Origin of the sequence: Streptomyces sp. NPDC005808, assembly GCF_042871385.1 — a bacterium.
Lineage (GTDB): Bacteria > Actinomycetota > Actinomycetes > Streptomycetales > Streptomycetaceae > Streptomyces.
Window position 1 is genome coordinate 112130 of the sequence record NZ_JBIAIK010000012.1, and the last position, 113491, is coordinate 225620.

General features: G+C 67.9%; 106 protein-coding genes and 4 pseudogenes (1 of these 110 only partly in view). 48 read left to right on the top strand and 62 right to left on the bottom strand.

Annotation, left to right across the window (positions count from 1 at the left end; genetic code table 11):
- Together ACFYPC_RS25400 and ACFYPC_RS25405 are read right to left on the bottom strand one after the other, a co-directional pair.
- Positions 1 to 414, bottom strand: partial view of an NADH-quinone oxidoreductase subunit B family protein gene (locus tag ACFYPC_RS25400; protein ID WP_301983200.1) — the 5' portion only. 141 nt of this gene lie to the left of the window's left edge; only the first 414 of its 555 coding nucleotides appear in the window; the start codon lies at positions 412 to 414; its stop codon lies beyond the left edge, outside the window.
- A 14-nt stretch (positions 415 to 428) separates the two neighbouring features.
- Complete coding sequence (locus tag ACFYPC_RS25405; RefSeq protein ID WP_007383963.1) at positions 429 to 788, bottom strand: NADH-quinone oxidoreductase subunit A; 360 nt, start codon at positions 786 to 788, stop codon at positions 429 to 431.
- A gap of 801 nt (positions 789 to 1589) precedes the next feature.
- On the opposite strand from ACFYPC_RS25405, the gene ACFYPC_RS25410 reads away from it, so the two are divergent.
- Entirely contained in the window at positions 1590 to 2429 is an 840-nt protein-coding gene (locus ACFYPC_RS25410; protein ID WP_388680309.1) for a C40 family peptidase, read from the top strand.
- A gap of 303 nt (positions 2430 to 2732) precedes the next feature.
- A complete protein-coding gene (gene def / locus ACFYPC_RS25415; RefSeq protein WP_388680311.1) occupies positions 2733 to 3359 on the top strand; it encodes a peptide deformylase in 627 nt (208 codons plus the stop codon).
- Positions 3360 to 3433: 74 nt separating this feature from the next.
- Here def and ACFYPC_RS25420 read toward each other — a convergent pair whose 3' ends face one another.
- Complete coding sequence (locus tag ACFYPC_RS25420) at positions 3434 to 4729, bottom strand: geranylgeranyl reductase family protein (protein WP_388680314.1); 1296 nt, start codon at positions 4727 to 4729, stop codon at positions 3434 to 3436.
- A 98-nt stretch (positions 4730 to 4827) separates the two neighbouring features.
- On the opposite strand from ACFYPC_RS25420, the gene ACFYPC_RS25425 reads away from it, so the two are divergent.
- Positions 4828 to 5334: a GNAT family N-acetyltransferase gene (locus tag ACFYPC_RS25425; protein ID WP_388680317.1), complete on the top strand. Its 507-nt coding sequence runs from the start codon at positions 4828 to 4830 to the stop codon at positions 5332 to 5334.
- Between the two features lie 92 nt (positions 5335 to 5426).
- Entirely contained in the window at positions 5427 to 5768 is a 342-nt protein-coding gene (locus ACFYPC_RS25430; RefSeq protein ID WP_388680319.1) for a PASTA domain-containing protein, read from the top strand.
- A 118-nt stretch (positions 5769 to 5886) separates the two neighbouring features.
- Here ACFYPC_RS25430 and ACFYPC_RS25435 read toward each other — a convergent pair whose 3' ends face one another.
- From ACFYPC_RS25435 to ACFYPC_RS25450, 4 genes are all read right to left on the bottom strand, one after another.
- Positions 5887 to 6579: a demethylmenaquinone methyltransferase gene (locus ACFYPC_RS25435; protein WP_388680322.1), complete on the bottom strand. Its 693-nt coding sequence runs from the start codon at positions 6577 to 6579 to the stop codon at positions 5887 to 5889.
- Between the two features lie 172 nt (positions 6580 to 6751).
- Positions 6752 to 8035 carry an acyltransferase gene (locus tag ACFYPC_RS25440; RefSeq protein WP_388680325.1) on the bottom strand — a complete coding sequence of 428 codons (1284 nt, stop codon included), beginning with the start codon at positions 8033 to 8035 and terminating at the stop codon, positions 6752 to 6754.
- Positions 8036 to 10411: a glycosyltransferase gene (locus tag ACFYPC_RS25445; protein WP_388680328.1), complete on the bottom strand. Its 2376-nt coding sequence runs from the start codon at positions 10409 to 10411 to the stop codon at positions 8036 to 8038.
- 19 nt (positions 10412 to 10430) lie between these two features.
- A complete protein-coding gene (locus ACFYPC_RS25450; RefSeq protein WP_388680331.1) occupies positions 10431 to 10889 on the bottom strand; it encodes a hypothetical protein in 459 nt (152 codons plus the stop codon).
- A 306-nt stretch (positions 10890 to 11195) separates the two neighbouring features.
- Between ACFYPC_RS25450 and ACFYPC_RS25455 the strand changes: the two genes are divergently transcribed.
- On the top strand, positions 11196 to 12221 hold the full coding sequence (locus tag ACFYPC_RS25455; RefSeq protein WP_388680334.1) for a chitinase: 1026 nt from the start codon (positions 11196 to 11198) through the stop codon (positions 12219 to 12221).
- Positions 12222 to 12377: 156 nt separating this feature from the next.
- Here the strand turns inward: ACFYPC_RS25455 and ACFYPC_RS25460 are convergent, their stop codons facing one another.
- From ACFYPC_RS25460 to ACFYPC_RS25475, 4 genes are all read right to left on the bottom strand, one after another.
- Positions 12378 to 12824 (bottom strand): hypothetical protein, encoded by a 447-nt coding sequence (locus ACFYPC_RS25460; protein WP_388680336.1) that lies wholly within the window; start codon positions 12822 to 12824, stop codon positions 12378 to 12380.
- A gap of 7 nt (positions 12825 to 12831) precedes the next feature.
- Positions 12832 to 14031 carry a cyclic dehypoxanthinyl futalosine synthase gene (gene mqnC, locus ACFYPC_RS25465; RefSeq protein WP_388680339.1) on the bottom strand — a complete coding sequence of 400 codons (1200 nt, stop codon included), beginning with the start codon at positions 14029 to 14031 and terminating at the stop codon, positions 12832 to 12834.
- 155 nt (positions 14032 to 14186) lie between these two features.
- Positions 14187 to 14990: a prepilin peptidase gene (locus ACFYPC_RS25470; protein WP_388680342.1), complete on the bottom strand. Its 804-nt coding sequence runs from the start codon at positions 14988 to 14990 to the stop codon at positions 14187 to 14189.
- Positions 14987 to 17962, bottom strand: a complete 2976-nt coding sequence (locus tag ACFYPC_RS25475; RefSeq protein ID WP_388680344.1) for a BTAD domain-containing putative transcriptional regulator — start codon at positions 17960 to 17962, stop codon at positions 14987 to 14989. Before ACFYPC_RS25475 ends, ACFYPC_RS25470 begins: the two co-directional genes overlap by 4 nt.
- Before the next feature lie 333 nt (positions 17963 to 18295).
- Between ACFYPC_RS25475 and ACFYPC_RS25480 the strand changes: the two genes are divergently transcribed.
- Both ACFYPC_RS25480 and ACFYPC_RS25485 read left to right on the top strand, forming a co-directional pair.
- Entirely contained in the window at positions 18296 to 18937 is a 642-nt protein-coding gene (locus ACFYPC_RS25480; protein ID WP_388680347.1) for a hypothetical protein, read from the top strand.
- A 2-nt stretch (positions 18938 to 18939) separates the two neighbouring features.
- Positions 18940 to 20010, top strand: a complete 1071-nt coding sequence (locus ACFYPC_RS25485) for a hypothetical protein (protein ID WP_388680350.1) — start codon at positions 18940 to 18942, stop codon at positions 20008 to 20010.
- Positions 20011 to 20024: 14 nt separating this feature from the next.
- Here ACFYPC_RS25485 and ACFYPC_RS25490 read toward each other — a convergent pair whose 3' ends face one another.
- A complete protein-coding gene (locus tag ACFYPC_RS25490) occupies positions 20025 to 20432 on the bottom strand; it encodes an ATP-binding protein (RefSeq protein WP_388680353.1) in 408 nt (135 codons plus the stop codon).
- Positions 20433 to 20675: 243 nt separating this feature from the next.
- On the opposite strand from ACFYPC_RS25490, the gene ACFYPC_RS25495 reads away from it, so the two are divergent.
- From ACFYPC_RS25495 to ACFYPC_RS25525, 7 genes and pseudogenes are all read left to right on the top strand, one after another.
- Positions 20676 to 21527 (top strand): helix-turn-helix domain-containing protein, encoded by an 852-nt coding sequence (locus ACFYPC_RS25495; protein ID WP_388680356.1) that lies wholly within the window; start codon positions 20676 to 20678, stop codon positions 21525 to 21527.
- A gap of 8 nt (positions 21528 to 21535) precedes the next feature.
- Positions 21536 to 21739 (top strand): DUF397 domain-containing protein, encoded by a 204-nt coding sequence (locus tag ACFYPC_RS25500; protein WP_388680359.1) that lies wholly within the window; start codon positions 21536 to 21538, stop codon positions 21737 to 21739.
- Between the two features lie 107 nt (positions 21740 to 21846).
- Positions 21847 to 22119, top strand: a pseudogene (locus ACFYPC_RS25505) (hypothetical protein); the annotation flags it as partial.
- Positions 22120 to 22193: 74 nt separating this feature from the next.
- Entirely contained in the window at positions 22194 to 22436 is a 243-nt protein-coding gene (locus tag ACFYPC_RS25510; RefSeq protein WP_388680362.1) for a hypothetical protein, read from the top strand.
- A gap of 444 nt (positions 22437 to 22880) precedes the next feature.
- Positions 22881 to 23573: an enhanced serine sensitivity protein SseB C-terminal domain-containing protein gene (locus tag ACFYPC_RS25515; protein WP_388680365.1), complete on the top strand. Its 693-nt coding sequence runs from the start codon at positions 22881 to 22883 to the stop codon at positions 23571 to 23573.
- Positions 23570 to 24195: pseudogene (locus ACFYPC_RS25520) on the top strand (hypothetical protein). Before ACFYPC_RS25515 ends, ACFYPC_RS25520 begins: the two are co-directional and overlap by 4 nt.
- A 52-nt stretch (positions 24196 to 24247) precedes the next feature.
- Complete coding sequence (locus ACFYPC_RS25525) at positions 24248 to 24589, top strand: hypothetical protein (protein ID WP_388680368.1); 342 nt, start codon at positions 24248 to 24250, stop codon at positions 24587 to 24589.
- A 15-nt stretch (positions 24590 to 24604) separates the two neighbouring features.
- On the opposite strand, the gene ACFYPC_RS25530 is transcribed toward ACFYPC_RS25525, so the two are convergent.
- Positions 24605 to 25279 carry a hypothetical protein gene (locus tag ACFYPC_RS25530; protein ID WP_388680371.1) on the bottom strand — a complete coding sequence of 225 codons (675 nt, stop codon included), beginning with the start codon at positions 25277 to 25279 and terminating at the stop codon, positions 24605 to 24607.
- Between the two features lie 97 nt (positions 25280 to 25376).
- Here ACFYPC_RS25530 and ACFYPC_RS25535 point away from each other — a divergent pair, with 97 nt between their 5' ends.
- Positions 25377 to 25685, top strand: coding sequence for a hypothetical protein (locus tag ACFYPC_RS25535; protein WP_388680373.1), 309 nt, complete (start codon positions 25377 to 25379; stop codon positions 25683 to 25685).
- A 129-nt stretch (positions 25686 to 25814) separates the two neighbouring features.
- Here the strand turns inward: ACFYPC_RS25535 and ACFYPC_RS25540 are convergent, their stop codons facing one another.
- The 13 genes from ACFYPC_RS25540 to ACFYPC_RS25600 all read right to left on the bottom strand — a co-directional run bounded on the left by ACFYPC_RS25540 (position 25815) and on the right by ACFYPC_RS25600 (position 35423).
- On the bottom strand, positions 25815 to 26402 hold the full coding sequence (locus ACFYPC_RS25540) for a hypothetical protein (RefSeq protein WP_388680376.1): 588 nt from the start codon (positions 26400 to 26402) through the stop codon (positions 25815 to 25817).
- A gap of 163 nt (positions 26403 to 26565) precedes the next feature.
- Positions 26566 to 27048, bottom strand: a complete 483-nt coding sequence (locus ACFYPC_RS25545) for a TadE/TadG family type IV pilus assembly protein (RefSeq protein ID WP_388680379.1) — start codon at positions 27046 to 27048, stop codon at positions 26566 to 26568.
- A complete protein-coding gene (locus tag ACFYPC_RS25550) occupies positions 27045 to 27518 on the bottom strand; it encodes a TadE/TadG family type IV pilus assembly protein (protein WP_388680382.1) in 474 nt (157 codons plus the stop codon). Before ACFYPC_RS25550 ends, ACFYPC_RS25545 begins: the two co-directional genes overlap by 4 nt.
- Positions 27518 to 27973, bottom strand: a complete 456-nt coding sequence (locus tag ACFYPC_RS25555) for a TadE family protein (protein ID WP_388680385.1) — start codon at positions 27971 to 27973, stop codon at positions 27518 to 27520. The genes ACFYPC_RS25550 and ACFYPC_RS25555 overlap by 1 nt, the downstream gene beginning before the upstream one ends.
- A 75-nt stretch (positions 27974 to 28048) precedes the next feature.
- Positions 28049 to 28300 carry a hypothetical protein gene (locus ACFYPC_RS25560; protein WP_365439153.1) on the bottom strand — a complete coding sequence of 84 codons (252 nt, stop codon included), beginning with the start codon at positions 28298 to 28300 and terminating at the stop codon, positions 28049 to 28051.
- Positions 28301 to 28370: 70 nt separating this feature from the next.
- Positions 28371 to 29300, bottom strand: a complete 930-nt coding sequence (locus ACFYPC_RS25565) for a type II secretion system F family protein (protein ID WP_388680389.1) — start codon at positions 29298 to 29300, stop codon at positions 28371 to 28373.
- A complete protein-coding gene (locus ACFYPC_RS25570; protein ID WP_388680392.1) occupies positions 29297 to 30280 on the bottom strand; it encodes a type II secretion system F family protein in 984 nt (327 codons plus the stop codon). The genes ACFYPC_RS25565 and ACFYPC_RS25570 overlap by 4 nt, the downstream gene beginning before the upstream one ends.
- Positions 30277 to 31590 (bottom strand): CpaF family protein, encoded by a 1314-nt coding sequence (locus tag ACFYPC_RS25575; RefSeq protein ID WP_388680395.1) that lies wholly within the window; start codon positions 31588 to 31590, stop codon positions 30277 to 30279. The genes ACFYPC_RS25570 and ACFYPC_RS25575 overlap by 4 nt, the downstream gene beginning before the upstream one ends.
- Complete coding sequence (locus tag ACFYPC_RS25580; protein WP_388680397.1) at positions 31587 to 32450, bottom strand: hypothetical protein; 864 nt, start codon at positions 32448 to 32450, stop codon at positions 31587 to 31589. The genes ACFYPC_RS25575 and ACFYPC_RS25580 overlap by 4 nt, the downstream gene beginning before the upstream one ends.
- Before the next feature lie 20 nt (positions 32451 to 32470).
- Positions 32471 to 33172: an RcpC/CpaB family pilus assembly protein gene (locus tag ACFYPC_RS25585; RefSeq protein ID WP_388680399.1), complete on the bottom strand. Its 702-nt coding sequence runs from the start codon at positions 33170 to 33172 to the stop codon at positions 32471 to 32473.
- A gap of 446 nt (positions 33173 to 33618) precedes the next feature.
- Positions 33619 to 34362, bottom strand: a complete 744-nt coding sequence (locus tag ACFYPC_RS25590) for a hypothetical protein (protein ID WP_388680401.1) — start codon at positions 34360 to 34362, stop codon at positions 33619 to 33621.
- A 76-nt stretch (positions 34363 to 34438) separates the two neighbouring features.
- Positions 34439 to 34651: a bacteriocin immunity protein gene (locus ACFYPC_RS25595; RefSeq protein ID WP_388680404.1), complete on the bottom strand. Its 213-nt coding sequence runs from the start codon at positions 34649 to 34651 to the stop codon at positions 34439 to 34441.
- A 124-nt stretch (positions 34652 to 34775) separates the two neighbouring features.
- Positions 34776 to 35423 (bottom strand): hypothetical protein, encoded by a 648-nt coding sequence (locus ACFYPC_RS25600; RefSeq protein ID WP_388680407.1) that lies wholly within the window; start codon positions 35421 to 35423, stop codon positions 34776 to 34778.
- Between the two features lie 190 nt (positions 35424 to 35613).
- Between ACFYPC_RS25600 and ACFYPC_RS25605 the strand changes: the two genes are divergently transcribed.
- Positions 35614 to 36345, top strand: a complete 732-nt coding sequence (locus tag ACFYPC_RS25605; RefSeq protein ID WP_388680410.1) for a hypothetical protein — start codon at positions 35614 to 35616, stop codon at positions 36343 to 36345.
- Positions 36346 to 36817: 472 nt separating this feature from the next.
- Here ACFYPC_RS25605 and ACFYPC_RS25610 read toward each other — a convergent pair whose 3' ends face one another.
- Positions 36818 to 37045: a GntR family transcriptional regulator gene (locus ACFYPC_RS25610; protein WP_266456470.1), complete on the bottom strand. Its 228-nt coding sequence runs from the start codon at positions 37043 to 37045 to the stop codon at positions 36818 to 36820.
- Between the two features lie 499 nt (positions 37046 to 37544).
- Between ACFYPC_RS25610 and ACFYPC_RS25615 the strand changes: the two genes are divergently transcribed.
- The 9 genes from ACFYPC_RS25615 to ACFYPC_RS25655 all read left to right on the top strand — a co-directional run bounded on the left by ACFYPC_RS25615 (position 37545) and on the right by ACFYPC_RS25655 (position 44682).
- Entirely contained in the window at positions 37545 to 37892 is a 348-nt protein-coding gene (locus ACFYPC_RS25615; protein ID WP_388680413.1) for a hypothetical protein, read from the top strand.
- Between the two features lie 224 nt (positions 37893 to 38116).
- On the top strand, positions 38117 to 38767 hold the full coding sequence (locus tag ACFYPC_RS25620) for a hypothetical protein (protein WP_388680416.1): 651 nt from the start codon (positions 38117 to 38119) through the stop codon (positions 38765 to 38767).
- A complete protein-coding gene (locus tag ACFYPC_RS25625; RefSeq protein WP_388680419.1) occupies positions 38755 to 39795 on the top strand; it encodes a hypothetical protein in 1041 nt (346 codons plus the stop codon). Before ACFYPC_RS25620 ends, ACFYPC_RS25625 begins: the two co-directional genes overlap by 13 nt.
- Before the next feature lie 60 nt (positions 39796 to 39855).
- On the top strand, positions 39856 to 40155 hold the full coding sequence (locus ACFYPC_RS25630) for a hypothetical protein (protein WP_388680422.1): 300 nt from the start codon (positions 39856 to 39858) through the stop codon (positions 40153 to 40155).
- 1 nt (position 40156) lies between these two features.
- Positions 40157 to 41377 (top strand): enoyl-CoA hydratase/isomerase family protein, encoded by a 1221-nt coding sequence (locus ACFYPC_RS25635; RefSeq protein ID WP_388680425.1) that lies wholly within the window; start codon positions 40157 to 40159, stop codon positions 41375 to 41377.
- 104 nt (positions 41378 to 41481) lie between these two features.
- The gene (locus tag ACFYPC_RS25640; RefSeq protein WP_388680428.1) at positions 41482 to 42399 is read left to right on the top strand and encodes a hypothetical protein; all 918 of its coding nucleotides are present in this window, start codon (positions 41482 to 41484) and stop codon (positions 42397 to 42399) included.
- Between the two features lie 38 nt (positions 42400 to 42437).
- Positions 42438 to 43157, top strand: a complete 720-nt coding sequence (locus tag ACFYPC_RS25645) for a hypothetical protein (RefSeq protein ID WP_388680431.1) — start codon at positions 42438 to 42440, stop codon at positions 43155 to 43157.
- A gap of 294 nt (positions 43158 to 43451) precedes the next feature.
- On the top strand, positions 43452 to 43712 hold the full coding sequence (locus ACFYPC_RS25650) for a hypothetical protein (protein WP_388680433.1): 261 nt from the start codon (positions 43452 to 43454) through the stop codon (positions 43710 to 43712).
- A 397-nt stretch (positions 43713 to 44109) separates the two neighbouring features.
- Entirely contained in the window at positions 44110 to 44682 is a 573-nt protein-coding gene (locus tag ACFYPC_RS25655; RefSeq protein WP_388680436.1) for a GNAT family N-acetyltransferase, read from the top strand.
- A gap of 17 nt (positions 44683 to 44699) precedes the next feature.
- Here ACFYPC_RS25655 and ACFYPC_RS25660 read toward each other — a convergent pair whose 3' ends face one another.
- The 6 genes from ACFYPC_RS25660 to ACFYPC_RS25685 form a co-directional block, all read right to left on the bottom strand.
- Positions 44700 to 45734 (bottom strand): hypothetical protein, encoded by a 1035-nt coding sequence (locus tag ACFYPC_RS25660; protein ID WP_388680439.1) that lies wholly within the window; start codon positions 45732 to 45734, stop codon positions 44700 to 44702.
- A complete protein-coding gene (locus ACFYPC_RS25665; protein WP_388680442.1) occupies positions 45719 to 46168 on the bottom strand; it encodes a hypothetical protein in 450 nt (149 codons plus the stop codon). The genes ACFYPC_RS25660 and ACFYPC_RS25665 overlap by 16 nt, the downstream gene beginning before the upstream one ends.
- A gap of 536 nt (positions 46169 to 46704) precedes the next feature.
- Positions 46705 to 47265 (bottom strand): hypothetical protein, encoded by a 561-nt coding sequence (locus tag ACFYPC_RS25670; protein WP_388680444.1) that lies wholly within the window; start codon positions 47263 to 47265, stop codon positions 46705 to 46707.
- Positions 47262 to 47444 (bottom strand): hypothetical protein, encoded by a 183-nt coding sequence (locus tag ACFYPC_RS25675; RefSeq protein ID WP_388680447.1) that lies wholly within the window; start codon positions 47442 to 47444, stop codon positions 47262 to 47264. Before ACFYPC_RS25675 ends, ACFYPC_RS25670 begins: the two co-directional genes overlap by 4 nt.
- Positions 47441 to 48103 carry a hypothetical protein gene (locus ACFYPC_RS25680; protein WP_388680449.1) on the bottom strand — a complete coding sequence of 221 codons (663 nt, stop codon included), beginning with the start codon at positions 48101 to 48103 and terminating at the stop codon, positions 47441 to 47443. Before ACFYPC_RS25680 ends, ACFYPC_RS25675 begins: the two co-directional genes overlap by 4 nt.
- 36 nt (positions 48104 to 48139) lie before the next feature.
- Positions 48140 to 48271, bottom strand: a complete 132-nt coding sequence (locus ACFYPC_RS25685; RefSeq protein WP_388680451.1) for a hypothetical protein — start codon at positions 48269 to 48271, stop codon at positions 48140 to 48142.
- Positions 48272 to 48383: 112 nt separating this feature from the next.
- Between ACFYPC_RS25685 and ACFYPC_RS25690 the strand changes: the two genes are divergently transcribed.
- From ACFYPC_RS25690 to ACFYPC_RS25705, 4 genes are read left to right on the top strand one after another with little or no spacing between them, the layout of a single operon-like run.
- Positions 48384 to 49028, top strand: a complete 645-nt coding sequence (locus ACFYPC_RS25690) for a hypothetical protein (protein WP_388680453.1) — start codon at positions 48384 to 48386, stop codon at positions 49026 to 49028.
- Positions 49029 to 49087: 59 nt separating this feature from the next.
- Positions 49088 to 49327, top strand: a complete 240-nt coding sequence (locus ACFYPC_RS25695; protein ID WP_388680456.1) for a hypothetical protein — start codon at positions 49088 to 49090, stop codon at positions 49325 to 49327.
- Complete coding sequence (locus ACFYPC_RS25700; RefSeq protein ID WP_388680459.1) at positions 49324 to 50709, top strand: hypothetical protein; 1386 nt, start codon at positions 49324 to 49326, stop codon at positions 50707 to 50709. Before ACFYPC_RS25695 ends, ACFYPC_RS25700 begins: the two co-directional genes overlap by 4 nt.
- A 6-nt stretch (positions 50710 to 50715) precedes the next feature.
- Positions 50716 to 51318, top strand: a complete 603-nt coding sequence (locus ACFYPC_RS25705; RefSeq protein ID WP_388680461.1) for a hypothetical protein — start codon at positions 50716 to 50718, stop codon at positions 51316 to 51318.
- Between the two features lie 41 nt (positions 51319 to 51359).
- Here ACFYPC_RS25705 and ACFYPC_RS25710 read toward each other — a convergent pair whose 3' ends face one another.
- Both ACFYPC_RS25710 and ACFYPC_RS25715 read right to left on the bottom strand, forming a co-directional pair.
- Positions 51360 to 51911 (bottom strand): hypothetical protein, encoded by a 552-nt coding sequence (locus ACFYPC_RS25710; RefSeq protein WP_388680464.1) that lies wholly within the window; start codon positions 51909 to 51911, stop codon positions 51360 to 51362.
- Between the two features lie 260 nt (positions 51912 to 52171).
- Positions 52172 to 52477, bottom strand: a complete 306-nt coding sequence (locus ACFYPC_RS25715) for a WXG100 family type VII secretion target (RefSeq protein ID WP_210881912.1) — start codon at positions 52475 to 52477, stop codon at positions 52172 to 52174.
- Between the two features lie 247 nt (positions 52478 to 52724).
- Between ACFYPC_RS25715 and ACFYPC_RS25720 the strand changes: the two genes are divergently transcribed.
- On the top strand, positions 52725 to 57287 hold the full coding sequence (locus ACFYPC_RS25720; RefSeq protein WP_388680466.1) for an FtsK/SpoIIIE domain-containing protein: 4563 nt from the start codon (positions 52725 to 52727) through the stop codon (positions 57285 to 57287).
- 144 nt (positions 57288 to 57431) lie between these two features.
- Here ACFYPC_RS25720 and ACFYPC_RS25725 read toward each other — a convergent pair whose 3' ends face one another.
- Positions 57432 to 59171, bottom strand: coding sequence for a serine/threonine-protein kinase (locus ACFYPC_RS25725; RefSeq protein ID WP_388680469.1), 1740 nt, complete (start codon positions 59169 to 59171; stop codon positions 57432 to 57434).
- A gap of 60 nt (positions 59172 to 59231) precedes the next feature.
- A complete protein-coding gene (locus tag ACFYPC_RS25730; RefSeq protein WP_388680472.1) occupies positions 59232 to 60080 on the bottom strand; it encodes a menaquinone biosynthetic enzyme MqnA/MqnD family protein in 849 nt (282 codons plus the stop codon).
- A 358-nt stretch (positions 60081 to 60438) separates the two neighbouring features.
- On the opposite strand from ACFYPC_RS25730, the gene ACFYPC_RS25735 reads away from it, so the two are divergent.
- Positions 60439 to 60642, top strand: a complete 204-nt coding sequence (locus ACFYPC_RS25735) for a cold-shock protein (protein WP_037627265.1) — start codon at positions 60439 to 60441, stop codon at positions 60640 to 60642.
- Positions 60643 to 60819: 177 nt separating this feature from the next.
- Here ACFYPC_RS25735 and ACFYPC_RS25740 read toward each other — a convergent pair whose 3' ends face one another.
- Complete coding sequence (locus ACFYPC_RS25740; RefSeq protein ID WP_388680475.1) at positions 60820 to 62907, bottom strand: acyltransferase family protein; 2088 nt, start codon at positions 62905 to 62907, stop codon at positions 60820 to 60822.
- 361 nt (positions 62908 to 63268) lie between these two features.
- On the bottom strand, positions 63269 to 65173 hold the full coding sequence (locus tag ACFYPC_RS25745) for an AMP-dependent synthetase/ligase (protein ID WP_388680478.1): 1905 nt from the start codon (positions 65171 to 65173) through the stop codon (positions 63269 to 63271).
- Positions 65174 to 65643: 470 nt separating this feature from the next.
- Between ACFYPC_RS25745 and ACFYPC_RS25750 the strand changes: the two genes are divergently transcribed.
- From ACFYPC_RS25750 to ACFYPC_RS25760, 3 genes are all read left to right on the top strand, one after another.
- A complete protein-coding gene (locus ACFYPC_RS25750) occupies positions 65644 to 66936 on the top strand; it encodes a DUF6716 putative glycosyltransferase (RefSeq protein ID WP_388680481.1) in 1293 nt (430 codons plus the stop codon).
- A 380-nt stretch (positions 66937 to 67316) separates the two neighbouring features.
- Positions 67317 to 68309, top strand: coding sequence for a hypothetical protein (locus ACFYPC_RS25755; RefSeq protein WP_388680485.1), 993 nt, complete (start codon positions 67317 to 67319; stop codon positions 68307 to 68309).
- Positions 68306 to 69202, top strand: a complete 897-nt coding sequence (locus ACFYPC_RS25760; protein ID WP_388680488.1) for a sulfotransferase family protein — start codon at positions 68306 to 68308, stop codon at positions 69200 to 69202. The genes ACFYPC_RS25755 and ACFYPC_RS25760 overlap by 4 nt, the downstream gene beginning before the upstream one ends.
- On the opposite strand, the gene ACFYPC_RS25765 is transcribed toward ACFYPC_RS25760, so the two are convergent.
- The 6 genes from ACFYPC_RS25765 to ACFYPC_RS25790 form a co-directional block, all read right to left on the bottom strand.
- Positions 69190 to 69849 carry a TetR/AcrR family transcriptional regulator gene (locus ACFYPC_RS25765; RefSeq protein WP_388680680.1) on the bottom strand — a complete coding sequence of 220 codons (660 nt, stop codon included), beginning with the start codon at positions 69847 to 69849 and terminating at the stop codon, positions 69190 to 69192. The genes ACFYPC_RS25760 and ACFYPC_RS25765 overlap by 13 nt on opposite strands.
- A gap of 68 nt (positions 69850 to 69917) precedes the next feature.
- A complete protein-coding gene (locus ACFYPC_RS25770) occupies positions 69918 to 70226 on the bottom strand; it encodes a DUF4229 domain-containing protein (RefSeq protein ID WP_388680491.1) in 309 nt (102 codons plus the stop codon).
- A 161-nt stretch (positions 70227 to 70387) separates the two neighbouring features.
- Positions 70388 to 70939: a GNAT family N-acetyltransferase gene (locus ACFYPC_RS25775; protein ID WP_388680494.1), complete on the bottom strand. Its 552-nt coding sequence runs from the start codon at positions 70937 to 70939 to the stop codon at positions 70388 to 70390.
- A gap of 13 nt (positions 70940 to 70952) precedes the next feature.
- Positions 70953 to 72116, bottom strand: a complete 1164-nt coding sequence (mqnE, locus tag ACFYPC_RS25780; protein ID WP_385738901.1) for an aminofutalosine synthase MqnE — start codon at positions 72114 to 72116, stop codon at positions 70953 to 70955.
- A 49-nt stretch (positions 72117 to 72165) separates the two neighbouring features.
- The gene (locus ACFYPC_RS25785; RefSeq protein WP_384374448.1) at positions 72166 to 72621 is read right to left on the bottom strand and encodes an Lrp/AsnC family transcriptional regulator; all 456 of its coding nucleotides are present in this window, start codon (positions 72619 to 72621) and stop codon (positions 72166 to 72168) included.
- A 90-nt stretch (positions 72622 to 72711) separates the two neighbouring features.
- Complete coding sequence (locus tag ACFYPC_RS25790) at positions 72712 to 73419, bottom strand: UbiX family flavin prenyltransferase (RefSeq protein ID WP_388680497.1); 708 nt, start codon at positions 73417 to 73419, stop codon at positions 72712 to 72714.
- A gap of 91 nt (positions 73420 to 73510) precedes the next feature.
- Between ACFYPC_RS25790 and ACFYPC_RS25795 the strand changes: the two genes are divergently transcribed.
- Positions 73511 to 74128 (top strand): rhomboid family intramembrane serine protease, encoded by a 618-nt coding sequence (locus ACFYPC_RS25795; RefSeq protein ID WP_388680500.1) that lies wholly within the window; start codon positions 73511 to 73513, stop codon positions 74126 to 74128.
- Between the two features lie 33 nt (positions 74129 to 74161).
- Here the strand turns inward: ACFYPC_RS25795 and mqnP are convergent, their stop codons facing one another.
- Positions 74162 to 75064, bottom strand: coding sequence for a menaquinone biosynthesis prenyltransferase MqnP (mqnP, locus tag ACFYPC_RS25800; protein WP_388680503.1), 903 nt, complete (start codon positions 75062 to 75064; stop codon positions 74162 to 74164).
- Between the two features lie 31 nt (positions 75065 to 75095).
- A complete protein-coding gene (locus tag ACFYPC_RS25805; RefSeq protein ID WP_388680505.1) occupies positions 75096 to 76547 on the bottom strand; it encodes a menaquinone biosynthesis decarboxylase in 1452 nt (483 codons plus the stop codon).
- Positions 76548 to 76635: 88 nt separating this feature from the next.
- On the opposite strand from ACFYPC_RS25805, the gene ACFYPC_RS25810 reads away from it, so the two are divergent.
- Entirely contained in the window at positions 76636 to 77049 is a 414-nt protein-coding gene (locus ACFYPC_RS25810) for a PLD nuclease N-terminal domain-containing protein (RefSeq protein ID WP_388680508.1), read from the top strand.
- Positions 77050 to 77268: 219 nt separating this feature from the next.
- Here ACFYPC_RS25810 and ACFYPC_RS25815 read toward each other — a convergent pair whose 3' ends face one another.
- Positions 77269 to 77685: a CoA-binding protein gene (locus ACFYPC_RS25815; RefSeq protein WP_388680510.1), complete on the bottom strand. Its 417-nt coding sequence runs from the start codon at positions 77683 to 77685 to the stop codon at positions 77269 to 77271.
- 90 nt (positions 77686 to 77775) lie between these two features.
- On the opposite strand from ACFYPC_RS25815, the gene ACFYPC_RS25820 reads away from it, so the two are divergent.
- Positions 77776 to 78420: a class I SAM-dependent DNA methyltransferase gene (locus ACFYPC_RS25820; RefSeq protein WP_388680513.1), complete on the top strand. Its 645-nt coding sequence runs from the start codon at positions 77776 to 77778 to the stop codon at positions 78418 to 78420.
- On the opposite strand, the pseudogene ACFYPC_RS25825 reads toward ACFYPC_RS25820, so the two are convergent.
- Positions 78421 to 78519 (bottom strand): annotated as a pseudogene (locus tag ACFYPC_RS25825) (DUF397 domain-containing protein); the annotation flags it as partial.
- A gap of 556 nt (positions 78520 to 79075) precedes the next feature.
- On the opposite strand from ACFYPC_RS25825, the gene ACFYPC_RS25830 reads away from it, so the two are divergent.
- The 4 genes from ACFYPC_RS25830 (at position 79076) to ACFYPC_RS25845 (ending at position 84455) form a co-directional block, all read left to right on the top strand.
- Positions 79076 to 79543 carry a nucleoside deaminase gene (locus tag ACFYPC_RS25830; protein WP_388680683.1) on the top strand — a complete coding sequence of 156 codons (468 nt, stop codon included), beginning with the start codon at positions 79076 to 79078 and terminating at the stop codon, positions 79541 to 79543.
- Between the two features lie 85 nt (positions 79544 to 79628).
- Positions 79629 to 80570, top strand: coding sequence for an isopenicillin N synthase family dioxygenase (locus tag ACFYPC_RS25835; protein ID WP_388680686.1), 942 nt, complete (start codon positions 79629 to 79631; stop codon positions 80568 to 80570).
- A 128-nt stretch (positions 80571 to 80698) separates the two neighbouring features.
- Positions 80699 to 82807: a hypothetical protein gene (locus ACFYPC_RS25840; protein WP_388680515.1), complete on the top strand. Its 2109-nt coding sequence runs from the start codon at positions 80699 to 80701 to the stop codon at positions 82805 to 82807.
- Between the two features lie 103 nt (positions 82808 to 82910).
- Positions 82911 to 84455, top strand: coding sequence for a hypothetical protein (locus ACFYPC_RS25845; RefSeq protein WP_388680518.1), 1545 nt, complete (start codon positions 82911 to 82913; stop codon positions 84453 to 84455).
- Between the two features lie 175 nt (positions 84456 to 84630).
- On the opposite strand, the gene ccsB is transcribed toward ACFYPC_RS25845, so the two are convergent.
- The 6 genes from ccsB to hemL all read right to left on the bottom strand — a co-directional run bounded on the left by ccsB (position 84631) and on the right by hemL (position 91473).
- Positions 84631 to 85725 carry a c-type cytochrome biogenesis protein CcsB gene (gene ccsB, locus ACFYPC_RS25850; RefSeq protein WP_388680520.1) on the bottom strand — a complete coding sequence of 365 codons (1095 nt, stop codon included), beginning with the start codon at positions 85723 to 85725 and terminating at the stop codon, positions 84631 to 84633.
- Positions 85722 to 87683, bottom strand: coding sequence for a cytochrome c biogenesis protein ResB (locus ACFYPC_RS25855; RefSeq protein WP_388680523.1), 1962 nt, complete (start codon positions 87681 to 87683; stop codon positions 85722 to 85724). Before ACFYPC_RS25855 ends, ccsB begins: the two co-directional genes overlap by 4 nt.
- 3 nt (positions 87684 to 87686) lie before the next feature.
- Positions 87687 to 88373, bottom strand: coding sequence for a cytochrome c biogenesis CcdA family protein (locus tag ACFYPC_RS25860; protein ID WP_388680688.1), 687 nt, complete (start codon positions 88371 to 88373; stop codon positions 87687 to 87689).
- Between the two features lie 171 nt (positions 88374 to 88544).
- Entirely contained in the window at positions 88545 to 89168 is a 624-nt protein-coding gene (locus tag ACFYPC_RS25865) for a TlpA family protein disulfide reductase (RefSeq protein WP_388680525.1), read from the bottom strand.
- A 272-nt stretch (positions 89169 to 89440) separates the two neighbouring features.
- On the bottom strand, positions 89441 to 90157 hold the full coding sequence (locus tag ACFYPC_RS25870; RefSeq protein WP_388680528.1) for a histidine phosphatase family protein: 717 nt from the start codon (positions 90155 to 90157) through the stop codon (positions 89441 to 89443).
- Positions 90154 to 91473, bottom strand: a complete 1320-nt coding sequence (gene hemL, locus ACFYPC_RS25875) for a glutamate-1-semialdehyde 2,1-aminomutase (protein WP_388680531.1) — start codon at positions 91471 to 91473, stop codon at positions 90154 to 90156. The genes ACFYPC_RS25870 and hemL overlap by 4 nt, the downstream gene beginning before the upstream one ends.
- 584 nt (positions 91474 to 92057) lie before the next feature.
- On the opposite strand from hemL, the gene ACFYPC_RS25880 reads away from it, so the two are divergent.
- The 5 genes and pseudogenes from ACFYPC_RS25880 to ACFYPC_RS25900 all read left to right on the top strand — a co-directional run bounded on the left by ACFYPC_RS25880 (position 92058) and on the right by ACFYPC_RS25900 (position 97317).
- A complete protein-coding gene (locus tag ACFYPC_RS25880; protein ID WP_365439446.1) occupies positions 92058 to 92495 on the top strand; it encodes a hypothetical protein in 438 nt (145 codons plus the stop codon).
- A 549-nt stretch (positions 92496 to 93044) separates the two neighbouring features.
- Entirely contained in the window at positions 93045 to 93581 is a 537-nt protein-coding gene (locus tag ACFYPC_RS25885) for a hypothetical protein (protein WP_388680534.1), read from the top strand.
- A gap of 95 nt (positions 93582 to 93676) precedes the next feature.
- Positions 93677 to 94086: pseudogene (locus tag ACFYPC_RS25890) on the top strand (transposase); the annotation flags it as partial.
- A 1278-nt stretch (positions 94087 to 95364) separates the two neighbouring features.
- Positions 95365 to 96897, top strand: coding sequence for a hypothetical protein (locus ACFYPC_RS25895; protein ID WP_388680537.1), 1533 nt, complete (start codon positions 95365 to 95367; stop codon positions 96895 to 96897).
- A gap of 24 nt (positions 96898 to 96921) precedes the next feature.
- Positions 96922 to 97317: a hypothetical protein gene (locus tag ACFYPC_RS25900; RefSeq protein ID WP_388680538.1), complete on the top strand. Its 396-nt coding sequence runs from the start codon at positions 96922 to 96924 to the stop codon at positions 97315 to 97317.
- Between the two features lie 227 nt (positions 97318 to 97544).
- Here ACFYPC_RS25900 and ACFYPC_RS25905 read toward each other — a convergent pair whose 3' ends face one another.
- The 3 genes from ACFYPC_RS25905 to ACFYPC_RS25915 form a co-directional block, all read right to left on the bottom strand.
- Positions 97545 to 98180, bottom strand: a complete 636-nt coding sequence (locus ACFYPC_RS25905) for a YdcF family protein (protein ID WP_388680541.1) — start codon at positions 98178 to 98180, stop codon at positions 97545 to 97547.
- 210 nt (positions 98181 to 98390) lie between these two features.
- Complete coding sequence (locus ACFYPC_RS25910) at positions 98391 to 98801, bottom strand: hypothetical protein (protein WP_388680543.1); 411 nt, start codon at positions 98799 to 98801, stop codon at positions 98391 to 98393.
- On the bottom strand, positions 98802 to 105515 hold the full coding sequence (locus tag ACFYPC_RS25915) for an RHS repeat-associated core domain-containing protein (protein WP_388680546.1): 6714 nt from the start codon (positions 105513 to 105515) through the stop codon (positions 98802 to 98804).
- A 568-nt stretch (positions 105516 to 106083) separates the two neighbouring features.
- Between ACFYPC_RS25915 and ACFYPC_RS25920 the strand changes: the two genes are divergently transcribed.
- Positions 106084 to 110256 carry a hypothetical protein gene (locus ACFYPC_RS25920; RefSeq protein ID WP_388680549.1) on the top strand — a complete coding sequence of 1391 codons (4173 nt, stop codon included), beginning with the start codon at positions 106084 to 106086 and terminating at the stop codon, positions 110254 to 110256.
- Positions 110257 to 110406: 150 nt separating this feature from the next.
- Here ACFYPC_RS25920 and ACFYPC_RS25925 read toward each other — a convergent pair whose 3' ends face one another.
- Positions 110407 to 110733 (bottom strand): putative quinol monooxygenase, encoded by a 327-nt coding sequence (locus ACFYPC_RS25925; RefSeq protein ID WP_388680551.1) that lies wholly within the window; start codon positions 110731 to 110733, stop codon positions 110407 to 110409.
- A gap of 2 nt (positions 110734 to 110735) precedes the next feature.
- Positions 110736 to 111122 (bottom strand): VOC family protein, encoded by a 387-nt coding sequence (locus ACFYPC_RS25930; RefSeq protein WP_388680554.1) that lies wholly within the window; start codon positions 111120 to 111122, stop codon positions 110736 to 110738.
- 63 nt (positions 111123 to 111185) lie between these two features.
- Here ACFYPC_RS25930 and ACFYPC_RS25935 point away from each other — a divergent pair, with 63 nt between their 5' ends.
- Complete coding sequence (locus ACFYPC_RS25935) at positions 111186 to 112151, top strand: helix-turn-helix transcriptional regulator (RefSeq protein WP_388680557.1); 966 nt, start codon at positions 111186 to 111188, stop codon at positions 112149 to 112151.
- Between the two features lie 181 nt (positions 112152 to 112332).
- Here ACFYPC_RS25935 and ACFYPC_RS25940 read toward each other — a convergent pair whose 3' ends face one another.
- A complete protein-coding gene (locus tag ACFYPC_RS25940) occupies positions 112333 to 112503 on the bottom strand; it encodes a hypothetical protein (RefSeq protein ID WP_388680560.1) in 171 nt (56 codons plus the stop codon).
- Between the two features lie 38 nt (positions 112504 to 112541).
- On the bottom strand, positions 112542 to 113423 hold the full coding sequence (locus ACFYPC_RS25945) for a leucine-rich repeat domain-containing protein (RefSeq protein ID WP_388680562.1): 882 nt from the start codon (positions 113421 to 113423) through the stop codon (positions 112542 to 112544).
- Positions 113424 to 113491 lie beyond the last annotated feature (68 nt).

Here is a 113491-nt window from a genome sequence, read left to right on the forward strand (position 1 = left end):
CATCTCGGGCCGCGGCGGGCAGCCCGGCAGATAGATGTCGACCGGGACGATGTGGTCGACTCCCTGCACAATCGCGTAGTTGTTGAACATTCCACCCGATGAGGCACAAACCCCCATGGAGATCACCCACTTGGGGTTGGGCATCTGGTCGTAGACCTGCCGCAGCACGGGCGCCATCTTCTGGCTGACCCGGCCGGCGACGATCATCAGGTCCGCCTGCCGCGGTGAGCCACGGAAGACCTCCATACCGAAGCGCGCCAGGTCGTAGCGCCCCGCACCGGTCGTCATCATCTCGATGGCGCAGCAGGCGAGTCCGAACGTGGCGGGGAAGACGGACGACTTACGCACCCAGCCCGCGGCCTGCTCGACGGTGGTCAGCAGGAATCCGCTCGGCAGTTTTTCTTCGAGTCCCATGTCTTAAAGGCCCCTCAGTCCCATTCCAGGCCGCCGCGCCGCCATACGTACGCGTACGCGACAAAGACGGTGAGCACGAAGAGCAGCATCTCCACGAGCCCGAAAACACCCAGGGCGTCGAAGGTGACGGCCCAGGGGTAGAGGAAGACGATCTCGATGTCGAAGACGATGAAGAGCATCGCCGTCAGGTAGTACTTGATGGGGAATCGCCCGCCGCCGGCCGGCGTGGGGGTCGGCTCGATACCGCACTCGTAGGCCTCAAGCTTGGCTCGGTTGTACCGCTTTGGACCGATAAGCGTGGCCATAACCACGGAGAAGATCGCAAAGCCTGCCCCGAGGGCTCCCAGTACGAGGATCGGCGCATACGCGTTCACGCTCCTCGCTCCTCTCAGTCGGCGTTGACTGCTGGCGGTTGCGTCGGACAGGTACCCCCGCCCCGCGTGCTTCACGATCTCCATCCGTCCCGACGAAGATCGCGCACATGTGAAGCAGGTCACAAGCCCAACTGCCCCGCATCTTATGCCCGGCGGTCTGTGATCTGCGACACGGGGTACGACAACGACTTTGTGATCTCCACCACCTGGCGAACGATCATGAAGTCGAACGAGCGCCGATCTTCGTACGTGAAGCGTCCCCCCGGTCACCCGAGGTGATATTTCCGCTCGTCACTCCAGGTCCAGGGCGGCGTCTCTATATCAAGAGACTTCCGCTGCATGCAAATTGGTGCTGGGCGCACGGATCTTGATAGAGGACGCATTCACACGCGAGAGGGAGACGGGTCAGCGACAAGGACGCCAGACCCTTGCCGATACCCCTGCCCGAGACCGGCGAGCACATGTGGACACGTTCACGCGTTCACACGTTCACGCGTTCACGCGTTCACGCGTTCACGCGTTCACGAGCGGCGACGGCCGAGGTCCGCGCGAGACGCTCTCGGCGCGGTGACCGTTCCGTGACCTGTGCCACATCTCCCTATGGTCCGGATAAGCAGGGCTTGGCCATCGATCCAAGCGGTGATAGGCGGCGGGCAATCCGGACGTAATGCGGAAAGCCCATGATCACGGGCTTGATGGCCCATGTCCGCAATGCCCGTTACGGCGTCAATAAGGAGTGACGCCAGGTGAATTCGACACAGGGATTGAACAACTGTGGCGCACCACACGTTTCTTGAAGGTATGAGGGAGTCCCTGGTACCGGTTGTACTCATGTCCCACACCGCTCACATACGCAGCCACCGGAAACCCCGCCGCAACGGGTCGACGCTCGCGATGCGCGCCGGAGTTGCCGGTGGCGTTCTCAGCACCCTGGCAGTGGCCGGGGCGTCCGGTTCGGCGAGCGCTGCCGATGCGTCCACGACCCAGACGCTCGACCTGTCCGCTCTGACGGCCGATCTGGCCACTCAGATCGCGCAGTCCGCGGACGCCACCCAGCAGGCCGCGGCGAACTACGAGCTGCAGGCCCAGCGAGACGCCGCCGCCGCCGCGGCCGCACAGCAGGCCAAGACGGACCTGGCCGACGCAAAGGCGAAGGCGGCAGCCAAGAAAGCTGCGGACGAGGCCGCGCGCAAGGCAGCTGCCGCCGAGGCCGCCTCGCGCTCCGCGGAGCGGACCACCCTGTCCGGCGCCACGTCGACGTCCACCACCGTCTCCGCCCCGGCCAGCGGCAGTGTCGCGACCGTTGTCGCCTTCCTCAAGGCACAGGTCGGCGACGCGTACGTGATGGGCGGCACCGGCCCCAACTCGTGGGACTGCTCCGGTCTCGTGCAGGCCGCGTTCAAGCAGGCCGGCGTGGACCTGCCGCGCGTCTCGGGTGACCAGTCGACGGCCGGTACGCCGGTCTCGCTCTCCAACCTCGCGGTCGGGGACATCCTGTACTGGGGCTCGGCCGGTTCGGCGTACCACGTGGGTGTGTACATCGGCGACGGGCAGTACCTGGACGCGGCCAACCCCTCCAAGGGTGTGGTGATTCAGGACCTTTCGGGCTACCCGGCCACCGGCGCTGTGCGCGTCCTCTGAGCCGAGTCGCACGATTGAGCCGAGGCGCTCGACTGAGCTGAGTCGCACGATTGAGCTGAGTCGCACGATTCTTCACGGCTGAGGGCCGTCGCTCGGGAGAGCGGCGGTCCCTTCGCCATGTCCGGTGCGCTGCGTCCGGTGTGCTGCTGGCGCTGTGCCAGGTGTTCTGCTGTCGTGGAGCCGCGAGGGCCCACAAGGGCCCTCAAGGCTTCGTAGGGGCCTCAAGCTTCACAAGAGGGCCCTCAAGCTTCATAAGGGCCCTCAAAGGTTCACAGCAGCCCCACACCTGAAGGAGACACAGCCATGCCCCGAGTGTTCGTACAGGGCAAGCCCGTCGACTCGTACCCGGCACTCTCGCCGGAAGCCCGGCGCGGAGTGGTGCGCCGGATCACCGAGGTCGGCGAAGAGGTGCTGCACCGGCCGTGTCGGGACGTGACCGAGTTCGGTCCCGATCTCGCGGCGCTCATCGGCGACATGTTCCTGACGATGCGCGTCGCGGACGGAGCGGGCCTCGCCGCCAATCAGGTGGGCGTCGATCTGCGCCTGTTCGTGTACGACTGCCCGGACGACGAAGGAGTCCGGCATGTCGGCCATATCGCCAACCCGGTACTGGATCAACTCGCCCCGGCCGGACGGCGGCTCCTCGACGAGGGGGAAGGGTGCCTGTCGGTGCCGGGCGCCGTCATGGACGTACCCCGCCCCGACCGCGCCGTCGTGCGCGGCTTCGACAAGGACGGGAACGCCCTCACGGTCGAGGGGACGGGGTACTTCGCCCGCTGCCTGCAGCACGAGACCGACCATGTCAACGGTCAGGTCTACCTGGACCGGCTCTCCAAGCGGGAACGGCGTGAAGCGCTCCGGCAGATGGAGGACCGGCGGGAGCGGGTCGTCGCCCGCCGCGCCGTCAGGACGACGGAACTCGGCCGCTGATCAGGCCTTGGCCCTGGAGCCCACGTTGATCAAGCCCTCGGAGATCAAACCCTCGGAGATCAAGCCTTCGGAGATCAAGCCTTCGGAGCCACCTTCGACAGTCCGTTGATGATGCGGTCCATCGCGTCGCCGCCGGTCGGGTCCGTCAGGTTGGCGAGCATCTTCAGCGTGAACTTCATCAGGAGCGGGTGGGTCAGGCCGCGCTCCGCCGCGATCTTCATGACCTTCGGGTTGCCGATGAGCTTCACGAAGGCGCGGCCGAGCGTGTAGTAACCGCCGTAGGTGTCCTTGAGCACGCGCGGGTAGCGCTGGAGAGCCAGTTCACGCTGGCCGGGGGTGGCCCGCGCGTGCGCCTGGACGATGACGTCGGCGGCGATCTGGCCGGACTCCATGGCGTAGGCGATGCCCTCGCCGTTGAAGGGGTTCACAAGTCCGCCGGCGTCGCCGACCAGCAACAGCCCCTTCGTGTAGTGCGGCTGGCGGTTGAAGGCCATGGGGAGCGCGGCGCCGCGGATCGGGCCCGTCATGTTGTCCGGGGTGTAGCCCCAGTCCTCCGGCATCGACGCGCACCACGCCTTGAGGACCTCGCGCCAGTCCAGTTCCTTGAAGGAGTCGGAGGTGTTCAGGACTCCGAGGCCGACGTTCGACGTGCCGTCGCCCATCCCGAAGATCCAGCCGTAGCCGGGGAGGAGACGGTCCTCGGCTCCCCGGCGGTCCCAGAGCTCCAGCCAGGACTCCAGGTAGTCGTCCTCGTGGCGCGGCGAGGTGAAGTACGTACGGACCGCGACGCCCATGGGGCGGTCCTCGCGACGGTGCAGACCCATCGCCAGGGAGAGGCGGGTGGAGTTGCCGTCGGCCGCGACGACCAGCGGCGCGTGGAAGGTGACCTCGCGCTTCTCGCCCGAGTCGCCCAGCTTCGCGTGCACGCCCGTGATGCGGCCGGTGCGGTCGTCGATGATCGGGGCGCCGACGTTGCAGCGCTCGTACAGGCGCGCGCCCGCCTTCTGCGCCTGGTGCGCGAGCTGCTCGTCGAAGTCGTCGCGCTTGCGGACGAGTCCGTAGTCGGGGAAGGAGGCGAGATCCGGCCAGTCGAGCTGGAGGCGGACGCCGCCGCCGATGATGCGCAGGCCCTTGTTGCGGAGCCAGCCGGCCTCCTCCGAGATGTCGATGCCCATGGAGACCAGTTGCTTGGTGGCGCGCGGGGTCAGACCGTCGCCGCACACCTTCTCCCGCGGGAACGCGGTCTTCTCCAGGAGCAGGACGTCGAGCCCGGCCTTGGCCAGGTAGTACGCGGTGGTCGAACCGGCTGGCCCGGCTCCGACGACGATGACATCGGCGGTGTTTTCGGAGAGCGGCTGGGGCTCGGTCACGGCGGGTTCTCCCCAAGATTCGCAATCAAGGTGCCGACGGGCACAGGACATGGGCAGTCTATGCAGCGGTACTGATCACCTGGCTGAAGGGCTGCCCCGTGAACCGAGCTCTCCCTGACGTGACACTCCGAGTCCCCACCGACGAGGACGCCTTCACCTGGTACCGGATCTTCGCCGACCCGGAGGTCATGGAGTTCCACGGAGGCAGGGCGGCCGAGCTGTCCGTGTACGAGGAGCTCACCGCTCGGCAGCGCCGGCATGACGCGGAGCTCGGCTTCTGTCTGTGGACGATGGTCGGCCCGGAGGGCGAGGTACTGGGGTTCACCGGCGCGCAGCCGTGGCCGCACGCGTGGGGACCGGCAGGGCAGATCGAGATCGGCTGGCGGCTCGGACGGGCGCACTGGGGCAAGGGGTACGTGACCGCCGCGGCGCGCACCACTCTGGAGCGGCTCCGCACGGCGGGCGTCTGCGATGTCGTCGCCATGGTCGACACACGCAACGAACGCTCCATCGCCGTGACGAGACGGCTCGGCATGGAGTTCGCGGAGACGCACACGTCGCCGACCTCGCCCCTGCAGGCGCACAGGTTCCGTCTGGCCCTCTGACGGTCGCCGAACGGCCTCCGGCCCGTCGCCCGACGGCTTCCGGAAGGGCACGGCCGAGGCTTACCCTTCCGGTACCGCTGGGGGTGACGTCCGTGCGCATAACACCCAAGACACCCGAAGTGCGCGTACCGCGGCTCGTGGGCCTGATGGCTGTGGACGCGCGTGAGACGGCTGAGGCGCGAGGTGTGCTGCTCGCCGCGCCCGACCGGCCCGACTTCCATCTCACGGTCGTCGACTATGTCGTACGGCAGTATCCGCCGCCCGGTGCGGAGGTGCCGCGTGACACCGTGATCACGGTGTGGTTCGACTTCGGGGACGGCGAGGGCGGCGGGGGCGCGGGAGTGCGTGAGCCGCGCCGGACCGGTCCCCCGCCGGGCGGTCTGTACCGCGAACTCGACGAGCGGGGCGACCCGTTCGAGGTGCTCAGGTACTGACCGGAGTACTCAGGTACTGACCGGAGCCGCAGACCGTCCTCAAGGACTGACCGGAGCCCATGATCGTAGGGCCCGCAGCTCCTGGGGCACGCCGCCCCTCGGTCACGCCGCCCCTGGGTCAGTCCTTGAAACCCCGGTGCAGTGCCACGACGCCGCCCGTCAGGTTCCGCCACGCCACCTTGGACCAGCCCGCCTTGCGCAGGCGCTCGGCCAGCGCGGGCTGGTCCGGCCACGCGCGGATGGACTCGGCGAGATAGACGTACGCGTCGGGGTTGGAGGAGACGGCACGGGCGACCGGCGGCAGCGCGCGCATCAGGTACTCGGTGTAGACGGTACGGAAGGGCGCCCACGTCGGGTGCGAGAACTCGCAGATCACGACCCGGCCGCCGGGCTTGGTCACCCGGTACAGCTCGCGCAGCGCCGCGTCCGTGTCCTGCACATTGCGCAGCCCGAAGGAGATCGTGACCGCGTCGAAGGTGTCGTCCTTGAAGGGCAGCTTCGTCGCGTCGCCCGCCGTCAGCGGCAGCCAGGGGTGGTTCTTCTTGCCGACGCGGAGCATCCCGAGGGAGAAGTCGCAGGGGACGACATACGCCCCGGTGCGGGCGAAGGGGAGGGACGAGGTGGCCGTGCCCGCCGCCAGGTCCAGGATCTTCTGGGCCGGCCGCGCCTCGACCGCCTTCGCGACCTCCTTGCGCCACACCCGGTCCTGGCCGAGGGAGAGCACGTCGTTCGTCAGGTCGTAGCGTTCCGCAACGTCGTCGAACATCGAGGCGACTTCGTGCGGCTGCTTGTTCAGGGATGCGCGGGTCACGCCCCCATTGTGGCAGTACGGACCGGGCGACTCTCCAGCACCCGGCCCGTACGCCGGTCTCCAACAAAACAGACTTAACGGTCTACGGTCTAGGATCCCACGGACTGCGGCCTATGGCCTATGGCCTATGACCTCCGGACCTCCGGACCTGCCTGCCTACGGGCCTACGGGCCTACGGCAGCAGCTTCGGCTTCTTCTTCGCCGCGACGTCCTCGACCCAGCCGAAGAGCGGGATCGCGATCCAGATCAGCACCCAGCCGATGCCGAACATGAACCACTGGCTCTCCAGCGGCAGCCATTTCTCGAACGCGGGGACCTTCCAGAACTGGTCGATCAGTGGAACTGCCAGTACCAGCGCGATCTCGTGCCAGAGATAGATCGTCACGGCCCGCCCATTGAAGATCGTCACGATCCTGTCGAGCCGTTTGAAGCGGGCCAGCCATGCGAAGTCGACGTCGTAGTACGCCTTGAAGTACATCAGGAGCGTGACGAAGCCGGCCGACCAGAAGGCCTGGGCGAGTGGGATCTCGTCCAGGTCGTACGTGCCGAACTCCCCCTGGTGGGCGAAGGCGTACCAGCCGCCGTACGCCAGCGCGGCCAGCGACGCCAGGACCACCGACGGAGGTCTCAGCCGCCGGAGCACGCCCTCGCGGTGCGCGAAGCCGACGAGCCAGCAGAAGAGGTAGGTGGCGAGGTCCGTGATCGCGCTGCCGAAGCGGTTCCACGGGGGCGTCCACCCGTACTGGAACACCACGATCGGGACGAGAGAGAGGAGCAGGACCGGAATCGGTGCCTTCCGGAAGATCCACAGGAGCAGCGGCGACAGCAGCACGAACCAGAGGTACGTCCGCAGGTACCAGAGGATCTCCCAGGCCTGGATGCCCCAGTGGTTGCCCGGCGGATCGCCGACCGGCACGATCCAGAAGACGATCTGCCAGCCCGGCATCCAGTCGTGGATCAGCATCGCCACCACGACGAAGACACCCCAGAACCAGAACGGCGGAAGCAGCCGCCGCATCCTGCTCCTGACCACTTTGAGCGCGGGGCGCTCCAGGGACTTGGCCATCAGCGTGCCGGCGAGCGCGAACATCACGCCCATCGACGGGAAGACCAGGCCTGCCCATGCCCAGCCGAAGGTGTGGTACGCCACCACGCGGACGAGTGCCACGGCGCGCAGTGCGTCGAAGTAGCGGTCACGGGCGCCGGCCCTCGGCTCGGGCACGGGCTCCGGTTCCTGCTCCGGTTCCTGCTCCTGCTCCTGCTCCTGCTCCTGCTCCGCGTACCCCTGCTCGTACGGCTGCCGCGGGTACCCCTGCACGTACGGTTGCTGCGCGTACCCCTCCTCGTACGGTTGCTGCGCGTACCCCTGCACGTACGGCCAAGGCTGCTCCCCGTACTCGTACCCCTCCTGGCCGTACGCCTGTTGTTGCCCCGGTTGCTCCGACCCCCAGCTCACCTAGCTCACCCCCGCCGGAGTCCCGACCTCGCCCGTGCGCTTGAGCTTCTGCCAGCGGAGTCGTCCGCCGGTCAGGGCTGTGACGCTGGAGTGGATCAGGACGAGGTACATCATCTGGCGGTAGGCGAGTTGCTGGAGCGGCATCATCGCGAGGTAGCGGTACTTCTCCTTGTCGAGGTGGAACGCGTAGGCCGCGCAGAAGAGTTGGATGCCGAGGACGGCCAGCCAGGCGAGCAGCGCCGCCTGGAAGTCCACGAAGATCATCGAGTAGACGGTGAACACGTCGATGAGCGGCGCGAAGACCGGCGTGACGATCTGGAAGATCACGACCAGCGGCATGCCGACCCGGCCGAAGCGGCCCGAAGGACCCCTGTCCGTCAGCGACTTGCGGTGCTTCCACAGCGCCTGCATGGTGCCGTAGGACCAGCGGTAGCGCTGCGACCACAGCTGCTTGAAGGAACCCGGCGCCTCCGTCCAGGCGATGGCGTGCTCCTGGTAGACGACCCGCCAGCCACCGCGGTGCATGGCGATGGTGATGTCGGTGTCCTCGGCGAGCGTGTCCTCGCTCATGCCGCCGACCTCGATCACCGCGTCCCGGCGGAACGCGCCGATCGCGCCCGGGATGGTCGGCATGCAGCGCAGCAGGTCGTACATGCGGCGGTCGAGGTTGAAGCCCATCACGTACTCGATGTGCTGCCAGGCCCCGATGAGGGTGTTGCGATTGCCGACCTTGGCGTTGCCGGCGACCGCGCCGATCTCGGGGCGCGCGAAGGGCTGCACGAGCTGGTGCACGGCGTCCGGCTCGAAGACGGTGTCGCCGTCCATCATCACGACGATGTCGTAACTGGCGTTGCGCACACCGTTGTTGAGCGCGGCCGGCTTGCCCGCGTTCTCCTGCCGGATGACCCGGACGTTCGGCATGCCGAGCGACTCGGCGATCTCCTTCGTGCCGTCCGTGGAACCGTCGTCGACGACGATGATCTCGATCGGATGGGTGCTCTTCGCCAGCGAGTGAAGGGTGTTGGCGATGCACTCCTTCTCGTTGTACGCGGGCACGATCACGGTCACCGGCCTGGTGACCGTCGGTCCCCAGCTGAACTGGCCGCGCTTGCCGCGCTTCTTGTTGCGCTGTCTGTGGTGGCGGCGGGCGAGGATCAGCATCATCCCGAATCTGCCCATGACGGCGACGCCGACGACGCCCAGGAACCAGGCGAGCACCGGTACGACCCACTCGGCGACCGCGACCGCCGCGATGAGTGCCTTGCCCTCGTAGAGGGTGGCGCCGGTGGCCGTGGATTGCGCGGCTTGCTCGGTGTTCCGGCCGGCGGTGCCCCGGCCCACCCCCGGCAACTGCTGACCGGACTGACCGGGCTCCGCGGACTGGCCGGACTGACCGGACTGGCCGGGCTCAGCGGACTGACTGGGCTGACCGGACTCAGTGGACTGACCGGGCTGTTGAGCGACCCCTACGGCGTCCGCGTCACCCGAGTCCTCGCTGCGCAGCTTGGCCTCGGCGCCGCTGACCGTGGTGAAGGAGTACCCCTTCGCCTTCATGTCCTTGATGTACGTGCCGAGCGCCTTGACCGTCTGTGCGCGGTCGCCGCCCGCGTCGTGCATGAGGACGACGGTGCCCTTGCTGCCCTTTGGCGTGGCGCCCTTGATGATCTGGGAGACACCCGGCTGCTTCCAGTCGTCGCTGTCGTCGTCGACGAAGACGCTGGTGTAGCCGAGGGCGCCGATCTCCTCGTAGACCGGCCAGCTGTAGTTGTCGACGGCGTCGATCTCGGAGGAGTACGGGGCGCGGAACAGCGTCGTCTGGATCCCCGCGGCACCCGCCAGCGCGAGCTGCGTCTGTTTCACCTCGCGCTGGAGCCGCGCCGTGCTCTGGTAGGAGAGGTCGACGTGCGTGAAGGTGTGGATGCCCACCTCGTTGCCCTGGTTCACCAGGTCCTTCACGATGCCCGGATTGCGCGAGACCGCCGAACCGACCATGAAGAACGTGGCGCGTACGTCGTTCTCCTCAAGGATCTTGAGGATCTGGGGGGTCCAGGTCGGGTTGGGACCGTCGTCGAAGGTGAGCACGATGGTCTTGTCGGGCACGGCCTGCGTCTTCTCCGCGCCGTCGTCGAACGTCAGGATGGGGCCGCCCTCAAGGACCTTCTGGGGAACCTTGTCGTAGGCCGCGCCGTCGCGGACCCGCGAGTCGTTGCCGATCTCCGAGCGCAGATAGCCGTCGAGAAGCATCACGCTGGACAGGGCCAGCAGGATCAGCACGGCAAGGATCACACGCGGCTTCTGCAGCGCGGAGGCCCTGCCGGCGGCCCGCTCCATCCGGGAGGGGGCCCGTCGCCGGCCGCGCGAGGTCGTCGTAGTCATAAGTGTCGTCGCCCTCCGGTCAGTTGGCGCCGGTGGAGGCCGACGCGGAGGCCGAGACGGACGGGGAGACGGAGACTGACGGGGAGACGGAGACGGACGGGGAGGCGGACGGGGAGGCGGACGGGGCTTCGCCCGTGGGTACGGCGGAGGGCTGCGCGGGCGGAGTTCCGTCATGAGTCCGGCCGCCCAGCAGCTGGCCGTGGCCCCCGGCTCCGGGTTCGCCGCCTGCCTGGCCGCCCCTGAAGGGAATCAGGGCGGAAGGTGTCACCGAGATGCCCCAGCCCATGAAGGCCATACCGAGCACGACCGCGTACCCCAGGCAGACGACACCGACAAGGGTGCCGACTCGGCGCAGGAGACGTGATCTGCGCCCGGAGTTGTCCACGAACACGGGACCGTCGGCGGGCCCGTTGTCACGTTTGCAGTTGCGGCGGCCGCGCGCAGTGGTGCGGTTTTCGATGGCGGACTCGGATTGCATTCCCCAGACATTAGGTGGGATTTATGTGTCAAAAACTCGGGTTCTGATGTGAGGCGCCAATGAGAAACATCTCCGCCTGTCATTCCCATAAGAGAATCCACCAGCACCCTCCCAACTCAAGGAGGCCCCATATAGACCTTACGCACCATTTCCACGACCGATTTATCCGATTTGCAAGCACTTCCCCATGAGCCTTCTGTGCCTTTGCTGTATTCATGATTCACGGCCTCATGTGACACCTTTCCACTGCGATAACGCGCTTTGTTTCCATCCTGAGACAGAAATCACGAGAGCGGTGCATGCGCAATGAGGAGTTTGCTGAAGCCGGCCGCCGGGCTCGTCTGCCTGGTGGCTCTGGCCTGTGCGGGGTGCTCCTCGGGCGGCAACGCGGGTTCGGGCGCGATGACTTCGGAGCCCTCAGGCACCGCGTCGTCTCCCGCGCAGAGCGAGTCGTCGTCCACCTCGTACACCCCTTATGTGAGCGCCACGGACGCCTCCGCCACGGACTCCGCCGGGTCCCCGACGGCGTACAACCTGGCTTTCGTGATCTCGGACGGCAGCGACTGCACACCGACGTGGAACGGCACGGACGCGATCGACGACTCGGCCGTGAAGTCCCGGATCTCCGCGCTCACGGAGTCCGGTGCGGACGTGCGCGTCTCCTTCGGCGGGGCGTCCGGCAAGGAGCTCGCTGAGACCTGCGACAGCGCGTCGGCGCTCGCGGCGGCCTACGGCGCCGCGCTCGATGCCGCCGGGTCGAACCAGGCGGACTTCGACATCGAGGGTGACGCGCTGACCGACTCCGCCTCGGTCGCGCTGCGCTCCGAGGCGATCGCGCTGCTCCAGAAGGAGCGCACCGGCCTCCAGGTCTCCTTCACGCTGCCCGTGATGCCGTCCGGCCTCGACGCCGACAGCCTGGCACTCCTGGAGTCCGCCAACGACAACTCCGTGGCGGTCTCCACCGTCAACATCATGACCATGAACTACGGCAGTTCGTACGACGGTGACATGGGCGACTACGCGATCACTTCCGCCAAGGCCGCCCACACCCAGCTGGCGGACGTCTTCGGCCTCTCCTCCGAGGACGCCTGGCACGGCCTCGCCCTCACCTCGATGATCGGCGTCAACGACGTCGCCGACGAGACGTTCACGCTGTCCGACGCGGCGCAGGTCCGGACGTTCGCCGCGGAGCAGGGGGTCGCCTGGGTCTCGCTCTGGTCGACCTTCCGCGACCAGCAGTGTGAGGACGACTCGGCGAACGACGACGCGGCCACGGACTGCAGCGGGGTCGAGCAGAGCGCGGGGGCGTTCGCGAAGGCGCTCGCCGGGTGATGCGCGCAGGCGCTCGCCGAGTGATGCGCGCAGGCACTCGCCGGACGGTCGGCACAGGCACCCACCGGACGGTCGGCAGACGCACTCGCCGGGTAATTCGACGGCGCCGGTGCACCGCCGGATGACCTGACGGCGCCTGGTGCAGCGCCGGATGGTTCAACGGCGCCGGTGCACCAGGCGCCCCGCGCACACGGTGGCGAGGCACAACCCGTCCGCGTCGAAGACCGCGAGGTCGGCACGTCCGGCGTCGGCGATCGCGGTCTTCTTCGTACGCAGGAGTACGGCGATGTCGTTGCGGGCGGCGGCGGTGCGCAGGGCGGGCGTGCCGGCGTACTCCGCCAGTACGGCGGTGGCGCCCGACTTCAGTACGGCATGCAGGCGTTCACGCGGTGACGGCGCCTCGGGCAGCGGCCCCTCGTGGACGAGGGCGGGCCCCAGGACCCCGGGCCAGTGCCTCAATCGCGCCCCCGGAAACCGCTCGCGCAGCTCGTCGAGCGCGCCGACGCCCGCGACCCGGTCACCCTCGACGGCAACCCCGGCGTCCTTGAGCGGCGGGCCGTCCCAGCCGCGCCGCACCTCGTCGGCTGCGTGAATCGTCAGCACGGCAAGGCTAGTTGGACGCGAGCAGCTTCAACTCGGGGTGTGCCGTGCCGCCCTCGATCGCCGTGGACGAGATGTGCGAGGCGACGCGCTCGTCGACGGGGTCGTTCGCCGGGTCGTCGTGGACAAGGATGTGCTCGTACGTCGTCGTCCGCTGGGCGGGCACGCGCCCGGCCTTGCGGATCAGGTCGATGATCTCCATGCGGTTGGAGCGGTGCTTGGCACCGGCGGAGGAGACGACGTTCTCCTCCAGCATGATCGAACCGAGGTCGTCCGCGCCGTAGTGCAGGGACAGCTGGCCGACCTCCTTGCCGGTGGTGAGCCAGGAGCCCTGGATGTGGGCGATGTTGTCCATGAACAGCCGCGCGATCGCGATGATCCGCAGGTACTCGAAGAGCGTGGCCTGCGTCCGGCCCTTCAGGTGGTTGTTCTCGGGCTGGTAGGTGTACGGGATGAAGGCGCGGAAGCCGCCCGTCCGGTCCTGTACGTCACGGATCATCCGCAGGTGCTCGATGCGCTCGGCGTTGGTCTCGCCGGTGCCCATGAGCATGGTCGACGTGGACTCGACGCCCAGGTTGTGCGCGGCCTCCATGATCTCCAGCCAGCGCTCGCCGCTCTCCTTCAGCGGGGCGATGGCCTTGCGCGGCCGTGCGGGCAGCAGCTCGGCACCGGCGCCGGCGAAGGAGTCGAGGCCCGCGGCGTGGATCCGCGCGATGGCCTCTTCCACCGACACCTTGGAGATACGGGCCATGTGCTCGACCTCGGACGCGCCGAGGGAGTGGATGACCAGCTGGGGGAAGGCTTCCTTGATCGCGGCGAAGTGCTTCTCGTAGTACTCGACGCCGAAGTCCGGGTGGTGACCGCCCTGGAACATGATCTGCGTGCCGCCCAGCTCGACCGTCTCCGCACAGCGGCGCAGGATGTCGTCGAGGTCGCGCGTCCAGCCCTTGGCGGTGTCCTTCGGGGGCGCGTAGAAAGCGCAGAACTTGCAGGCCGTGACGCACACGTTCGTGTAGTTGATGTTGCGCTCGATGATGTACGTGGCGATGTGCTCGGTTCCCGCGTACCGCCGCTTGCGCACGGCGTCGGCGGCGACGCCCAGCGCGTGCAGCGGGGCGTCGCGGTAGAGGTCGAGCGCCTCTTCCGGGGTGATCCGCCCACCCTCGGCGGCACGGTCGAGGACGGACTGAAGGTCGGCCTTCTCGGTCACCGGGAGTGTCCCTTTCATAGGGGTGTGGACGGGCCAAGCCAGACTACGCCAGCCTTCTGACAAGCCCGACGTCAGGCCGCGTAGGCCCCGATATCCTTCTGACAAGCCCGACGTCAGGCCGCGTAGGCCCCGATATCCTTCTGACAAGCCCGACGTCAGGCCGCGTACGCCCCGATCAGGAGCCCGACGTACGCCCCCGCGATCAGGAACGGCCCGAACGGGATCGACGTCTTGCGCCCCGCGCGCCGCGCCACCACCAGCCCGGCCCCGTACAGCGCCCCGAGCAGGAACCCGGCGAAGGTCCCCAGGAACACCGTGCTCCACCCGTACCAGCCGAGCACCGCCCCGAGTCCGAGCGCGAGCTTCACGTCGCCGAACCCCATGCCGTTCGGATTGATGAGGAAGAGGACGAAGTACGCGCCGCCGAGCGCGAGCGCCCCGAACAGCGCGGTCAGCCAGTCCCCCGCGTGCTCGGGGACGGCAGCGGCCACGCCGAGCAGCGCGAGGGCCGCCGCGGCGAGCGGCAGAGTCAGGGCGTCGGGCAGCCGCTGCACCTTGTAGTCCACCACCGCGAGCAGCACCCCGAGCGGCGCGAGCAGCAGCCAGACGCCGAGTTCGGGCCGGCTGCCGGTGGCCAGGGCGAGGGCGGCGCAGAGGAGGGCGGTGACCAGGGAGATGAGGGGGGTGCGGGGGCCGTACGACGGTCCGCTCGCGGAGGCAGACTGCACACCCGCCGACGCGGCCCCGGTGCTGCCGGGCGCCTCCCCCGCCGTACAGGCACCGCACCTCGCGAGTCCGAGCCAGCCTTTCGCGAGGCCGGTGATCGGGTGCCCGGCGGGACAGCTGTCGCGCCACGACTGGTCGGGTTCGACCGCGAGCCGGTACGCGGCTCGGGGCAGCAGCAGCCCCGCCGCCGCGCCCCACACCACGGCGACGGCGATCAGCGCCGGCTCACTCATCCCACCGCTGCCACGCCACTGCGCCACATGGGCAGCAGCTCGTCGAGGAGTGCCTCCGTGCGCGGCGGCACCCCGCGGGCGCCGCTGCGGGAGACGAGATCGGCGGCGAGGCGCTTGAGGCGGTCGCTGTCACCCGTCGCGTGCGTCGCGCGCAGCAGTTCGTTCCAGAGGCGTTCGTCGGAAGGAGCCGAGTTCAGGGAGGCGTTGAGGGCCTCGATGGCCTTCTCGGCGCGCCCCTTCTCCAGGTGGAACTCGGCGAGCGCGAGCCCGATGTCCGCGACGAGCAACGGGAGTTGGGCGTCGATGATCTCGTGGGTGAGCCAGCCGTACCGACCCTGCGGGCGGTCGGCGAGCAGCGGACCGCGTACGAGTACGAGCGCGTCCGTGAGCAACCGCCCGCGCACCGCACGGCTGTTGACGCCCTGCCCCTGGGTCGCCTCGTGGTAGAGCGAGCGCAGCACATCCAGGTCGGAGACGACGGACTTGGCGAGTGTGAGCCGCCCGCTCGCGTCGGTGCCGAGTCGCGGCGTGCCGTCCGGGTCGTTGCCCAGCCAGCTCCGCAGCCGCTCGACGAGCGCGTCGCGTACGTCGTCGGTGACCCCGCGCGGCCACAGCGCGGAGGACAGCACCCGCGGGTGCACCCCCTCGCGGTGCAGCAGCAGCAGCGCGAGCGCCTCGTGCATCAGCGGGCTGCGCTCACCGTCGGGCGCCTCAAGACCGATGATCTCGTACGGGCCAACGAGCCGTGCGTACACGGCCGGCCGCCCTTGCTCGCTGATGTCGACGAGGAACGGCGGCGTGGCGGCGTTGGTGCTCTCCCGCTCCGGGTCCGCCTCGACGAACAGCTCCACGACCGCCTGCTGCAAGGCCAACGGCAGTGTCTGCGCGTCGAGTTCGAGGCCGAGCAGCGGGGCGAGCAGCTTGCCCGCGGCGGTGATCTCCATCTCCCAGGCGGCGCCGGGCAGATCACCGCTCTCGGTGCCGACGAGGTATCCGATGCCCAACCGGCTGGCATCGGAGGCGAGTTCGGCGAGCCTGACCGCGTCCTCGCCCTGCGGTTCGGCCGCGAGCAGCACGAGGTGCGGGGCCCAACGGGTGTGCTGGGCGGGGCCCGTACGCCCGGTGAGGACCGAGTCGTGACCGGCGGCGCCCAGCGCGCCGCGCCGCTGCCGGGTCTCCGCCTCCATGGTCTCAAGGAGCGCCTCGATGTCGTCGAGGTGGCGCAGCCGGTTGGGCGCGAGCGGCGTGAGGTCCTGCCCGAAGCCGACGAGCGTGATCGTCATGCGGTCGGACCAGCCGTTGGTGGCCAACTCGGCGGCCACGGAGGCGAAGACACCGGCGCGGTCACTGTCGCTGCCACTGAGGGAGACGATCCCGGGGACGGACTCAAGGTTGAGGAGCAGCCGGGAGTCGTCCATCGTCCCGAGGCTGACGAGCCCCGGGTAGGGAGCGGCGGTGTCGACATCCTCGTACCGCTCCGCGTCCGTCCGCGCCAGCATCCAGAACGTCTGGTCCTGTCCGAGCTGCCAGGGCGCGGGCGGCTTTCCGGCCGGCTGGGCGAGTTGGAGGTGCAGGTCGCCGTTGCCGCTGAGCCAGGCCGCGTAGACGGTCGGCAGCGGCCGCGACTCGGCGGCGAGCGCCGCGGCGAGCCCGCGCAGCGACAGGTCGAGCAGGCGTACGCCCTCGGGGTCGGCGCCCACGAGCAGCGCGTCCTGCGCGTCCGCGGCGGAGCCCGTCGGGGTCGGCGGCTCCATCCCGCGGCGCCCACCGACGGCACCGAGCGCCGACTGCCAGAGCGCCTGACGGCGCCGACGCCCGAGAGCGCCGAGCAGGCCGGCGGCGAGCAGGGGCGCGCCGACGAGGGCTTCGGGCAGCCCGAAGGAGAAGCCGCTGTCGTCGGCGGAAGCCGCCTGCGCGGGCTGCGCCTGCTGCTGCTCGCTGTCGGGCCGCTGCTGGGGCACGTGGATGTGCGCAGTGTCGCGATCGCCGGAGCCCGCGCCCAACTGGCCACCTTGCTGCGCGCCTTGTTGCTGGTCCCCTGACCCTGTCCTGGCGTACTCCTGGATCTGCTGCTGGACCTGCTCCGAGGCCTTGGGCGCCTCGTCCGGCATCTCGACGAGGTCGCCGCCGCGGGCGTCGGCCGGCATCTCCAGGATCCAGCCGGGCCGGATGAGACTCGCCTCAGACAGTTTGGAACCGTCGGGCTGCGTACGGTCCTTGTTGAGCTCGTAGATCTCCTTGTACCGGCGCCCGTCGCCCAGATGCCGCTCGGCGACCTCCCACATCGAGTCGTGGTGACGGCCTTCGGGCGGCTGGATCCGGTAGTACTTGGTGTCGCCCGCCGTGGCCGTACTGCTCAAACTCTCAGCGTGCGACGCGGCGTTGGCGGCCTGCTCGGCGATGGCGGCGGCCGCGTTCGAGGCGGCCTGCTCCTGCTGCTGCCCGAACAGCCCGCCCGGCGTCTGCTGGGCGACGGCGACGCTCCCCCGCTGGTTCCCCTCCATGCCCTGCCCGAACTGCGAGAGCCCCGGTGTGAAGCTGGCCGCGGTGGCGCCCACGAGCAGCAACGCGGCGACGAGTTGGCGCGCGAGCAACTGGCTGGGCCCTGCACCCGGTACGCGGTTCGGCAGCCCTACGCCCGACAGCGCGGCCTTCACCTCGACGAGCACGCAGGCGGTGAACTGGGCCCAGGCGAACCAGACGAGGACGCTCAGCACGTTGAGGAACGTGCCGACCGTGATCTCCTGCTGCAGCCAGTCCAGCGTCGGAGCCCCGCTCGGCAGCGGCCACCCCAACTGCGTCGCCAGCGCGCCGGGCACCCCGACCAGCAGCACGACCAGAGCGAGGAACGCCCCGAACGCCTTCGCGATGTCCCCGAACGTCCGACGACGCCGGGGCAGGGGCTGCGGCGTCCGATTCCTCGGACCCGGCGGGCTTCCCGTGGAGCTTGAAGAAGTGGTGCGTCGGGCCATGGCGGGTGTCCTGGGGTCGTGTGCGGAGGGGGTGGGACAAGGGGGGCGTGCTGAGCCTACTGAGATCTTATGTTTGGCGCGGAGGGCCAACCAGGGGGCGGGTACCGCCACCTGAACCGATTCCTCACCTTCCGCCCACTAAGCCCGACTTGCCCGCCGTTTGGCGACCCTCGCGCGCCCACCCTCCACACCATTCGCAACCGTCACGTCACACTTCTCACGGCCCTCACACAATCCCCCACCACCGCCCTGATCCCTCTACTCACTCTTCTGCTCACCCTTGATAGCTTCGTTCTCTGTCGCACACAGCCGCATCACTGGGGGAGCAGGCCCGTGGCCCGTCGCACCATGACCACCGCCGCCATCGCGTTCACCGCGAGCACGGCCATCCTCCTCACCGCCTGCGGCGGAAGCGACGACTCGTCCTCGGACGACATCAAGGGCGCGGACACGGGAACGAGCAGCCCCTCGCCCTCGGTCTCCGTCTCGGCCGCGTCGGACGCGAACCGGCCGGACATCAAGCTCCCCGAGACCTTCCAGGCAGACTTCGAGGGCTGGACGAACAGCGACCCCGAACTCCAGACCGCCCTCGACGACGGCAAGGAGCGACTCCGGGCCTCGTACGCCGCGATCATCGACGGCGATCCCGAAGCCGACTATCTCTCGTACTACAGCGGAACAGCGGCCATGAGCACCGGCTCCGCATGGGTCAAGGGCTACAAGGGCCTGACGATCATCGGTGAGGTCAAGGTCTACGACCCCGAGATCACCTACCTCGGCGACGCGAAAACGAGCGCCACGCTCTTCTACTGCGTTGACGAGAGCGAGGGATTCAGCAAGGACCTCAAGACCGGCGAGACCGCCGGGACCCCGAAGGGTGAGTCCCCGAAGGTCCAGTACCGGACGAGCCTCGGGAAGGAAGCGAACGGAGTCTGGAAGACGCTGACGGTCGAGACGGAACCGGGAGGGTGCTGACGATGGCCACGCCCCGCAAGATCCTGGGAACCATGGTCGCCCCGCTGATACTCGTCACCGCTCTGGCCCCGTCCCCGGCTCTCGCCCTGGGCAAGCCCCGGCACGAAGGCCAGCCGAGCGGCGGCTCGGAAGACCAGAGCGTGTATGCCTCCGCCAAGCACTCCCAGATCAAGATCACGTACGTGAAGGGCGTCGGCGGCGGAAAGACGGGCAACCTCGGGACGGTCGACCCGAATTGGGGACCCCCGGCGTGCTGGTACGAGCCTGTCTTCACCTCCGACGGGCTCAAGAGGTTCGTGGACGAGACGGACGGCAGCGGAGACGTCGGAATCCACCAGTCCTGGTTCGGCAAGGAGCTGTGGACCAACCACTACCAGGACAGCAAACCCGAGCCGAACATGGACGAGAAGATGACGTCCGCCCCGGGCTACGACAACTACAACATCGGCAAGGACGGCTACTTCTGGCGGAGCGTCGCCCCCGACGACAGCGACCCCAGGTCCTGGGACTGCGGCCTCATCATGTTCTGGCAGGACGCCGGCCAAATCCCGACCGTTCCCCACGCCCCCACGGCCGAGACCCTCGCCGAGTACGCGTACGCGTACAACAAGGTCAAGGTCCCCGACACCGAGATCGAGCTGAAGCCCGCCACCAAGTCCACGGTGAACCTGCCCACTTGGGTCTGGCTCGACAAGGGCACCTTCCAGGAGGTCAAGGTCCGCGCGGAACTCCCGAACACCGGCCTCTGGGCGGAGACGACGGCGAAGCCGGTGAGCCTCCACCTCGAACCCGGGACGGATGACGCCGAGACCTTCCCCGCCTCCGGCGAGTGCAAGATCAACGACGACGACAGCATCGGCACCCCGTACGCCACAGGCGACGCCGACAAGACCCCGCCTTGCGGCCTGACTTACCTCCGCGCCACCGACGGAAACCCGTACGAACTCAAGGCCTCCGTCACCTGGCAGATCACCTGGACCGGCTCCGACGGCACCGGCGGCGACCTCCCCAACGGCACCTTCGAGACGACCCAGGACATGAACGTCCAGGAGATCCAGTCGGTCAACCGCTGAACGCGAACCACGCATTACGCGGCAGCCAGATCACACCAGACGTACTTGCCGGTGTCGCCGCCCTGGCGAAGCGGATGCCAGCCCCAGTCATCAGCACAGGCCCGGACGAGCGCGAGGCCACGGCCCGCTTCCCCGTCGGGGGCAACCGCCAGGTCGTACGGGGGCGGCACCGGGCTGGCGTCCCATGCGCCGATCCGCAGGACCCCCTTCCGCCAGTGCAGGCGCAGGGCCGCGGGGCCCTTCGTATGCCGTACGGCATTGGAGACAAGCTCCGCCGCCAGCAACTCGGCGACGTCCGCGAGGCGGATCAGGCCGTGCATGGTGAGGATCAGCCGGACGGTACGGCGGCACACGGTGACGGCACGGGCGTCGTGCGGGATGTGGAGTACGTACTCCCAGGGTTCTGCTTCGGTTTTGGGCATGCGTGAACTCCTTTGAGGTGTGCGGAGTTGAGGCTGAGGGGGTGCCGCGAGGCGCGGGCGGTGGCAGTTTCACGGCCGTCACGGCATGACGGGGTGGTGCACTTCCGGGGTCCCGAGGTCCCGCAACGTGTGCGTCGCGTCACTGACGGTATGCCTTAAACTTGCGACCACGCAAGCCACTCGCGTAACCTGACACCCGAACGGGGCACCCCGGCAGGCGAGTTGGACCAGAGAGCTGGGCACATGGCAACAAGGCGACACCCCACCGCCCGACAGCTGCGACTGGGCGCCGAGCTGCGCAAACTGCGGGACGCCGCCGGCCTGAAAGCCACCGAGGCAGCGACCCTGCTGGGAGCGAATTCCGCCCAGATGAGCCAGATCGAGGCAGGCGTCGCGGGCGTGAGCGAGGAACGCGTGCGCCGCCTTGCCTCGCACTACTCCTGCGCTGACGATGAGTTGATCGACGCGCTGGTGGCATGGGCCACGGACCGCACGCGGGGCTGGTGGGAGGAGTACCGGGGTCTGCTGCCCACGCCTTTCCTGGACCTGTCCGAGCTGGAGCACCACGCCACATTTCGGTGGGATGTGGATTTCCTTCATATCCCGGGCCTCTTGCAGACCGAGGAGTACGCCCTCGGGGTCTTCTCACACAGGGTGCCCGCACTCCCCCAGAGCGAGCTCGCCTTGCGCATCGAGCACCGGATGAAACGGCGCACCATCATCGACGGCGCCCAACCCATTCCCTACAAGGCAGTGGTGCACGAAGCGGCACTGCGCATCAGGGTCGGCGACCGCGCCGCATCACGTGCGCAACTCGACCGGGTCCTCGAACTCTCGGAAGCGGACCACGTGACCGTACGGGTCATCCCCTTCGACCTGGACCGCTTCATCGATGCCGGAAGCGCGATGGTGTACGCGGGCGGCGCCGTCCCCAAGCTGGACACCGTCGTACGGGATGCACCACATGGCTCGGCCTTCGTCGATTCCGAAGCTCAACTCAGCAGCTTTCGAACGCTCTTCCGTAGAGTGGAGGGTGTGTCACTCGAACCCGCACGGTCGCGTGACTTCATCCACAGGCTGACGAAAGAACTGTGAGGCGCAGTATGACGAACCCGTACAACTGGCAGAAGTCATCTTTCTCCGGTGGCGGCGACGGTAATGCCTGCCTCGAACTCGCCACCGGCCCCGCCGCGATCCACCTCCGCGAAAGCGACACCCCCACCACCCACCTCACCACCACCCCCACTCCCCTGGCCCACCTCCTCCAGGCCATACGCACCGGCACGGTTTCCACACCCCGGGGGTAACAGCCCCTCGACAACGCCCCGGTCGGCGTTCCACCCGCAACAGCCCGTGCGATACGTTCACACGCACGTTCTAACTCTGCCGTTGCAGGTGTTTACGGGGGAAACACGTGTCGCACCGCCCGACCGACTGGCACATACTCGACCTGGACCGCGACCCGACGCCGGGTGACCCCACCCGCGTACGGAAACTCGCGGGCTCGCTACACGACTTCGCCGACGATGTCGCCCAGGTCCTGAGGGACGTCAAGGGCATGGCGAATGAGGACGCGGTGCTGGCCCGGGCCGGCAAGACAGCGGACGCGTTCACTGCGGAGTTCGAGAACGTTCCCGGGCAGTTGAAGAAGCTCAAGAAGTCGTACGACCTCGCGGGCGACGCGGTGACTACTGGGCACGAGTGGAACCGGCCGGCCCCCTGCAGACCCAATTGGATCTGGCGCTGAAGCCGGAATAGTCCATGGCTCCGGGAGGCCATGTCACGGCTCCGCAGGCCACGCACTACGTGGCGGCCGACATCCCGTCGGGTACGCAGTTCTTCGAAGGGGCGGCAGCCCCCCAGGCCAGCAGCGGGGTCGGCGGCGGAGGCGTGAGCATCCCGGGATCCGTCATGGGCGGAGCGAACCAAGTGCTGTTCCCCAAGACGGGTATCGACGCGAACTGGCTGGTCCCCGGGGTGGCGCGAATGGGCGCCGGCCCGTGATCAGCCTCTGCGCCACCAGGATGTGCGGCGCTCGGGGGCGGGAGGTGCCGACGTGCCGGGGCGCTCTTCCTCGTAGTCCCAGCGGGCTCCCCGTCCCAGGTAACCTCCCAGCCAGAAACGCTGACCGCAGGTCGTGCACGAAAGAGTCCAACCGACCCATTCACCTTGGGAGATGGATTCCGGAATCTCCCCGATGCGCTGCACATACCGTGCGTCGGACAACGGCCCGGTCCCGTCGACAACCGACAGCTTTCCCTCGGAGGTCAGAGGCTGACAGAAGTCCACGGCATACCGCATCAACTCGACTGCATTTGCGAGTTCACGCGTCGTGCACCATTCTCGGCATTCCTGACATGCCACCCCGAACCTCCCGACTGATCACAGCATCTACCAATCGTAGCCGAGAGCGGCAGGCGTAATTTCATGACTTTTCCCTCAAACGCATTGGAAGAACTTCTCGCGGTCGTCGTCAACGGCGACCGGGCCGTGGAGGATTTCCTCGATGCGCTCGCCGAGGGCCAGGTCTGGGTGCCACTGCCTGCCGGTACTGATCCTTCGGGCAGCGGCATCGCCCTGCCGACCGTCACCATCTCCGGGGAACCGTTCGGCCCCGTCTTCACCTCGGCGGAACAGCTCGCCAAGAGCGCCGGAGACGTTCCGCACATGGTCCCGCCGGTCCAGGATTTCCTTCGGAACCTGCCCGAGTACCTCGGCCTCGCGGTCAACATCGGCGGCGACGCCGGCATGCCCGTCCGCAGCACCGGTGTGAGGCGGCTGCGCGGAGAGCGGAACACCGCGCCCCCTGGCAGCCGTATCCGCCTAGGGGAACCTGCACAGGAGCCGACGGCTCTGCTCTCAGCACTCGGTGCGGAGTTCCGACGGCTTCCCGAGGTCCGTACAGCGCGGCGCGGCTGGGCACAGGTCGGCGACGCCGTACCTGGTCTGATCCTCGGCATCGACCTGTCCACATACGATGCCCCGAGCAGAGAAGCAGCGCTGGCCTCCGTCCGTGAGGCGATCTCGCGGGTGCCCGAGGAATTCTCCGTCGACACGGTGTTCATGGACGACGCCACGGATTCCGTGACCGGCTGGCTCAAGGACAACGTCGACCCCTTCTACAGAGCAGATCACTCATGAGCGACCCCACCGCCCTGCCCGTTGGCGTCTCGCTGTCCGTCCCGGAATCGTGGTGGGAGTTCGACATCCGCCCTGAGAGCCGCGAGGCGACCGTCCGTGCACTCGTCGACGAGCGGATCCTCGAAATCCCCGAACTGGCCCCCTACCGCTCCGACTTGACGACCATGCTCCGCAGGATGGCCAAGGACGCCCACGATTCCGGTGCCATCTATCTGGGGTGCATGGCCGAGAACTTCGACGGCGTGCCCTGACGGCGACCGTCACGGTCTCCGTCCTCGGTGCGAAGAACCAGCAAGGCGTGGCTCTGTCCACCGACCCGCGGGTGATCGCCGAGAGCCTGCGTACCATCACACCCCGCCGCGAGGGCGATGCCTGGCGGACGGTCACGACCGTCGAGATCCCCGAAGTCGGAACCACGGCCCGGACTTTCGGTGTCGAGGACGTACCCGTCGCACAGGGCGACACGCGTACCCTTCGTATGGCGCTGACCCAGACATACATCCCAGTCCCGGGAACCACCGACCAGGTCATCCTCGTCTCCGGGGCCAGCCCGGTGCTGGACCTGGCCGAGGCGTTCCACGACATCTTCGACGCGGTTACCGGCACATTCCGTTTCGTCTGACGAGTGAGAGTCACGAGTCTCGACGGACCTTGACGACCTTGGGGGATCCCACATGGGCAACGGCAAAAGTGACCTCGCGCTCCCGCTGAGCGAATTGGAGGACTACGGAAGTCGGCTGCGTTCCATCAAGTCCCGGATGAACCGCACCAAGAAGCTCTTCGAGTCCTACAAGGAAGACCTCGGCGACAACACCGTCTACGACGCCCTCGACGACTTCGAGTCCGGCTGGGAGGACGGCCGCGAGGACATCACCCAGGCCCTGGACGCCCTCGCCGACATGTCCGACGCCGTCGTCCGCGAGTTCAAGAAACTCGACGACCAACTCGCCAAGGACGTCTCGGAGGGCGTGAAGCAAGGGGGCGAGGGGGGAGACAAGGGCGGCGGCGGCGCGTAAGCCGTCCGGAACGCCTCACCTCCCCGGAGTACCCGATACCTCCGAGTGCGGATCTGGCACGTGGACCCCTGCGCGACGGGCTCGTTCGAGGGCTTGTGGGCTGGCTCCGTTGGCTTCGGCGGGGATGGCCCAGTTGTAACTGCTGCGCTGGTGCATGACGTAGAGGCGGCACGGGCCGGGGGCGGCGATGACGGCAGCAAAGCGGGGATCTCCGGCGAACCAGATCTCCCGGACCTGAGCCTTGCGCTCGGGTGTGGCGCGGCGCCCCAGGCGTCCTCCCCACCAGACGGACCGCACGTGCGAATGCATGACCATCGTCACCAGTTGGCCCAGCGCCTCGGGGTCGGAAAACTTCAGCCAGGCATAGCCGGCCCGGACACCCGGAATGTCGCCGACACCGCTCTCCGGAGTCTCATGAACCTGCCAGGGATAGTGCCGCAGGAGACGGCGCGTTCGGAAAGCACCAATGATGTACCTGGGCTGCAGGAAGGCCCGGTAGAACGAGTAGAGCATCGGGACGAAGAAGAGCCACAGCGTCCAAGTGATCGACATGATCACATACCACGCGAGAAGGCCCATACATGCCGCTGGCCACAGGATCTGGCAGGCGACTGCGCAAGCCATGAGCTTCATCCAGGCACGGCGCGTTCCCGGGTCGTCCCAGGCTGTTGGGTGACGCGCGGCGGTCATGTCATTCCTCCTGATATGAGCCACCCTGGGCTGCATTCGCTCGGCCGGCCGCCGGCCAGAGAGTTCGATCCATCCGGATACCGAGAGGGATGAACAGGTGACTTACTTCTTCCGATTGACCCTGATTAACGAAATCCCTCCTCCCCCGTTCCTCTACAAAGCCGAGATCGACGGCACTCATGAGGTTTTCCTCATCCTCGACGAGAAAGCCAACTCGATTCGCCCCTCGGACTCCAATGGCAATCCTGTCGAGTCTATTCGAATGGCTCTCGACCATGGGAACATCTCGGGCGACATCGAAGACCCGAACATGATCAGAGGGTTCCCGCTGATGGCCTCCCACCTGCTGACACAGTGGAAGAGACAAGGCAACCCTCCTCAAGAGATCAGTAAGTTCTTCGCATGACAGTCGCCGCAATGATCACTACGAAGAGCAGCGCCCACGACAGTCCAGACGCAATCGTCCTGTCCGTTCCCGAGTCCTGGTGGGAATTCGACATCCGGCCCACGAGCCGGGACGCGACGATCCGTGCGTTCAGGAGACGAGGGCAGCCGACATGCTTTTGCCGTAGCTCGGGGGCTGGTGAATCACGTAGAGGCGTCGAGGACCCGGAACCGCAATGACGCCCGCGAAGCAAGGATCGCCCGCGAACCACACCGTCTTGGCCTGGGCGGTCTTCTCTGTGCTGAAACCGCGCCCGAGGCGTCGCCTCCACCATGCGGACCGAATGTGCACCCGCAGGACGACCGGCACCATCTCAACCGATCGCTCGGGGTGCGGGAAACTCAGCCAGACGTCACCCGCAGTCATGTCCGGCATCCTGCCGATGCCGCTCTCCGGGGTCTCGAACACCTGCCAGGCGTACTCCCTCAGGAGGCGCCGGGTGCGAAGGGCCCACGTGACGTAGGCGGGCTGGAGAAGGGTCCGATAGAACGCGTAGAGCATCGGGATGAAGAAGAGCCACAGCGTCCAAGTGATCGACATGCTCACGTACGACGCCAGGAGGCCCACCCACACGACCGGCCAGATGACCTGGCCGGCAATCGCGCAGGTGATGAGCTTCGTCCAGGCACGGCGCGTGGACGGGTCGTCCCATGCTGTGAGGGGATGAGCAGGGGGCATTTCATTCCTCGCCGGGTACGTCAGGAAGCGGGTTGTCGAAGCTGAACGTGCCCTTGTCCTTGCCCTGGGACGAGTCGTCCTTCGCCCCGTCCCCTGGCCCCGGGCACTCTCCAGCGCTACGCGTGCGTCCCCGGCCTCACCGTCGAGCTGCCGGGCAACCGCCCTAACCAACCTCGTTCTCCGCGACCGCCCGCCCACGGACGACCACGTCGCCGCCGTAGAACATCCCGATGAAGACCGGGGAGTAGGTGAGCTGGACCTCGACCTCCACCTGGTCGGCGTTGGCCGCGACGCAGTGGGTTGCCGCTATGTCCGCTCCGGACATGCCCATTTCCTGGGCGAAGGCTTTTACGCGGGCGCCACAGTTCGCGAAGTTGATGGGTGCGGGGCCGCCCTCGTTGTCGTACAGGGCTTCCTTGTCTATGTCCTGGGCGGCGTAGCGCGCGGCCTGTTCGGCTATGTCGGCGGCGCGTTCCCGCTTGGAGATGGACATGCCGCCGTCGATGACGAAGGCCGAGAGGGAGAGGAAGACGAGCGCGAAGATGATGACCGCGCCTGCGCCCGAGCCGCGGTCGTCCAGCAGTCCCCGCCGCGCGCCGAGCCAACTCCGTACAGCCCGGTTGCCCACCTGGGGAGGGAAGTTCACGCCGTCCTCCGGAACGGGTCGAGCGGCGAGCTGAAGGTGGACGTCAGCGTCGTGGGTACGTCGAGGCCGAGCATCGCCAGCCCTCGCACCTCGCAGGTCACCTCGACGGTGAAGATGGTGTCGGGTTCGAAGCCCGCGCTGGTCTGGTTCACCGTCACCGGGCCCGCGCAGACGTCCGCGAGATCCGCCTCGGCGGCCTTCTGTGCTTCGGCCATGGCGGTGGCGTGGTCCTTCTGGATCGATCCGGCGCGCGCCGCGTCCCGTGCCGCGCCGTCCAACGCTCCCCGGCCGTCCACCAGTTGTCCGAAGGCCACCAGTACGAGGATGAAGAGGATCATCACCGGAGCGAGGATCACCACCTCGATCGTGGACAGACCGCGGTCCCGTCCGGCGGTGGCAGCGCCGCGCGCGCCGATCCAGCGGCTCCAGTCACTCCAGCCGTTCCAGCCGTTCCAGGTGGGAAAAGCCATCAGTTCCCGTCCTCCGGTACGAACCTCTCCACCGGGCCCGAAGACTGCGCGTGGACGGTCAGGTCGAAGCCGGGGAACACCGTGGGCACCGTCGCCGTGATCTCCACGCCCACCGTGTTCGGCTCCGGCTGGAGCATCGTCACGTCCGGGGACAGCACGAGCTGCGGGCCCAGCTGCTGGATGTAGCTGTCTACGACGTCACCGGCCTCGCCGCGCCACCCGGCCGGGTTTTCGTCGGCCGTGGCGCGGGCCTTGCGCGCGCCCGCCTGGGCCGCCGCCTGGGCCACGTGGTCCGCGAAGAAGTACAGCGCGAACTGCACCGTCGCGAAGATCATGAAGAACAGCACCGGCGTGAGGAAGACGAACTCGATCGCGGTCATGCCGGAGTCACCGCGGGCGGAGGCGGCACCTTTGGCGGCCTCCACCCGGCGGCGGACCCAGCGACGTACGCGCACGAGCGGTTCTCGTTCTTCCGGAGTGGACGGGTGTGGACGGGTGTGGACGGGTGAATCAGCAGGTACCGCTGTCGATCAGCAGGTACCGCTCTGGTTGGCGCCCGCGATGCAGTCCCCGACCTTGTTGGCGCCGTCGCTCAGCGCGGTGTTGATGATCGCGGCGACCACGCCGACGATCGCCACGACCACGGCGGAGATGATGACCCACTCCACCGCGGACGCACCCCGGTCGAGTTCGCCGGAGCGGGCACGCTGCACCCGGCCCTGGAGGAAGGTGATCAGGAAGTCCACCCCCGGGATCCCGGTGTTGAAGTTCCGTCCGTTCATGGTGAGTTGTCCTCTCTAGTTCAAACGGGTAACGGGTAACGGGTAACGGGTAACGGGTAGGGAATGGACGTCAGACCTGGAACACGCGCATCGCCGCCGGGAAGATCAGGAAGACCAGGAAGCCGGCGCACAGCAGCAGTTGCGCCACGAGCATGGACTGCGACTTCTCGCCCGCGCTGCCCTCGATCTCGGAGAGTTCACGGTGCCGCATCGTCTCGGCGCGCGAGGCGAGCGAGTCACGCACCTTGGCGCCGTCGTCCGCGACCAGTGCCAGCGAGGCGGACAGATCCTTCAGCTCTTCGATGCCCAGTTCCTCGCCGAGCGAGCCGAGGGCCTGCCACTGGCTGACGCCGGTGATCCGGGCGTCGGCCAGCGCGCTGCGGATGCGCTGCGTCGCCCAGCCGTCGGAGATCTCGGCGGCCGCCATCAGCGCCTCGGGGAGACCCCGGCCGCCGGCCAGGCTCATCGACACCAGGTCCAGATACGCGCCGATCACGCGCCGGAGGTCACGGCGTTTGTCGGCCGCGTCCCGCCGTACCTCAAGGTCCGGGAGGAAGAAGAAGACGACGGCGAAGAGCAGGGCCAGCCAGACCGGGATGACCGGGCTGCGGCTGAAGCCGATCGTCCAGACCACCGCGAACAGGAGCGGCCCGAAGAAGACACCGCCCGCGGCCAGCAGGACCTTCGTCGCAAGAAAATTCTCCCAACTCCGGTCCAGGACGGCCAGGTCGGCGCGGAGCGAGCGCAGCTCCCAGCCCTGCTGCATATAGAACTCGGAGACGCGGACGCCCACTCGGGCCCGTGCACTGCCCAGCCGTCCGGCGTCCTTGCCGGTGCCGGCGTGGTGCGCAGACTCGTACGCCGCGCCCCGCGCCCGCATCGCGTCGATCCGCGCGACCTGCGCGACCGCGCTGCGCTTGGACGGCATGAGGGCGCGTACGAGGGCGTAGACGCCCAGGCCCAGGACGGCACCGATCAGGATCGGCATGGTCAGGTTCATCGGCGTACCGCCTCATTGCCAGGAACCGGCGTGCGGGGACGTACGAACTGCACCGACGCCTCGTCCCGCACCAGGAACCGCTCCGGCGTCTCGATCGTCGACAGCTTCCGCAGCCACCAGAAGCCGAGCGCGAACAGGCCGCAGACGCAGGCCAGTACGACCTGCCCGACCGCGGTGCCGTACGGCTCGACGAAGTCACGGTTGAAGATGGACAGGCCGAGGACGAAGGCGATGGAGACCGCGACGACGATCTGTACCGAGCGGCGGGTCGAGGAACGCTGGGCCATCACCCGCTGCCGCATGTCGACCTCCTCGCGCGCCGACTTGGCGAGCGCGCCCAGGACTTGGCGCAGTCCCGGTCCGCGCAGCCGCGCGTTGAGGATGAGCGCGGCGACGATGATGTCGGCGGACGCGTCGTTGATCTCGTCGGCGAGGTGCTGCAGGCCCTCGGGTAGCGGCGTGCGGGAGCGCAGCCGGTCGACCAGCGCGTCGAGGTGCGGGCGCAGTACGGGAGCGGCGGCGCGTGCGGAGGCGGGGATCGCCTGCTCCAGGCCGACCGCGCCCGCGATGGTGTCGCGCAGCGACTCGGTCCAGGAGGCGAGGGCCTCCACGCGGCGCATGGCGGCCTTTTCCTCCGAGGCACCGCCGAAGAGCTTGTCCCAGAAGAAGACGAGGATCGCGGTCGCGATTCCGGCGACGGCCCAGCGGGTGAGCAGGAGGATGGCGACCCCGGCGATGGCCGCGATCGAACCGCGCTGCCCGGCGAACCGGATCAGCTCGCTCGCCCGTTCACTCGCCTTCTGCTTCTCGTGTTCGGGCTTGACGGGCAGTCCGCGTACGGCGACGGCGAGCAGCGCGAGGCCGCCGCCTACGGCGACCCCGCACACGAGCGCGTACAAGACGGAGGTGGAGAACAGCCCGCCCATGGAACCGAGCGAGTCGAGCGCGGCGAGAGGCGTCATTTCGTGGGTCATGGTCATCCCCAACTCCCGCTGCCCGGCAGCCGATAGCCCTGCGCGACGAGGTCGTCGAGGCACGCTATGGGCGCATGCGGAACGATCCGGCCGTCCGGGGCCTCGGCGAACACCTCGCTGGACAGCACGCGTCCGTCGACGCCGTTGACCTCGCGGACGGAGGTCACCATGCGCTGGAGACGGCCGCCCGTGTCGTAGTTGTTGCGCCGCTGGATGAAGACGACGAAGTTCACCGCGCCGGCGATGAGCATCTGGCTGGCCTCGATCGGCAGCCCTTCCTTCGCCTGGAGGGCGTACGTCGAGATGCGGTTGAAGACCTCGCTGGAGCTGTTCGCGTGGATCGTGGACAGCGAACCGTCGTTGCCCTGCGACATCGCGTTGAGCATCGTGACGATCTCGTCGCCGAGTACCTCACCGACGATGACGCGGGAGGGGTTCATGCGCAGCGAGCGGCGTACCAACTCGGCCATGGAGATGGTGCCTTGGCCCTCGGAGTTGGGGAGGCGCTCCTCGAAGGCCACGACGTTCGGGTGGAGGTCGGCGAAGGTGTCGAGGCCGAGTTCCAGGGCGCGTTCGACGGTGATGAGGCGCTCGTGCGGCGGGATCTCGTTGGCGAGGGCGCGCAGCAGCGTCGTCTTTCCGGCGTTCGTGGCGCCCGCGATCATGATGTTCTTGCGCGCGCGGACGGCGCACGCGAGGAAGTGCGCGACCTCGGGCGCGATCGTCCCGTTGCCGACCAGGTCGGACACGAAGACCTTGCCCATCCGCGCGCGACGGATGGAGAGGGCGGGCCGGCGCGTCACGTCCATGACGGCGGACAGTCGCGACCCGTCCGGAAGCCGCAGGTCGAGCTGGGGGTTGGCGGAGTCGAAGGGGCGGGAGGAGAGCCCGGAGTACGCACCGAGGATCTGGATGAGCTCGATCAGTTCCTCGTCGCTCTCGGCGACGGGATCCCCCTTCTCCTCCCGGCCGTCCGCGTACCCGACGAAGACCTGGTCGTACCCGTTGATGTCGATGTTCTCGACGTCCGGGTTGTCGAGCAGCGGCTGGAGGCGGCCGACACCGAAGAGCGCGGCGTGCACGGCGGCCGCGTACTGCTCCTCGGTCTCGGCGTCGAGCGGTGTCCGGCCGAGGTTGATCTCGGTGCGGGCGTAGTCCTCGAGTATCTGGGCGATGACGGCGCGCGCGTAGTGCCGTTCGTCCTCGTTGGACATCGGTGTGACGCCGCGGACCTGGTCCTCGCGGCGCTGATCGGAAATACGGTCACCGGCGTCCTGCCGGAACCGCTTGACCAGCTGGTGGTCGACCGCGGTCATCGGCCGGCCCCGGCGGCGGGCTGTCCGTGAGGTCCGGGGACCTGGCCGTGCGCGGGTACGGCCCATGCGGCGCCGTACTGCTGGTACAGGTCCGACGTGACCTTACGGGCGGAGCGGATGAGCAGCGACTTGTCGAGCCGCCCGCGCTTGCGCCCGGCCAACTGGTCGGCGCCGGAAGGGTCGTCGGCGAGCGTGCCGACAACCCGCGCACCGGTCTGCGCCGCTACGAGCATGTCGTTGACCTGGTGGACGAGCTTGGCGGAGTCACTCGGGTCGGCGATCAGGATCACGCCGATCAGCGGGTTGGCGAGGGTGGCCGCGCCGCGGCCGCCGCCGTGCAGCTTCGCGGAGAGGGCGGCTGCCCGGTCCCGGACACGGGCGATCGCCTCCGGCTCCGTGCGCGAGAGCAGCAGTACGAGGGCGGCGTGCGGGAAGAGTTCGACGGCGGGGGTGTCTCCGCTGATCCGGCCGCAGTCGGCGATGACGTCGGCGGGCGCGTGCGGGGAGTCGGCGAGCTGCGCGAAGGCGCGGCCCAGGGTGGGCCACAACCCGGCGAGTCCGGCGGCCTGCTCGGCGACACCGAGCCCGACGAGGACTTCGAGGCCGCCGCTCAACGGCTGCACGTGGTCCCAGAGTTGATCCGGTACGAGGCCGCGGCGGGCCGTCGCCGCTATCGACAGCATGCCGGTGTTGGGGTTGAGCGGACCGCCGTGCGCTGCGGCGCTGCGGTACACGAGGTCACCGCCGGCGGGGTCCGTCTCCGCGAGCAGGACCCGGCGGGGCCAGACGGCCGACAGGGCTACCGCGGCGGTGGTGACGCCGGGGGAACCCTTGTCGGCGGCGAGGGCGATGAGCGCCATGTCTCTTTACTCACTCGCCTTTAGTTGCTGGGGATGAGAACGAGGGCGACTTCGCCGGCCGAGGAGGCCTGAGCGACGGCGGCCGCGTCCGCACTGTCCACGGTGAGCGTGACCGGGAGGCTGGTGCTGCTGATGGTGCTGTCGGACTTGTCCTTGACGTCGCTGATCTCAGCCCTGTCGACGATGAGTGTGCTGTCGGCGCTTCCGGCACTCGACGAGCTGCCGCTGTCGCCACTGACGCGGTACACGGCCACGACGTCGCCCGGCTGGATGCCGTCGGGGTACTGGCCTTCCTTGAGGGCGAGGCCTACGGAGGCCTTGCCCGCGGGGATGGCCGGGGTCTTGGTGAACATGTCCACGATGACGACGGTCCCCGCATAGATGGGAGACTTGGCCTTGTACGTCTTGAGGTCTTGCCGCTGCGACCACTTGACGTACCTGATACCGGAGTCGGCCGCGACCAGGACCGAGGTCATGTTGCTGTCGTTGACGGCGTCCCCGGCCTGGATGTTGTCCGTCACCTGGACGACCTCGATCCGGTCCCCCGCACGCAGCACCAGCATGGTCGCGCCCAGCGCACCCACCAGGATCAGAAGCACCGCGAGAGCGGCGAGCGCGGGTTTGCGCTCGCGAGGCGGCGCGGGAAGGCGCTCGCCCATCGCCGGGTGGACCGGCGCAGCGGAACGGTTGTTGCCCGCCCCCGTACGCTCTTGGATCTTCACGCAACCGCTCCCCGTACACCCAAGAAGATTTCGACCAATTACCGCGCCAACCGGGACACTCCACCCCCGGTACGCCTCTGCCGGACGTACCGCCCGACCTGGCCGAACAGCCAGCGCGGAGGCGAGTCTCAAGCCATGGCACCGTATCAGCCGCGCATAAGCCCCTCAAGGCGCGCTGCGGCTCGCGAACCTCACAGGGCTCGACGTTATACAGCTGCAATCAGGGGTGGGGGCTGCCGTGTTGAGCAAGGGCTTCCGGGAGGCGAAGGTGCTGTGCAGCAGCGAATCTCCTGACCTGCCACCTTCGTGGGCTCGTCACGCGGTGTACACGAGGCCTGCACGAGGTGCTCACTGGCGGGGGCGGGGCGGCATGATCTTTCGGCCACGAGGGGGCGCCCCCAGGCAACTTGCGACGGACACGACACCTGCACCGCGCCTCGGCGCCTTCAGTCCCGCAGCCGGGCGGCGGCAAAGTCGAGGAGTTCAGCAAGTTCGATCTCACGGGGCGCACTGTCCGGGCCACCCTCCTCGGCAATGGACCAGCCGTTGTCCCACTCCACACGCCACACCCTTCCGTGCCGGTTCTCGAACTCGACAAAGCTGCCCGGGGCACCTTCCATCTCGTGGATTTCTTGCAGGAGGATCCGCGGAGAGGTCAGAGCGCGTCCCGGGTTGTTGCTGCCGCCGCCGGTGCGGGGATTGTCGAACCTCATCTTCAGGAACGGGACAGGCTCCCGTCCGATCTCCGCGGGATGGAGCATCTTCGCGTACCTGGCTTCCGCTTCGGCGAGGCTTTCGCGCCCGGAGAACTCGCAGGCGTACGCGGGGAAGACGATGTAGGTCACGGCTGTGAGCTGTGGGTTCTGCGCCTTGTGATGCCCGTGCACCTCCGGAACGGCGGCCGCGCCGGTGTTGAAGGCATAGCCGGGCGCACTGAGCCCCTCCCCGAATCCAATGAACCGTCCCTCGCCGAGCAGTTCGTCCTCGTGATCACGAGCGAAGGACAGTACAGCCCGGGCGAGATTCTCATCGTGCTTGCCTCGTTGGTTCGTCTGCAGGAGGCGCTTCCCGTCACGGGTCAGAGCTCCTGCGAAGTGCAGCACGGGGTTGAGGCTCCACTGCCAGGCCTGCTCCAGATCGCCAAGGGGTGCCACATTGCGGAATCCGGCGATGGTGGACTGAAGATCCATGGTTCCTTCCGAGATTGCCCCGGATGTCAGAGCGGAAGTGGTTCGGGCTGGTTTCCGGGTTCTGCGGAAAGCAAGTTCACAGTTCAATGGGGCGATAGGTCAGAGCCTGGTCCACTACTTCCTCTGCCTTGAGCTCGGGATCTGAGTAATAGATCAAGTCGGTTACCCGCGGATGCAGGACACTGTTCTTCAGTTCCTCCATGAGTGCGTCTTCCTCATCTTCCGGGAGAGTCGCGTCAATGAGCTGCTGCACCATTTGAATGAGCTCATCACGGGTCTTCGAGATCATGAATGCATCCTCTCAACTTGATCCTGCTAACTGCCGTAGTGATAGCCACCGTCAAGGATCTCTTTTTACCGCTGGATCCTGACGTCCAGGCCGTCTTCACCCGCTTCGGCCAGACGGTGGGCTACTACTCCGCGAAGCGGAACGTCGACGTGATCGCGTCGAAGATGTCGAAGAAGGAGTCCGCGAGGTCGAGGACCTGGCTGCTCCCGGCAACGAGGGCGACCTTGCCCTCCTGCCCCGGCACGGGCACGAAGGTTTGCATGAGCACGGCACGAATGGTGCGGTTCAGAGCGTCGTCGGGTACGACGATGTCCTCGATGCCGTACGTCCGCGCGGCCGGACCCACGCCTGGGATGTCGACCGTCGTCACCTTGCGCCAGGCGTCCCCCTCCTTCTTGGCCTCGCGCACGGAGAGTTGACTCGCCATGGTCTGGGGATCGGTGGAGAGGGGCTCCCCGGTCGCGGAACGACCGCCGACTATCGAGACGGTGACCGAACCGGTGATCGGGGAGTCGCCGCCGAAGGCCTCGGCCATGCAACCGCAGTACAGCGCGCCGGACTTCCAGGCATCGGCCGCGGCCTTCTGCAGGAACGCGGCATACGTGTCACGGTACTTGGCCAGCTCCGGCCGCTGCCGGACCCGCTCGTCGACCATCCGCCGTATCGAGTCGTCACGCGACTCGGGCCGCACGTCGAACTCCCACCACGACTCCGGCACCTTGATCCGAAACCCACCGCGCTCAATGGTGAGCGTGTCCATATACCGGGCCATGGTGTGTCCTCCCGTCCCCTCTGCTCCTGTGCACGCCTGCATGGCTGCTCGACTGCGCCTGTTCGACTGTTCGACTGTTCGACTCGGGGCAGCCTACGAGGTGGCTGCACCAGGCCAAGGCGTGGGCGGCGTCCGCACCCGGCTATCGTCCGTAGCCTCCTCACTTCTGGATCAAGGAGCCCGTCCCCCCATGAAGCGCACCGCCCTGGCCGCGTCCACGCTCGCCCTCACCGTCCTCACCGCCTGCGCAGGCGGTACCTCGGACACCACCGCTGACGGCGACAAGCCGAAGGCCTCGGCCTCCGCCTCCCAGTCCGAGCAGCTCAGCCCAGCCGACCGGCTCGCGAAGCTGATGATCACCAAGGCGGACCTCGGGGGCGACTACGACGTGGAGGAGTACTCCCTGGACGGCGAGTATGTCTTCGCCAAGACCCAGGACGAGGTCACCATCGACAACCCCGTCTGCACCCCGCTGGTATACGTGGCGAACCAACTCCCCCTCGGCGACTCGCAGGCCTTCGTCACCGCCCACGTCTCGACGAACGTGCTCACAGACGGATCCAACTACGTCACGCTCATCGCCTACGAGGGAGAGGGCCAGGCGGAGTCGGCCATGGCCGGCCTCTCCGAAGCGGTGACTTCCTGCGGCGACGGGTTCACCGCCGAGGCGAACGGCAGCTCCAGCACGCACGACTCCGTCACCGCCGAGAAGGCCGACACAGCGGGCGACGAGTCCCTCGCCTTCAAGACCACGCTGACGTTCAGGGAGATCACGCACACGATGCACGGTGCCGCCGTGCGCAGCGGTGATGTCATCGCCGTCTACTTCTCGGTGAACGGCATGGCCATCGCCAACTCGAACCCCAGCGACGCCAAGCTCCCGGCCGCCGTAGTCCAGGCGCAGAACGCGAAGCTCGGCTGAGCACCACGGGTCGTGCAACCGCTGAGGCCCAGTGCCGTGGACAGAGCGACGCCGGGCCCTGGGCGAGGCATACCCCGAGTACGCAAAGCATGGGCCCGTGGTCACGAACAGCGTCGCCCAGGTGCCCGTGAGGCTCTTGCCGACTGCGGCGACAGGGACAATCTGCCCGACCGAGCGGGCCGAGCGGGACTGTGCAGACGCCCGCCATGACGAGGGTGTTCAGGCGTACGCCGTGAGGGGTGCGTTCAGCACTACGCCTGCGCTCCGCCAGCCTGGCAAAGAGGGCGCCTGCAAGCAGCATGCTGCGCCCGCGAGCGGCAGCGCTGCCACAGGCCGGGGCACCGACGCGCGCCGGTCCGGTCCGGTCGCGACAGCGAGCGGGATCACGCCGGTCGCGATTCACGCCCCGTCGGGCCCGGTGAACTTGCCGCCGGCCTGCCCTGTCGGCGGCGCACCCCCACCTGCCCCTCGGTCACCGGTCGGCGACGAAGGATCCCATGCCTCGCGTGGTGGTGATCAGCCCTTCCGCTCGCAGAGCGGCGGTCGCCTTGCGAACCGTCTCGCGAGCAACTCCGAATTCCTGTTCCAGCTTCACTTCGGAGATCAGGCCGCGAACGGGGTACTCGCCGCTGGCGATTCGCTGCCGAACCACCTCAGCGATCTGCTGCCACTTGGGCCTTGTCGGATCAAATTCGAACACAGGCGAACTGTACGTAGCACCCAGCATGAAGTCATAGAGGCCCCTCACCCCCCATATAGGTAGACAACCCCCGACAAGAGCCCCTACGGTTCTAAGACAGACCCCGGCGACGGATGCGAGCCGTCCCGGGGCGTGGCCGAACGCTTCAAAGGAGCGCCAGCGTGCGAAACCCTATCCTCCGACCCACCGCCCTCCGGCTACTCTCCTGGATCCTCACCGCCTTAACACCGCGCCCGAGCGGCCGACACCGAGCAGCCCACCTCATCTGGCACCTCGCGACCGCGCTCGCTCCCCAACTCCCCCACCACGCCAGCCCACTTGATGGCGCCGCCTCACCCCTCGTACGCCCCTACCTCCTGGGCAATGCCGAGTCACACCTGGAAGCCCGCCGCCAACGCGAACGCCGCCGCGCCCTCTACCTCGCCACACTCGGCATCGACATCGGCCCGCACCACATCTACGGCATCCCCATCCACGGCGTCGCTGGGGGAGCCACCCGATGACCGCCCGCCCACCGGTCCGCATGTGCGCCCGCTGCCAGCGCACCACCGACGAACCGGTCCTGGTCCACGAGGTACACGCGGCCACCGGCCCCGGCTTCAACGTCTACGCCTGCCCGGACTGCGCCGACCACTACCCACCCCAGACGGACCCGCTGGAACTCCTCGAACCCGAGGCGCCAAGACCGTCCCGGATGACCATCCGCGTCTACAAGGTCGACGCAGGAGGCGCCGTCATCCAAGAGCGCAGCGAACCCCGCACATGGACCGGCAGCCCCATCGACCCCACCCCACAGACCTCGGCCTTCCCGCCGTGCAGCTGCCCTGGATGCGGGACAGCCCGATAGCTCCCGCGAAGACACGCACATGATTCTGGCCCCGGACGCCACCCCGACGTCCGGGGCCAGACCCGTTCAAAGGCGGACACGATCAGGGCACAGAAGACGAACACTTTACCCCGCTAAATCATCAATCATTCGCATCTTGGAGGAAGTTCAGCCTGGCGAAACCAACAGCCCCACCGATACCGTTACTGCTCTCAACTGCATCTTTGTCTCACGGGGAGTCCACTGTGAAGCGCCGCTCTTTGCCCGTTGCTGCCGCGCTCGCCGCGACCGCAGCCCTGCTGCTGACCGCGTGCGGCGGCGGGGACGACAGTTCGAAGGACAGCGACAAGATCGCGGGGGCCGACACCGGCGAGACGACGACGTCGACTTCGCCGAGCGCAACGGGCGCCGCCAGCCGCCCCGAGATCAGCCTTCCGGACGACCTCAGCGACACCTTCGAAAGCTGGAAGACCGGCGATGCGACCAAGGACGCCGTCCTCGCAGATGTCCAACAGAGGGTCGACGCAACGAACTACGCCATCGCTGAGGGGAACCCGGAGTTGCCCGCCCTCAGCTTCTACTACAGCGACACCGCCCTGGCCGACGCCAAGGACTGGGTCGAATCCATCGTGAAGGACGATTACTCGATCACGGGCGTAAATCGGTACTACAACCCCAAGATTGACGTCTTCGACGCTTCGTCGGCGGGAGTCGTGTACTGCGAGGATCAGTCGAAGGCTTACGCGAAGGACCGCAAGTCGGAGAAGGTCTATAAAACGGCTGTGACCAAGAATTCCTATGTCCTTTACACCACGCGGCTCGAAAAGAGCGCGCAGGGTGTCTGGCAGACAACAAAGCTCACCTCCCAGAGGGGACACAAGTCATGCACGCCGTAGCTGCCCGCAGCCGAGTCCTCTTGGTCGGCCTTCTCTCGGGAGCACTCGCCCTGACACCGGGAATCGCGTTCGCGGACTGGCCGCCAGAGTCGGGTACGCAGGGCAACACCAAGCAGACCGCGAGCTCCAACGCCGGCACCCTGATCTCGAAGGTGACGTATTCCGGCTCCGTGCGAGCCAGCGGCAGCGAGAGCGCGATCCAGCCAGTAGTCAACTGGTCCCCACCTGCGTGCTGGTACGAGCCCCGTTCGGTTGCGGAGTTCGAGAATTACGTCGAGACGATGTACGAGGAGACGATCAATACCCCCGGTCAGGCCAATTACGCAAAGGCAGCCGTTGGCCAGTTCCGGGAGATCTACAAAGACGGCGAGTACAAGGATTACAACGGCGACAAGGCCGACGAGGGCGCCTGGTGGGTCGCCGTCCAGAACCCTGATCGCGTCGACGACCCGGCAAGCTGGGAATGCAGCAAGCTGCCCTTCTGGGTCGAGAACAACGATGATCCCGGCGTCGACCAAGCAGCCACGCCACAGGTGCTCGCTGAAGCGGCCTACAACGCGATTCAGCTCCCAGACACCAAGGTCGACCTCGCCCCCGAGGGCACCACCAAGGTCAACCTCCCCACCTGGGCTTGGCTCGACAACGCCCAGTTCAAGGAGGTTGCGGTGACCGCGGCCCTCAACGTCGCCGGGCTCAACATCCAGGCGACAGCTACGGCGAAGCCCGTCTCGCTCAGACTTGAGCCAGGCACCAGCGACGCCGAGACCTACCCGACCTCCGGCGTCTGCAGGATCAAAGGTGATGAGTCCATCGGCGAGCCCTACACCCAGGGCAAGTCCGACGAGACCCCGCCCTGCGGCATCAAGTACCTCCGCTCGTCGGGCGACGGCACATTCAATCTCAAGGCGACCATCACCTGGGATATCGCCTGGACAGGAACCGGCGGCGCAGGAGGAGACCTCCCCGACGGAACCTTCGGCACCGACCAGGCAGTCACTGTCCAGGAAATCCAGTCCGTCAACCGCTGATCAGCTGCCACTGCCCCCGAACTCGACGTCGCCGCCCCTCAGGAACCAGGACTCCACCGTATGAGTGACCTGCGCCTCGAAGACACCATCTTCCAGGATCTGAAGAAGACCTTCTCCACCATCAGCGACCGCATGGAATCAACCCGCCGCAGCCTGCGCAACACCGACGCCTCGGCCGTCGGTCAGAGCCAACTCATCGAGGACGTACAGGACTTCGCCGACGAGTGGGGTTACGGCATCAAACAGCTCGGCAAGCACACCAGCGGCGCGGTTAAGATGATCAACAAGATAGGCGAATCGTTCAGCCAACTCGATCTGGACCTCGCCGAATCACTCAAGGCTCCGAAGAAGGGCAAGTGACGTGGCCGGCAAGCGCCCAGCCTTTCCGCACATAGGCTGGGACCCCACCCCCGGAGACGTGGAAGACACCCGGGAACTCGCCAGGAAACTCGGCAGTCTGGCAAGCGAGTTGGGGACGGCTCTGAAGGAGCTGGAGCGGATCGAATGCGGAGCGTGGAAGGGCAAGACCGCGCTCGCCTTCACCGAGTACATCGGCCAGGACGTCGCCCCCCTCATCAGCAAGAGCCACGATTCCTTCGACAAGGCCTCCCGCGCCCTGCACCGCTGGGCCAACGAACTGCACGACTTCCAGGACGAGGCGAACCGGCTCGAAAAGTCCGCCGGGGAGAAACTCGAAGCCAGAGAAACGGCCGAGCAGAAGGCCGAGGGCAAGGGCAGCGAGGACCTTGCCAAGGCCTCCGGCGCGGTGGACGAGGTCACCGGCAAGGTCCACGACCTTGAGGAGCGGTACAAGCATGCCGCCGAGAAGATCAGCAAGGAACTGGACAAGGCCGCCGACATCGCCCCGGACGAGCCCGGTTTCTGGGACAAGCTGGGCAACGGCATCGGCGACGCCTGGGATGCCACCGGCGACTGGCTCAAAGACCACGCCGACCTGATCAAGACGATCGGCGATGTCCTCGGCGACATCACCGCCGTGCTGGGCATGCTCGCCATCGTCACCCTTCCCTTCCCGCCCCTCGCCGCCATCTTCGGCACGGCCGCACTCATCGGCGCCGGGCTCACACTGGCGGCCCACGGCATTGCCAAGGCGGCCGGTGCGGACGTGAGCTGGATGCAGATCGGGCTCGACGCGGTGGGCCTGTTGCCAGGGATCGGGATGTTCGGCAAGGGCATCAAGGTGGTGGGGGTAGCCAAGGCTGGGGCCACGGCGAGCAAACTGGGCAAAGGGTTTCAGGCAACCAAGATCACCGGTAGCTCACGGGTCATGCTGTCCTTCGGGGAGGAATCCATGAAAATCACAGGAGGGCTCGGCAAGGCCGGCTTGGTGAAGATCGGAGGCACGTCCAGGAATGTTTTTGAGGTCGCACATGCGACAAGCGGCTTGGCGTCACGCATGGGGGGCCTCGCCTACGCGGGCTATCACCCAGGCCAGTTGATGGGCACCAAGGGAATCAACGCCTTCGGAGGAAGCGTCAACCCATTCGGAGTCGTCGGGAGGGCTCTCGACGGAGGAATCAAGGTGGCACCCAAGATCTACGCGCATGTGACTGATGATTAGTTTGATGAATCGACCGAGTGCAACTGAGCGTCTGACGCGATGTGACAGACTGAAGCGCGAAAGAATCGGGCACAAGGCCGCGACGAAGGAGAATTGTCACCGATATGAGCATTTGGCGGCCCGAATCAGGTGAGACACTTATCGCCCGCGCTCCGGTCACTTTCGCCACAGGAGCGGCCATGCGTGTCAGAGGAATGCGATGGTTTCGCGACACTGAACGCAATGACATTCAGAACGAATTGGCCGGTTGGCCGGCAGGGCCGACGTTTGCGGCTCATTCGACCGGCGGGACGGTGGCCCGGAATACTGTCAAAGGTGTGGCAATCGCTGCTGGTGTCGCCGTCCTCGGATTCCTCTTCTCCCACGGAGGCAACATCGGCGGCACCCCGGCCTCCGATCCCGGTACGGACACCTCGAACGACCGGGCAGACGAGGTCGACGACTTCCCCGTCATGTGGGCCGCGCCGGGCACTATCGCCCGTACCCTGCCCTGGCAGCTTGACCCCGCCCGCTCTCCCGCCAAGCGCTACCGCACACACGCGGTCATCACAGACCGGCGGCTCGTAATCGTGGGATTCCCCTACGTCAAAGGGAACGAGAACCTGATTGACGACGAGTTCCTTTGGGAGACCCCTCGAAGCACCATCGAAAGGGTCGAACTGCGGAACTTCAAGATGGCGCTCGACGCAAAGATTTACTTCACTGATGGATCGTGGTGCAGGGTAAGCAGCGTGCAACGAGAGAGGCTCACTCGATATCTCATCGAACCTTTTGACTTCATTCCATTGGATTCACTCACTTCAGCACAGCGGAACACTGCAGAAACCTTTGCAGCGGCTCAGGCGCCGGATGCCCAACCGCCCCTTGTGAAGCGGAATCCGTGCGGCTGCCTCCGTATCGAGGTGCTGGCGCCGAGCACAACGCACGCGTTCTTTGGTCACTCCAGCCTGAACACGGTCATGAATGAGAGCGGTGCTGAACTCAAGATTACGGAGTACCACCCGGAAGACTACTTGACCTGACACTCGCCCCGCCCGATCAGAACGGCCCGCCCTTTCACATGAGCCCCGCCCCCGACCCCGCGAAAACCTTGCAAGTCAGCCCCGCCAACGGGAACCTCCCGCCCCTCTGGTTCCTCGCCCCGGAGGGCTTCTTCGCCCTCCCCCTCGCGGCCACCCCCGAAGAACGCACCGAGCGTGCCCTCTCCTTCGTACGCGAGCTGTACTCACGAGGCGACGACAGCATTTGGGAGCCGGCTGCCCCGTACTACGCGGCAATAGCCGAGCTCATGGGAGATACCGGTGTCTCTTACGCCGCCATGGGCTTGTTCTCGACAGCGGATGAAGTCGATGCCCCCGAAGGGGAGGTGATCAGGCACGAGCCTGCCGACGGCGTCGCCCAATGTGCCCTCACCGTGGCCATTGTCTCCACGGACCAGGCGGCCGACGACACCGACATCGTGGCCCAGGGCATCCTCGCGACTCTCTCCAGCGATCCGTTCAACGACGCCATCTGGCTCGACCTGCCGTGCGGTCCGGCAGTGTCCTGCATCACCGTGCGCGAGTACCCACTCACCCCGGAAATGACGGCGACCGGCGAGGAGACGAAGCTCCTCGCCGGGCAGATCCAGGTCCATGTCCCTTTTCCCACAGGCCCGTTCACTGCGGTCTTCACTCTCCACACGGCCTCCATGGACCACTGGACCGAGATCTACCGCCTGCTGTCGTCCATCCTCCAGACCGTCTCCTTCGTCGAGCCGGCGGCTGAGCTGCTCCCATGATCCAGCCCGTGATCCAGCCCACGACCCAGCCGGACGAGACACTCGGCGCCCAGCCGTCCCGAACGTCCTTTGGCGACCTATGAGGTGTCCTCACTGGTCTTGGGATGGGGGACCGTCTTGGTGGCCGTCCTCTGGGGCACCGTCAGCGGGTACCGCCTCCCCCGGCCCCTGAAGGACGAGACGGCGTAGACCTGCTCGGCCTAACAGGGGAGATCCGATGCCTAGTTCAGGCCTTCCCCGACAAACCGGTCACCGTCGCCGTGACCAGGTTGGCCGAGCGGCGTTCATCAGAGCATGCGAAAGATCATCGTCAGCGGCCTGCTGGCCACCGCAGTCCTCACGACTTCCACGCCCGCCTTCGCCGACAACGACAGCAACTTCGGCAGTGGCGTCAACGCGGCCAACAACTGGAACTTCACCGCGGCGGCCGTATGCCTTCAGGAGGTCGCTGTCGTGCCGGTCCTGGGCGACTGGGTGGGCGACCACACCAACAACTGCACGAACGGCAACGTCATCGACCATGCCTCTGACGCCGTCCGGGCTCTCACCCCCTGACCAGTCCGGCGGTCACACTGGGAGGCCCCGACACCGAGGCCTCCCAGTGGAACTCCAGGTCTCGACCCCCCTCAAGATGCGCAGACGGCAGACGTTCGACTGAGGAAGCCCTCTTCGAGGGCTAAGCAGTGACTCACAGTCACGAACCGCAGGACCCAAGCCAGACGCATCAAACTGAAGCGCCTGACCGGGCGCGGAATCATTGATGCCCGAGCAGGGGCTGTTCACCAGGGCGTGACCGTAACCGCCCGGGCAAACCCACCACCTGCCCATTCACATCGTTCTGCCGGCCCGCGGCGGGCGGCGCGCAGCCCCCCGAGGAAACCCGTTGCGAGTGACCCGCATCGGATGTCTGATTGATCGGCCCGGCCCACCGATCACGGGATGGAACGTGAGCATGTCGCTGCCTACCCCCTCGTTGCAGACCTCTCGCCTTCGACTGCGCGCCTTCGAAGACGCGGACGCGAACGACCTTTTCGCGCTGCAGAGCAACGCCTACGTGCTGCGCTACTGGGACGAACCACCGTGGACCGAACGCGCGCGCGCCGAGAAGTTCATCACCCGTTGCCGAGAGATGGAAAAGGAAGGCACCGGGGCGCGGCTGGCCGTGGATCGTGTCTCCGACGGGGCGTTCATCGGCTGGGGCACCCTGAACAGATGGAGTCCGGACTTCCGCAGCGCGTCGCTGGGCTACTGCTTCGACGAAGCAGCGTGGGGGCACGGCTATGCGACCGAGGCCGCGCGCGCTTTGCTGCAGTGGGCATTCGACACGCTGGACCTCAACCGCGTCCAGGCTGAGGCCGATACGCGCAACGTGGCATCTGCCCGCGTGCTGGAGAAGCTCGGCTTCGTGCGCGAAGGGACGTTGCGAGAAGACTGCGTCGTCAACGGCGAGGTCTCTGACTCGTGGGTCTACGGGCTGATCAGACGGGAGTGGCGGCCGTCGTCCGAGCCCGCTCCCGCCCGCTGAGTCCCAGCAGTCTTCTACTAGCGGTTCACCGACTGGATCTCCTTGACCGTCACATCCTGCTCGTACGTCGACAGGCCGTCCGGCAGACCCGGCTGCCGCGCGGGACCGTCCGGGTCGGCGGAGTCGGTCCACGTTACCCGCCAGGTGATCGACGCCTCGAAAGGGTAGGTGTCGGAGCCGGAAGAGCGACGGTATGTGACGTTGCAGTCGGCATTCCCGCTGTCGACCGAATAGCCGTCCTCGCCCTTGACAAGGTCGTACGTGCAACTCTGGGGGTCCGCGTCGTCGGTGCCTGCCTCGACCTTGAGCGCGACCGGGGTCGCGATGGTGGTCGCTGCCATCTGTACGCCCTTGTAGTTGATGCTCGCGGTCGTCCACACGCGGTCGAAGTCGCCCTTGAATGCCACTCGCGTACCGAAATTGACGATCAGCCGGTCCGCGCTCGGGCTCAACTCGACAGGCGGCGCGGGCAACTTTGTGGAGTTGTAGGCCAGTTCGGAGAGGATTTCCGGTGTCAGCTTGTTGGGGTCCGGTTGCGGATCGGCCGGGGGAACCCAGATCTCCCAGTTGTCCGTGGTGACAGGACACGCCTCGGTGAAGTTGTCGTCACGGAACTTCACCTGCCACCAAAGGCCCTCATCGCCCTCGTGATACTTCTCCTCTTCCCGCTTCTTGGCGTAACTCGCCGCGGGCTCCAGCGCCCCGCCGTACGCGGACTTCATGAAATCCTCGTACTCCTCCGGCGTGTACATGGGCTCGTACCAGCAGACCGGCGGTTTCCAGTTCGCGTTCGAGGACGTGGCGGTCGTGGTGGATTCGCCCGAACCGGATTTGCTCTGCTTGATGCGGATGTTGGCGCCGATGGTGCCGTTGCCGGAGGTGGCGCCGGTATCGGGGGTTGACTGGTCGGGCTGAGCCGCGCCCTGGTCGTTCGCCGTAGTCTCGCCCGCGTACGCCTCGAAGCCTGTGCCGAGCAGCGCCACGACTAGACCCGCGGCCGTGGTCGTCCGGAGAACCGCATAAGCAGCGCCTGCCCTTATCCCTGCACGCATGCCGCGTCCCCCTTCTTCCAGCTGTGCTGCGTCACCTGCCAGTCACCGGCGGAGTCCCGCACGGCCTGCAACGTGTACAGGACGAAGTCCTTGTCGCTCGGCTGTGTCCGCTGCACCTTGTTCGTCTTGATCTCCTTGTTGTATGCCTTGCTCTGGTCCTCGCAGTAACGAGCCGCCGCCGTGCCGTCCGCGACGTCCGTGACCTTGAAATCGAAGTACCGGTAGTCGCCTGTGACGGTGAGTCCGTCCTTCTTGAATGTCTCGGCGTTCTCGACCCAATAAGTGCGGGCATAGGCCGCGAAGTACCGATTCATGTTCACGGTCTGCCCCTCCCCCTTCGCGAAGGCCTCAATGCGGGCCTGAGCCGCATACGCCGCGTCCCGCAGAATCGCGTCCTTCGTCGCGTCCCCGGTCGGCTCCCTCTCGAAGGTCACCTTGATATCCGAAGGAAGATCGAAAGTCGGCGCACCAGCCTCGGCCGACGCGGAGGCAGACGGCGTCGCGGAACTGGACTCGCCCGAATCCGCTCCCGCGATCTTGTCGTTCCCGGTGTCGGACGAGTCACCACTGCAACCAGTCAAGGACAGGGTGGCGGCAACAATGAGGCAGGCCGAGGCCGTCCTCCGTCGCGTGGTCAGCATGGCAGGGAGTCCTCGGGGCTAGAAGATCGGTGTGCCAAGGGATGATGGCATGAGGGGCGGGTCGGGGACCAAGGGCCGCAGAACAAGGCATCGTTGCTTTGTGGAACGTCGAGCACCGCGGCTGCCTCACTGACTGGCATCACGCGATCCACCGTCCAGGGCGTGGATCCCACGAGCGGGGTGGACGGCCGCTGCCACGGGGCGCCGCCGCGATCCCGACCCCGGACACGGCGAACGCGGAACGAAGTGACCGACGGCCCTGTGTATACGGATGCGGACCGGCAAGCACAAGATCGAGGGCAGGGCGCTCGTACGACCTCACCCCCTGCTCATCGCCCCCGCCCCGCCCGGCTCTTCCCCTTGCCCTTCTTGCGGAGCTTGCGCAAGCGCTCCTGCTCTCTCGCGCGGCGCGCCTCGGTGATCGCGCTGCCCCGGCGGAAGAGGAGCCAGCCCAGGAGGGCGGCTGTCAGCACGTAGGCGAGAAGCGCGGTCCCCGTGCCCGGAATGTACTGACAACTGGATCTGTACGAGGGGCAGTTCCTGCCCGGCAGTGCGGTCAGCACGAACATCGCCGACCCGAGTGCGACTGTCCAGCAGACTGCCGTGCCGATGGTGCGTGCCGTGCGCAGGAGGCGGTTCGCGTCGGGAGCTCCGGACACGAGCCACTGGCCACCGAGCGCGCCCAGAACCGATACCGCGCCGAGAAGGCCGCCCACCGCCCAGGAGCCACCGGGCCAGTCCAGGATCACCGGCGCCGTCTCGCGCACGAACGTCCGCCAGGTCCCGAGCACCAGTACGATTACCGCCCCCGCCGCCACCAGGACGAGGACGAAGGCGGTGATCCCGAACCCGTCCCGCAGCCTCGACCGCCCGCTCTTCCGCTCCGTCACGCCCAATGCAACGTCCCTGCCACCGTGTCGAACAACTCCGCCCCGCGGAACGTCCGCTCGGCCAGGCCGACAATGCCGCGGTCGCGGTCGTCCGGGTCGAGCCGGAGCTGGAACCAGCCCTCCGGGACGATGACATTCTCGTCCTTCGGCGGCGAGGTGAACTCGGCTGCCTTCTTCACTCGGCGTCCCCGCCGGTCAGCGTTTCGGTGCTCCCCGCGGCGAGCGGGGTGACGCGCAGGGTCTGGACGGCCTCGTCGGCGAGGGCGGTGATCTCCTCCGTGCGGGCGATCGCCTCCCAGGTGATCGTGACGACGACGAGGCTCTTCATGCCGGGCGGGAAGACCGCGTACCGAATGAATTCGGTGAGCTTGCGGCCGAGGCCGAACATGCGCTTCACCTTCAGTACCGACTGCACGCGCACGGCCGGCCCAGTGGGCAGTTCCAGGTACGTGACCTGCGGCTCACCGGTAGCCTCGGCGTTCGCCCACTCCAGGAGCAGTGGCTCGACCTCTTCACGAGTGGGGCGCTCCACCCCTTCGTCGCTGTACGAGTCGACCATGAGGTTGGCCAGAGCCTCGCCGCTCTCGGTGTAGTACGCCGCCGCGAGTGTGGGGAGGTCGTCGTTAAGGTCCAGGGCACGCTCGACCATGTCGTCGAAGACCGCGCTGTTCTCAATCTCCAGCGCGGCCGGGTTGAGGCTGTGCACGACCTGCGTGGCCAGCGCCTTGGCCTCGGCCTTCGTGACCTCGTGGAGCGTCAGGTCGATCCATCCGGGCTGGAAATCGAAGCGGCACTCGAAGTGCTCGGCCAGGGGGGCGGCCTCGTCAGGTGTGGTCATACTCGTTTCCTTTCGCGCCGGGTAGTGGTCGTGTGGTCAGCCCAGGAGCGGGTTGAGGTTGCCGTCGAGATCCGGACTGCCCACCGTAATCCCGCCGACGACGACGGACGTACGGCCACCGCTGAGCCCCGCTGAGACGGCTGAAACCGCTGCAGCAAGACTCGCCATAGCGGAACCAGACGCATCGCAGGTAGCGTCCGTGCCCGTGACGCAGCGCTTGCCCCACGCCAGGGCAAGCCGTCACCCCCTCAGGGCCCCGTCGCGACCGAGAGCCACGAGCATGCAGCAGATCACACCGTCCGACCGGACGGCCGAAGCCGGGAACGTCTTCGGCCTGATCACCCCCGAGGACTGGTATCGCATTCCCCTTCAGCCTCAGGAGCACCGAGAGGCGTCCGTAAACGCGCTGATCAAACGGCAGTTCGCAGGTGTGGACGATCAGCCGGTGCTCCGCCGCAAGGCCGAGGAGCAGCTTCTGGGCGCCGCCGAGAAGGGGGCCGACGGGGGTGGCGTAGTGCTCTATCTGTCGTTTCTCGAAGCAGCCGGAATCCCGCTGTCCGCTTCTCTGCTGATTTCCCGCCTACACCAGCGGTTCGACAGCCTTGACGCCGTCGCCGCGCTCGCCGGCAAGGGTGAGGTGGCTCCGGTGCGTCTGCCTGCTGCCGGACGGGCAGCGCGTCGGCGGCGGAGCGAACGGAGTCGGGAAGCGAGGCGGCTGGGTTCGGAGTTCGAGGACACGATCGTGGAGTACTTCGTGCCGGTACCCGATCGGGACGAGGTGCTGATGCTGACCTTCAGCACTCCCCTGGAACCGATCGCGGACGCGATGGCGGAACTCTTCGACGCGGTCGCAGGCACCCTGCGCTGGCGGAATCGGACTGAGGAATCACGGGGTCAACAGGGATCACGGGGGCAACAGGGATGAGCGAGCGACTCAGGGTATCCACCGACGATCTGCGTGCGGCTGGAACGGGCCTTCGGACCGTGGCAACGGAATTCGAAGGCCTGGACAAGCTCATGGACACCTTCGACCGGCGGACGGTCGGACACAAGCTGCTGCAGGAACGGCTTCAGGACTTCTCCGACGGATGGAACGACAACCGCGAGAAGATGATCGAGGAGATCAAGGGCCTGGGCGAGGTGGCCAAGACAGCGGGCGAGGCGTACACCGAGATCGACACGGAGCTCTACAACGCCCTCGTCGGCAAGGACAAGAAGAAGTGACCCGCCCGGCCGACCATCGCTGGGCAGTACTGGGCGAGAGCGAAGACCCGGTGCCGGGTGACGTGTACGACCTCACGGCGCTAGCCAAGCGCTTCACCGCCACGGCGAAGACCATCTCGGACACCGCTGCGGCGCTGCGCCGTCTGGGAGACCAGAAGAGCTGGGACTCCAAAGCGGGCCGGGAGTTCGCCGAGAAGGCCGAGGACACCGCGAAGACCGTGAGCAAGGCGCACGGCCGCTACGAAGAGGCCGGCTCCGCGCTCAAGGAGTACTACACCGAGCTCGAAACGGTTCAGGACGAGGCGGACCGGCTGCTGGGGCAGGCGGAGACGAAGAGCGGTGATCTCTCCACCGCGAAGTCCCAGGCCGACAACCCGCCCGAAAAGACCGACAAAGCCGGCCAGAAGAAGCTCGACACCAAGGTGACAGACCTTCAGGGCGACCTGGACGATCTGCGCGGGCAGCTCAGCACACTCAAGAGTCGTCACAACAAGGCAGGTGACGCGGCCGCCAAGCGCATCCATGAGATCACCGAGAGCGATGACCTCAACGACTCGTGGCTGGACGAACTGCGCGACACCCTGACGATCGTCGCCGACATCGCGGGAGCCGTGGCAGCGGTGTGCGGTCTGGTGGCACTTCTGGTCGGCTGGATCCCGATCATCGGGCAGGCGATCGCCGGTGTGCTGGGCACCATCGCGCTGATCGCGACAGCCATCTCGCTCGTCTGCCACCTGCTTCTCGCCATCAACGGCGACGGATCCTGGGGGGACGTGGCCCTGGATGTTCTGGGGCTCGCCACCTTCGGTGTCGGCCGCGTCTTCTCAGCCGGATCCAAGCTCGCCGCCACAGTCGGCCGCAGCCGCGTCTGGACCGCGGCGGCCCAGTACGTACGCGCTTGGAATCCCGCTCTCGGCTCGGCGGCGCGACGCGCACTTGTCGTGGAAATGGTGGGTGCGCGGGCCGGAGCGACCACGACTGCGCTCCCCAACGTCACCCTGGGCGCCGCCTTCAAGGGCCTGCCTCGTTCCTTCGCCGAGGACCTCGGCACGATCCGAAGCAATTGGGGGGACCTCTTCAAGGCCGGCGACAATCTCTCCGCGGTCCGTGGGGCATGGAGCGCCGGGGGTCTGCGCGGCCTCAGCAGCATGTACGTGGGGCCCGGGATGGTCGACGAACTGGCGCGTATCAAGAACATCAAGCCGGCGGATCTGAACCTCATCGGGACGCCTGACGCCTTCAAGCAGGCCCTCCAGTACAACTCATGGGCTCTCGGGGCGACCGGTACCGGGGCGGCCTCGGACACCAAGAGCTTCATCGGGCTCTTCGGCAGCAACGACATCGATGTGACCGGTCCCGATGCCTCGCTGGCCGGAAGGTAGCCGCTCATGCACATCACCGCAGATCCCGCGGTCTCGGACTGGCACCAGTGCCGGGTCACGCTGCCCGCACCGCACAACTGGCTCGTTCTCGACCTCACCGCCAAGCAGCCGGAGACGTGGGCTCGGACCGTGGCCGACGGTCACCTCACGGTGGACGCCCCCGCCGAATGGCGCGAGGCGTTCGCCGAGGATGTGCTCTGGTACTGGGTGGCCGCCGCACGGCAGAAGGCGCTCTGCGCGGCTCTTCTCACGCCGCAGGACAGCGGCGTCGTCGCGTTCTACGCCGTACGGGAGCTGACCGTACCGCCTCAGGCGCTGCGCCTGGACGTGCTGCGCGCCGAAGCCGAGCGTGCCGAGGGACCGTCCTTCCGGCCCCCTGGCATCACGGAAGTCGAGCTTCCACTGGGCGCCGCGCTGCGTGTCCATCGCGTGGAGCCCACGGCTCCCGATGCCGGCCACGGCTCCGTACTGGAAGGCGTGGCCCACTACGTCCTCCCCCGGGCGCATCCCACCGCCTTGGAGTGCCGGCTCCTCTGGGGCGCGCTGGGTCTCGGTGAGGAACTGGGGAAGATCGCGGACGAGTTGGCGACTTCAGTCCGGCTTGTCTGAACCGTGGCAACTTCAGACGGACTTGTCCGAACCTGAAAACGTCAGTCCGACTTACCTGAACCGCCCGGGCCACGAGAGGTGCCGAGCAGCCCTCCGATACCCCCCAACCCGAACCGCTCCCACGGGATGAGCGCAAGCGGCACCCAGCTGAAGCCGACGAGGAAGACGCTCAGCAGAGTGACAAGCCCTATGGGAAGGATCCAGCCGAGCTGGGCGGCAAGCAGGGAGACGATCAGGAGGTAGACGGCGAGGACGAGTACGCCGAGCATCTTGAGCAGGGCCTCGCCGGGCCCGAGCCTGGGCCTCGCCTCGGTCCCCCGGACCGCCGCGAACAGGGTCAGCGGCAACAACAGCCCCGTCAGACCGCCCGCGCCGATGCCTCCGACGACCACCGCATTGCGTCCGTCGCCGGGGACCGCCGACGACAGGAACGAGTCGCCCGCCAGGCCGAGGGCCAGGGCAACGCCCGCATAGGCCCCGAGCGTCATGGTCGCCAGAACGAGCAGCAGCCCCGCACCGAAGGCGACGTTCCCCGCGAGCGAGCGCCCAGGACTCTGCACCCGGGCCGCCCCGGGCCCTGATCCAGCAGACATGGGCTCTCCCATTCTCACGAGGTCGGTAGAGGATAGCTGGCCGTGCGGGCGAGGAGCAGATCACCCGGAAGGGGAATGCGGCGGCGGTACCACTTCTTCACTCACCGTGAATCCGCCGAACCCGCCGAAGCCACCAAGCCCACTAAGTTCACCGATCCCCCGATCCCCCAATCCACCCGCCACAGCCCGGTGCGATGGGGCCAAGAAGCACCCCATCGCACCGGAATGTCTGTGTCAGTGTCTGTATGCCGAGGGCGGACTCAGCCCTTGACGCCCTTCGCCAGCTCGTCGTCCAGGTCCTGGTAGGCCTTGGCGGCGCTGGTCAGGAACTTGGACATGCCCGTGAGGCCGTCGATCGTGTCCTTGGCGCCCTTCTTGAACTCGGTGAAGGAGTCCTCGAAGGCCTGCGAACCCTTGCGGGTGGTGTAGCCGTCCTTGACGAGACCCTGGATGTAGCGCTCCAGGGCGTCGAGCTTCTCGTCGATCTTGTCCTTGGCGTCGGTCAGCTTGGTCGCCGCCTTGTGCATCTCGTCATAAGTGATATCTGCGTCTTTGCCGCCGGCCATGTGGCGTCCTCCGTAGCTCAAACTTGCCGCAGGGCCAACCCCCGTGGCTCCCGTTGCGGATGATGCGATCGTCCGCCGAGTCTGCAGCCTACTCAGGCCGCTTGCAGGAGCACACCCCAGATCTCTCAACAGCCTCCAGGGAACCAGCACACAGGCCGTTGCCTGCGGGAAGGGGCAAGAGGCTATCGTCGGGGGCACTGTGGCCCGCGTTCCGAAGCGGTGTCGGGGGTTCCTGGGGAGGACGATCGTGCGCCTGACTCTGACCGTTGTCGATCCGCTCGGCGGTGCCGACGCCGACGTGGTGCTCGACGCGGATCCCGAGTCCACCGTGGGGGACATCGCCAAGGAGCTGGCCACCCATGTGGGGTACGGCGGCGGTGCGCAGATCATCCCCATCGGTCAGCATCATGCCTCCGGCGGCGGAGCACCCGTCACCTACGTCGACGGGTATCCCGTCGATCCGTCCGCCACGATCGGGACCTCGCCGCTGCGCGAGGGCGCCATCGTCAGCCTGCACGATCCGGCCGGCTGTCTGCCCGGGGAGCCCACCGGGCTCGTCGAGCTGCGGGTGGCCGGTGGTCCCGGCGCCGGCGCCGTCCACCGGCTCGGCATCGGGCGCTACGACATCGGCAGCGGTTCCGTCTCCGCCCTGCGGATCGACGATCCCGAACTTCCGCAACGGGCCCTCTCGTTGTCAGTTGCAACCGACGGAACCTGCCAGGTCGCCGTACACGGGGACAAGGAGGGCGTCACGCTCGACGGGGAGAAGATCGACGGCGACGAGTGGCCGCTGGGCAGCCAGGTCGCCGTCGGCAACACCCTCCTGGAGCTCGACCGGTACTCGCCTCCGAACGCCGCTCTCAAGTGGTCCGAGGACGGCGCCGGGCTCGACTACAACCGTCCGCCCCGGCTCCGCCCGCCGGAGCGCCAGACCAGGTTCAAACTGCCCGCGCCGCCCCGCGACTTCGAGGCACGGCCGCTGCCCTGGCTGATGGCCCTGACCCCGCTCGTGGGTGCCTTCGTAGCCGTGATGATCTTCGGGCGCTGGTACTACCTGATCATGGCTCTGCTCAGTCCGCTGATCCTGTTCGGCAACTACTTCATGGACAAGAAGCACGGGCGCAAGTCCCATGCGAAGCAGGTCAAGGAGTACAAGGAGCACAAGGCGCGGATCGAGAAGGACGCGCAGGACGCGCTCCTCGCCGAACGGCTCGACCGTCGGCATGCCGTGCCCGATCCGGCCACCGTGCTCGGTCTGGGCACCGGACCTCGTACCCGGCTGTGGGAGCGACGGCGCACGGACGCCGATCATCTGCTGCTGCGGGTGGGGACCGGGCAGTTGGGCTCCGAGGTCGTGCTCGACGACCCCGAGCAGGACGACCACAGGCGCGAGGTCACCTGGCAGATCGAGGACGCCCCGGTGGCGCTCCCGCTGGCCGAACGGGGCGTGATCGGCATCGCGGGGCCGGGCGATTCGCCGCAGGCGCTGGGGCGTTGGGCCGTGGCACAGTGCGCGGCGCTGCACAGTCCCATGGACGTCCAGTTCTACGTGCTCACCGAGAACGGCGCCCAGGACAGCTGGGACTGGGTCCGCTGGCTGCCGCACTCCAGGCCCTCCGGCGCCCAGGACACCAACGTGCTGATCGGCACCGACGCCGAGACCGTCGGCGCCCGCATCGGCGAGCTGACCCAACTGCTCGACGCGCGCCAGAAGGCGGCCAAGGAGAGCGGCCGCCAGGCGACGTTCAGTGACCCCGACATCGTGGTCGTCTGGGACGGTTCGCGCAGGCTGCGGTCGATGCCCGGTGTCGTGCGACTGCTGCGCGAGGGTCCCGCGGTGTCCATGTACGCGATCTGCCTGGACGCCGAGGAGCGGTTCCTGCCCGGCGAGTGCCAGGCCATCGTGATCGCCGAGCCGAAGCCGCAGGAGCATGCCGCCGCCCACACCTCGGCTGCCGCAGCCGCGGCCCCCGTGGCACAGGCGGGCGGCTTCCCTTCCTTCCACGCCTGGCATGCCGCCGAAGCCGACGACTCCCGGTCCGGCACGCAGAAGGTGCTCGAACTGCGGCTGCGCGTCGAGCAGACGGGCACGGCCCGGGTGAGGAACGTACGGCCGGACTTCGTCTCCCCCGCCTGGTGCGCGCGCCTGTCACGGTCGCTGTCCCCGTTGCGCGACATCAGCGGCGAGACCGAGGACTCGGCGCTGCCCGGCTCCAGCCGACTGCTCGACGTGCTCCAGCTGGAACCGCCGACTCGGGACGCGATCGCCGCCCGCTGGCGGATGGGCGGGCAGTCGACGATGGCCGTCGTCGGTGAGTCGTACGACGGTCCCTTCGGCATCGACATCCGGCGGGACGGGCCGCACGGTCTGATCGCCGGTACGACCGGCTCCGGCAAGTCGGAGTTGCTGCAGACCATCGTGGCCGCCCTGGCCGTGGCCAACACGCCGGAGAACATGACGTTCGTCCTCGTCGACTACAAGGGCGGCGCGGCGTTCAAGGACTGTGTGAAGCTGCCACACACCGTGGGCATGGTCACCGACCTCGACGCACACCTGGTGGAGCGGGCGCTGGAGTCCCTGGGCGCGGAGCTGAAGCGCCGCGAGCACATCCTCGCCGCCGCGGACGCCAAGGACATCGAGGACTACCAGGACCTCGTGCGCCGCGACCCCTCGCTCGCACGCGTGCCCCGACTCCTCATCGTCATCGACGAGTTCGCCTCGATGGTGCGTGATCTGCCCGACTTCGTGGCCGGTCTGGTCAACATCGCCCAGCGGGGCCGCTCGCTGGGCATCCACCTGCTGCTGGCCACCCAGCGGCCGAGCGGTGTGATCTCCCCCGAGATCCGCGCCAACACCAACCTCCGTATCGCGCTGCGCGTGACGGACGGCGGCGAGTCCAGCGATGTCATCGACTCCCCCGAGGCCGGGCACATCTCCAAGAGCACACCGGGGCGCGCGTATGTGCGCCTCGGGCACGCCTCGCTCGTGCCGTTCCAGTCGGGCCGGGTCGGTGGTCGCCGTCCCGGTGCCGCCGATCCACAGCTGCTCGCCCCGTGGGCGGGACCGCTCGGCTGGGCGGACCTGGGCCGGGCCGCGCTGGTGAAGCCGAAGGCCGAGGCGCGCGAGGAGGAGGAGATCACGGACCTCAAGGTCCTGGTCGACGCGGTGCGGGAGGCCAATCAGGCGCTCGGCATCCCCGCCCAGCACAGCCCGTGGCTGCCCGCGCTCTCCGAGACGCTGCTGCTCGACGAGGTCGAGGTGCCGAGCACCCTGCTGGGTCCGGGCAAACTGCCCCCGGCCCCCTACGGTGTCGAGGACCTGCCCGCCGACCAGGCGAGGCGTCCGGTCGTCATCGACTTCGCCTCGTTCGGCCATCTGCTGGTCGGCGGTGCGCCCCGCAGCGGCCGCTCGCAGATCCTGCGGACCATCGCGGGTTCGATCGCCCGGACGCACTCCTCGGCCGACGTGCATCTGTACGGGATCGACTGCGGCAACGGCGCGTTGAACGCGCTGACCCGGCTGCCGCACTGCGGAGCCGTGGTCGCCCGTAACCAGACGGAGCGTGCGGTACGCCTGATCACGCGCCTGAAGAGCGAGTTGACGCAACGTCAGGACCTGCTGGCGGACAAGGGATACGCCGACATCGGCGAGCAGCGGGCCGCCTCCGCCGAGGACGAGCGCCTTCCGTATCTCGTCGTGCTGCTCGACCGGTGGGAGGGCTGGCTTCCGACGCTCGGTGAGTACAACCACGGCGAGCTGACGGACGAGTTGCAGACGATGATGCGCGAGGGCGCGAGCGTCGGCATCCACCTGGTCGTCACCGGTGACCGCCAGGTCCTGCTGGGCCGGATGGCGTCGCTGACCGAGGAGAAGTACGGTCTGCGGCTCGCCGACCGCTCCGACTTCACGATGCTCGGCATCAACGCCCGCAAGGTGCCCGAGGAGATTCCTCCGGGGCGTGGCTTCAAGAACGAGACGGCGACCGAGACGCAGTTCGCGCTGCTGTCCGAGGACCTGACGGGTCAGGGACAGGCCGCCGCACTGGCGGCGATCGGCGAGACGGCGGCCGCGCGTGACGCTGAACTGCCCCGCGCGCGGCGCCCGTTCCGGGTCGACGTGCTGCCGAGCCGTATCGCCTTCGCGGAAGCGTGGGAGATGCGCGACCCGCAGACGTCCGCCTCCAAGCTGTGGGGCCTGGCCGGTATCGGCGGCGACGACATCATGGCCTTCGGCCCCGACCTCTCGCAGGGCGTGCCGACGTTCGTGGTGGCGGGTCCGGCGAAGTCAGGCCGCAGTACGACCCTGTTGAACCTGGCACGCTCGTACCTCCTCCAGGGTGTACGCCTGGTCATCGCCGCCCCGCGTCCCTCGCCGCTGCGTGAACTCGCGGGCCAGGACGGCGTGTTGAAGGTCTTCACCGAGGACGACATCGAGAGCGACGACTTCAACGAGGCGATCGAGTCGGCCTCGCCCGAGGAGCCGATCGTGTTCATCGTCGACGACGGTGAGGTCCTGGAGGACTGCGACGCCGAGCGCGAGTTCAAGCGGCTCGTCCAGCGCGGCGGCGAGCGCGGCCTGGCCCTCGTCATCGGCGGTGACGAGGAGGAGGTGTGCGGCGGCTTCTCCGGCTGGCAGGTCGAGGCGAAGAAGGGCCGCCGCGGCATCCTGCTCTCCCCGCAGGACTCCTCCGCCGGCGAACTGATCGGCATCCGTACGACGCGCAGCATGGTCGGCGGCCCGGTGACCCCGGGCAAGGGGCTCCTGCATCTGGGGAACGGGGAGCCGGTCACGGTCACCGTCCCGATGTGACGCGGGGAGTTGGGCGGACGGGCGGACGGGCGGATGGGCGGATGTGCCGACGGGCCGACGGGCCCAGGGGCGGATAGCGGACAGGCCGACGGGCGGACAGACCGACAGGACCGAAGGACCGGTCCGCCCACCGACACCGAGGCTCTACCCGACCTTGGACATCCGAGCCACCGGATCCCCCGCCTCCGGGTTGTCCGTCTCGTACTCGAGGTCGTCCCCGACGGGAGTCAGCCGTACCTCGTGTTCGCCGGTGGTGCACACGTCGCGGTTGGACTCCTTGGCGACGCTCGTGACGACGAGCTGCTTGGACGTCACCTGTTTCAGGATGAGTACGTCGTCGCAGATGCCGCCGATCTGGTCGGTCTGGCGGAAGGTGCCCAACTCCTCGCCCACCGCGGCCTCGTGGACGGTGACGCGGAAGGTGCCCATGGGCAGGGCGCCGCTGAGCGCCAGGCCGTCGCCCTCCCAGGTGCCGAGGTAGGAGGCGGGGACCGACTGGTCCACAGGGGCGGACGCACTCGCCGTCGTGGAGGGGCGGGTGCCCGCCGCCGTGTCGTCCGACTGCGTCGGCTTGTCCGCGCCCGGCAGCAGATCGAAGAGAAACGCCGAGCCCACCGTCACCGCCGCCAGCGCTCCCGCGACCGCCAGAGCGACCGTGCAACTCAGCCTGCGGCCACGGCCGTTCTCACCGGTCGCCGAGACAGCGGCCACACTGACGGAGACCTTGCCGGGACGGTCGGCGGGCGGCGGCGCCGCATCACGCGGCTCGCGTTGATCCGGTACGTGGGTCCCCTGTCGCTCCGGTACGTACGGAGGGCCGGCCGGCGTCATGACGGGCGGCGGCCCGAACTCACCGGCCGCCGACGGACTGCCGCCGCCGACCTCTGCCGCAGGATCGCTGATCACCACCGAGCGGCTGCCGTCGCCGACGCCCACCGAAGGGCTGCTGAACTCCACCGGCCCCGAGGCCGGCGGCCACCCCGTCTCCCCCGTCTCCAGGTTCAGCAGCCGCACCGCGCTGCGGCTGACCTGTTCCACCATCGGCCCCGGCAGCCACCCCGCGGCCACCAGCCGTGCCGTTCCCTCCGGAGCGAGACGCCGGGCCAGGTCGCCCGGCGCCGGCCGCTCGGCCGGGTCCTTCGCCAGGCACTGGGCCGCCAGGTCGCGCAACTCGCCTTCCAGGGAGCCGAGTCGGGGTTCCTCGTGGACCACCTTGTAGAGGAGGGACGCGGAGGAGTCGCCGGGGAACGGCGGCTCCCCGGTCGCCGCGTACACCAGCACCGCGCCCAGCGAGAAGACGTCCGCCTCCCCTGCGACGGTCTTGCCGAGGATCTGCTCGGGAGACATGTAGCCGGGGGAGCCGACCGAGACGCCGGTCGAGGTCAGGGACGCCGTGCCGTCCGTGGCGCGCGCGATGCCGAAGTCGATGAGCAGGGGGCCGTCGAGGGTCAGCAGTACGTTGGACGGCTTGACGTCACGGTGGACGAGGCCCAGCGCGTGGACCGCCGAGAGCGCTTCGGCGAGGCCGGCGCCCAGGACCCGTACGGAATGGAGCGGAAGCGGGCCGCTGTCGGCGACGGCGGCGGCGAGCGACGGGCCGGCCGCGTAGCCCGTCGCGACCCACGGCACCGGCGCCTCCGGGTCCGCGTCCAGGACCGGGGCCGTCCACGCGCCGCCCACCCGCCGGGCGGCCTCGACCTCGCGGCGGAAACGGGCGCGGAACTCCTCGTCGAGCGCGAAGTGCGGGTGCACGATCTTGACCGCGACCGTACGGCCGCCGGCGCTGCGGCCCAGATACACGCGGCCCATGCCGCCGGCCCCCAGCCGGCCGAGCAGCCGGTAGGGCCCGACGACCGTCGGTTCGTCGACTCCGAGCGGCTGCATGGCACCGTCCTCCCCCGTACGCACTGCTGCTAGCAGAGTAGTGCCGTGCGCCCCGGAGCCTCAGGACTCCAGCAGCCGGATGCTCACGTCCGACGGGAATCCGGTGGTCGGCCCGACCCGGCGGGCGAACTCCTGCACGGCGGCCAACTGCGGGCCGCCGAAGCGGAAGTCGAGCGTCGTGAAGTACTGCTCCAGGACCTTCTCGTCGAAGGCCTCCCAGCGTGCCGCCTGCTCGGCGACCTTGCCGACCTCGTCCAGGGACAGGTCCCTGGACGCCAGGAACGCCTCGTGGACCTTGCGGGTGACGGCGGGCTCGCGCTCCAGGTAGTCGCGACGGGCCGCCCAGACGGCGAAGACGAACGGCAGGCCCGTCCACTCCTTCCACATGGCACCGAGGTCATGGACCTCCAGGCCGAGCTTCGGGCCCTCGCTCAGATTGGCGCGCAGCGCCGCGTCTCCGATGAGTACGGCGGCATCGGCCTCCTGCATCATCAGCGGGAGGTCGGGCGGACAGCTGTAGTACGACGGCTGGACGCCGACCTGCTCGGCGAGGAGCAGCTGGGCGAGGCGGACCGACGTACGAGAGGTCGAGCCGAGGGCGACGCGGGCGCCGTCCAGCCGGTCGAGGGGGACCTGCGAGACGATCACGCAGGACATCACCGGGCCGTCGCAGCCGACCGCGATGTCGGGGAAGGCGACCAGCTCGTCGGCGTGCTTGAGGAACTCGACGAGTGTGATGGGCCCGATGTCGAGGTCACCCCGCACCAGCTTCTCGCTGAGCTTCTCAGGGGTGTCCTTGGTGAGCTCGAAGTCGAGGAGCGTGCCCGTTCTCGCGAGCCCCCAGTAGAGGGGCAGGCAGTTCAGGAACTGGATGTGGCCGACGCGCGGCCGGTTGCGAGAATTGTCCACATCGCGAGGCTAGCCCCAGTGGGGTACGGTGCAGGCTTCGGGTTCCCTGAGTGGCTTCGGAAACCATCCGGACCCCTCGTGTCAACCCTTGTGACAGATCTTGGTCCACCGCGACGTCAACCCCGACCCGCCGCTGGTCAAACCTCCGGGTGACGTGATCTTGCCCTCTATTGCTTTCAGCTGCCCGGGTAGCTAAGCTCGCCGCAAGTTGCAGTTTGGTTTCCCTTGCAGTACAGAGCCTGCGGAGCATGTGACCGCGGGCTCTCGTCGTTTTCAGATGAATGCAGTTGTTTACACGCAGATGTTTACACCTTGCAGGTTCTGGAGCAGGGCAACCCTTTGGGCCCAAGGAGGGCTTATGGCTACCGGAACCGTGAAGTGGTTCAACGCCGAAAAGGGCTTTGGTTTCATCGCCCAGGAAGGCGGAGGACCGGACGTCTTCGTCCACTACTCCGCGATCAACGCCAACGGTTTCCGTTCACTCGAGGAGAACCAGTCGGTCTCCTTCGACGTGACGCAGGGTCCGAAGGGCCCGCAGGCGGAGAACGTCACCCCGCTCTAAGCCTGCGGCTCCATGAGCCCCGTGCTTTGAACAGGATCGGATAGCAGTACCCAAGGAGCCCCGCGCCAGCCTGTCGCGGGGCTCCTGCCTTTGCACTTTCGCGCTGTGCACAACCGGAACAGCCGAGGCGCTTCACGCCTCGGCTGTTCCGGTTGTGCACGTTTCTGCCGGCGTCGCCTACCGGCCGGTCAGGTCCTTGCCGAAGAGCTCGGTCAGCCGCTCGCCCAGAACGGGTGCGAGGGATTCCGAGAAGGTCTCGGCCATGTGGCTGTCGTCGCGATAGACGATGGTGTTCCCGACGACCACCGGGCAGTTGTTGCTCGGGGTGCACAACCACGGCTGCGGATCGATGACCGGAATGCCGGTCGCCTTCGCGGCGACCTTGAGCGCGTCGCGCACGTTCGGGTCCTCGATCGCGGCCGGCAGGTGGTTCGCGCACTCTTCCAGAGCCAGCGGATGGTCGGCCGCACAGGTGACGGCGTCGGACTTCGGCCAAGGAGTGTCGAGGATGGTGACCACCTGGGCACCCGTGTTCTGGAGGTCCTCAAGGGTGGCGGTGTCTCCGTCGACCCACTGCTTGTGGACGTCGGTCACCTTCTTGAACGGGTCGGCGGACTCCGAGGAGGAGACGACCACGAGCGCGGGGTGGAGCTCCTTGATCACGTCGATCGCGTTGTGCCGCCAGGTGTCACAGGCCGAGTAGCCCTTGCCCTCACGGACGATGGTGACTTCGGCCATCTTGCAGGACGCCTTGGTCAGCGAGACCAGCTTGAACTGCTGATCGTGGGCGAGCTTGTCCAGTGCGGGGAACCACTGGGCGGCGTGGGAGTCGCCGAGGAGGACGACCGTCCGGTTGGAGGACGTGTCGCCGTAGACGCACGGCTTCGCCTCGGTGGCCTCGTAGTTGGCGTGGCATCCGTCCTTGTAGATCGCGGACCTGAGGTCCTTCACACCGGTGACCGGAGGCGTGAGGTTGTCCGGCAGTTCCGTGCCGGAGTTTTTCAGCAGTGTCGCCAGACTGGCCTGCGGGTCGGGGGCGTCCGTGAGGGCGCCCGCCAGTGCGGGTGCGGACCCCCCGGTGCTGATCTGCCTCGGGAGGGCCGCCACGGCCTGCGAGGACAGAACGACTATGGCCGACAGGCCGACACCGAGCACGAGGGCCCGGTTGGGCCGACCGCGGAACGCCGTGTGGAACCGCACCGGATTCTCGACCAGCCGGAGCGTCGCCACCGCAAGCAGCAGGGCGACCGCGGCCAGCGCCAGGGCGAGCCCGACGCTCTCGGGCCTGCCCAGCGCCGTCGGGCCGATGACCAGGAACGGCCAGTGCCACAGGTACCAGCCGTACGACATCCCGCCCAGCCACACCACGGGCTTCCTCGCGAGCACCAGCCGTGCGTCGAACCGGGCGGGCGAGAAACCGCCGGCGAGGACGAAGGCGGTGCCGAGAACCGGCAGGAGCGCGTGATACCCGGGGAACGGGGTGTTGTCGTTGAAGCGGAGGGCGGCCAGCACGATGCCGGCCATGCCTATCCAGGTCATCGGCGCCGAGAGCCAGGTCGGTATGCGCGCCGGCATCGGTGTCGTGGCCCACATCGCCAGCAGGGCACCGATGCCGAGCTCCCATATGCGGGTGTGTGAACCGAAGTACGCCCAGGACGCCGAGCTTTCCGTCGTGGTCAGGCTCAGCCAGAACGAGCCCAGGCAGAGCACGACCAGGGGCACCGCCAGCAGCGCGCGTCGCTGCCGCGCCAGTTTCCAACTGAGGACGAGGAGCAGCGGCCACACCAGATAGAACTGCTCCTCCACGGCCAGCGACCAGAAGTGCTGGAACGGTGAGGGCGGGCTTCCCTGCTGCAGATAGTCGGTACCGGAGATGGCGAGCCGGAAGTTCACCGCGTAGAAGGCGCTGCTCAGCGCGTCGCTCGCGTACTCGGCCAGGCGGATCTTCGACAGGAAGAGCCAGGCCCCGACAAGCGTGGTGACAACCACCAGGGTTGACGCGGGCAGCAGGCGCAGCGCGCGGCGGGCGTAGAACTTCCGGATCGAGACCTTGCCCGTGTCGGACAGCTCGCGCAGCAGCAGCGAGGTGATCAGGAAGCCTGATATCACGAAGAACACGTCGACGCCGACATAGCCACCGCTGAGCTGGGTCACCCCTGCGTGGGAGAGAACGACCAGCGTGACGGCGAGGGCCCGCAGCCCCTGGATGTCGAGGCGTGGCGAATGTCCTCCGCCGATTCCGTCGCGCGACGGTATGCCGGACAAGTGATCCCCTAGGTAGTTGTCGAAGTGAGCGCGCGCGGCGGCGATGCCCGGGGGCCTTCTCGGCAGCCGAGCATGATCGGCGCTGTGTCGTGCCGGTCGAGTCAATGGTCGATAGAAGTCATGTACACATCTGTTGGTTCACCAGAAGGTGAACAGCGGATTACCTCGCGGTGCGGCGGGGTGTCGACGACCGAGGGGAAGTTGTGTCTGTTTCACCCCGTTCACCCCGGGCCAGGAGCGCCCCCCGGTCCGCGAAGCAGACCGCCGCTCACTGAACGAGTGCCTCGGACTACGTGTCCCACACCCACAAAGGCCAGGACGGGACGCGTGAGCCCAGGGTTCCAACTGTTGCCGGATCATCCTACTTCTCGTAGTCCGCGTACAGACCCTCTATCTCCCGGGCGAAGTCGTGGGCGATCGCGTCCCGCTTCAGCTTCATGGTGGGGGTCAGGTGACCCGCCTCCTCCGTGAACGCACCGGGGAGGACGGCGAAGCGGCGGATGGACTCGGGACGGGAGACGAGTTTGTTGCCCTCGTCGATGGCACGCTGCAGCACGGCCAGCAACTCCTCGTCGTCCATGAGGAGTTCGGCGGGAACCGGGTGCTTGTGGTTCATCTGGCGCCAGTGGGTGAGGCCGTCGGGGTCGAGGGTGATGAGGGCCGTTACATAGGGGCGGCGGTCTCCCAGGACCATGCACTGGGCGATGAGGGGGTGGGCGCGGAGCCAGTCCTGCATGGGGGCGGGGGCCACGTTCTTGCCGCCGGCCGTGATCAGGATCTCCTTCTTGCGGCCGGTGATGGTCAGGTAGCCGCCGTCGTCCAGTCCGCCGATGTCGCCGGTCGCGAACCAGCCGTCCGGGGACGCGTCGACCACGCCGTTCGCGTGGAGATCCCAGTAGCCCCGGAAGATCTGGGCGCCGTTCAGCAGGATCTCGCCGTCGGCGGCTATCCGCACCCGCGTGCCTGGGAGCGGCAGGCCCACCGTCCCCAGCCGGGGTTTGTTGGGAGGGGTGACCGTGGCGGCGGCGGTCGACTCCGTCAGGCCGTACCCCTCGTAGATCTCGATGCCGGCACCCGCGTAGAACGCGGCGAGCCGACGGCCGAGCGGAGACCCGCCGCAGATCGCGTAACGGACTCTGCCGCCGAGGGCGTTGCGGATGCGGCGGTAGACCAGCGGGTCGTACAGGGCACGGGCGGCGCGCAGACTCCGGCCGGGGCCCGGGCCGGTGCCGTGCTGGCGGGCCTCCAGCGCCTCGCCGTACCGCTGCGCGATGCGCGCCGCCCGGTCGAAGGACGAACCGCGGCCCATCTTCTCGGCCGTGGCCCGGCCCGTGTTGAAGACCTTTTCCAGGACATAGGGGATGGCAAGCAGAAAGGTCGGCCGGAAGGAGGCGAGGTCGTCGAGGAGGTACTCGGTCTTGAGGCTCGGCGCATGGCCGAGTTTCACGCGGGCGCGCAGGCAGGCGACGGCGACCATCCGGCCGAAGACATGCGCGAGAGGCAGGAAGAGGAGCGTGGACGCCGGGTCCCGGGTGCCGGCCTTGAAGATCGGGTAGAGCAGCTCGATCGCGTTGTCGGTCTCGGCGAAGAAGTTGCCGTGGGTGACGGCGCAGCCCTTGGGCCGGCCTGTCGTGCCCGAGGTGTAGATCAGGGTGGCGAGCGTGTCGGGGCCCAGCACCCCCCGTCGTACGGCGACTTCCTGGTCCTGGATGTCGCTGCCCAGCTCGGCGAGCCGCTCCACGTGCCCCTTCTCGAACACCCACATATGCCGCAGATCGGGGATGCGGTCACATTCCGGGCCGAGGGCGGCGGCCTGCGCCACGGTCTCGGTGGCGAGCGCGACGGCGCCGGAGTCCTGGAGGATCCAGCGGACCTGATAGGGGGAGGAGGTGGGGTACACCGGGACGGTGACCAGGCCCGCCGCCCAGGCGGCGAAGTCGAGGAGCGTCCACTCGTACGTCGTCCGCGCCATGATGGCGAGGCGGTCGCCGGGGACCAGGCCTTCCGCGATCAGGCCCTTCGCCACCGCTTCCACCTGCGCCGCGAACTCGGCCGCGGTCACGTCCGTCCACTCGCCATCGGGGCCCTTGCGGCTGAGGACGGCATCCTGCGGGGCCACGCTCGCGTTGTCGAACGGGATGTCCGCGAGGGAGCCGTGCGTCATCGGGCCGGCCAGCGGGGGCACGGACACCTCGCGCACAACCCCGTCCAGCCGCCTGATCTCGGGCTCCAAGTGCGCAGGTTCAGAGGGGTACTGACTGGACACAGGGTGGCTCCTTGTCGGCCGAGGCCGGGCGGGGCGAGAAGGCGGAGCCTTATACGGCCCCGGAGGTCGGAGGGTTCAACGGGGAGGGGCGGCGCCAGGGGGCCGACCGAGGTGGGATCGTACGGCTCCGGAGTGTGGGGTTTGTGGGGCCTACGGGCGGGCGACGTGCGGGTTTGCGGTGCGTTCAAGGGCGGAGGCGGTGTTCCACGGTGACCCTCGTCCGCGGGGCCACGCTCGCCCGAAAATGAACAACAGGCAAATTTTTATCAGACAATCGCGCCTCGGCGATATGTCTGCTTTCTACCGACTCTCATGTGAACTAGCAGGTCAGCCAGCCGAGTTCGGAGCCTCTCCCAGTAAGTCCTTGGCCATACCAAGCTTCTGGCAATGCTTCACTCATTCCACCCTCAGGCATCCTTTCTAGCCTCTGTCCCGTGCTGGAACCACGCCAGGAAGGCGCTCCTCAAGACATGTCCCACGCACCCAGACGTATCGCCGTTCTCGCCGATTCGGATACCCGCTGGAAGTGGGGCGCCTCCGTCGCACGGCAGGTCGCACCGGACCACGCTCTCGACGCGTATTTCCTGCGCACGCGGGCCACCCCGACGGAGCGACAGCTCGCCGAGGTCGGCATCGTGCCGGACACCCAGCGCGAGGTCACCGCGGCCGAGCTGGTCGACGACGAGGAGTTCGCGAGCGCCGACATCGTGGTTCTGTCGGTCATCGGCGGTACGGCTCTCGCACTCGTGCACAGCCTCGGCCTGGCATGGCAGTTGCGCCCCCAGCGCCCCGTCACCATCACCGGCTACGTCGGAGTCGTCTACGAGAAGATGGTCGACGGCCTGCTCACCCGGGCGGGCGCCGATCTCGTCCTGGCCAACAGCGGCTACGACTGCGGGCGGTTCCGGAACGTCTTCAGCAACGTGGGCATCGACCCCGAAACGGTCGTCGAGTGCGCACTGCCCTTCCTCGGCGGCGAACCGTACGCGCCGTCCACCGACCGTCCCTTCACACTCACCTTCGCCGTGCAGCCGTCGGTGCCCAGCAGGAAGGAACGGCTCCTCCTCCTGGAGCGCGCGGCCACCCACGCCCGCCGGTATCCCGAGCGCCAGGTCCTGATGAAGCTGCGCAGTCTGCCGGGCGAGCAGACGACCCACGTCGAGGCGAACCCGTACCAGGAACTCATCGAGAACCTGTCCGAACCGGCCCCGCCCAACCTCGAGCTCGTGTACGGCAACATGGGTGAAGTCCTCGACCGCACCGACCTGTTGGTGACCGTCAGCTCCACCGCCGCGCTGGAGTCGATGCACCGGAACATACCCACCGCGATACTCACCGACTTCGGTGTCCGCGAGGCGCACGGCAACCACTACTTCGTGGAGTCAGGCTGCCTCGCCTCCTGGGACGAGCTCGACGAGGGCGCACTGCCTCGCGTGAACCCGGAGTGGGCGGCCGCGCAGGGCATCGGCAAGAGCGACCCGTACGCCGGCGCACGCGCCCGCATCGCCGCGCTGCGCGCCGCGGGACCGCTGCCGCAGCTGCGGCCCTACTACACACCCCAGCGGGCCGGCATCTACCTGAACGGCCTGCTGGCGCGCAACGGCTTCGACGAGAAGGGCAGGCCGCTGCCCGAACAGCCGGACACGCGCGACCGTTCCCTGAAGGCGGTCGTCCGCGGGGTCACCCGCTTCGGTGCCAGGGGGCTTTACCGCGTGGGCCACCAGCGAGTCGCACCGACACTCCGCCGCTGGGCACGGAGCTGAGCCGCGCCGCGGCCGGCACGGACCTGTGCCGCGCCGCGGCACAACACCGTCACGCACGCCCTCGCACCGCGGCCGGCACCGACCTGAGCGGCACCGCGGCACAACACCGTCACGCACGTCCTCGCACCACAGCGTCACGCATGTCCTCGCCCAGCACCGTCAGCTCGTCCTCACACAGAACCGCCCGCACGTCCTCGCCCAGCACCGTCACGCACGCCCTCACATCACAGCGTCACGCACGTCCTCGCACAGCACCGTCACATACTCCTCAGACAGCATCGTCCGCACGTCCTCGCCCCGCACGGTCATGCGCACCCTGCGGGGCTCCGTGATCCGCGCGCCCGCCAGAACTTCGTGATCCGCGACACCGAGGGAAGACCATGACCCGCACTCTCGCGCTCGTCGAAAACCCCTTGCAGTTCCTCAACCTGCTGGAGTGGGCCCTGGGCGAGCACGACGGTGCGCCGGATCCCGACAGGTGCGAGGCGGCGGTCCTGCTGCCGCGCGACCCGGCCGCCCGCCACCAGCTGGGCGTGATGGCGCGGTTGGCGCGCGCGGAGGGCATCGGTGTCGGTCTGTACGACATCCGCAGGGTCCCGGTCGGCTTCCCGCGCGCCCCGGCGGCGCTGGTGGCAAAGCTGGCCGGGGCGGAGCGCCTGGTGATCGGCGACCCGTTCTCGAAGATGGTCCAGCGGCTGCTGCCACTGGCCAGAAGACCGGACCTCGTGCTGGTCGACGACGGCACGGCGACCCTGGAGCTCTCCCGCGGTCTGCTCGCCGACAGCCTGCCGCCGGTCCGCCGGCACCGAAAGAGACCCGCCTCGGCGGCTGCTGTCCGCCTCGCACGCCGGATAGCCCCCGAGGGCGGCGGGCACCTCGAGGTCTTCTCCTGCCGGCCGGCCGATCTCGAGCTGCCACCCGGCTCGATCACCTCGGTCAACACCTACAGCTGGGCGCGGCAGCGGTACGGGCCGCCCCAGGTCCACCCCGGCGTCGACCTGCTCGGCAGCTCGCTCGCCGAGACCGGCCACATCGACTTCGAGCACTACATACGAGCGGTCATCTCCCTCGCCGACCAGGTGAACGCGGAACGCTACTTCGCGGACCGCCGCGAGGACCCGGACAAGCTGCGGCTCATCGCCGAGCATGCCGAGCTGGACATCGTACGACCCGAACTCCCGTTGGAACTGGAGCTGTTGAAGGGCCCGGTCGCCAACACCCTGATCAGCCTGTCCTCCACCCTGCACACCCTGCCGCTCGTGCTGGCCGGTACCGGGGTGGAAGTCACCGTCCATCCGGAGGTCGCGCACTGGCTCGAACCGGGCAGGTCCCAGCGTTCGGCAGCCTTCCTGGAAAAGGAAACGCACACATGACCTGGAACAAGGACCTGAAGCGGACGGCGAAGTCCGCGTTCGAGAGCTGTACCGGCCTGCGCGTCACCCGTGCGCGCAGACCCCTCCCCCACGCCGGGGCCCCGTCCACCAGGCCTCCGGCCGGCAAGGTCACCTCGAGTGCCCGACCGCCCGCCCGCCCCGAAACGGACCGGCTGCTGCGCGCACCGGTGTTCGTGCTCTCCGCGCCGCGTTCGGGCTCGACCCTCCTGCGCGTCCTGCTGAACAGCCACTCGCAGCTGCACTCCCCGCACGAGACCCACTTCCGCCGCGTCACGGTCCGCTTCACCACGGAGCCCGCGAACCAGGCGATGGAGGCCGCGGGCCACAATCTCGCCGACGTCGAGCACATCCTCTGGGACCGGCTGCTGCACCGTGAACTCGCGGTCAGCGGCAAGGAGTTCCTCGTCGAGAAGACGCCGAGCAACGTGTTCATCTGGAACCGGCTCGCCACCTGCTGGCCCGACGCACGCTTCGTGTTCCTGATCCGGCACCCCTACTCGATCGCCCGCTCCTGGCACGAGGGTTCCCCCGAGAAGCGGCCCATGGAGGAGGCGGTGCGGCACACCCTCGAGTACATGCGGACCCTGGAAGAGGCGAGACAGCACCTGTCCGGCCACACCATCCGCTACGAGGATCTGACCGCCGACCCCGAATCGTCGACCCGCGCGCTCTGCGAGCGTCTCGGCATCCCGTGGGAGCCCACGATGACGGAGTACGGGCGACACGACCACGGCACCTTCACCAAGGGCATCGGCGACTGGACGGACAAGATCAAGAGCGGCAGCGTCCAGCCGGGGCGTGCGCTGCCGGACCCGGGCGAGATCCCCGAGAGCCTGCGGCCGATGGCACAGGCGTGGGGCTACCTGGACTGAGGTTCCTCGGCAGTCGGCGACCAGGGGCGCCCCTCCATGAGGTCACCGAGGCCCGCCCAGGCGAAGTTCATCAAGGTCGCCGCGGCCTGCTTCGCCGAGACGCCCGGCGTCGCGTTGGCCCAGGCCGCGAGCGACTCGGCCGCGCCGACCAACGCCTCGGCGAGCCCGGCGACCTCGCCCTCCGCCAGCGACGGGTCGCGGTGTGCCTCACGGGCTGCGACGAGGATCAACCGCGTGACGAACGCGACGAGTTCCTCGCGCATCACGTCGGCCTCGGCGGCGAACGGCTCGCCGTGCGTACGCGCCTGGAGGTGCAGCACGGACCAGCCGTCGGGGTTCTCCGCGGTGTGCGTGAAGAACGCCCGCAGTCCGTCCCAGAGTTGGCGGTCGGCGGGCAGCTCCGGCTGTACGCCCGCCATGACGGCGCCGGTGAGCGCCTCGGCCTCACGCCGGATGCAGGCGGTGAAAAGCTCTTCCTTCGAGTTCAGGTACAGATACACCAACGGCTTGGACACGCCCGCCAGTTCGGCGATCTCGTCCATCGACGCGGCCCGGTACCCCAACTGCCCGAAGGTCCGTACGGCCGCGTCCAGCATCTGCTGCTCACGTACCGCCCGCGGCATCCGTTTGCTCTTCACAGCACCCATGTCGCTCTTCACAGCACCCATGCGCGCAAGCGTACGATCGGCTGCCGCCGACCGTGCGCAGGGTGCTTTCAGGAAGAAGGCTGACCCTGCGCGCCGCCGCGGGCCGCGTCGTCCACGCTGTCCTCCTGGCTGCGGTTCTGCTCCAGGTTGGCCTTGACGCGGTCGACGCGGGCGACGACCTGGGCGGAGGCACGGTCCCGCTCCTTGCGCAGCACGACGAAGCTGATCGGGGCGGAGATCAGCAGGGAGAGCAGGACGATCCACATGTAGTTGGAGTCACCGAAACCGCGCGGGGCGAGACCGAGGGAGACGAGACCCCAGACGACCACGAGGCAGCCCGCGAAGACTCCAAGACGCATCAGCGTGTAGCGGCCCATGTCAATCCACTCTTCCGATCCGAATCCGTTTGGAACATCCCAAAGGGCACCGTCCAGTGAAGCACGGCGGGACAGGGATCTCGCAGGCGGGCCTCGGGCAGGGGGCACGCATCCTCAGCCACGGATCTTGCAGGCGGGCCTCGGGCAGCGGACACGCATCCTCAGCCATGGGCGGCGAGCGTCAGCAGCATCGTGATGTCGTCCCGGTCGTCGCCGGGCCCGACCCGGATCGCACCGGGCACCCGGCCGACCTCTTTGTAGCCGCACGAGCCGTAGAACCGCTCCAGGCCTTCGCCGCCCCGGCAGGTGAGCCGTATCGCGTCGATACCCTCGAAGCCGGCGGCGGCCTCCTCGGCGGCGGCCAGCAGCTCCCGCCCGTACCCCTTGCCCTGGTGCCTGGGATGCACCATCACCGTGTACAGCCACACCCAGTGCTTCATCAGCCGGTGTGTGTTGAAGCTGAAGAACGCGGTGGCGGCGACGGCGCCGCCGTCGTTGTCGTTGTCGTTGTCGTCAAATCCCACCAGCAGCCGGGTGCGGCCGTCCGCCATCGCCGTGAGGTGCTTGCGCCACTCGGGCCGGATGTCCTCGACGTCCACCGGCGGGACGAAGCCGACGGAGCCGCCCGCGTTCGACACGTCCGCCCACAGGCCGATCACACCGTCCCGCAGCTCCGGACCAACAGGCGGGTCCAGTTGAAAGGTCAGTGCCACCGTGCGCGCCCGCTCAGACCCGCATCGGCTGGGGGGACTCACGGCGTGCCGGGTCCGGACCGTCGTACTCGCGGATGATCTCGTACCGCGTGTTCCGCTCGACCGGGCGGAAGCCGGCGTCGCGGATCAGGTCGAGGAGGTCCTCGCGGGTCAGCTTGTTCGGGGTGCCGTAGTTGTCGGCGTCGTGCGTGATCTTGTACTCGACGACCGAGCCGTCCATGTCGTCGGCGCCGTGCTGGAGGGCGAGCTGCGCGGTCTGCACGCCGTGCATGACCCAGAAGACCTTGACGTGCGGCACGTTGTCGAAGAGCAGCCGGGAGACCGCGAAGGTCTTGAGGGCCTCCGCACCGGTCGCCATCTGCGTACGCGCCTGGAGGCGGTTGCGGACCTTGCCGTCCTTCACGTCCACGAAGTCGTGCTGGTAGCGCAGCGGGATGAAGACCTGGAAACCGCCGGTCTCGTCCTGGAGTTCGCGCAGCCGCAGCACGTGGTCCACGCGGTGGCGGGGCTCCTCGATATGGCCGTAAAGCATCGTGCACGGGGTCTTGAGACCCTTCTCGTGCGCGAGCCGGTGGATCCGCGACCAGTCTTCCCAGTGGGTGCGGTGGTCGACGATGTGCTGCCGGACCTCCCAGTCGAAGATCTCGGCGCCCCCGCCGGTGAGGGACTCCAGACCGGCGTCGATGAGCTCGTCGAGGATCTCGGAGGCCGACAGCCCGGAGATCGTCTCGAAGTGATGGATCTCCGTGGCCGTGAAGGCCTTCAGCGAGACGTCCGGGAGGGCCTTCTTCAGCTCGCTGAGCGAGCGCGGGTAATAGCGCCACGGCAGGTTCGGGTGCAGGCCGTTGACGATGTGCAGCTCGGTGAGGTTCTCGCCCTCCATCGCCTTGGCGAGACGGACGGCCTCCTCGATCCGCATCGTGTACGCGTCCTTCTCGCCCGGCTTGCGCTGGAACGAGCAGTACGCGCAGGACGCGGTGCACACGTTCGTCATGTTGAGGTGGCGGTTGACGTTGAAGTGGACGACGTCGCCGTTCTTCCGCATCCGCACCTCGTGGGCGAGACCGCCGAGCCAGGCCAGGTCGTCCGACTCGTACAGCGCGATGCCGTCCTCACGGGTCAGCCGCTCACCGGCCCGGACCTTGTCCTCCAGCTCGCGCTTGAGCCCGACATCCATACTTCTGCCTCTCCTAGTGACGAACCCTGTCAACCGTACGCCCCGCTACCTATTCCTCTTCGGGCAGCTCTCCCACCCGGTTCTCCCACTTCGTGGAGAGCACGATGGTCGTACGGGTCCTGGAGACGCCCTTCGTTCCCGACAGGCGCCGGATGGTCTTCTCCAGACCGTCCACGTCGCTGGCACGCACCTTGAGCATGAACGAGTCGTCGCCGGCGATGAACCAGCAGTCCTCGATCTCGCCCAGGTCCCGCATCCGGCGCGCCACGTCCTCGTGGTCGGCGGCGTCGGAGAGCGAGATGCCGATCAGGGCGATCACGCCCAGACCGAGCGAGGCCGAGTCGACGGTGGCGCGGTAGCCGGTGATGACACCGGCCGCTTCCAGCCGGTTGATGCGGTCGGTGACGCTGGGTCCCGACAGACCGACGAGGCGCCCCAGTTCCGCGTAGGAAGCCCGGCCGTTCTCTCTCAAGGCCTGGATGAGCTGCCTGTCCACCGCGTCCATGCGTTCGATAGCCTTCCGCTGAAGAGTTCCTGAAAGTGCTGAATGCCTGAAATTGCGTACTTATCAGTGCTGTTGCGAGCTGCGCAGTGCTCAGGTGTCGCGCGAACCCCCGCCGAGTTCGCCCTCCCACCGCCGGTACAGGCTGTGCTCGACACCCGCCGCGTCGAGGACCCGTCCGGCGACGAAGTCCACCAGGTCCTGGATGTGCGTGGCCCCCGCGTAGAACCCCGGCGAGGCCGGCAGCACCGTCGCGCCCGCGTCGTCCAGGGCGACCAGCTGCCGCAGTGTCTGCCCGCTCAGCGGCGTCTCGCGGACCGCGACGACCAGCTTGCGGCCCTCCTTGAGGGTGACGCTCGCGGCGCGCTGAAGGAGATCCTTCGAGAGGCCGAGGGCCACTCCGGCCACGCAGGCCGTGGAGGCGGGCACGATGAGCATGCCCTTCGTGGGGTACGAGCCGGAGGACGGCCCGGCCGCCAGATCACGCGCACCCCAGTGCCGTACGGCATCGATAGGTCCTTCGCTACGTCCTTCGCTACGTCCTTTGAAGGCGCTGAAGGTGTCGGGCTTGCCGTCTGCGCCCCTGGCCAGCCATTCGCGCAGGTCCTGCTGCCAGTGGGCGTCCCGGAAGGCGAGCCCCGTCTCGTCGAGCAGGGTGAGCCGGGAGGCGCGGGAGACCACCAGGTCCACGCTCTCCCCCGCATCCAGAAGCGCGCGCAGCACAGCGGCGGCGTACGGGGTACCGGATGCGCCCGACACCCCCACGATCCAAGGCCGGCGCTGCGTCTGTCCTGGGTTCATGGTGCCGAGCCTATCCGGCGTCGTGGGGTGGGAACCGGCCAAGGGTGCTGGAGCGTTCCCCGGAGGGGACGAGTTGACCGTGGGGGTTGCCATGACTGGTACGAGGTCGGGTACGGCACTTGAGTGGACGCGGGGCGATCGGGCACGGGCCGCCGCCAAGGTGATGGTGGGCTGGGTGGCCCTGTTGTGGCTGCTGGAAGTGGTCGACGTGGTCAGCGGCCACGCCCTCGACGGCCTCGGAATCGTCCCGCGCAGGGCCTCCGAGCTGGTCGATGTCGTGCCCGCGTCCTTCATCCACTTCGGCTTCGGCCATGTCGCCGCCAACAGCGTGCCGCTGCTGGTCCTCGGCTTCCTCGCGGCCCTCGGCGGGCTGCGCCGGTTCGCCGCGGTCTGCGCGATGATCATCGTCGCGGACGGTCTGGGCGTCTGGCTGATATCCCCGGCGAACACCAACACCGCGGGCGCCTCCGGCCTGATCTTCGGCCTGTTCGGCTTCCTCCTGGTGAGCGGCGTCGTCGAGCGCCGCCCGCTGGGTGTCCTGGTCGGCCTGCTGGTCGGCGCGGTCTGGGGCAGTTCGATCCTCATGGGCCTGGCCCCGACGCAGACGGGCGTCAGCTGGGAAGGCCACCTGGTCGGCCTGGTGTCGGGGGTGGCGGCGGCGTTCGTGTTCCGGCGCCGGACCACCGCCACACCCGCGTTTATACGGTGAGTCCGCCACGCTTATACGGTGAATCCGCCGCGCTTATACGGTGAGTCCACGCACCAGAAGATCGAGCAGGGCGCAGGCGAACAGCGCGATGCCGATGAACCCGTTGACGCTGAAGAACGCGCGGTTCAGGCGCGACAGGTCGTGCGGCTTGACGATGGAGTGCTCGTACAGGAAGGCGCCCGCGACGATCACCAGGCCGACCCAGAAGAACGTTCCTGCGTCGGTGGCGAGGGCGTACCAGACGAACAGAGCCGTGGTGACGGTGTGGCAGGCGCGCGCACCCCAGACGGCGGCGGGGATCCCGAAGCGGGCCGGCACCGACATCACGCCGACCTCGCGGTCCGTCTCGACGTCCTGGCAGGCGTAGATCAGGTCGAAGCCGCCGATCCAGATGCCGACGGCGAGTCCGAGGATCACCGCGGTCCAGGACCACTCCCCACTGATCGCCAGCCAGCCGCCGATCGGGCCCATGGCCTGGGCGAGACCCAGGATGGCCTGCGGGAAGTTGGTGAACCGCTTGCCGTAGGGATACACGACCATCGGGATGACCGCGATCGGCGCGAGGGCCAGGCACAGCGGGTTGAGCAGGGCCGCGGCGCCGAGGAAGAAGACGAGGGCGACCAGCGCGCCGGTCCAGGCGTGCTTCACGGTCATCGCGCCGGTGACCAGTTCGCGATGGGCCGTGCGGGGATTGCGGGCGTCGATCTCGCGGTCGATGATCCGGTTCGCCGCCATGGCGAAGGTGCGCAGCCCGACCATCGCGACGGTGACGAGCAGCAACCGTCCCCAGTGGATGTTGCCGTCCCACTGGAACATCGCGGTCAGCGCGGCGATGTAGGCGAAGGGCAGCGCGAACACCGAGTGCTCGATCATGACGAGACGCAGGAACGCCTTGGTGCGGCCCGGCTGCGGGAGCGCCGCGGAAGCTGAACTCACAGTCCGTACTCCCTCATGCCGTTCAGGGACCTCACAGTCCGTACTCCTTCCAACGGCGGTCGACCTTCGCCGCCGTCTCCGGGTCGGAAAGGACCATCTCGGGCCAGCCCCCGTCCCGGGTGTAGCCCTCCTCGGGCCACTTCCTCGTCGCGTCGATGCCCGCCTTGCCGCCCCAGAACTGCTGGTACGAGGCGTGGTCGAGGTGGTCGACCGGACCTTCCACCACGGTGAGGTCGCGGGAGTAGTCCGTGTTGCCCAGGGCCCGCCACGCCACCTCGTGCAGATCGTGGACGTCACAGTCGGAGTCGACGACCACGATCAGCTTGGTGAGGGACATCATGTGCGCCCCCCACACAGCGTGCATCACCTTCTGGGCGTGCTTGGGGTACTTCTTGTCGATCGCGACGATCGCACAGTTGTGGAAACCTCCCGCTTCGGGCAGGTGGTAGTCCACGATGTCCGGCACGATGATCTTGAGGAGAGGGAGGAAGAACCGCTCCGTCGCCCGGCCGAGGGGTCCGTCCTCCGTCGGAGGGCGGCCTACGACGATCGACTGGATCAGCGGCCGCTTCCGCATCGTCACGCAGTCGATGGTCAGTGCGGGGAAGGGCTCCTGCGGCGTGTAGAACCCGGTGTGGTCGCCGAACGGCCCCTCCGGGAGCATCTCGCCGGGCTCCAGCCACCCTTCGAGGACGACCTCGGCGTTCGCGGGCACCTGCAACGGCACCGTCTTGCAGTCGACCATCTCGATCCGCTTGCCCTGGATGAACCCGGCGAAGAGGTACTCGTCGATCTCGCCGGGCAGCGGCGCGGTCGATGCGTACGTCACGGCGGGCGGGCACCCGAAGGCGATGGCGACCGGCAGCCGCTCACCGCGCCGCGCCGCCACCTGGTAGTGGTTGCGGCTGTCCTTGTGGATCTGCCAGTGCATGCCGATGGTGCGCTTGTCGTGGCGCTGGAGCCGGTAGAGCCCGAGGTTACGGATGCCGGAGTCGGGGTCCTTGGTGTGGGTCAGCCCGAGGTTGAAGAAGGACCCGCCGTCCTGCGGCCAGGTGAACAGCGCCGGAAGCTGGTCCAGGTCCACGTCCTCGCCCCGCAGCACGACCTCCTGGACCGGCGCGTCCTTGACCTTCTTCGGCGGTACGTGGGTCATCGCGCCGAGCTTCCCGAAGGCCTCGCGCACCCCGACGAAGCCCTGCGGCAGCTCGGGCTTCAGCAGCCCGCCGATCTTGTCGGAGATGTCGCCGTACGACTTGAGGCCGAGGGCCTTCAGCAGTCTCCGGTCGGTCCCGAAGACGTTCATCGCGAGCGGCATCGCCGACCCGCGGACGTTCTCGAAGAGCAGCGCCGGGCCCTGGGCCTTCTGCACCCGGTCGACGATCTCCCCGACTTCCAGGTACGGGTCCACCTCGGCCTTGATGCGCTTGAGGTCGCCCTCGCGCTCCAGGGCCCGCAACAGGGAGCGAAGATCGTCGTAAGCCATGCGACCCAGTATCGGCCACCCGATAACCTGTGCCCGTCACCGGGGCCCTTCGCCGCTCCGCCGCCGCTCACTGGGGGAACGTCCACACATGCTCAGGTATCTGCCCTTCCTGCTGGTCCTGGCGCTGTGGATCTACGCCTTCATCGACTGCCTGAACACGCCGGAGAAGGAAGTGCGGGGCCTGCCGAAGGTGGTGTGGGTGATCATCATCCTGCTCTTCGGCGAGGTGCTGGTCGGCCCGGTCGCCTGGCTGGTCGCGGGCCGGCCGCGCAGGACGCCCGCGGACGGAGCCGCGCCTTCCGCATGGCGCCGCGACCAGCGCACGGGGTTCGTCGCGCCGGACGACAACCCCGAGTTCCTCAAGTCCCTGAAGGACAACAAGGACAACAAGGACAACAAGGGTGACGGCAAGGACGACGAGGCGCTCCTCAAGAAGTGGGAGGCGGACCTCCAGCGCCGCGAGGACGAACTGAAGCGGCGCGAGCGCGACGACGAGGCCTGAGCGGAAACAGGTAGGAGAGGCGGGCCGGCCAACACCCCGCCCACCACGGCCAGTTCCACCCAGCACGCCCAGTCTTTCCCAGCCCGGCCCAGTCCCTCCCAGCCCCGGCGAGGTCCGGATCAGGTCAGCCCGGCAAGGTCCGGATCAGGTCAGCCCGGCAAGGTCCCGATCAGATCAGCCCGGCAAGGTCCCGATCAGATCAGCCCGGCAAGGTCCGGATCAGATCAGCCCGAGCCGGGTGATCTCCCGTCCCGCGGAGCGGTCCATCACCATCCGCAGGCCGGCTTCACGGGTCCTGTCGTAGGCGTCCACGTCTATGACGCCGATCTGGAACCAGACCGCCTTCGCGCCGAGCGTCACCGCCTGGTCGGCGATGTCGCCGGCCAGGCTGGAGTTGACGAACACGTTCACCACGTCCACCGGGAAGGGGATCTCCGCGAGCGAGGCGTAGCCCTGCTCACCGTGCACCGTCTCGGCCTTGGGGTGCACAGGCACCACCTTCTTGCCGATGCGCTGCAACTTCTCGGCCACGCGGTAGGCGGCTCGTTCGGGGTTGCTGGACAGTCCGACCACGGCCCAGATGTCTCCGGCGCCGGTGAGGATGTCGCTGATTGTCGCGTCGTCGCCATAGGTCATCGCCACAGAATGGCATACAGGATCCAATATGGCGACGGTGCGGTCAGAATGACGACGGTGCTGTCAGATCCTGGCTCTAACCTTCCGGCCATGGCCTCTCACGTGGACACCACCAGGGCGTCGTACGACACCGTCGCCGCCGAATACGCCGACCTCCTCCGGTCCGAGCTGGAGAACAAGCCGCTGGACCGCGCGATGCTGGCCGCGTTCGCCGAGCACGTGCGGGCGAGTGGGGGGCCCGTCGCGGACCTTGGGTGCGGGCCGGGCCAGGTGACCGCGCACCTGGAGGCGCTCGGCGTCGACGCGTTCGGCGTCGACCTGTCCCCGGGGATGGTGGCGGTGGCCCGGCGCGACCATCCGCATCTGCGGTTCGAGGTCGGCTCGATGGCGGCCCTGGGCATCAAGGACGCTTCTCTCGCCGGGGCCCTCGCCTGGTACTCCACCGTGCACACACCGGTGGACGAACTACCGCTGTTCTTCAGCGAGTTCCACCGCGTCCTCGCCCCCGGCGGTCATCTCCTCATCGCCTTCAAGGTGGGCGACGACCACGTGCATCTGGCGCACGCGTACGGCCATGACCTGGACCTCGAAGTCCACCGCTTCCCTCCCGATCGCGTCGCCGAACTGCTGCGCGCGGCGGGGCTCGTCGAGGTCGCCCGGCTGGTGCGCGAGGCGGACGGGTGGGAGAAGACACCGCAGGCCTTCGTCCTCGCGCGGAAGCCGGAGGGGCCCTGACTACCGCCGCACGGCCGACACGAACAACGCCCACGCCCCGCGGTCGACGACCAACACCGGGCCGTGCGGGTTCTTGCTGTCACGCACGGGGACGACGGCGGCTGCCCGGCATCTGCGGACAGGCCACGACATGCCGGGCAGCCGCCGTCGGGTCTTCCGCTACGTGCCGTATTCGATCGTTCAGGACGCGACAGCGGAACCTGAGTACGAGGCACGGTGCGTCTCGGGCGACGAGACCGACTGCGGTGCCACGCCCGGCCCGTGCCCTGGCCGGACTGGCGGCGCAGACACCCCCGTCCCCACCTCCCCGGACCGGGGCGTGTTTGGCAGATCCGTCCCAGAGATGGACTCTCCCCCCTGGGGTTTTGCCCCGAGCCGTGGGACAGATCTGCCAATCGTGGATCTGGGCGTGGGGGAGGGAGAGCGGGCTTGCGCCGCAAGTCGTCGCGACTTTCTGCCTTCGGTATCGATGCCTGGACCATCGGCAGCCTGCGGGAATCGGGGTCCTTTCGGCCCGTCAGTACGCGGGGGCGGGGCAGGGCTGGTGACCCGGGAGGGTTGGGGATCCACACGTTGCCCCGGCGTTTGCGCTACCGGACAGTGGAGGCATGGATCCCCCATGGACCCGGATCACCCCGTGGACGAGGATCACCCCATGGATCCCGATCACCCCTTGGCCCAGACACAGGCCCGCACCTGGCTGGCCACCGCCCTCGCCGAGGCCCGCGCCGGGCTCGCCGAGGGCGGTATCCCCATCGGGGCCGCGCTGTACGGCACGGACGGCACCCTCCTCGGCCGCGGCCACAACCTCCGCGTCCAGGACGACGACCCGTCCATGCACGCGGAGACGGCGGCCTTCCGGAACGCGGGACGGCAGCGCTCCTACCGCGGTACGACGATGGTGACCACCCTCTCCCCCTGCTGGTACTGCAGTGGTCTGGTCAGGCAGTTCGGGATCTCCCGGGTCGTCATCGGCGAGTCGGCCACCTTCCACGGCGGGCATGACTGGCTCGCCGAACACGGTGTCGAGATCGTGATCCTCGACGACCCTGAATGCACCGCCCTGATGCGCGACTTCATCAAGGACCGCCCAGACCTTTGGAACGAGGACATCGGTGACTGACGCCGCCCCCAAGCCCGAGGCCGACGCCAAACCCCAGGCCCCCACCAAGCCCGAGGCCACCCCCGCCACCCCCCGCGTCCCCACCATCGACCTGCGCCCCTGGCTCTCCGGCGACCCGGCCGCCCGCGCCGACATCGCCCGCACCGTCGACCAGGCCCTCCAGACCGCCGGTTTCCTGCTGGTCACCGGGCACGGCGTCGACCCGGCCCTGCGCTCCGCGATCCGGGAGGCGGCGCGGACTTTCTTCCGGATGCCCGTCGACGTGAAGCAGCCGTACGCCGCCCGAGTCGGCGGCCGTGGCTGGCTCGGCCCGGGTGCCGAGGCGAACGGGTACTCGGAGGGTACGGAGACCCCGCCCGACCTCAAGGAGTCGCTGACCTTCGCGACGCACGAGGCGTTCGAGGATCCGGAGACCAACGCGGAGTGGTACGCGCCGAACGTCTGGCCCGCCGAGGCGCCGGAGTTGCGGAAGCTGTGCGAGGAGTACCTGACGAGGATGGGCGAGCTGGAGAACCACCTGCTCGCCCTGCTCGGCGAGGCCCTCGGCCTGGAGCCGGACTTCTTCACTAAGCACATGGACCATCCGACGTACGGCTTCAACATCAACTGGTATCCGGGCACGGAGATCATCGGTGAACCGCAGGAGAACCAGTTCCGCATCGGCCCGCACACCGACTTCGGGACCGTCACGATCCTCGACCGGCAGGCCGGCAAGGGCGGGCTGCAGGTCTTCACGGACGAGGGCGGCTGGGAGGACGCGCCCTTCGACCCGGCGGCGTTCACCATCAACATCGGGGATCTGATGGCCCGTTGGACGGGCGACAGGTGGCGCTCGGGCCGGCACCGCGTGCTGCCGCCGCCGGCCGACGTGCCGGCCGAGGAGCTGATGTCGCTGGTCTACTTCGGCGAGTGCACCCCGGGGACGCTCGTCGAGTCCGTACCGGCGCCGGTGGGCCAGGTCGCGTACCCGCCCGTGGACTCTCATGTGTACCTGCGGGAGAAGCTCGACTCGATCGCAGTGCACTGACGGACAGCGAACTTTCGTAACCCAACGGTCACCGGGCGCCCTATCCCGAACCAAGTCCCCCTTTTTACACTGGTGTTGATACACCTCACAGCAGCACATCGGATCGGACCGCCCCGGGGGGAGTTGCGGTGCACAGAGGGCTGCACGGCCGGGGGGCGCTGTTCGACAGCGATCCGCCCGGTCTCGCTCCACGGCTCGTCGGGCTGCGTCCGTACCAGCACCGTTCGACACCGTACGAGCACCAGAAGGAACTGCCCTTCGTGGTGTTCGCGGGCGGCCGGGGCCTCGGCAAGAGCGCGCTGCTCACCGAGCTGCGGAATGCCTGCAAGGGGCATACGCCGGTCGCGCTGGTGGACGGCGAGGAGGCGCAGTTCGCCGGGCCGCCGCAGGAGCGTCCCGCCGAGTCCTGGTCGCCCCTCGCGCAGGCGCTCACCACGATCGCCGAGCAGCTCGCGGAGCCGGTGACGGGGGCCAAGCGGATCAGTTTCCCGCGGCTCGCGGCCGGGCTGCTGGCCGTCGCGGCGAGCGGCTGGAGCGACCGTGACCTGCCGCGCATCCGGCAGGAGGCGGAGCGGATCCTGCTGCTGAACGAGTCCGGTTCCTGGCTCTCCGGTTTCGCGAACCGCTGGGTGAACAAGGTCGTCGCCAAGCTGATCGCCTCGATGTCCGGTACGGGGCCGGTACTTGAGCCGATCATCGAGGCGACGCTGGAGGCCTTCTCGGAGGGCGTCTCCCCCACCCACCACCGGCTGCGCAGGGCGGCGGCCTGGTACCGCGACTACCCGAACGCGGGCGGCAACCCGAAGCTGGGGCTGATTCTTCTCTCCCGGCATTTCCGGGCGGGCGGCAACTCCCGTACGCACGCCGAGCGTTATCTCGTACGAGCCCTGCTGGCGGACCTCGACGACGCGTACACGGGGGCCTTGCAGCGCTCGCACCGGCTCGGCCGCCCCGTCGTCCTCGTCGACAACGTGCAGGCGTCGGCAGGCCGGGGTCTCATGGAGTCGGTACTGCGGGACCGCGCCGACGGCATCGCCGACCAGGTCGTCTTCTTCACCTCCCTACGGGGATACAGCCATCCGGCGCTCCGCAACGCGGTCCGCCGCACCCTGCCCGACGTCGCCCGGCGCAGCGACTGGACGCCGGACACCTCGCCCTCCTCGCGCGCGCTGCTCGTGTCGCTTCCGCCGCTGACTCCGGACGACACCCTGCACATCGTGGGCGCCACCTGCCGCGACGTCCCCGTTCCGCCTCAACTCCCGCACGCCACACACCGGTTGACAGGCGGCAACCCGTTGGGCATCGCCGTGCTCGCCGAGTCCGCCCACCAGAACCTCCCCGAGGCCACCACCCTGGGCGCGCTGCTCACCACCGACGTCGCCCTGCTGGACGACCATGACGGGCGGGCCGCCTACCAGGAGCTCCTGGACAAGCTGGTGCCGGGCGAGGGCCTGGACGAGCTGACCGTGCTGGCCGCCGCCCACGACCCCGACTCGGCGCGCGTACTGGCTCAGGCCCAACTCCCGGACGACTTCGGCGCGTCGGGGGTACTGGGCCTGGAGGCTCGGCTCGCCGAGGAGGGCTGGCCGGTGGCGGCGGAACAGTTCGTCGGCGACCCGTTCCTGCGCGCCCTGCTGCTGTTGCGACTGCACCACCGCGACCCCGGCCACGAGCAGTGGCGGGCCGCGCACCGCACCCTCATCGACCACTACACCGACGTGCCCGGAAGCGATGACCATCCCGGCCGCGCCCAGTACCGGCTGCATCACGAACTCGCCCTGGGCAAGCCGGACTTCGCGGTCTCCTATCTCCGCGACACCTTCCACCGCGTCGACACCCGCGCCTGGCTGTCGGCGCTGGTCTTCATCGCCTCGGCGCCCTACTACCACGCACACGATCCGGACGGCCGCGACTTCGACGGCCACGACCACCGGGCAGCCGTCGCGCTCGGCCGCACGGACGCCGCGCAGACCCCGCCGGACAGCGTGGACGCAGTACTGCATCTGCGGGTGCGCCGGCTCCTGCACGCCGTCTGGCAGTTGACCGACCCGCTGGTGCTGCCGGACCCGAAGGTGACCGAACGGCTGCGGTTCGAGCTGGAGCAGCTGTCGAATCTGCGGCCCGCGGGCAACGCCCTGCTGTGGCGGGCCTCCAGGGACTGGCCGGCGGACGCGCTCGCTGGCCGGCCCTTCCGGGTCCCGGGCGACGAGGACGACGAGGGCGAGGCCGATTCATGACGCGGGACGACGTAGCCAACTCATGACACGGCAGGACGGCGTAGCCACTCATGACACAGCAGGACGACGGAGCCGACTCATGACGCAGGACGGGGGCGGGTAAATGGCGCGCTTGTGGGTGTGGTTGCGCGAGGACGTCTGGGAGATCCGGTTCCGGCGGTACATCGCCCTGCTGCTGGCGGCCGTCCTCGTCGCCTTCGGCGTCTGGGGCGGTACGACGCTCGCGCAGGACGACCGTTCCTGCGCCCCCGGCGTCGAGCGTCCCGAGGGCAGTGACGAGTGCGTGGGTGTCTCCGCGACCTCGTACGACTGGGGCCGCTCCCAGTTCACCGAGGCCGTACGGGCGATCGACGCGGAGAACAGGAGCCTCAAGCCCGGCAGTTGGGTGACCGTCGCCCTGCTCGAACCCTTCACGGCGACCGACGCGGACAACCTGGGCGACGCGCTGCACGAGCTCCAGGGCGCCTATCTCGCCCAGTACCGCGCCAACCACGACTCCAACGACCAGACCCCTAAGATCCGGCTCGTGCTGGCCAACCCCGGTGCCACCGGCGCGCAGTGGCAGCACACGGTCGGCCGGCTTGCGGAGATGGCCACCGGGCCCGACCGGCTGCGCGCGGTGACCGGCGTCGGCCTGAGCACCGAGAACAACAAGAAGGCCGTCAAGGAGCTCACCCGGCTCGGCATCCCGGTGATCGGCTCCTCCATCACGGCCGACGACCTCGCCAACGGGCAGGACGGCAAGGACCCTTACCCCGGGCTCGCCCGTGTCTCCCCCACCAACACCGACGAGGCCCGCGCCCTCGCCTCCTTCGCCGACGTCTCGCCCGGCAAGGCGCTCCTGGTCTACGACAAGCCTGGCGATCCGTACTCGCGCACACTCCAGCAGTCCTTCGAGAAGCTGCTTCAGGGCTCGCCCTACCAGCCGCAGCCGTTCACCCCGCCCAACGACCGCAGCGAGGAGGGCACCACCGCCAACACCTTCCGGCAGATCACCCACCTCGTCTGCGACACGGCGCCCGCCACCGACACCATCCTGTTCGCGGGCCGGCACACCCAACTGCGCCAGTTCATCAACGCGTTGGGCGACCGCGGCTGCCAGGACCGCAGCTTCACCCTGCTCACCGGGGACGAGGGCTCCTACCTCACCGGCGACAAGGACCTCGACCGCACCGCCCTCCAGCACCGCATCTCCGTGCGCTACACGGCGCTCGCCCACCCGGACGCCTGGCTCGCCAAGGACGCGCCGACGAGCGGGGGAAGCGCAGCCGACGCGAAGGTGCTCGACGAACTGCTGGCCGCCGGCGAGCGGAAGCCGGTCGGCCCCATCGGCGACGTCTCCCTCGAAGACGGACAGACGATCATCGCGTACGACGCCATGACACTCGCCGTACAGGGCATCCGCGAAGCCACGGCCGACGGGCAGACCGTCCCGCCCATCGCCGACGTCGCCAACCAGTGGACCCTGACGAAGGGCTCCCAGCGGGTGAGCGGCGCGAGCGGCTGGATCTGCCTGGACGTCCACGGCAACCCGTACGACAAAGCCGTCCCGATCGTGGAACTGACCCCCGAGGGCAAGGCCCGCTTCGTCGAGATCGCCTGGCCGGAGGGAAACCCACCGGCCAAGGAGTGCCTGCCGCCTGCCTAGCCGCCGTGGACGGGGCCGCGGCGCCTTGCCCTGACGGCCGAGCCCGAGGTCCCGCCCGGCACTCCGTACGGCGAAGGCCGGTTCCCGTGACCGCGTCACGCCAACCGGCCTTCGCCGCAAGGGACTTACAGGGACTTGAAGGGACTTGCAGGGACTCGCCGGGACTCGCCGGGACTTACACGCCGGCGTACGAGTGCTTGCCGGTGACGAAGATGTTGACGCCGTAGTAGTTGAAGAGGAAGCAGGCGAAGGCGATCAGCGCGATGTACGCGGCCTTGCGGCCCTTCCAGCCGGCCGTGGCCCGGGCGTGGAGGTAGCAGGCGTAGGCGACCCAGGTGATGAACGCCCAGGTCTCCTTGGGGTCCCAGCCCCAGTAGCGGCCCCAGGCGTCGCCCGCCCAGATCGCGCCCGCGATGATCGTGAAGGTCCACAGCGGGAAGACGGCCGCGTTCACGCGGTAGGAGAACTTGTCGAGCGAGGCCGACGCGGGGAGCCGCTCCATGACGGAGGTCGCGAAACGGCCCGGTTTGCCACCGGTGGCCAGCTTGTTCTCGTAGCTGTCCTTGAAGAGGTACATCAGGGCGCCGACCGCGCCCACATAGAAGACGGCGCCACAGAGGATCGCGGTGGAGACGTGGATGTACAGCCAGTACGAGTGGAGCGCGGGAACCAATTGGTCACTGGCGGTGTACAAGACAGTGACGGCGAGACCGAGATCGAGGAGGACCGTGGTGACCAGCGGAAGGCCGAGCCAGCGGACGTTCTTCTTCAGCGCGAGCATCACCAGGTACACGGTGACGGCGACGGTGGAGAAGGTGATGTTGAACTCGTACATGTTGCCCCACGGCGCCCGCTCCACCGACAGAGCGCGGGCGAGGACCCCGGCCGTCTCGACGGCCCAGGCGACCACGGTGAGAGACACCGCGATACGTCCGTAGAGGTCGCCCTGTTCGTCCCCACCGTGCGCGCCGGGACCGTCGGGCACGTCACGGGCGCCGGCCGCGGACCGGGTGACGACCTGGGGCCGGTCGAGGACCGCGGTGCCGCCCGCCTGCTTCACCGTGACCGCGGGAACCCCCGCCTTCCGCGGGGAGGTCAGCGCGGCGGCCGTGCGGCCGACCTTGCTGCGGCTGCCGAAGATCCACTCGGCGATGTAGGTGAAGAAGGCCAGCGTGTAGACGGCCATCGCGGAGTAGATCAGCGTGTTGCTGATGTTGGCGAGGTGTTCGTTGGTGGCCGTGGCCAGAGTGGTGGCGGTGGCGAGAGTCATTGCTTCTCAGCCTTTCCGGCGGCAGGTACGGGGGGTTCGGCGTCGGGATCGGGAGCGGGAGCGAGGTCGGGATCGAGGTCGTCTGCGTCTTCGGCTTCGGCTGCGGCATCGGCTGCGGCATCGGCTGCGTCTGCGGCTTCGGCATCCGCATCGGCTTCGGCTTCGGCTTCGGCTTCGGCTTTGTGGGGCTTGGTGGGCGCCTGATCGTGCACGAGCGCGGCCAGGTCGCCGAGTTCCTCGGGGAGCTTCGTGGACTCGCTCCGGCCAAGGCCCGCCATCTCGACGACGGTGACACCGTCGGCGCCCCTGGTGGCCCGCACCCAGACACGGCGGCGCTGGATGAAGAGCGACCCGGCGAGACCGAAGATCGCGGTGAAGGCTCCGGCCAGCGCCCAGTCACTGCCGGGCTGCTGGGTGACCTGGAAGCCGGCCCACTCCTTGATGTCCTTCTCGAAGGTGATCGAGCCGGCGCCGTTCGGCAGCGTCATGGTCTCGCCCGGCGCCAGCCTCGACTTGAGGATCTCGCCCTTGGAGTCCTTGAACTGCTTCATCTGGGAGGTGTCCAGTTGGTACACGTTCTGCGGAAGGCCCGAGTCGACCCCCAGGCTGCCGTGGTAGCCGCTCAGCGCGAGCACGGGGTTCTTGAGCGCGGGAAACTGGGAGAACATGTCGCCCTCGCCGGCGCCCGCGAAGGTCGGCACGAAGAAGGCGGCGAAGCCGAGCTGCTCCTTCTCGCCCTTCGCGTTCCGGTAGCCGTCCATGACCTTGATCGCGCCCTGCGAGGTGACGTTCGAGTCGAGCGGCAGCATCGGCACGGGCTCGGAGTAGACGACCTTGCCCTTGCCGTCCCGGACGGTGACGACGGGCGCGTAGCCGTGGCTGACGAGGTAGACCTTCGAGTCGCCGATCTCCAGCGGCTCGTTGACCTTGACCGTGGTCTTCTGCTCCTTGCCCTCGGCGCCCACGCTGTAGGTGATGTCCGCCTGGTAGGTGCGAGGGGTGCCCTTGTTGGGGCCGGTCTCCTCGTATGTACCGGTGAACTTGTCCAGTTCGAAGCTGAACGGCGTGAGGTCGTCGGTGGAGAAGAGGTTGCCGGACTTGAAGTCGTCGTACGACAGGAGCGTGTTGGAGAAGCCGTCGCCCTCGACGATCAGTTTGTTGCCCTCGGACTTGAAGAGCTGGCCCCAGGCGAAGGCGACGAGCATCACGACCAGCGCGATATGGAAGAGCAGGTTGCCGGTCTCGCGCAGATAGCCCTTCTCTGCGGCGACGGCGTCCCCTGCGAGGTGCGCCCGGAAGCGCCGCTTCTTCAGCACCCCGAGGGCGACCTCACGGACCTGCTCCGGCTCGGCGTCGGTGCGCCAGGTGGCGTACGCGGGCAGCCGGTTCAGCCGCTTGGGCGCGCCCGGCGGGCGGCCGCGCAGCTGCCCGACGAACTGCCAGGTGCGCGGCACGATGCAGCCGATGAGCGAGACGAAGAGAAGGATGTAGATCGCCGAGAACCACACCGAGCTGTAGACGTGGAACAGCCCGAGCTTGTCGTAGACGGACCCGAGCAGGCTGTGTGCGTCCTTGAAGTCCTGCACCTTCACCGCGTCGGTCCCGGACTGCGGGATCAGCGAGCCGGGGATCGCCCCCAGCGACAGCATGAACAGCAGGAGCAGCGCGATCCGCATGGAGGTCAACTGCCGCCAGAACCAGCGGGCCCAGCCGAAGATCTCGCGCCCGGTCCAGGCCAGCCATCCGGCGGCACCCGCCTTGCGTACGCCGCCGAAGGAGCCGGGGACGACGGTGTCGACCGGGGCGGTGGAAAGCTGGGATCCGGCCGCGCCGAGTTCCCCGTCGGCGCTCACACCGACGTGCCGGCTGGCGGGCACCGGATCCGGCGCCTCATCGGTGTCCTGCGGGGCCTCGCCCGTGCCGTCGGTCGCCGTCTTGCCGGTGTCAGTGGTGCTCATCGATCAGATCCCTACCGTGAAGCCTTCGGACCAGACCTGCATCTGCTGTACGAGGCTGTCCCACGCGCCCGTCAGCAGGAGGAGGCCGGTCGCGATCATCATGCCGCCGCCGATGCGCATCACCCACGTGTAGTGGGCCTTGACCCAGCCGAAGGCGCCGAGCGCCTTGCGGAAGGCGACCGCGGCGAGGACGAAGGGCACGCCGAGGCCGGCGCAGTACGCGACGGTCAGTATGGCCCCCCGGCCGGCGCTCGCCTGTTCCATGGACAGCAGTTGCACGGAGGCGAGGGTCGGGCCGATGCAGGGGGTCCAGCCGATCCCGAAGAGCGCGCCGAGTACCGGAGCGCCCACCAGGCCGGCCACCGGCCGCTTGTGGAAACGGAATTCGCGCTGGGTGAGCCAGGGCATCATCCCCATGAAGAAGACACCCATGAGGATCATGAGGACGCCGAGCACTCTGCTCAGCGTGCCCGAGCTCTCGTAGAGGGTCGCGCCGAAGAAGCCGAACAACGCCCCGCCGGAGACGAACACGGCGGTGAAGCCGAGCACGAACAGACCCGCGCCCGCCGCCATCCGCCCCCGTCTGGCCTCCGCCAGGTCGGTGCCGCTGACCCCTGTGACGTACGACAGATAGCCGGGCACGAGCGGCAGTACGCACGGCGAGAAGAAGGAGACGAGTCCGCCGAGCATGGCGATCGGCAGGGCGAGCAGCAGAGCCCCGCTGTAGACCGTCTCGTTCTTGCCGGTCACCCCCTCGGCAAGCGTCGTGCCAAGGCCGGAGGACGCCCCGGGATGCGCGGACGCGGCGAGGTGCGCGGACGTCACGAGATCCGTGGAGGCGGCGAGAAGGGACACGTCAGGTCACTTCTCCGCGAGGACGGGAGCGAGCATCTCGCGCAGCTTGTCCTCGCTGAGGGCCTGCAGCGTGCGGGCGGCGATCTTCCCGTCCCTGTCGATGATGAGCGTGGAGGGGATCGCCTGCGGGTTCAGCGTGCCCTTCTTGAAGCGGAGCATCAGCTTGCCCGTGGGGTCGTACAGACTGGGGTACGTGATCCCCTGCTCCTCCTCGAAGGCCTTGGCCGGAGCGGTGCTGGGGTCACGGGTGTTGATGCCGACGAACTGCACGCCCTGGTCCGCGGTGTCCTTGGCGACCTTGACGAAGTTCGGCGCCTCGGCGCGGCACGGCGGGCACCAGGAGCCCCACACGTTGAGGACGACGACCTTGCCCTTGTAGTCGGCGACGTCGAGCTGCTTGCCGTCGACGGTCTCACCGGAAAGGTCGGGCGCGGCGGTCCGGTCACCCTTGGCGACGGTGGAGATGCCGTCCTCGCCGGCGACGAAGTTGGTGTTGCCCGAGCCGCCCGACGTACCCCCGGAACCACACGCGGACAGCGCGAGAGCCGCGACCGCGGCGCCCGCGGTCAGCAGGGCGGCACGACTGCGGGTGCGGTTCGAACGCTGGTCGGCGCGGCAGGCAGCACTCATGTGAAAAGTTTCGCATGTCCGTTCCGGGGATCTTGCGCGCCCCCCTTGCGGTCGGAAACCCGCATTTCAGGCGGCCTTTTCGGGCCCCTTGGAGGGCTGTGTCCCGACATCGCCGAGGAGTGCCTCCCAGCCGCCGGCCGGCCCCTGTCCCACCTCCGGCGTGGGGGGTGGGACAGGGTAGTCCGCGTGCGCCAGGCCGGGCAGTTGTCCGGGCAGTTGTCCTGGCAGTTGTCCTGGCAGTTGTCCTGGCTAGGCTCCCCCCGTACAGACACTCACGCGCCGAATGCCTTGTCCTGTCCCTTCACCGGCTTGGCGCCGGCGAGGAGATGGGCGGGGACGAGATCGCGGGCGGGCTCGGTGTAGCCCACGGAGACGATCTTGTCGCCGCGGTAGGTGAAGCTCGTCAGGGACGCCAGCGTGCACTGCCGCCTGCGCGGGTCGTGCCACAGCCGTCGCCGCTCCACGTAGGAGCGCACGATCCAGATGGGCAACTGGTGCGAGACGCACACCGCCTCATGCCCACGGGCCGCGTCCTTGGCGGCGTCCAGCGCCCCCATCATCCGTACGACCTGATCCACGTACGGCTCGCCCCAGGACGGCTTGAAGGGGTTCACGAGGTACTTCCAGTTGTCCGGCCGCCGCAGGGCACCGTCCCCGACGCCGAAGGTCTTGCCCTGGAAGATGTTCTCGGCCTCGATCAGCCGCCCGTCGGTCGACAGGTCGAGGCCGTGCGCCTTGGCGATGGGCGTCGCGGTCTCCTGCGCCCGCTCCAGCGGCGAGGCGACGACATGCGTGACGTCCCGCGACGAGAGGTGCTCGGCGACCCGGTCGGCCATCTGTCGCCCGAGTTCGGAGAGGTGGTAACCGGCCAGCCGCCCGTAAAGAACACCGTCCGGGTTGGCGACCTCACCGTGCCGCATCAGGTGTACGACGGTGATGTCGTCGGCGCCGCCGCCGAGGGTGCTGCCATTGCTGTTGTCGTAGCTCATGCCGCCGTGGCCTCCGCTGCTGCCCGTGCCGCCGCCGGAAGGGCGTCGGCGATCCGCTGAATCGCCCGGTCGTCGTGGGCGGTGGAGACGAACCAGGACTCGAACGACGAAGGCGGCAGATACACACCCTGCGCCAGCATCGACTGGAAGAACGCGGTGAACCGGAAGGACTCCTGCGCCTTCGCGTCCTCGTAGTCGCGCACCTCACGCCCGGTGAAGAAGACGGAGAACATGTTGGAGGCGTTCTGCAGCCGGTGGGCCACGCCCTCCTTGCCGAGCGCCTCCGTGACGAGGTCGCGGATCTGCTCGCTCACCGCGTCGATCTTCTCGTACGCGGCGTCGTCGAGCAGTCGCAGCTGCGCGAGCCCGGCGGCGGTGGCGACGGGGTTCCCGGACAGCGTGCCCGCCTGGTACACCGGGCCGGCGGGTGCCAGGTGACCCATGACATCGGCCCGCCCACCGAAGGCGGCGGCCGGGAAGCCACCGCCCATGACCTTGCCGAAGGTCATGAGGTCGGGCTTGACCCCGTCGATGCCGTACCAGCCGGCCCTGCTCGTGCGGAACCCGGTCATGACCTCGTCGGAGACGAAGAGCGCACCGTTCTTCGCGCAGGCATCTTTCAGTCCCTGATTGAACCCGGGCCGCGGCGGCACGACGCCCATGTTCCCGGGCGAGGCCTCGGTGATCACGCAGGCGATCTCACCGGGGTGCGCGTGGAAGGCGGCCTGCACGGCTTCGAGGTCGTTGTAGGGGAGGACGATGGTGTCGCCGGCCTGGGCCCCGGTGACGCCGGGGGTGTCGGGCAGCGCGAAGGTGGCCACTCCGCTCCCCGCCGCGGCGAGCAGCGAGTCGACGTGACCGTGGTAACACCCGGCGAACTTGATCACCTTGGCCCGCCGGGTGAACCCGCGCGCGAGACGGATGGCGGACATGGTCGCCTCGGTCCCGCTGGAGACCAGCCGGACCTGCTCGACGGGCTCGACACGGGCGACGATCTCCTCGGCCAGGGCGACCTCGCCCTCACCGGGCGTACCGAAGGACGTACCGCGGGAGACGGCGTCCTGGATCGCTGCGATGACGTCGGGCTGAGAATGCCCGAGAATCATCGGCCCCCAGGAACAGACGAGGTCGACATACTCCCTCCCGTCGGCGTCGGTGAGGTAGGGACCGTTACCGGACACCATGAACCGGGGCGTACCGCCCACGGCCCGGAACGCGCGCACAGGAGAGTTCACGCCACCTGGCGTGACAACGGCCGCACGGTCGAACAGCGACTGCGAGACTGGGGCTTCATAGGGATAAGGCAGTTCGGTCATGACCTGCGACGTCTCCGACTCCGGGGGGCTAGTGACCTACTCAGGGTAGGCCAGCGTCCTCCGGCCGCCGCGGGCACGAGAGCACGCCGCCGCCGGCACGCCATGGACACCTGAGCAGAGGTGCCGTGAACGCGGGCGCCCCTTGCCACGTACGGAAGATCCCAGCCATTGCACAGTCGGCGGGTCCATGCTCGGTACGACAAACGGGCTACGGCCTCCGGCCATCTGCGAAACTGGGGCCTGGTACGGACAGCTCACATGAACGATGGTGTTCAGAGGCCGCGAAGATCCTGCGGACAGGTGTTTCAGCGCACGTTTCGGCGTGCGGCCGTGGGGGAGGTCACTGTCACGATGATCGGGTTGCGTGACGGGGGTCGCGCGCCTTACAAAAGCAGTCGGGTGGAGATATGCATCGCGGTGGCGGACTGGGCGAGGGGACCGATGACCTCGGCCCTCGGCGTGCCCACGGGGGGAAGCACCGACGCGAGGCGGACGAAGCAGCCGGGGCCAGAGCCGGAGGGGAGCCCGAGCGTGCCGCCCGCAGGATCGAGCGGCTGGCGGCAGGGAGCGGGAATGGTGGCCGGGTGGGGGTGACCTACAAATACTTCGGCGCGCCCGACGGCGCGACGGCAGCCCGCGTCCCGATCTCCATGCGCCCTGAGGAACTCGGCGGCGACGAACTCGGGATGAACGGCATGTTCACCAAGATCAAGCCGGAAACCATGGCCGCCATGGTCCTCACCGGTATAGAAGGCGTCCCCCTCCACAAGGTCCCCCCGCTCGAACTCGTCGTCCTCCACCCCGACTACGCCGTCGTCAAACTCCCCATGACCGTCGTCGACCCCCTCCGCGGCATAGGCGAGGAGCAGGTCGGCGCGGCCGCCTTCATCTGGTCGACAGTCCCGGACCGGGGCGGGCCGCGTGACGCGTTCAATGTGTACCAACTGCTGCACGAGTGGCAGGACTTCAGCCATCGGTTGCATGAGGCGGGGCATCAGCCTTATTGCCTTGTCTGGCCTTGAGCTGGGGTTTCGTGGGATTCGGGCGGGGTCTTCGGGCCTCGCCTTTTTCATGTCCTCGGAGGGGCCGTCAGGCGGCCAGGGCGCATTGAGGGCATGTTGATTTCGCTGGGGCGATGATGTGCCCTGGGTGGCGGGGTGGGTCGCCGTTGCTTTCCGCCTCGGCTTCCGTGAAGGCGTCGCCAGTGGGCGCCTTGTCCGCGATCGCCCTGGCCCGGGCCGTCCACCCTCCGCATCGTGGTCCGCCAGTAGTCCGCTTTCCAATACCAGGAGGCCGACGGCAAGCGCCAGGAAGATCCCGTCCGCCGCCGCCTCCAACATCGAGCAGTTCGTCGACCTGCTCAGCCACATCGATGGCGTGCTCGTCGAGGTCGTGCACTTCCCCTCTGGAAACGTGCGCGGGATACAAAATCGCCGTCGCGGACGACGCCAAGGGCCCGTCTGAGCTTGTTCGTTAACCTCCGTCAGGCCCTGGCAGGGTGGGCGACGGGCCAGAGCGTGAGTGGTCGAATCGGGATGCGCCGATCTGCGGGACAGTTGCATACTCGGCGCATGGCCTTGCTCTCCGGTCGGTTCCGGGATCCGCGCAGTACCGAGTACGACTTCATCAGCTTGATCATCGTGCGGTGTCCTGGTTGCGAAAGGGCCGCTCGTGCCGTTCCAGCGCCCGAAGACTCCAATCCCGGAGGTCCGATCCTGTTCAGGCCACGACGTCTGGTCTGCCGTGGCTGCGGACTGTCACGGATGTGGAGCGGCCGTCTTGTCACGCTCTCCCGTGGCACAGCTCAACCCGCGACTGATCCGTACTTCGGTATGCCATTGTGGTTCCAGGTTGAGACCCGGCATGGGTGGTTGTGGGCATACAGCCTCGAACATCTCGACCTGATCCGCCGTTTCGTAGGAGCATCACTGCGAGAACGAGCACCCTGGTACGACACCGGCCAAAAGATGACCTTGGTGGCCCGCCTTCCGGCATGGATCAAGCGAGCGAAGAACCGAGACGAGATCCTGCGTGCCGTCAGCCGGATCCACGCCTCACTGGCTGCCGCCGGACCGGTTTACCCGCTTCCGAACGGCACTCGAACTTGATCTCTGGTTGTGCTGTTCAGCGGACGCGCGAGAGGCCTCCGCCCGATCATGCGCTCCGACCAAAGATTCGCTTGGCCAGTTCGAAGGCCGCGAGGGTGAGTCTGCTGCCTGATGCTGTTCCGGCCAAGGCGTTCGCGAACGCCTCACGCTTTCGGGACGACCTTTTCGACTGTCTGACCACGCGTATGGACAAACTGTTCGAGCTGGTAGACGCGTTGCCATGTGCGGACGGCCGGGGACCTCGCCGATGGACCTCACGCTGGCGGCTGAGCATCGGCGCGGGCACGACGCGATGTACGCCGCGCTGAACAGCAGGAACGTCGATGTGCCGCGGCTGCGGCAGGTACTGGCTGGGCTGCCGCAGCCCAAGGCCACTGACGGGCGCCTGGTCCTGGCGGTGGATGTCACCCATTGGCTCCGGCCGGACGCGCCGACCAGTGCGAACCGCTTGTCCTGTCATGTCTGCGGCCGTAGCGGACGCTCGTCGGACCAGTTCGTGCCCGGATAGCCCTACTCGTTCGTCGCCGCGCCGGAGTCGCGGAGGACCTCGTAGTGAAGCTTCCCCAAGATCCAAAAACGCCTGGAAAGCCTGGTCCTCAGCCCACCGACCAGTCGGGCAGGCCGGTGCCCGACCCTTGGCACCAGGCCAATGCCACCGCAACCGCACGCATCCCCACCAACCCGACGACCAAGTCTCCCAAGCTCACATAGCTGCCTTCGGCGAAGCCCTCGACGCCCTCCCCCTCGTCACACTCCAGGCCGTGCTCCTCCAACTCCTAGAGCCAGCAACCGCGTTCGAGCGCGCTAACCGCTCCCGAATCCACGTCGAGCACCACTACGCCCTGCGCAGCGCCGTACGAGCTATGCTCCGCGAGCCCGCCCTCAAGGAGGGCGCCGGCCCTGGCGATGTTTGTCGACGCCGCGAGCCTCCTCGTCATCGCCGCCGCCCGCTGGCACCAACTCCGCCACCACGACCAGCAAGTCGCCGCCGCCCACCAGCCGCCCACCAGCCGCTGACCCACGTCCAAACCGCCTACGACCACCGCCACACCACTGGCTGCCCTCGCCCAGCGCCGACCGCTGCAGCAGACCATGGACCGGCACATCCGCCACCTGCGCCAGGCTGTTCCCGACCATGTCGAGCTGGTCGTCGAAGACCGCGCCTTTGGCGCGCTCACCAGCCCCCGCCGAGGCCGAGGCAGCAGGCCACGATCCTGAGCGGCTCCTCCAGCAGGCCGCCGACCAGCGTGCCTTGGACGACGCCGACTCCCTTGCACGAGTCCTGGCCTGGCGCATCCGACGCCTCAGCGTACGGCTGGCACCCGGCGCACGAGCCCGAGCAGCACAGGCTCGCAGGCGGCCGTACGGCACACCGGTGCTTCGGTTCCGATGACAGCAGCCGCCCCAGCCACACAGCAGCCGGCCCAAGCACAACCGCGCTCTCAGTGACGTCCGGCGTTTAGGTTCTGCCGGAAAGCCACCTGCGCCGCCGGTAACCGCGCGGCATGGAGGCGCCTTTCGGTCATTGTTCGATTCGAATGCCGCCATGGGTTCCTTATACCGTTTTGCGACATGGCGGCGCGTGCCATGCGCGAGGACGATACACCTCTGCGTCTGCCGTATTCAGATGTCGCGGTGGGGCATCGGAGACACGGGGGTGGGGGACTTGTCCTACGCGGAGCATCAATCTGTCTTTTCGGCACCAGCGGTGCCGTTGGGGACTGCGACTGATGCGCGGGAAGTGATCAAGCATGGGGTCTATACCGAGGGGGTCACCCGTCGGTTGAGCGCTGCGGCCTTCGCCCGTACGGACTGGCTGGCCGAGTTGCGCGCCGAACTGGCCCGGCTGTGGAAGGAGTTGAAGGCAGCCTTACGGAAGCGGTTTCGGTGGCTCTTTCCTCTCAAGGAGGCGGAGAAGGCACCCGGTTCCTCCGAGCCGGTACCGCCGTCGGTCGTGGTGGGTGAGGACTACGCGGTCTGGGTTCGGCGGAGGATCAAGAAGTCGAAGCGGCCGGTGCCGGTGTACGGCTTCCACCAGGAGCCAGTGGTGGAAGCCTCGGACCGCGCCATACGCCATATGCGGAAACGGCGATGTGCCGTCGCTGCCGTGGTCGCGGTTGTCGTCTGGCAGGCCATCGCTGGCAGTCTGACGGTGGGATGGGCCGCCCTCACCCTGGTTGTCGGGGTGTGGGGCGTGTACCTCGTCGAGCGCTACCTGGCACAGACACGCCTCAACGCCATGTTGGCCGGTGAGCTGCACGCGACTCCGACAGCCGTCCAGGCCCATGCCCTGCCGTATCTCCGCGAGCGCCGCGACAGCGGCGACCGGGACCGCTTTCTCGGAGCGGGTCTTCAGGCATGGCCGCCTGCGGTCATCGGCATCGACGTCGAACCGGCCCCGGAGAACCAGGATGCGGGAGACGACGACACCGGGCTGCCATCGGGACTCGGTTCGCCGGCACAACGCCAAGGCCAGCCCGACATGGCCGAGGTGGCAAAAGCGGTTCTGGATGCCCTGTCTCAGCACAACAAGCCGGTGGCCCGCAAGCCGCTGAAGCACTTCACCGTGGCCCAGCTGCACACCCATGTCGCGCGCCGCCTGGACGACCCGGCACCCGCCCATCACCGCGATCACCCCATCCCGCGCATGGAGGTCATCGGCATCGCCGGCATCCACTACAAGCGCTGGGATCAGATCGACGACGACGCCTGGCGCACCCTGCACGCCCTCGCCGAAGACAACATCGGCGACAAGCCCGCCGAGGAGATCGCCCGCCGCTACATCTGGGCCCGGGTCACCGCCTGGAACGGCGATCTCATCGCCGCCGTCCTGGTTCACCTCGCCTACCAGGGCGGCTTTCTGCGCGTCACGGTCCGGCCGCACATCATGTGCCCGCTCAACCCGAAGGTCGCCGGTCTCAAGCCTGCCGACCCGCGCAGCCTGAGATGGCTCGGCCGCACCGCGTTCAACGCTCTCGGCGACATCTACATCGGCCTCGACCGGCTCGTACGCCGCACGGCCCGCACGCGCCCCGAACTCGATCCGGGCAGTGGACCGGTCAGTCTCCGCGAGGTCTACAGCGTGCGCTGGATCGAGGACATGCATACCAATGACGACGCCCGCTACTACGTGCAGATGATGCAGCGCCGCGTCTTCGACTCCACCGAGATCTTCCTGCGCGACCACAACGTCGACATCGCCGCCTACCAGCAACAGGCCACCGCGATCTACAACTTCGGCGTCATGAACGGCGGCACCATGGCCGGCCCCGTACAGGCCACGCCGTTCTCCAACAATCCCGCCATGACCAACTGACCCGCACCCCACCAGGAGCCCCACATGGCCATCCGCCGCCAGCCCGACCCTGCCCCCAACGGACCCAACTTCGGCATCATCAACACCGGCAAGATGATCGGACCAGCCCAAGCCGCGGCGTTCTCCCAGAACGTCAGTCAGACCAACAACATCACCAACGAAGCCGTGGACAAGGCCCGCGAGAGCATCGACGACCTTCGACGGCGTCTGGAAGAACTACGCGGCCAATACCCCGAGGTGGACGCTGCCCTGCGCGACCTCGCCATGATCACCTCGCGCCTGGACGAACCCGACCGCGACCCCGGCACGCTGCGCTACATGCTCCAGAACCTCGTCGAGCGCTGCGGCGGATTCCCCAACCTCCTGGCCGCAGCCCAACTCGTCCAGTCCACCGTCATGGCACTACTGCCCGGATCCTGAACCCCGGCTGCGATTACCGAGCGAGCCAAGGCTCCAGCCAGGTCCAGGGCTTCCTCCAGGCGAGGTCGGCCAATCGCTCGGACCGGCCTTGGCGGGTCTGGGTGGCACTGCTTTCAAGCACCTCACCGGTCCAGCCGAGACCGGTAGGCAGGGCGACGGTCGATGTCCTCGCAAGGTCCGCCACACGGTCCGTGTCCTCGAACCGATCGAGGACCAAGTCCAAGACCTCACGGACGACAGGCCAGGCTGCGGCCGAAATACTGGTGAACGAGGAGACTGACTGCTCGGCGGGACCTGTGCGACTCAACGAGCAACGCCTGGTTGACGAGCGTCGGGCGTCCGTTGGGCAGGTGCGTGGGAGCGTGGCCACTGTCGCTTCCTCGGGTCGTCGAGGGCCGCGAGTCGATTGCGACGACGAGCATCTCGTCGCCGATCAACTTGATGTAGTCGTCCAACTCCAGCGGCTCGGAGATCAGCAGCAGCGACTCCACCTCCATGCTCGCCTCGGCCATCAGCTCACGGGAGAAGGTGATGTTCTGTCCAGTGTTCGCCGCCTTCGGCTCGACCAGGATCGCCTCGTCCGGCACACCCAGGCTCAGCGCATGTTCGCGGTAGTGGACAGCCTCGCCGCGCGGGAACCGGGCGCGGGTGGTGGGGCTGTTGCCACCGCTGAACACGGCGACGGGGAACAGGCCCGCGCGGTAGAGGTCGGCGACCGTGGTGGCCACGCCCAGATCGTGGCTGCCCGGGCCGATCGCCGCCGCGCAGGGACGCACCGCGTGGCCCATCTGGTGGTAATTCCAGATCAACGTAGCGTCGTGGAACTGCTCGTCGGTGATCTGACGCTGCTGGTGTTCCGGCACTGCACTACCTGACTCATACCTGCTGGCCCTTTTGGATGCCCTCGATGCTGCGCACTTGGTACAGAACCCGTCCGCTGACGTCGCCGTCAGCTACCGCCGTCAGACATCCCAGCGGCCCACCGGAAACAGATCCGGTGGGCCGCTGGATAATGCATGGAACCCTAAATAACTCCGCTTCAAGGCCAGTTGCACCCAGCCGCTTCATGACACCTACACTGCGTCGCTGTCGATGGCGACAACCAGCGATCCTGACCCTTCGGCCAGATAGTCATGTCCCGGAAAATAGTCCACATGGAGGTGGTCGCCCTGATCCGCCTCCAAAGCGAATCTTTCGATGTTCTCGGCAAGGAGAGAGAGGGATTCCAGACTGCCTTCTACGTCCAGAGACTCACCGCCCCCGGAAGAAGAAATCCCAACCTTCCCACTCGCTTGGCGAACCTCGATGCGCAACAACGATCTACTGTAAGGGAATGGACTCGATACCTTCGCGAGGAGGGTTTTCCCCTCGCCGCTCCGCAGCTTTCGACCCAGGGCCAGCAGTTCGGAGCGGGTTCCAGACAGCTCCAATTCCCCCATCGAGTCGTCGCGCAACACTTTCATCATTACGTCTCCGTCAGTCACCTATGGCCAGTAGTCGCCCGACCGGATAGTGGATGGATCTATACCGGTGTGCGGATCCTTGAGCGGGCCACTAGTAACCGTCTTCCCATTGATCTGAGTTTCCAGATTCAGGTGCGGTCCCAGTTTCTGGACGTGAGCACTATTGGGGTTCACATCGAACCGTGCAATCTTCCTGACCGCGTTCCCAGACTCATCGGTCGTCACACTCATGAACTGAACTCCGCCGCTACCGGATCGCACTACCGTTGCATTGTCACCAACGTGCGCCACGGCACGATTAACGGCCTCATCCATCGAAATAGTGCAGTTATGGACCAAGACCGGCGTGGCCCCGGCCAGCACATAGTACGTATGGAGAGTGCCGACGGTGAGGTCATATGTGGTCTGGTGCTGGTGGAAGTTGTGGATTTCGACCACCGTGACGGTGGTGCCGTCCGGCTGACGGAGTTGGGTGCCAGGGGCGAGGTCGCGGGCGTCCGTCCAGCGGTGGTGGGTGGCGTCCCAGAAGGGGTGGTGCCAGGTAGTGGTGAGGGTCTGGGCGTCGGTCTTCGTGTGCTGGGGTGGGCCACGGACCGGGGCCGTGTCCAGGGTCAGGGTGGTGAAGTCCTTGTCCGTCGTGGTGACGATGACGTTCTGGACCTTCTCCGGGGCTGTGACGCCCGTCTGCGGGTCTGTCGCCAGGACCGTGTCGCCGATCTTGATCTTGCTGATCGGTTTGGACGAGCCGTCCGCCAGGCGGACACCGGTACCCGGTACGAAGCTGTGCGTCGCACAGCTCGCCGCGTCGGCCCCCGCGCTCTCCGCCTCCCGGGCCTCCGCAACAGCGTGTTCCGCCTTCACCGCGTCCTCAGCCAGCTTCGCGGCTTCCTCCGCGTCCTTCACCGCTGTGTAGGCGCGGTCGAGGGAGCGCCAGACCTTGAAGGCTTCGACGCCGACCTTGATGGCTTTGAAGACCTTGCCCCAGGGGACCGCTGTCAGCGCTGTGTTGATACAGCCCATGACGTCGCCCTTGGTGAAGCAGTTGTAGGCGTCGGTCAGGCCGAGGACGTCCGCGACCAGACTGAGCAGTTGGTGCTGGAGGCCGGATGCCTGCTTCTTCGCTGCGGTAGCGGCGGCGTCCGCGGTTGCTTTGGCGCGCTGTACGGCTTTGGCCTCGGCCTGCGGGTCGTAGGTCTGCTTGCTGATGTTGCCGCCGGCGGCGCCGAGCGTGTGGCCGTCGGAGCAGCGGCCCTGGTGGCAGACCGAGGTGTTGGAACCACCGGGATCGACCGGGCCGGTCGTGACGTACCGGGTCGGGTTGCTCTTGCTGGTGCCGGTGCCGCCGATGGGGTAGCCGATGCCGCACTGGTCGGCCATGCACAGGCCCGACGGGTCGGACTCGGTGACCGGGGAGTCGCCCGCGTAGTCGTAGGCGTTCCAGGTCTGCGGGGAGCCTGGGTCGAGTAGCGGGTCGGGGCTGAGGAAGCGGCCGATGGACGGGTCGTACTCGCGGGCGCCGAGGTTGGTCAGACCCGTGTTGTCGTCCTGGGTGCCGCCGACGTAGCCCTGTTGCCCGATCCACGTGCCGGTCTGGTCGCGTGTTTCGCCGAAGGGTTTGTACTGGCGGCGCGTGACCTGCTGGGTCTGGGAGTCGATCTCCAGCGTGCCGGTGCCCTGGCGGTCGGGGATCAGATAGGTGAACTTGCCGTCGGAGGAGTGGGCGGCCACGGTCTGGCCGGCGATGAAGATGTAGCGCACGCCGTCGGCGCTGGTGGCGCCGGTCTTGAGGGTGATCTCCTCGTCGCCCGTGTAGAGGGTGGCACCAGCGGGGCTACGCCGGATCAGCAAGCCGCCGTCGGCGTCGTACAGGTACTTCGTGTCGCCGCTGGAACCGGTCGAGGCCAGCTCGGAGAGGCCGCCCTCGTCGTTGTAGGTGAGGGTGTCCGTGCCCGCGCGGGTGGTGCGGGTGAGGACGTTGCCGTCCTGGTCGTAGGTGTAGGCCTTGGTGGTGTTGGCCGTCGAGTCGGCCGGCACCACGGTGTCCACCGTCGACACCGCGTGGGCGGGGCCCTTGCCCGCCGCGAACGGGGTGTAGGAGGCCGTCGCGTCGTGCGAGGTGTCGCCCGCGGTGTTGTGGTCCACCTGGGAGGAACGGGCTCCGGTTGCGTCGTAGGACCAGGACTGCCAGTACGGCGACGGGCCGCCCACCGTGCTGGAGGCTCCGGATGCGGGAGTTGCCGCACAGTCGTCCGTGGCCGTCCACGCGTCCTTCAGGCGCTGTGCCCAGTCGTAGTCGAAGCACTGGGTGTCGGTCGAGCCGGTCTCCAGCTTGTCGGTGATCTTCGTGACGTTGCCGGAGGGCTGGTAGGCGTAGCTGGTCTTGTCGGCGATCGCGGCACCGGACTGGGTGATGGTGGTCGAGTCCGTCAGGCGGTGGGTCTGGTCGTCGTAGTTCAGCGTCTGCTGGGCGAAGTTGCCCGAGGTGCCGTAGGTGAGCTGGTACGGCTCGTCGAACTCCGTGTAGCTGAGTTTGTCGACGTAGTCCCAGCTGTTCGTGGTGCCGCCGACAGAGGTGGGGCGGCCGTAGGCGTCGTAGTTGTAGGAGACGGTCTCCTGTGGCAGCTTGACGGCAGTCGGGTCCTGGTCGGTGTAACTCCTCAGCGTTCCGGTGAGGTTGTACGTGTTCTGGTGGATGTAGTTGCCGGCCAGGGCGCCTTCGGCGGCGGGCACCACGAGTTCGCCGGCCTGTGCCCAGCCGTGACTGTCGTAGCCGAGGACCTTGTCCGTGTACGCGGAGCCGCCGGTACCGCCGACGTAGCGGATGGACGCGGTGGGCTTGCCCTTCTTCAGGGTGTCGTACGTCCACGCGGCCAGTTCGTTCGTGGTCGACTGCGCGGCGCCGCCCGTGGTGTCGAACTCGGCCTTCTTGCGGCCCATTTCGTCGTACGTGTAGCTGATGGTCTTGCCGCGGGCGTCGGTCGTGGTCAGCTGTTGGCCGGCATTGTCGTACGTCGAACTGGAGGAACCGGTGTCGGGGTCGGTCTGCGAGGTGCGGCGGCCGAGAAGGTCATAGCCGCTGGACCAGGTGTGGCCCTGCCCGTCGTCCTGGCCGATCTGGTGGCCGTCCCCGTCGTAGGAGTAGGTGACGGTGTCGGCGGCACCGGTGGCTGTGGTGCCGTGATAGCGCACCAGTTTGACGAGTTGGTCGCGGGCGTCGGTGTACGTGGTGGTGGGTGTGGCACCGACGGGCGTGGTGCCGGCGGACGGGGTGACGTCGACGCGGTCGGCGCCGGGGTAGGCGGTGGTGGTGCGCCAGGTCTCGGAGGCGAAGTGGTAGGCGACCGAGGCGGTCACCCGGCCCGCTCCGTCGTAGAACGTGCCTGTCTGGGAGGGCGTCTGGTTGTCGGGCGCGTCGACCAGGGTGCCGGATGGGGCGCCGCTGTTGTAGTACGCGTCGGAGGAACTGACCGCCCAGCCGTGCGAGTCGTACACAGTGTCGGTGATCGTCCGGCCGCCGTCGACGGTCGCCGTCTGTGTCTCGCGCGGCCGCAGCATCGCGTCGTAGATCGAAATGGAGGTGCGGTAGGCGTTGTCGTCGTCGAGGGTCTGCGTGGTGACCGTGGACGGTACTGACGGCGAGAGGTTGTAGCTGTACTTGGTGTTGGGGTTGTTGTCGGTGGGGAAGCCCGGGCTCCACACCGCGCTCAGGCGGCCCAGCGGGTCGTAGGTGCTGGTGGTGGAGTAGCCTGCCGCGTCCGTGGTCCTCAGATCCAGGCCGCGGACAGGGTCCAGCGTCGTCGTGGAGGCGAAGCCCGCGGTCTGGCCTGTGACCTTCGGCTGGGTGACCGTGACGGAGGTCGGGTTGGTTCCGGTCGCCGGAGTGTAGGCGGTGCTCGTGACACGGCCGTCGGCGTCGGTCTCGGTGAGTTCGCGGCCGTAGGAGTCGTAGGTGTTCTTCAGCGCCGTGATGTAGTGCGGGGTGCCGTCGTCGGCGACCGAGTCGGCCTTCTGGACCATCGTGACATCGCCCTTGGTGGGCGTGGCGGTGTTGTCCGTGGAGCCGTCGAAGAAGGTGAGGTCGTCGCTGAGCAGGTCGTGCGGGTACTTCGGGGTGGCGGAGCAGGAGACGGCGACCTCCTGGACGCGGCGCGGGATCGGCAGCAGGTTGCCGGAGGCGTCTGTCGCGTACCAGGTGCGGGTGCACTTGTCGTCAGTTGATGTCGCGATGTCGCCCTGGTCGTCCACGGCCATGGGCAGACCGGTGGCACCGTCGATCGCGTAGTCGATCTCCGTGGTGCGCTTGGTGCCGTCCGCCTTGGTGGTGACGGTGCGCGCCCGCTGGATGTTGGTGCGGCGGGCGACGAGCGGGTCCAGGCCGGCCTTCGTACGGGTCTGGGTGGCCGTCGCCGCCGAGCTCCAGGGGTCGGTGACGCCGTCCGAGAGCAGCGCGCCGCCGCCACCGTTGTAGGACTGTGCTTCGAAGGTCTGGCCGGCCAGCCAGTCGGAGTCCTTCTGCGGATCGTCGTTGGCGGTGTCGTTGAGGGTGACGCTGCGGGTGCCGGTGGAGGTCTTGTCGCCGTCCATGCCGCGGAAGAACGTCTCCCGGGACAGCGTGATCTGCGCGGGCGCCGTGCCGGTGCGGGTCTCGACCGTGCCGTAGCCGCGCCACTGGTTCCAGGTGCGGTACTTGGCCTGGGTCAGCGGGTCGTCGTTGTAGTGCCAGGCCGGGTCACCGACGTAGTTGTACGAGGTCTGGACGGGTAGGCCACCGGCGGTGGGGTCCTGTGTCGTCACGGAGTTGACGAGAAACTTGTTGAACCAGTCCAGCTGTGGCGAGGTCTGGCCAGGCGGTGTCCAGTACTGCGGATAGCAGCGGTAGGTGTTGTTGTCCTCGCTGGACGGCAGGACCGGGGTGCCCGTGCGATGGCATTGAGGGCTGGTGTAGTTGACGGTGATCACCTCGCCGGACTCGGTGGTGACCGTGGTCATCCGATAGCGGGTGATGGGTTGGTAGCCGTCGAGGCCGTCCACGCGGTTGGCCAGTGCCTGGCCGGCGAACTTCACCGGCGGCAGGGCGAGGCTTCCGCCGTCCTTGCCGGTGTGCACGATCTGGCTCAGCCACAGCGACGGAGTGGTGGTGTCCCCGGTCGACGGGAAGGTGTGGGTCAGTGTCCAGGCGTCGACATCCTGATAGGCCGTGCCGACGAGAGCCTGGGTACGGATGCCCGTCAGACGCTTGGTGGTGAAGAAGGCTGGGCCGTGGTTGTTGCACGTGCCCGTGGAGACGCAGGTCTGGTCGACGGGAACGTCCGGCCAGTGCGAGGCGTTGGCCGTCGTCATCTTCGACGTGGCGCAGTCGAAACTGGAGTCGGCCAGGCAGCGTTCGGAGGTGTCGAAGAAGACCTGGGCAGCGGCCGGGGCGGTGCTGTCGTAGACCTTGCCGGCCAACTGCCCGTACTGGATCTTGGCGAGGTAGCCGCCGCGCGCGTACGCGGTCGGGGTGGTGGCGTTGTCCCGGCCGTAGTAGCCGGTCTCCGGCGTGTACCAGTAGCTGATCGCGTTGCCGTGCGGGTCGACGGTGTAGTCGAGGTTCCAGCGGTAGCCCTGCTGGCACCAGGAGTCGGCGAAGGTCGCGGCGTGGCACGGCTCGTTGGCGTCGTTGCCGTAGACGGGCGTGGTGAACACCGAGTTGGTGGTCGCGTTGCCCGTGGCCCAGCCGGGCAGCCGGTTCCTGCCGAAGTAGTACTGCGTGCCGTCGGCGGTGGTGACGACGAAGTACTCGTTGTCGTTGTCGCCGTTGACCGTGTCGGTCTTGACCTCGATCTTCTCGCCGCTGTCGTTCTGCGGGTGCCAGGTGTCGGTGGTGTCGTCATGCACCAACGTGTTGGAAGAGCCGTTCAGCGACAGAGTGAGCGAGTCGACGTCGTCCGACCAGCACTCGTCCGAGGTCTTGGGGGAGCCGCCCGCCGTGTCGTCGGAGCAGGAGGCGTAGCTGCGCTCGACGAAGCCGGGCGAGTAGTCCCAGCCGTCGCCGATCCAGGAGGACTGGGCGTTCGTCGAGGAGGTGCGCCCGTCCACGGTCTGCGAGCTGTAGTCGAGGGACACGCTCGGGGCGAGGCTGCCGGGGACGTCGGGCACCGAGATGGGGTACGAGTAGCTGAAGGCGCCGGTCGAGCCGCCGGCCGTCCACTGGCCGGACGGGGCCAGGGAGGTCGCCGCATAGCTGCCGCCTCCGCCCGCGGCGGCCGCCACGGCCGCGAGCACCATCGGCTGCGCCGTGGTGGTGGACAGCGGCACCTCGGCTGACACCGTCTGGGCCTTGGCGTCGTTGGTAGAGGTCAGCGGGGTCTGCTTGCGGCAGGCGGCTGCTTGCGGGGTGGTCAGCGCACAGGACGGCAGTTGGACGAGGCGCAGTCGGCCGGCCCAGTCGCCGCCGTAGGCGTCCCTGAACGCCGAGTAGTCGAGGCCCACTTGGGCGGTACCGCCCGAAGTGGCGCTGTCCGGCTGGACGGTGAGAACGACTCCGTTCAGAGAGAGCTTCTCTGCGGCCGTCTGCCCCGGCAGCGACACATGGAGGCGGGTGCCCGTACTAGCCCGGTGCGGGCCCTGCGCCGCCGCAATCGTCACCGGGACACCGGCAGCCCGCGTTGCGGCGCTGTGTGCGGGAACCGCCACGTCGGCCGCGCCCTTGGCGGGCCAGGTCTTGTGGGCCTGGGCGGTGCTCCAGCGCGCCATCTGCGTCGCCTTCGCGGCCTTGCCCTTGACCGGTGAGACGGGAACCGACGGTTCCGTCTTCCCCTTTACGAGGTAATTCGCGTGCTGTCCGGACGCGAGCGCATCCGTGGGCGCGATAAGCCCAACGAACAGGCCGATCACAGCGATTGCGGTGATCCACAAAGTAGGCGCCCTGCGCATCCGCACGGCCCTTCTGTAAATCCGCAAACGTGAATTGCGACGCACTCCGGCCCCCCATTCCAGCACCACTGTCGAGGGGCTATTGGATCAGGTCAAAGAGCCCTCTCACAATCCCTTCACATGGCCAAAAGGTATAGAGATCGCCATACATGGCTCTCTGTTCGACCAAAACTAGAGGCCAAATGCATCAACTTCCCAACGAATAGGGTTGATTGCTCAACAATGGCCTCAACTAGTCCACCAGGCAATAATTTCACACGTCATCTACACCTCAGGACATCATTCGTCGTGGCGGCTTCCTCTCGGGTTGTTGTGGTCTTGCCGTGATTGCGGGTAGCCTCCTTCGCGCCCATTGGTGTATTTCACTGGGACTCAAATTGGGGGGCAGATGTCCGACCGTTTCCGCCGACTTTCCTCCGGCGGTCCATTCAGAAAGAGCCCGCGAATACCGGGCAGATTCCTGGTACTTGCCACCGTCAGCGCGCTCTGCCTGGCACCGCTCGCCACCCAGCCGGCCTCTGCGGACTCCGGACCGGGCTCCGTCACAGATGTCAGTACCGGCCGACCGGACCTGACGCCGGCGCCGGCGGATGACACGAAGCCACCGGAGCCGACCGGGTCCCTGCGCGCGACCGACGACGACGGCGAGCTGACGACGGCCGAGGAGTCGGCGCTGTCCAGCGCGCAGAAGCAAGCCGCAGCGACCGGCGAGCCGGTCCGGGTCGACGCCCTGACCACCGAGACCGCCACTACGACGGCGAACCCCTCCGGCACCGTCACCTACGACTCCAGCCTGCTGCCCGTGCGGGTACGCCAGTCGCATCGCTGGGTCCCCGTCGACGCCACGCTGAAGCGCAACACCGACGGCACCTGGAGCCCCGCAGCCGCGGCCGAACCGCTCGCCTTCTCCGGCGGGGGTACAGCTCCCCTCGCCACGATGGCCAAAGGCACCGCGTCCCTCGCCCTGTCCTGGCCACATGCTCTGCCCACTCCGCATGCTTCCGGTGCGAGCCTGACCTACCCGGGCGTGCTGCCCGGCGTGGACCTCCAGGTCACCGCCAACACGCAGGGAGGCTGGTCGCAGTTCCTCGTCGTCAAGAACGCACAGGCGGCAGCCGACCCCGCACTCGCCCAACTCGCCCTCACCACACAGGCCAAGGGCGTCACCGTCGACGACGACGGCCACGGCAACCTCGCCGCGACCACACCGGACGGCAAGGTGCTGTTCAGCGCCCCGCAGCCGGCGATGTGGGACTCCAGCGGCATTGACGCGGCACACGCCGCCCCGCAGACAGGGCCTGCCCCCAAGGCCCGGGTGGCCCGCGTCCAGAGCCGTCTGCACGGCCGGACCCTGTCCCTCGTCCCCGACGCCGACCTGCTCGGCGACGCACACACCCAGTTCCCCGTGTTCATCGACCCGACCTGGAACCCGCACTACGCCACCGGCTCCAAGCAGCACTACGTGGAACTCCAACAGGGCTGCCCCACGGCGAAGAACTACGACTCCACCCAGTACGGCGACCCCGGCGTCGGCTACAACAGCTGGTCCGGCTGCATTGGCCTGGAGCGCGCCTACTACCAGCTGGCGGTCCCCTCGGGCATCTGGGGTGCGCACATCGTCTCGGCCACGGTGAACGCCAAGGAGAACTACTCCGCCAGCTGCAGCCTGTCCTCGGACGTCTACCTCTACTGGTCCGGCGCGATCAGCTCCGGCACCACCTGGAACACCAGACCGGCCCTGAGCGGCAAACTGGCCACCAAGAGCATCGGCCCGGCCTGCACCAGTGAGCCCTCCGGCGGCTTCTCGGTGACCTCCACCATCGCCAAGGGTGCCGCCGCGCACTGGAAGAGCTGGACCTTCGCCCTGATCAACAGCCAGAGCGGCAGCGGCGACGGCAACTACTTCAAGCGCTTCGACAGCAGCCCGTCCATGTCCATCACCTACAACCACGTGCCCAACAAACCCGGCACGCTGGCCACCAAGGTCGGCTCCACCTCACTCGGCTGCGGCACCGCCACCCCCTACCCGATCGTCGGCAAAACCCTGGCCACCACCCCGCCCACCCTCAACGCCACGATCAGCGACACCGACAAGGACGCCCTGGCCGCCACCTACTCCTACTGGGTCGGCAGCGGTACGGCCACCACAACCACCAGCGCCACCGTCGCCAGCGGCGCCAACGCGCCCAAACAGCTGCCCTCGACGTTCATGAGCGGACTGGCCGACGGCAGCGTGGTCAGCTGGAAGGTCAACTCGTCGGACGGTGAAGACACTTCAGCGGTCTCGGCGACCTGTCACTTCACCGTCGACCTGCACAGCCCAGCCCAGCCCACCGTCAAAACCGCGGACAACCTCTACCCAGAGGACGCGACGGGCATCACCCCGGCGGGAACCGCCGGCAAGTTCACCCTCTCCGTGAACCCCGGCACCAACGGCAACAACGCCACCAAGTTCTTCTACGGCCTGGACGCCGCCCCTCCCACTTCCAACACCCCTGCCGCACAGACCGCGACGGCCAGCAACAACACAGCCACGATCACGGTGACCCCCGTGGCACCCGGCACTCACACCCTCTTCGTCAACGCCGTCGACTCGGCGGGCAACGTCTCCTCCCAGCAGCAGTACGAATTCACCGCAACCGGGCACGCCACGAAGACCTACGCCAGCCTGCAGGCCGCCTTCAACAACACCGCCACCACCGACGACAGCAACCGCACCACCGCCGATGCCGACGGCGCGGGCTCCAGCCTCTCCCTCCAGACACTCAAGGCGGCAGGCTGGCAACCCGGTGGCAAGATCACCGTCGACGGCGCCACCTTCGCCCTGCCCGACTTCGGCTCCGCAAGCGGCGACAACGTGCTCGCCGCCAACCAGACCATCCAGATGAACGGCACCGGCGGCCAGGCATTGGTCTTCCTCGGCTACTCCACTTACGGGTCCGTCGGCTCCCAGCACCAGGACGGCGACACCACCAACCCCGTGGTCCCCGACAACACCAACACGTCCGCCACCAACTGCAGCCTGGGCAACGGCACTTACGAAGACTGCGTCACGCCGAAGGGATCCATCACCTACGGCGACGGCACCTCACAGCCCTACTACCTGACCATGCCCGACTGGGTGAACGGCCCCGACACCCTGGCAGCCGTCACTCTGCCGTACCGCAACACTCCCTCCGCCCAGGTGACCCACAGCACCAACATCTACGCCTTCGCCGTCCCCCTGAAGGCCGGTGCCACCGTCACCTCGGTCAGCCTGCCCGACCTGGCCGACGCCGCGCGCAAGTACGTGCCGGGGATGCACATCATCGGCATGTCCGTCCGCGACACCACCACCGCCGCGAACGGCGCTGCCTGGACCGGCAGTTGGAGCTCGCCTACCGAGGAGCGGTTCCAGTTCTCGTCCATGGGTACCTTCGGCAACCAGACCTTCCGCGAGGTCAGCCAGATAAGCGCCGGCGGCGACAACGTGCGGCTACGGCTGTCCAACGCCCTGGGCACCAACCCGCTGACCCTCGACCACGTCACCGTCGCCCCGTACAGCAGCGGCGCAGCAACCGCCTCCACCCCTGTGGACGTCACCTTCGGCGGCGCCAGATCGGTGGTCATCCCGGAGGGCGGCGAACTCTACAGCGACCCGATCCCCATGACGGTCGCCCCAGGCGGAGTGATCACGACCAGCATCCACCTGGTGAACCAGGTGAGCTACCTCGTCATGCACCCATGGGCAGCCACCGACTCACTCGCCTACATCAGCGCCGTCGGCAGCGGCGACCACACCACCGACACGGCCAACACCGCGTTCACCGGTACGGGCACGCTCGCGACCCGCTCCACCGACATCCTCACCGGAGTCGACGTCACCACCACCGACCACCAGCCCACCGTCTCCGTGCTCGGCGACGGCCTCATCAACACCCGCACCACAGGCAACACGGCAGGCTACAACACCCCCCGCTTCAATCAGTATCTGGCGAACCACCTGATCACCAACACCGACGGCGTACCGGTTTACGGCGTCACGGCCTCCGGCATCGAGAACAACTACCTCGGCACCGACCAGGGCGCAGGCGCCGGTGGCCGCGCCGCGCTGACCCGCCTCGACCGGGACGTCCTGTCCGTCCCGGGCATCAAGACCGTCGTCGTCACACAGGGCCTCGAGGACATCGTCGCCGGCCATGACGACGTCGACATCGACAGCGCCCTCGGGCTGTTGCGGGACCAACTCAAGGGCTGGGGCATCAAAGTCATCTTCACCACCCTGACGCCCTGCGACGGCAACAGCGCCTGCACGGCGACAGTCGACCAGAACCGCATCGACACCAACACCTGGATCACCGACCAAATCGACTTCACGTCACCGACGGTGAGTTATGTGGACGCGGAAGCGGTCGTGGCGGTCACCGACACGACCAGCACTGCGGACCCACAGGCACTGAAACTGAGCAGCGACGCGGCCCCAGCCGACTTCGACTCCGGCGACCACCTCAACCTGACCACGGACGGCTACAGCACAATCAGCAACGCTTTCGACCTGACCTCACTCGGGCCGGACGCATAACGGGCAACGGTGGGCCGGGTGCTCTGCCGCATTCTTGTGGCGCACCCGGTCCGGGTCACCCCCCCCCGGGTGTGCAGACGGCCCATTGCCGGCCGCCAAGCTACAGCCCGGTTAGCGCACCGACCGAGCGAGTGGCCGGAAGGTCGTGTGTCAGGGCTGGCCGCCGACGGTGGGGAGGCCTACTCCGCCGAGGACAGTCAGGTCCGTGCGATGCGGAGAAGACGACAGCAGCGCGAGGACATCTGCGGGGTCGGGACCGTCGGCGTGCGGCGGAGCGGCGAGGGCTGCCTGCGCACTGGCTTCGTCCCGCCAGACCTCGGTGACATGCACCGTGTCCGGATCGGCTGTGTCCTGGCTGATCAGATAGATCTCACAGCCAGGGAAGCCGTGCAGACTCTCCGCGACCCTCAGCAGGACGCCGGCGAGTTGGTCGCCCTTGCCCGGGTGCGCGGTCATGGTCATCAGCCTGCCGATCATGTTCAGACCAGGGTGGTGATGCAGAAGGGGTGGCCGGCCGGGTCCAGCAGGACCCTCCACCGGTCGGGCTGGGGCTGGGTCGGGGGCTCGACAGCACCCAGGGCCAGCAGATGAGCCTGCGCGGACTCCAAGTCGTCGACGCCCAGTTCGATGTGGGCCTGCTTCTCCTGGGAAGGGTCCGGCCAGGTGGGACGCCTGTAGTCGGTGAGCCGATTGAACCCCAGTCCAGCCGAGCCCTCCTGGCCGAGAAGGATGAAGTCGTCGCTGGAGTAGGCGACGGGCAGGCCGAGGGCCTCTCCGTAGAAACGGGCCAGTTCAGCAGGGTCTGGGCAGTCGAAGGTGGTAGCCGCGTAGCGGATCGCGGGTGCGGACGTATTTCCGGTGCTCATGGGGAAGACGCTATGACGGGACCAGGACAGATTCCGTCCTGGTCATGCGGAACACTTCACGATGTGATCAGCACATCCGCCCGTCTGCTGCGACTGGTCTCACTGCTGTCCGCACGGCCATCGTGGACCTGCGGCGAGCTGGCCGCCCAGATGGCGGTCACCGAGCGCACGGTGCGGCGCGACATCGCCAGGCTCCGGGAACTCGGCTACGGAGTCGAGTCCGACCTCGGGCCATGGGGCGGTTACCGCCTCCGCGCCGGGGCACGGATTCCGCCGTTGATCCTTGATGACGAGGAGGCGCTCGCCGTGGCCGTCGGGCTGCGCGAGGCTGCGCTCAGCGGGGTTCTCGGCGGCGACCAGGCCGCGCTGTCCGCTCTGCTGAAACTGCGTCAGGTCCTGCCGCGCCGGATCGCAGACCGGCTGGGCGAGATGGATGCCGCCTTTGTTCACACCACGAGGCTCGACGCGCCGCAGATCGCGCCTGGCATGCTGCTGGAACTGGCCGGCGCGTGTCGCCGGGCGGAGCGTTGCCGCCTGTCGTACCGCGATCGGGAGGGGAAGGCCACGGTCCGGGATGTCGACCCGTACCGCCTGGTGCATACGGGACGCCGTTGGTATTTCGTCGCCCGGGACGTGACCCGGGACGAGTGGCGTACCTTCCGCGCCGACAGGGTGGGCCAGATACAGCCGACCGGACGCCCGGTGGAGCTCATCGACCCACCTGACCCGGCTCTGCTCGTTTCCCGCTCCATCGCGACCGGGGCCTACCCGCTCTACGTGACCATCCGCCTCCCGCTGCCCCTGGAGCAGGCGCTTCGGCTGATCCCGCCGACGGTCGGTACCCACCGCCGGGAAGGCCCCGAGGCCACGGTCGTCGACATCGGCGGCCCCGACGCGGACGGGCTCGCCAGGTACCTTCTCAGCCTGGCCACACCACTGCGGGTCCTGTCACCGGACGACGTGCGGGAAGCTCTGCTGCGTCGTACGCGGGAACTGTTCGAGGACAACGTGAACGGTCAGCCCCAATAGAGGGACATTGCACCGGGAACGAACATGTCTGGTCGCCATGGCAGTTACGAAGCGGCAAGGCAAGTCCAGTGCGCGGCGTCGGGTCAGGGTGTGGGCGGGTGTATGGCCTCAAGGGTCAGCGCGTGCGGCGGGCGTACCGCGTCAACGGTCAGCGCGTGCGGCGGGCGTACCGCGTCAACGGTCAGCGCGTGTGGTGGCGTACCGCGTCCAGGAGTTGGTCGATGTCGTCGGTGCTGTGGGAGAAGGCGGTGACGAACCGGACGATTCCCGGTTCCCAGCGGTCGTGGTAGAAGGCGTCTGGAACGTCGACCTGGCTGACAGGCCCGGGAGGAGTGGGGAGAGGGACAGCCACGGAGCCGGGCCCGAAGGCTCGCGTTCCGAGGGCGCTTCCTAGTCCCAGTCCGCGCCAGGCTGAACAACCTTGGCACCACCCCGGTGCGGTGTGGAGACGTATCCCTCCGCCGGGGCAGGAAGGTCTTCGACGCACTCCGCAGAACAGGCGTTGACCAGCAGGGGCAGGACGTCAGTCGCAACGCGGCCCGACAACCACACCTGCCGGAGCGAGCCGGCGTCCACCGGCCGGTCACAGACACTGCACCTGAAGATCCCCGTCGCACCCCAGCGATGCGGATCAAGGTCGCGAAGATCCGGCTCGTCAGTCCCTGAACCAGTCGGCCCAAGTCGGGGGAAGGGCGGCCGTAGCTTGAAGTTGCCGTAGAGGGACCGTGTACTCACCGTGCTCTGCCGCAGGCTGGAGCACCGGGTGATCTCGTACGGGAACCAGTGCAGCCGGTGCGACGTGTACGGGCTGAACTCCTCCAGGCTCGTCATTGCCCCGATCTCCGGCGGGATACGGACCAGGTTGCTGCCGTACAGGACCAGTTTTCTGACCGCCGTCAGCTTGGCGATGGTCGGCGGCAGCGTGACGATCTGCCGCCGCTCCTGAGGGCTGAGTTCCACCAGCGGTTCGAAGACCTCTCTGCCGTCGGCAGCAGCCTCTTCAACCAGGTGCAGGAGATGCAGCCAGCCCGGAGCCATGGCGTCCTGGCGATCGGGATGAAAGCTGACAGGAACTCCACGGCGCATGCGGGACTGGTCGAAGCAGGCGCACCTGTCGCGATCCGCCTGACGCCCTCCCGGTCCCGCCGCGTCAGTCCACTGATTCTCGAAAAGGACCAGCTTGTCTTCATCGCCCATGGCGCCAAGATACGACTCACCAAGGTGCCTTGAGATTTTCTCCTCGAGTCCCTTCGGGTTGTCGTCAGCCGCCATGCTCAGCGGCCCCCAACGGAGATACCCCCACCGAGAGCCTTCTCAGCGCTCCGCCTCCCCGCCGGCCA

Excerpts from the sequence above, each read along its gene's own strand:
- ACFYPC_RS25595 (WP_388680404.1), bottom strand. The coding sequence starts at position 34,651 with ATGATCTCGAAGACCCGTGATGAGCTCATTCAAATGGTGCAGCAGCTC.
- hemL (WP_388680531.1), bottom strand. The coding sequence starts at position 91,473 with ATGACCGAACTGCCTTATCCCTATGAAGCCCCAGTCTCGCAGTCGCTG.
- ACFYPC_RS25930 (WP_388680554.1), bottom strand. The coding sequence starts at position 111,122 with ATGAGCACCGGAAATACGTCCGCACCCGCGATCCGCTACGCGGCTACC.
- ACFYPC_RS25920 (WP_388680549.1), top strand. The coding sequence starts at position 106,084 with ATGTCCGACCGTTTCCGCCGACTTTCCTCCGGCGGTCCATTCAGAAAG.
- ACFYPC_RS25450 (WP_388680331.1), bottom strand. The coding sequence starts at position 10,889 with ATGCAATCCGAGTCCGCCATCGAAAACCGCACCACTGCGCGCGGCCGC.
- ACFYPC_RS25575 (WP_388680395.1), bottom strand. The coding sequence starts at position 31,590 with ATGACCGCGGTCGACCACCAGCTGGTCAAGCGGTTCCGGCAGGACGCC.
- ACFYPC_RS25410 (WP_388680309.1), top strand. The coding sequence starts at position 1,590 with ATGAGGGAGTCCCTGGTACCGGTTGTACTCATGTCCCACACCGCTCAC.
- ACFYPC_RS25805 (WP_388680505.1), bottom strand. The coding sequence starts at position 76,547 with ATGGCTTACGACGATCTTCGCTCCCTGTTGCGGGCCCTGGAGCGCGAG.
- ACFYPC_RS25495 (WP_388680356.1), top strand. The coding sequence starts at position 20,676 with ATGGCAACAAGGCGACACCCCACCGCCCGACAGCTGCGACTGGGCGCC.
- ACFYPC_RS25540 (WP_388680376.1), bottom strand. The coding sequence starts at position 26,402 with ATGCCCCCTGCTCATCCCCTCACAGCATGGGACGACCCGTCCACGCGC.
- ACFYPC_RS25530 (WP_388680371.1), bottom strand. The coding sequence starts at position 25,279 with ATGACCGCCGCGCGTCACCCAACAGCCTGGGACGACCCGGGAACGCGC.
- ACFYPC_RS25685 (WP_388680451.1), bottom strand. The coding sequence starts at position 48,271 with ATGGCGAGTCTTGCTGCAGCGGTTTCAGCCGTCTCAGCGGGGCTCAGC.
- ACFYPC_RS25815 (WP_388680510.1), bottom strand. The coding sequence starts at position 77,685 with ATGACCTATGGCGACGACGCGACAATCAGCGACATCCTCACCGGCGCC.
- ACFYPC_RS25765 (WP_388680680.1), bottom strand. The coding sequence starts at position 69,849 with ATGGGTGCTGTGAAGAGCAAACGGATGCCGCGGGCGGTACGTGAGCAG.
- ACFYPC_RS25445 (WP_388680328.1), bottom strand. The coding sequence starts at position 10,411 with ATGACTACGACGACCTCGCGCGGCCGGCGACGGGCCCCCTCCCGGATG.
- ACFYPC_RS25660 (WP_388680439.1), bottom strand. The coding sequence starts at position 45,734 with ATGCGTGCAGGGATAAGGGCAGGCGCTGCTTATGCGGTTCTCCGGACG.
- ACFYPC_RS25485 (WP_388680350.1), top strand. The coding sequence starts at position 18,940 with ATGGCCACGCCCCGCAAGATCCTGGGAACCATGGTCGCCCCGCTGATA.
- ACFYPC_RS25715 (WP_210881912.1), bottom strand. The coding sequence starts at position 52,477 with ATGGCCGGCGGCAAAGACGCAGATATCACTTATGACGAGATGCACAAG.
- ACFYPC_RS25550 (WP_388680382.1), bottom strand. The coding sequence starts at position 27,518 with ATGGCTTTTCCCACCTGGAACGGCTGGAACGGCTGGAGTGACTGGAGC.
- ACFYPC_RS25455 (WP_388680334.1), top strand. The coding sequence starts at position 11,196 with ATGAGGAGTTTGCTGAAGCCGGCCGCCGGGCTCGTCTGCCTGGTGGCT.
- ACFYPC_RS25860 (WP_388680688.1), bottom strand. The coding sequence starts at position 88,373 with ATGCTCGGCGGACTCGTCTCCTTCTTCTCGCCGTGCGTACTGCCGCTC.
- ACFYPC_RS25785 (WP_384374448.1), bottom strand. The coding sequence starts at position 72,621 with ATGGACGCGGTGGACAGGCAGCTCATCCAGGCCTTGAGAGAGAACGGC.
- ACFYPC_RS25645 (WP_388680431.1), top strand. The coding sequence starts at position 42,438 with ATGAGCCCCGCCCCCGACCCCGCGAAAACCTTGCAAGTCAGCCCCGCC.
- ACFYPC_RS25915 (WP_388680546.1), bottom strand. The coding sequence starts at position 105,515 with ATGGCGCGCTGGAGCACCGCCCAGGCCCACAAGACCTGGCCCGCCAAG.
- ACFYPC_RS25855 (WP_388680523.1), bottom strand. The coding sequence starts at position 87,683 with ATGAGCACCACTGACACCGGCAAGACGGCGACCGACGGCACGGGCGAG.
- ccsB (WP_388680520.1), bottom strand. The coding sequence starts at position 85,725 with ATGACTCTCGCCACCGCCACCACTCTGGCCACGGCCACCAACGAACAC.
- mqnE (WP_385738901.1), bottom strand. The coding sequence starts at position 72,116 with ATGGATGTCGGGCTCAAGCGCGAGCTGGAGGACAAGGTCCGGGCCGGT.
- ACFYPC_RS25820 (WP_388680513.1), top strand. The coding sequence starts at position 77,776 with ATGGCCTCTCACGTGGACACCACCAGGGCGTCGTACGACACCGTCGCC.
- ACFYPC_RS25605 (WP_388680410.1), top strand. The coding sequence starts at position 35,614 with ATGAAGCGCACCGCCCTGGCCGCGTCCACGCTCGCCCTCACCGTCCTC.
- ACFYPC_RS25625 (WP_388680419.1), top strand. The coding sequence starts at position 38,755 with ATGCACGCCGTAGCTGCCCGCAGCCGAGTCCTCTTGGTCGGCCTTCTC.
- ACFYPC_RS25725 (WP_388680469.1), bottom strand. The coding sequence starts at position 59,171 with ATGCAGCCGCTCGGAGTCGACGAACCGACGGTCGTCGGGCCCTACCGG.
- ACFYPC_RS25790 (WP_388680497.1), bottom strand. The coding sequence starts at position 73,419 with ATGAACCCAGGACAGACGCAGCGCCGGCCTTGGATCGTGGGGGTGTCG.
- ACFYPC_RS25735 (WP_037627265.1), top strand. The coding sequence starts at position 60,439 with ATGGCTACCGGAACCGTGAAGTGGTTCAACGCCGAAAAGGGCTTTGGT.
- ACFYPC_RS25750 (WP_388680481.1), top strand. The coding sequence starts at position 65,644 with ATGTCCCACGCACCCAGACGTATCGCCGTTCTCGCCGATTCGGATACC.
- ACFYPC_RS25580 (WP_388680397.1), bottom strand. The coding sequence starts at position 32,450 with ATGGCGCTCATCGCCCTCGCCGCCGACAAGGGTTCCCCCGGCGTCACC.
- ACFYPC_RS25565 (WP_388680389.1), bottom strand. The coding sequence starts at position 29,300 with ATGAACCTGACCATGCCGATCCTGATCGGTGCCGTCCTGGGCCTGGGC.
- ACFYPC_RS25755 (WP_388680485.1), top strand. The coding sequence starts at position 67,317 with ATGACCCGCACTCTCGCGCTCGTCGAAAACCCCTTGCAGTTCCTCAAC.
- ACFYPC_RS25810 (WP_388680508.1), top strand. The coding sequence starts at position 76,636 with ATGCTCAGGTATCTGCCCTTCCTGCTGGTCCTGGCGCTGTGGATCTAC.
- ACFYPC_RS25615 (WP_388680413.1), top strand. The coding sequence starts at position 37,545 with ATGACCGCCCGCCCACCGGTCCGCATGTGCGCCCGCTGCCAGCGCACC.
- ACFYPC_RS25795 (WP_388680500.1), top strand. The coding sequence starts at position 73,511 with ATGACTGGTACGAGGTCGGGTACGGCACTTGAGTGGACGCGGGGCGAT.
- ACFYPC_RS25570 (WP_388680392.1), bottom strand. The coding sequence starts at position 30,280 with ATGACCATGACCCACGAAATGACGCCTCTCGCCGCGCTCGACTCGCTC.
- ACFYPC_RS25500 (WP_388680359.1), top strand. The coding sequence starts at position 21,536 with ATGACGAACCCGTACAACTGGCAGAAGTCATCTTTCTCCGGTGGCGGC.
- ACFYPC_RS25590 (WP_388680401.1), bottom strand. The coding sequence starts at position 34,362 with ATGGATCTTCAGTCCACCATCGCCGGATTCCGCAATGTGGCACCCCTT.
- ACFYPC_RS25475 (WP_388680344.1), bottom strand. The coding sequence starts at position 17,962 with ATGGCCCGACGCACCACTTCTTCAAGCTCCACGGGAAGCCCGCCGGGT.
- ACFYPC_RS25525 (WP_388680368.1), top strand. The coding sequence starts at position 24,248 with ATGGGCAACGGCAAAAGTGACCTCGCGCTCCCGCTGAGCGAATTGGAG.
- ACFYPC_RS25655 (WP_388680436.1), top strand. The coding sequence starts at position 44,110 with ATGTCGCTGCCTACCCCCTCGTTGCAGACCTCTCGCCTTCGACTGCGC.
- def (WP_388680311.1), top strand. The coding sequence starts at position 2,733 with ATGCCCCGAGTGTTCGTACAGGGCAAGCCCGTCGACTCGTACCCGGCA.
- ACFYPC_RS25925 (WP_388680551.1), bottom strand. The coding sequence starts at position 110,733 with ATGATCGGCAGGCTGATGACCATGACCGCGCACCCGGGCAAGGGCGAC.
- ACFYPC_RS25630 (WP_388680422.1), top strand. The coding sequence starts at position 39,856 with ATGAGTGACCTGCGCCTCGAAGACACCATCTTCCAGGATCTGAAGAAG.
- ACFYPC_RS25865 (WP_388680525.1), bottom strand. The coding sequence starts at position 89,168 with ATGAGTGCTGCCTGCCGCGCCGACCAGCGTTCGAACCGCACCCGCAGT.
- ACFYPC_RS25650 (WP_388680433.1), top strand. The coding sequence starts at position 43,452 with ATGCGAAAGATCATCGTCAGCGGCCTGCTGGCCACCGCAGTCCTCACG.
- ACFYPC_RS25705 (WP_388680461.1), top strand. The coding sequence starts at position 50,716 with ATGCACATCACCGCAGATCCCGCGGTCTCGGACTGGCACCAGTGCCGG.
- ACFYPC_RS25510 (WP_388680362.1), top strand. The coding sequence starts at position 22,194 with ATGGCTCCGGGAGGCCATGTCACGGCTCCGCAGGCCACGCACTACGTG.
- ACFYPC_RS25600 (WP_388680407.1), bottom strand. The coding sequence starts at position 35,423 with ATGGCCCGGTATATGGACACGCTCACCATTGAGCGCGGTGGGTTTCGG.
- ACFYPC_RS25845 (WP_388680518.1), top strand. The coding sequence starts at position 82,911 with ATGGCGCGCTTGTGGGTGTGGTTGCGCGAGGACGTCTGGGAGATCCGG.
- ACFYPC_RS25770 (WP_388680491.1), bottom strand. The coding sequence starts at position 70,226 with ATGGGCCGCTACACGCTGATGCGTCTTGGAGTCTTCGCGGGCTGCCTC.
- ACFYPC_RS25885 (WP_388680534.1), top strand. The coding sequence starts at position 93,045 with ATGGCCTTGCTCTCCGGTCGGTTCCGGGATCCGCGCAGTACCGAGTAC.
- ACFYPC_RS25690 (WP_388680453.1), top strand. The coding sequence starts at position 48,384 with ATGCAGCAGATCACACCGTCCGACCGGACGGCCGAAGCCGGGAACGTC.
- ACFYPC_RS25490 (WP_388680353.1), bottom strand. The coding sequence starts at position 20,432 with ATGCCCAAAACCGAAGCAGAACCCTGGGAGTACGTACTCCACATCCCG.
- ACFYPC_RS25470 (WP_388680342.1), bottom strand. The coding sequence starts at position 14,990 with ATGAGTGAGCCGGCGCTGATCGCCGTCGCCGTGGTGTGGGGCGCGGCG.
- ACFYPC_RS25945 (WP_388680562.1), bottom strand. The coding sequence starts at position 113,423 with ATGGCGGCTGACGACAACCCGAAGGGACTCGAGGAGAAAATCTCAAGG.
- ACFYPC_RS25760 (WP_388680488.1), top strand. The coding sequence starts at position 68,306 with ATGACCTGGAACAAGGACCTGAAGCGGACGGCGAAGTCCGCGTTCGAG.
- ACFYPC_RS25680 (WP_388680449.1), bottom strand. The coding sequence starts at position 48,103 with ATGACCACACCTGACGAGGCCGCCCCCCTGGCCGAGCACTTCGAGTGC.
- ACFYPC_RS25830 (WP_388680683.1), top strand. The coding sequence starts at position 79,076 with ATGGATCCCGATCACCCCTTGGCCCAGACACAGGCCCGCACCTGGCTG.
- ACFYPC_RS25640 (WP_388680428.1), top strand. The coding sequence starts at position 41,482 with ATGAGCATTTGGCGGCCCGAATCAGGTGAGACACTTATCGCCCGCGCT.
- ACFYPC_RS25560 (WP_365439153.1), bottom strand. The coding sequence starts at position 28,300 with ATGAACGGACGGAACTTCAACACCGGGATCCCGGGGGTGGACTTCCTG.
- ACFYPC_RS25900 (WP_388680538.1), top strand. The coding sequence starts at position 96,922 with ATGGCCATCCGCCGCCAGCCCGACCCTGCCCCCAACGGACCCAACTTC.
- ACFYPC_RS25710 (WP_388680464.1), bottom strand. The coding sequence starts at position 51,911 with ATGTCTGCTGGATCAGGGCCCGGGGCGGCCCGGGTGCAGAGTCCTGGG.
- ACFYPC_RS25870 (WP_388680528.1), bottom strand. The coding sequence starts at position 90,157 with ATGAGCTACGACAACAGCAATGGCAGCACCCTCGGCGGCGGCGCCGAC.